Annotated in this window: 98 protein-coding genes, 1 other RNA gene, 6 pseudogenes and 1 riboswitch (2 of these 106 cut by a window edge); of the genes and pseudogenes, 56 read left to right on the top strand and 49 right to left on the bottom strand. The window is 65.0% G+C overall.

The genetic code is table 11. The features are described from left to right. The 3 genes and pseudogenes from H3V53_RS07260 to hemC form a co-directional block, all read right to left on the bottom strand. A protein-coding gene (locus H3V53_RS07260; protein ID WP_336597366.1) for a heme biosynthesis protein HemY crosses the window boundary here: on the bottom strand, positions 1-149 show its beginning. Its footprint begins 1,042 nt before the window's first position; 149 of the gene's 1,191 nt are visible here — the first part of the coding sequence; its start codon is at positions 147-149; its stop codon lies off the left edge, out of view. 2 nt (positions 150-151) lie between these two features. Then, positions 152-2,198 (bottom strand): annotated as a pseudogene (gene hemDX / locus H3V53_RS07255) (fused uroporphyrinogen-III synthase HemD/membrane protein HemX). Beyond that, a pseudogene (hemC, locus tag H3V53_RS07250) lies at positions 2,198-3,179 on the bottom strand (hydroxymethylbilane synthase). The pseudogenes hemDX and hemC overlap by 1 nt, the downstream one beginning before the upstream one ends. A 369-nt stretch (positions 3,180-3,548) precedes the next feature. Here hemC and ppc point away from each other — a divergent pair. Further along, positions 3,549-6,683: a phosphoenolpyruvate carboxylase gene (ppc, locus tag H3V53_RS07245; protein ID WP_336597365.1), complete on the top strand. Its 3,135-nt coding sequence runs from the start codon at positions 3,549-3,551 to the stop codon at positions 6,681-6,683. Here ppc and H3V53_RS07240 read toward each other — a convergent pair. Both H3V53_RS07240 and H3V53_RS07235 read right to left on the bottom strand, forming a co-directional pair. Beyond that, entirely contained in the window at positions 6,646-6,993 is a 348-nt protein-coding gene (locus H3V53_RS07240; protein ID WP_336597364.1) for a hypothetical protein, read from the bottom strand. The two genes, ppc and H3V53_RS07240, sit on opposite strands and share 38 nt — an antisense overlap. A gap of 574 nt (positions 6,994-7,567) precedes the next feature. Then, positions 7,568-8,320 (bottom strand): class I SAM-dependent methyltransferase, encoded by a 753-nt coding sequence (locus H3V53_RS07235; protein ID WP_336597363.1) that lies wholly within the window; start codon positions 8,318-8,320, stop codon positions 7,568-7,570. Between the two features lie 261 nt (positions 8,321-8,581). Here H3V53_RS07235 and H3V53_RS07230 point away from each other — a divergent pair, with 261 nt between their 5' ends. The 3 genes from H3V53_RS07230 (at position 8,582) to H3V53_RS07220 (ending at position 12,033) form a co-directional block, all read left to right on the top strand. Further along, entirely contained in the window at positions 8,582-9,373 is a 792-nt protein-coding gene (locus H3V53_RS07230; RefSeq protein ID WP_336597379.1) for a helix-turn-helix transcriptional regulator, read from the top strand. A 138-nt stretch (positions 9,374-9,511) separates the two neighbouring features. Next, positions 9,512-10,918, top strand: a complete 1,407-nt coding sequence (gene argH, locus H3V53_RS07225; protein WP_336597362.1) for an argininosuccinate lyase — start codon at positions 9,512-9,514, stop codon at positions 10,916-10,918. A 194-nt stretch (positions 10,919-11,112) separates the two neighbouring features. Beyond that, on the top strand, positions 11,113-12,033 hold the full coding sequence (locus tag H3V53_RS07220) for a bestrophin family protein (RefSeq protein ID WP_063787609.1): 921 nt from the start codon (positions 11,113-11,115) through the stop codon (positions 12,031-12,033). Between the two features lie 86 nt (positions 12,034-12,119). Here H3V53_RS07220 and H3V53_RS07215 read toward each other — a convergent pair whose 3' ends face one another. From H3V53_RS07215 to apbC, 8 genes are all read right to left on the bottom strand, one after another. After that, positions 12,120-12,794 carry a DUF799 domain-containing protein gene (locus H3V53_RS07215; protein ID WP_336597378.1) on the bottom strand — a complete coding sequence of 225 codons (675 nt, stop codon included), beginning with the start codon at positions 12,792-12,794 and terminating at the stop codon, positions 12,120-12,122. Further along, the gene (locus tag H3V53_RS07210) at positions 12,794-13,159 is read right to left on the bottom strand and encodes a DUF4810 domain-containing protein (RefSeq protein ID WP_336597361.1); all 366 of its coding nucleotides are present in this window, start codon (positions 13,157-13,159) and stop codon (positions 12,794-12,796) included. Before H3V53_RS07210 ends, H3V53_RS07215 begins: the two co-directional genes overlap by 1 nt. 28 nt (positions 13,160-13,187) lie before the next feature. Continuing rightward, complete coding sequence (locus tag H3V53_RS07205; protein WP_054919655.1) at positions 13,188-13,865, bottom strand: CsgG/HfaB family protein; 678 nt, start codon at positions 13,863-13,865, stop codon at positions 13,188-13,190. Between the two features lie 313 nt (positions 13,866-14,178). Next, positions 14,179-14,916, bottom strand: a complete 738-nt coding sequence (locus H3V53_RS07200; protein WP_336597360.1) for a lysozyme inhibitor LprI family protein — start codon at positions 14,914-14,916, stop codon at positions 14,179-14,181. After that, on the bottom strand, positions 14,916-17,198 hold the full coding sequence (locus tag H3V53_RS07195; RefSeq protein WP_336597359.1) for an arginine/lysine/ornithine decarboxylase: 2,283 nt from the start codon (positions 17,196-17,198) through the stop codon (positions 14,916-14,918). The genes H3V53_RS07200 and H3V53_RS07195 overlap by 1 nt, the downstream gene beginning before the upstream one ends. A gap of 84 nt (positions 17,199-17,282) precedes the next feature. Then, a complete protein-coding gene (dcd, locus tag H3V53_RS07190; RefSeq protein ID WP_336597358.1) occupies positions 17,283-17,852 on the bottom strand; it encodes a dCTP deaminase in 570 nt (189 codons plus the stop codon). Between the two features lie 321 nt (positions 17,853-18,173). Next, complete coding sequence (locus H3V53_RS07185) at positions 18,174-18,707, bottom strand: superoxide dismutase family protein (RefSeq protein WP_336597357.1); 534 nt, start codon at positions 18,705-18,707, stop codon at positions 18,174-18,176. A 181-nt stretch (positions 18,708-18,888) separates the two neighbouring features. Beyond that, positions 18,889-19,977 (bottom strand): iron-sulfur cluster carrier protein ApbC, encoded by a 1,089-nt coding sequence (gene apbC / locus H3V53_RS07180; RefSeq protein WP_336597356.1) that lies wholly within the window; start codon positions 19,975-19,977, stop codon positions 18,889-18,891. Positions 19,978-20,244: 267 nt separating this feature from the next. Between apbC and H3V53_RS07175 the strand changes: the two genes are divergently transcribed. The 3 genes from H3V53_RS07175 to H3V53_RS07165 all read left to right on the top strand — a co-directional run bounded on the left by H3V53_RS07175 (position 20,245) and on the right by H3V53_RS07165 (position 26,003). After that, on the top strand, positions 20,245-20,895 hold the full coding sequence (locus H3V53_RS07175; RefSeq protein ID WP_336597355.1) for a YiaD family glycine zipper/OmpA-like lipoprotein: 651 nt from the start codon (positions 20,245-20,247) through the stop codon (positions 20,893-20,895). 664 nt (positions 20,896-21,559) lie between these two features. Beyond that, the gene (metG, locus tag H3V53_RS07170; protein WP_336597354.1) at positions 21,560-23,740 is read left to right on the top strand and encodes a methionine--tRNA ligase; all 2,181 of its coding nucleotides are present in this window, start codon (positions 21,560-21,562) and stop codon (positions 23,738-23,740) included. 337 nt (positions 23,741-24,077) lie between these two features. After that, on the top strand, positions 24,078-26,003 hold the full coding sequence (locus H3V53_RS07165; protein ID WP_336597353.1) for an adhesin: 1,926 nt from the start codon (positions 24,078-24,080) through the stop codon (positions 26,001-26,003). 94 nt (positions 26,004-26,097) lie between these two features. Here H3V53_RS07165 and H3V53_RS07160 read toward each other — a convergent pair. Together H3V53_RS07160 and H3V53_RS07155 are read right to left on the bottom strand one after the other, a co-directional pair. Then, positions 26,098-30,569: pseudogene (locus H3V53_RS07160) on the bottom strand (translocation/assembly module TamB domain-containing protein). A gap of 32 nt (positions 30,570-30,601) precedes the next feature. Then, the gene (locus H3V53_RS07155; protein ID WP_419539447.1) at positions 30,602-32,356 is read right to left on the bottom strand and encodes an autotransporter assembly complex protein TamA; all 1,755 of its coding nucleotides are present in this window, start codon (positions 32,354-32,356) and stop codon (positions 30,602-30,604) included. 429 nt (positions 32,357-32,785) lie between these two features. Here H3V53_RS07155 and H3V53_RS07150 point away from each other — a divergent pair, with 429 nt between their 5' ends. The 4 genes from H3V53_RS07150 (at position 32,786) to panD (ending at position 35,454) form a co-directional block, all read left to right on the top strand. After that, complete coding sequence (locus tag H3V53_RS07150) at positions 32,786-32,971, top strand: DUF3460 family protein (RefSeq protein WP_054919641.1); 186 nt, start codon at positions 32,786-32,788, stop codon at positions 32,969-32,971. Beyond that, positions 32,972-33,844: a segregation/condensation protein A gene (locus H3V53_RS07145; RefSeq protein WP_054919639.1), complete on the top strand. Its 873-nt coding sequence runs from the start codon at positions 32,972-32,974 to the stop codon at positions 33,842-33,844. It begins immediately after the preceding gene. Between the two features lie 336 nt (positions 33,845-34,180). Further along, positions 34,181-35,014, top strand: a complete 834-nt coding sequence (gene panC / locus H3V53_RS07140) for a pantoate--beta-alanine ligase (RefSeq protein WP_336597352.1) — start codon at positions 34,181-34,183, stop codon at positions 35,012-35,014. 53 nt (positions 35,015-35,067) lie between these two features. Then, positions 35,068-35,454: an aspartate 1-decarboxylase gene (panD, locus tag H3V53_RS07135; protein ID WP_007588587.1), complete on the top strand. Its 387-nt coding sequence runs from the start codon at positions 35,068-35,070 to the stop codon at positions 35,452-35,454. Between the two features lie 49 nt (positions 35,455-35,503). On the opposite strand, the gene H3V53_RS07130 is transcribed toward panD, so the two are convergent. Continuing rightward, complete coding sequence (locus H3V53_RS07130; RefSeq protein ID WP_336597351.1) at positions 35,504-36,193, bottom strand: ParA family protein; 690 nt, start codon at positions 36,191-36,193, stop codon at positions 35,504-35,506. 216 nt (positions 36,194-36,409) lie between these two features. Here H3V53_RS07130 and H3V53_RS07125 point away from each other — a divergent pair, with 216 nt between their 5' ends. Beyond that, complete coding sequence (locus H3V53_RS07125; protein WP_336597350.1) at positions 36,410-36,829, top strand: PaaI family thioesterase; 420 nt, start codon at positions 36,410-36,412, stop codon at positions 36,827-36,829. 191 nt (positions 36,830-37,020) lie between these two features. Continuing rightward, complete coding sequence (locus H3V53_RS07120; RefSeq protein WP_336597349.1) at positions 37,021-38,691, top strand: tetratricopeptide repeat protein; 1,671 nt, start codon at positions 37,021-37,023, stop codon at positions 38,689-38,691. A gap of 80 nt (positions 38,692-38,771) precedes the next feature. Here the strand turns inward: H3V53_RS07120 and H3V53_RS07115 are convergent, their stop codons facing one another. After that, complete coding sequence (locus H3V53_RS07115; RefSeq protein WP_054919629.1) at positions 38,772-39,203, bottom strand: DoxX family membrane protein; 432 nt, start codon at positions 39,201-39,203, stop codon at positions 38,772-38,774. 124 nt (positions 39,204-39,327) lie between these two features. Next, positions 39,328-40,798, bottom strand: a pseudogene (locus tag H3V53_RS07110) (cobyric acid synthase). Positions 40,799-40,946: 148 nt separating this feature from the next. Between H3V53_RS07110 and cobU the strand changes: the two are divergent. From cobU to H3V53_RS07090, 4 genes and pseudogenes are all read left to right on the top strand, one after another. After that, positions 40,947-41,495, top strand: a complete 549-nt coding sequence (gene cobU / locus H3V53_RS07105; RefSeq protein WP_336597348.1) for a bifunctional adenosylcobinamide kinase/adenosylcobinamide-phosphate guanylyltransferase — start codon at positions 40,947-40,949, stop codon at positions 41,493-41,495. Beyond that, positions 41,492-42,426, top strand: a pseudogene (locus tag H3V53_RS07100) (CobD/CbiB family cobalamin biosynthesis protein). Before cobU ends, H3V53_RS07100 begins: the two are co-directional and overlap by 4 nt. Before the next feature lie 12 nt (positions 42,427-42,438). Further along, a complete protein-coding gene (gene cobD / locus H3V53_RS07095) occupies positions 42,439-43,455 on the top strand; it encodes a threonine-phosphate decarboxylase CobD (protein WP_336597347.1) in 1,017 nt (338 codons plus the stop codon). Positions 43,456-43,460: 5 nt separating this feature from the next. Beyond that, the gene (locus H3V53_RS07090) at positions 43,461-44,366 is read left to right on the top strand and encodes a cobalamin-binding protein (RefSeq protein WP_336597346.1); all 906 of its coding nucleotides are present in this window, start codon (positions 43,461-43,463) and stop codon (positions 44,364-44,366) included. A gap of 6 nt (positions 44,367-44,372) precedes the next feature. On the opposite strand, the gene cobC is transcribed toward H3V53_RS07090, so the two are convergent. Genes cobC through H3V53_RS07060 form a run of 6 tightly spaced genes read right to left on the bottom strand, consistent with a single transcriptional unit; the run spans position 44,373 to position 50,490 of the window. Then, the gene (cobC, locus tag H3V53_RS07085) at positions 44,373-44,963 is read right to left on the bottom strand and encodes an alpha-ribazole phosphatase (RefSeq protein ID WP_054919619.1); all 591 of its coding nucleotides are present in this window, start codon (positions 44,961-44,963) and stop codon (positions 44,373-44,375) included. Beyond that, the gene (locus H3V53_RS07080; RefSeq protein WP_336597345.1) at positions 44,948-45,697 is read right to left on the bottom strand and encodes an adenosylcobinamide-GDP ribazoletransferase; all 750 of its coding nucleotides are present in this window, start codon (positions 45,695-45,697) and stop codon (positions 44,948-44,950) included. Before H3V53_RS07080 ends, cobC begins: the two co-directional genes overlap by 16 nt. A gap of 42 nt (positions 45,698-45,739) precedes the next feature. Next, on the bottom strand, positions 45,740-46,801 hold the full coding sequence (gene cobT / locus H3V53_RS07075) for a nicotinate-nucleotide--dimethylbenzimidazole phosphoribosyltransferase (RefSeq protein ID WP_336597344.1): 1,062 nt from the start codon (positions 46,799-46,801) through the stop codon (positions 45,740-45,742). A gap of 21 nt (positions 46,802-46,822) precedes the next feature. Beyond that, positions 46,823-47,644 (bottom strand): ABC transporter ATP-binding protein, encoded by an 822-nt coding sequence (locus tag H3V53_RS07070; protein ID WP_336597343.1) that lies wholly within the window; start codon positions 47,642-47,644, stop codon positions 46,823-46,825. Next, positions 47,641-48,690, bottom strand: a complete 1,050-nt coding sequence (locus tag H3V53_RS07065; RefSeq protein ID WP_336597342.1) for a FecCD family ABC transporter permease — start codon at positions 48,688-48,690, stop codon at positions 47,641-47,643. Before H3V53_RS07065 ends, H3V53_RS07070 begins: the two co-directional genes overlap by 4 nt. Positions 48,691-48,696: 6 nt before the next feature. Then, positions 48,697-50,490, bottom strand: a complete 1,794-nt coding sequence (locus H3V53_RS07060) for a TonB-dependent receptor domain-containing protein (protein ID WP_336597341.1) — start codon at positions 50,488-50,490, stop codon at positions 48,697-48,699. Positions 50,491-50,823: 333 nt separating this feature from the next. Continuing rightward, positions 50,824-51,083, bottom strand: a riboswitch (cobalamin riboswitch). Positions 51,084-51,304: 221 nt separating this feature from the next. Between H3V53_RS07060 and H3V53_RS07055 the strand changes: the two genes are divergently transcribed. The 5 genes from H3V53_RS07055 (at position 51,305) to H3V53_RS07035 (ending at position 53,793) form a co-directional block, all read left to right on the top strand. Beyond that, the gene (locus H3V53_RS07055; protein WP_054919608.1) at positions 51,305-51,667 is read left to right on the top strand and encodes a hypothetical protein; all 363 of its coding nucleotides are present in this window, start codon (positions 51,305-51,307) and stop codon (positions 51,665-51,667) included. Next, positions 51,664-51,978, top strand: a complete 315-nt coding sequence (locus H3V53_RS07050; RefSeq protein ID WP_054919607.1) for a cell division protein ZapA — start codon at positions 51,664-51,666, stop codon at positions 51,976-51,978. Before H3V53_RS07055 ends, H3V53_RS07050 begins: the two co-directional genes overlap by 4 nt. Positions 51,979-52,047: 69 nt before the next feature. Next, a non-coding RNA gene (gene ssrS / locus H3V53_RS07045) (6S RNA) lies at positions 52,048-52,229 on the top strand. A 104-nt stretch (positions 52,230-52,333) separates the two neighbouring features. Then, on the top strand, positions 52,334-52,804 hold the full coding sequence (locus H3V53_RS07040) for an EVE domain-containing protein (protein WP_054919605.1): 471 nt from the start codon (positions 52,334-52,336) through the stop codon (positions 52,802-52,804). 254 nt (positions 52,805-53,058) lie between these two features. Further along, the gene (locus tag H3V53_RS07035; protein ID WP_336597340.1) at positions 53,059-53,793 is read left to right on the top strand and encodes an SIMPL domain-containing protein; all 735 of its coding nucleotides are present in this window, start codon (positions 53,059-53,061) and stop codon (positions 53,791-53,793) included. A gap of 81 nt (positions 53,794-53,874) precedes the next feature. On the opposite strand, the gene lgt is transcribed toward H3V53_RS07035, so the two are convergent. Then, a complete protein-coding gene (gene lgt, locus H3V53_RS07030) occupies positions 53,875-54,780 on the bottom strand; it encodes a prolipoprotein diacylglyceryl transferase (RefSeq protein WP_054919602.1) in 906 nt (301 codons plus the stop codon). Positions 54,781-55,034: 254 nt separating this feature from the next. Then, positions 55,035-56,000 carry a LysR family transcriptional regulator gene (locus H3V53_RS07025; protein WP_336597339.1) on the bottom strand — a complete coding sequence of 322 codons (966 nt, stop codon included), beginning with the start codon at positions 55,998-56,000 and terminating at the stop codon, positions 55,035-55,037. A 205-nt stretch (positions 56,001-56,205) separates the two neighbouring features. Here H3V53_RS07025 and ilvD point away from each other — a divergent pair, with 205 nt between their 5' ends. Further along, the gene (ilvD, locus tag H3V53_RS07020; RefSeq protein WP_054919595.1) at positions 56,206-57,879 is read left to right on the top strand and encodes a dihydroxy-acid dehydratase; all 1,674 of its coding nucleotides are present in this window, start codon (positions 56,206-56,208) and stop codon (positions 57,877-57,879) included. A 182-nt stretch (positions 57,880-58,061) separates the two neighbouring features. Further along, positions 58,062-58,388: a c-type cytochrome gene (locus H3V53_RS07015; RefSeq protein WP_336597338.1), complete on the top strand. Its 327-nt coding sequence runs from the start codon at positions 58,062-58,064 to the stop codon at positions 58,386-58,388. A gap of 38 nt (positions 58,389-58,426) precedes the next feature. Here the strand turns inward: H3V53_RS07015 and H3V53_RS07010 are convergent, their stop codons facing one another. The 3 genes from H3V53_RS07010 to H3V53_RS07000 all read right to left on the bottom strand — a co-directional run bounded on the left by H3V53_RS07010 (position 58,427) and on the right by H3V53_RS07000 (position 61,215). Further along, positions 58,427-59,149: a DUF2486 family protein gene (locus H3V53_RS07010; RefSeq protein ID WP_336597337.1), complete on the bottom strand. Its 723-nt coding sequence runs from the start codon at positions 59,147-59,149 to the stop codon at positions 58,427-58,429. Between the two features lie 91 nt (positions 59,150-59,240). Continuing rightward, a complete protein-coding gene (locus H3V53_RS07005) occupies positions 59,241-59,657 on the bottom strand; it encodes a DNA polymerase III subunit chi (protein WP_336597336.1) in 417 nt (138 codons plus the stop codon). A gap of 46 nt (positions 59,658-59,703) precedes the next feature. Further along, positions 59,704-61,215: a leucyl aminopeptidase gene (locus tag H3V53_RS07000; RefSeq protein ID WP_336597335.1), complete on the bottom strand. Its 1,512-nt coding sequence runs from the start codon at positions 61,213-61,215 to the stop codon at positions 59,704-59,706. Between the two features lie 137 nt (positions 61,216-61,352). Here H3V53_RS07000 and lptF point away from each other — a divergent pair, with 137 nt between their 5' ends. Genes lptF through H3V53_RS06985 form a run of 3 tightly spaced genes read left to right on the top strand, consistent with a single transcriptional unit; the run spans position 61,353 to position 64,026 of the window. Further along, complete coding sequence (gene lptF, locus H3V53_RS06995; protein WP_336597334.1) at positions 61,353-62,474, top strand: LPS export ABC transporter permease LptF; 1,122 nt, start codon at positions 61,353-61,355, stop codon at positions 62,472-62,474. 3 nt (positions 62,475-62,477) lie between these two features. Continuing rightward, the gene (gene lptG, locus H3V53_RS06990) at positions 62,478-63,626 is read left to right on the top strand and encodes an LPS export ABC transporter permease LptG (RefSeq protein ID WP_054919585.1); all 1,149 of its coding nucleotides are present in this window, start codon (positions 62,478-62,480) and stop codon (positions 63,624-63,626) included. 19 nt (positions 63,627-63,645) lie between these two features. Then, on the top strand, positions 63,646-64,026 hold the full coding sequence (locus H3V53_RS06985) for a sirohydrochlorin chelatase (RefSeq protein WP_336597333.1): 381 nt from the start codon (positions 63,646-63,648) through the stop codon (positions 64,024-64,026). Between the two features lie 14 nt (positions 64,027-64,040). On the opposite strand, the gene bla is transcribed toward H3V53_RS06985, so the two are convergent. The 7 genes from bla to H3V53_RS06950 form a co-directional block, all read right to left on the bottom strand. Next, positions 64,041-64,934, bottom strand: coding sequence for a class A beta-lactamase (bla, locus tag H3V53_RS06980; RefSeq protein WP_336597332.1), 894 nt, complete (start codon positions 64,932-64,934; stop codon positions 64,041-64,043). A gap of 130 nt (positions 64,935-65,064) precedes the next feature. After that, on the bottom strand, positions 65,065-65,841 hold the full coding sequence (cobA, locus tag H3V53_RS06975) for a uroporphyrinogen-III C-methyltransferase (RefSeq protein ID WP_336597331.1): 777 nt from the start codon (positions 65,839-65,841) through the stop codon (positions 65,065-65,067). Positions 65,842-65,855: 14 nt separating this feature from the next. Further along, the gene (locus H3V53_RS06970; RefSeq protein WP_054919580.1) at positions 65,856-67,169 is read right to left on the bottom strand and encodes a GTP-binding protein; all 1,314 of its coding nucleotides are present in this window, start codon (positions 67,167-67,169) and stop codon (positions 65,856-65,858) included. Between the two features lie 22 nt (positions 67,170-67,191). Then, positions 67,192-68,154: a sulfate adenylyltransferase subunit CysD gene (gene cysD, locus H3V53_RS06965; RefSeq protein WP_054919578.1), complete on the bottom strand. Its 963-nt coding sequence runs from the start codon at positions 68,152-68,154 to the stop codon at positions 67,192-67,194. A 102-nt stretch (positions 68,155-68,256) separates the two neighbouring features. Beyond that, the gene (locus H3V53_RS06960) at positions 68,257-69,003 is read right to left on the bottom strand and encodes a phosphoadenylyl-sulfate reductase (RefSeq protein WP_336597330.1); all 747 of its coding nucleotides are present in this window, start codon (positions 69,001-69,003) and stop codon (positions 68,257-68,259) included. Beyond that, entirely contained in the window at positions 69,000-69,548 is a 549-nt protein-coding gene (locus tag H3V53_RS06955; RefSeq protein ID WP_336597329.1) for a DUF934 domain-containing protein, read from the bottom strand. The genes H3V53_RS06960 and H3V53_RS06955 overlap by 4 nt, the downstream gene beginning before the upstream one ends. A gap of 19 nt (positions 69,549-69,567) precedes the next feature. Beyond that, positions 69,568-71,247 carry a nitrite/sulfite reductase gene (locus H3V53_RS06950; protein WP_054919572.1) on the bottom strand — a complete coding sequence of 560 codons (1,680 nt, stop codon included), beginning with the start codon at positions 71,245-71,247 and terminating at the stop codon, positions 69,568-69,570. 236 nt (positions 71,248-71,483) lie between these two features. On the opposite strand from H3V53_RS06950, the gene H3V53_RS06945 reads away from it, so the two are divergent. Together H3V53_RS06945 and H3V53_RS06940 are read left to right on the top strand one after the other, a co-directional pair. Continuing rightward, positions 71,484-72,425 (top strand): CysB family HTH-type transcriptional regulator, encoded by a 942-nt coding sequence (locus tag H3V53_RS06945; protein WP_054919571.1) that lies wholly within the window; start codon positions 71,484-71,486, stop codon positions 72,423-72,425. Positions 72,426-72,506: 81 nt separating this feature from the next. Continuing rightward, complete coding sequence (locus H3V53_RS06940; RefSeq protein WP_336597328.1) at positions 72,507-73,679, top strand: ABC transporter substrate-binding protein; 1,173 nt, start codon at positions 72,507-72,509, stop codon at positions 73,677-73,679. Between the two features lie 139 nt (positions 73,680-73,818). On the opposite strand, the gene H3V53_RS06935 is transcribed toward H3V53_RS06940, so the two are convergent. After that, positions 73,819-75,207 carry a tetratricopeptide repeat-containing glycosyltransferase family protein gene (locus H3V53_RS06935; protein ID WP_336597327.1) on the bottom strand — a complete coding sequence of 463 codons (1,389 nt, stop codon included), beginning with the start codon at positions 75,205-75,207 and terminating at the stop codon, positions 73,819-73,821. Positions 75,208-75,342: 135 nt separating this feature from the next. On the opposite strand from H3V53_RS06935, the gene H3V53_RS06930 reads away from it, so the two are divergent. Further along, positions 75,343-75,600 (top strand): hypothetical protein, encoded by a 258-nt coding sequence (locus H3V53_RS06930; RefSeq protein WP_336597326.1) that lies wholly within the window; start codon positions 75,343-75,345, stop codon positions 75,598-75,600. A 16-nt stretch (positions 75,601-75,616) separates the two neighbouring features. Here the strand turns inward: H3V53_RS06930 and H3V53_RS06925 are convergent, their stop codons facing one another. From H3V53_RS06925 to H3V53_RS06900, 6 genes and pseudogenes are all read right to left on the bottom strand, one after another. Continuing rightward, a complete protein-coding gene (locus H3V53_RS06925; protein ID WP_336597325.1) occupies positions 75,617-76,762 on the bottom strand; it encodes a Gfo/Idh/MocA family protein in 1,146 nt (381 codons plus the stop codon). A gap of 22 nt (positions 76,763-76,784) precedes the next feature. Continuing rightward, positions 76,785-77,834 carry a sugar phosphate isomerase/epimerase family protein gene (locus tag H3V53_RS06920; RefSeq protein ID WP_336597324.1) on the bottom strand — a complete coding sequence of 350 codons (1,050 nt, stop codon included), beginning with the start codon at positions 77,832-77,834 and terminating at the stop codon, positions 76,785-76,787. A 92-nt stretch (positions 77,835-77,926) separates the two neighbouring features. Then, positions 77,927-78,892: a substrate-binding domain-containing protein gene (locus H3V53_RS06915; RefSeq protein WP_336597323.1), complete on the bottom strand. Its 966-nt coding sequence runs from the start codon at positions 78,890-78,892 to the stop codon at positions 77,927-77,929. Between the two features lie 871 nt (positions 78,893-79,763). Continuing rightward, positions 79,764-80,778 (bottom strand): annotated as a pseudogene (locus H3V53_RS06910) (ABC transporter permease). Further along, positions 80,759-82,246, bottom strand: a complete 1,488-nt coding sequence (locus H3V53_RS06905; RefSeq protein ID WP_054919557.1) for an ATP-binding cassette domain-containing protein — start codon at positions 82,244-82,246, stop codon at positions 80,759-80,761. Before H3V53_RS06905 ends, H3V53_RS06910 begins: the two are co-directional and overlap by 20 nt. Positions 82,247-82,259: 13 nt before the next feature. Further along, the gene (locus H3V53_RS06900) at positions 82,260-83,354 is read right to left on the bottom strand and encodes a LacI family DNA-binding transcriptional regulator (RefSeq protein ID WP_419539441.1); all 1,095 of its coding nucleotides are present in this window, start codon (positions 83,352-83,354) and stop codon (positions 82,260-82,262) included. A 299-nt stretch (positions 83,355-83,653) separates the two neighbouring features. Here H3V53_RS06900 and H3V53_RS06895 point away from each other — a divergent pair, with 299 nt between their 5' ends. The 3 genes from H3V53_RS06895 to H3V53_RS06885 all read left to right on the top strand — a co-directional run bounded on the left by H3V53_RS06895 (position 83,654) and on the right by H3V53_RS06885 (position 85,367). Beyond that, on the top strand, positions 83,654-84,307 hold the full coding sequence (locus H3V53_RS06895) for a methyltransferase domain-containing protein (protein WP_054919554.1): 654 nt from the start codon (positions 83,654-83,656) through the stop codon (positions 84,305-84,307). Positions 84,308-84,334: 27 nt separating this feature from the next. Beyond that, positions 84,335-84,658, top strand: coding sequence for a rhodanese-like domain-containing protein (locus H3V53_RS06890; protein ID WP_336597322.1), 324 nt, complete (start codon positions 84,335-84,337; stop codon positions 84,656-84,658). 235 nt (positions 84,659-84,893) lie between these two features. Next, positions 84,894-85,367, top strand: coding sequence for a DUF2844 domain-containing protein (locus tag H3V53_RS06885; RefSeq protein ID WP_336597321.1), 474 nt, complete (start codon positions 84,894-84,896; stop codon positions 85,365-85,367). Between the two features lie 40 nt (positions 85,368-85,407). Here H3V53_RS06885 and H3V53_RS06880 read toward each other — a convergent pair whose 3' ends face one another. After that, positions 85,408-85,833: a hypothetical protein gene (locus H3V53_RS06880; protein WP_336597380.1), complete on the bottom strand. Its 426-nt coding sequence runs from the start codon at positions 85,831-85,833 to the stop codon at positions 85,408-85,410. Between H3V53_RS06880 and H3V53_RS06875 the strand changes: the two genes are divergently transcribed. Then, positions 85,811-86,953 carry a DUF3443 family protein gene (locus tag H3V53_RS06875; RefSeq protein WP_336597375.1) on the top strand — a complete coding sequence of 381 codons (1,143 nt, stop codon included), beginning with the start codon at positions 85,811-85,813 and terminating at the stop codon, positions 86,951-86,953. The genes H3V53_RS06880 and H3V53_RS06875 overlap by 23 nt on opposite strands. A gap of 70 nt (positions 86,954-87,023) precedes the next feature. On the opposite strand, the gene aptA is transcribed toward H3V53_RS06875, so the two are convergent. Next, positions 87,024-88,370, bottom strand: coding sequence for an omega-aminotransferase AptA (gene aptA / locus H3V53_RS06870; protein ID WP_336597320.1), 1,347 nt, complete (start codon positions 88,368-88,370; stop codon positions 87,024-87,026). A 405-nt stretch (positions 88,371-88,775) separates the two neighbouring features. Here aptA and urtA point away from each other — a divergent pair, with 405 nt between their 5' ends. From urtA to ureG, 13 genes are all read left to right on the top strand, one after another. Further along, positions 88,776-90,077, top strand: a complete 1,302-nt coding sequence (gene urtA, locus H3V53_RS06865; RefSeq protein ID WP_054919539.1) for an urea ABC transporter substrate-binding protein — start codon at positions 88,776-88,778, stop codon at positions 90,075-90,077. A 196-nt stretch (positions 90,078-90,273) separates the two neighbouring features. After that, entirely contained in the window at positions 90,274-91,947 is a 1,674-nt protein-coding gene (gene urtB, locus H3V53_RS06860; protein ID WP_336597319.1) for an urea ABC transporter permease subunit UrtB, read from the top strand. Position 91,948: 1 nt separating this feature from the next. After that, positions 91,949-93,136, top strand: coding sequence for an urea ABC transporter permease subunit UrtC (gene urtC, locus H3V53_RS06855; RefSeq protein ID WP_336597318.1), 1,188 nt, complete (start codon positions 91,949-91,951; stop codon positions 93,134-93,136). Then, the gene (gene urtD, locus H3V53_RS06850) at positions 93,136-93,999 is read left to right on the top strand and encodes an urea ABC transporter ATP-binding protein UrtD (protein WP_054919536.1); all 864 of its coding nucleotides are present in this window, start codon (positions 93,136-93,138) and stop codon (positions 93,997-93,999) included. The genes urtC and urtD overlap by 1 nt, the downstream gene beginning before the upstream one ends. Positions 94,000-94,212: 213 nt before the next feature. After that, positions 94,213-94,905, top strand: a complete 693-nt coding sequence (urtE, locus tag H3V53_RS06845) for an urea ABC transporter ATP-binding subunit UrtE (protein ID WP_054919534.1) — start codon at positions 94,213-94,215, stop codon at positions 94,903-94,905. 43 nt (positions 94,906-94,948) lie between these two features. After that, on the top strand, positions 94,949-95,830 hold the full coding sequence (locus tag H3V53_RS06840; protein WP_336597317.1) for an urease accessory protein UreD: 882 nt from the start codon (positions 94,949-94,951) through the stop codon (positions 95,828-95,830). A gap of 224 nt (positions 95,831-96,054) precedes the next feature. Continuing rightward, a complete protein-coding gene (locus H3V53_RS06835; protein ID WP_336597316.1) occupies positions 96,055-96,858 on the top strand; it encodes a transporter substrate-binding domain-containing protein in 804 nt (267 codons plus the stop codon). A gap of 128 nt (positions 96,859-96,986) precedes the next feature. After that, positions 96,987-97,289, top strand: a complete 303-nt coding sequence (gene ureA / locus H3V53_RS06830; protein ID WP_028370188.1) for an urease subunit gamma — start codon at positions 96,987-96,989, stop codon at positions 97,287-97,289. A 10-nt stretch (positions 97,290-97,299) separates the two neighbouring features. Next, positions 97,300-97,605, top strand: a complete 306-nt coding sequence (locus H3V53_RS06825; protein ID WP_012401640.1) for an urease subunit beta — start codon at positions 97,300-97,302, stop codon at positions 97,603-97,605. A 46-nt stretch (positions 97,606-97,651) separates the two neighbouring features. Beyond that, complete coding sequence (ureC, locus tag H3V53_RS06820) at positions 97,652-99,358, top strand: urease subunit alpha (protein WP_336597315.1); 1,707 nt, start codon at positions 97,652-97,654, stop codon at positions 99,356-99,358. 1 nt (position 99,359) lies between these two features. Beyond that, positions 99,360-100,007: an urease accessory protein UreE gene (gene ureE / locus H3V53_RS06815; protein WP_336597314.1), complete on the top strand. Its 648-nt coding sequence runs from the start codon at positions 99,360-99,362 to the stop codon at positions 100,005-100,007. Further along, positions 99,994-100,674 carry an urease accessory protein UreF gene (locus H3V53_RS06810; protein ID WP_336597374.1) on the top strand — a complete coding sequence of 227 codons (681 nt, stop codon included), beginning with the start codon at positions 99,994-99,996 and terminating at the stop codon, positions 100,672-100,674. Before ureE ends, H3V53_RS06810 begins: the two co-directional genes overlap by 14 nt. Before the next feature lie 25 nt (positions 100,675-100,699). Next, on the top strand, positions 100,700-101,341 hold the full coding sequence (gene ureG, locus H3V53_RS06805) for an urease accessory protein UreG (RefSeq protein WP_336597313.1): 642 nt from the start codon (positions 100,700-100,702) through the stop codon (positions 101,339-101,341). A 122-nt stretch (positions 101,342-101,463) separates the two neighbouring features. Here ureG and waaA read toward each other — a convergent pair whose 3' ends face one another. The 4 genes from waaA to H3V53_RS06785 all read right to left on the bottom strand — a co-directional run bounded on the left by waaA (position 101,464) and on the right by H3V53_RS06785 (position 106,440). After that, positions 101,464-102,765 carry a lipid IV(A) 3-deoxy-D-manno-octulosonic acid transferase gene (waaA, locus tag H3V53_RS06800; RefSeq protein WP_336597312.1) on the bottom strand — a complete coding sequence of 434 codons (1,302 nt, stop codon included), beginning with the start codon at positions 102,763-102,765 and terminating at the stop codon, positions 101,464-101,466. A gap of 85 nt (positions 102,766-102,850) precedes the next feature. Next, the gene (locus tag H3V53_RS06795; RefSeq protein WP_336597311.1) at positions 102,851-103,735 is read right to left on the bottom strand and encodes a Kdo hydroxylase KdoO; all 885 of its coding nucleotides are present in this window, start codon (positions 103,733-103,735) and stop codon (positions 102,851-102,853) included. Positions 103,736-103,822: 87 nt separating this feature from the next. Further along, on the bottom strand, positions 103,823-104,875 hold the full coding sequence (gene waaC, locus H3V53_RS06790; protein WP_419539445.1) for a lipopolysaccharide heptosyltransferase I: 1,053 nt from the start codon (positions 104,873-104,875) through the stop codon (positions 103,823-103,825). Between the two features lie 170 nt (positions 104,876-105,045). After that, entirely contained in the window at positions 105,046-106,440 is a 1,395-nt protein-coding gene (locus tag H3V53_RS06785) for a phosphomannomutase/phosphoglucomutase (RefSeq protein ID WP_336597309.1), read from the bottom strand. A gap of 239 nt (positions 106,441-106,679) precedes the next feature. On the opposite strand from H3V53_RS06785, the gene H3V53_RS06780 reads away from it, so the two are divergent. From H3V53_RS06780 to H3V53_RS06750, 9 genes are all read left to right on the top strand, one after another. Beyond that, on the top strand, positions 106,680-107,948 hold the full coding sequence (locus H3V53_RS06780; RefSeq protein WP_336597308.1) for an oligosaccharide flippase family protein: 1,269 nt from the start codon (positions 106,680-106,682) through the stop codon (positions 107,946-107,948). Then, the gene (locus H3V53_RS06775; protein WP_336597307.1) at positions 107,945-108,781 is read left to right on the top strand and encodes a glycosyltransferase; all 837 of its coding nucleotides are present in this window, start codon (positions 107,945-107,947) and stop codon (positions 108,779-108,781) included. The genes H3V53_RS06780 and H3V53_RS06775 overlap by 4 nt, the downstream gene beginning before the upstream one ends. A 31-nt stretch (positions 108,782-108,812) precedes the next feature. Then, entirely contained in the window at positions 108,813-109,403 is a 591-nt protein-coding gene (locus H3V53_RS43600) for a glycosyltransferase (RefSeq protein ID WP_419539438.1), read from the top strand. A gap of 55 nt (positions 109,404-109,458) precedes the next feature. Next, entirely contained in the window at positions 109,459-109,698 is a 240-nt protein-coding gene (locus H3V53_RS43595) for a hypothetical protein (RefSeq protein WP_419539449.1), read from the top strand. Next, positions 109,581-109,970 carry a glycosyltransferase gene (locus tag H3V53_RS43590; protein ID WP_419539436.1) on the top strand — a complete coding sequence of 130 codons (390 nt, stop codon included), beginning with the start codon at positions 109,581-109,583 and terminating at the stop codon, positions 109,968-109,970. The genes H3V53_RS43595 and H3V53_RS43590 overlap by 118 nt, the downstream gene beginning before the upstream one ends. Positions 109,971-109,981: 11 nt before the next feature. Then, the gene (galE, locus tag H3V53_RS06765; protein ID WP_336597306.1) at positions 109,982-111,004 is read left to right on the top strand and encodes a UDP-glucose 4-epimerase GalE; all 1,023 of its coding nucleotides are present in this window, start codon (positions 109,982-109,984) and stop codon (positions 111,002-111,004) included. Between the two features lie 785 nt (positions 111,005-111,789). After that, positions 111,790-112,845: an acyltransferase family protein gene (locus H3V53_RS06760; protein ID WP_336597305.1), complete on the top strand. Its 1,056-nt coding sequence runs from the start codon at positions 111,790-111,792 to the stop codon at positions 112,843-112,845. A gap of 314 nt (positions 112,846-113,159) precedes the next feature. Next, the gene (locus H3V53_RS06755) at positions 113,160-114,074 is read left to right on the top strand and encodes a transcriptional regulator (protein WP_336597304.1); all 915 of its coding nucleotides are present in this window, start codon (positions 113,160-113,162) and stop codon (positions 114,072-114,074) included. Between the two features lie 240 nt (positions 114,075-114,314). Then, on the top strand, positions 114,315-115,343 hold the 5' portion of the coding sequence (locus H3V53_RS06750) for a mannose-1-phosphate guanylyltransferase/mannose-6-phosphate isomerase (protein WP_336597303.1). The gene runs 537 nt beyond the window's last position; the window shows 1,029 of its 1,566 coding nt (coding positions 1-1,029); its start codon is at positions 114,315-114,317; its stop codon lies beyond the right edge, outside the window.

Genomic DNA, 115,343 nt, shown 5'->3' with positions numbered 1-115,343 from the left:
ATCGCGACGATGAACAGGTTCAGCGAAATATCGATGCGATACGGCGGATAGACGAGCAGCACCTGGCCAGTGTCGAAACGCCCGGCGATCGCGAGCACGACGGCTACCGCAAACAGGAACGCGAGCCAGAGAAGTCCACGCAGCGCCATGATTAACCCCGGTTCCGGTATTGATGCACGGCCTGCAGGCTCGTATCCAGGTTCGGCACGTCGACGGCGCCCGAGGCGTCGTCGACCTGCTTGACGAGATCGCGCACCGTCTGCACCTTCTTCGACGACGCGTCGAAGTAGCGCGCCAGCGCGCCATCCGCCGCGCGCAGGTCGGACTTCAACGCCGTCTGGTTGCGCGCGAGCAGCGCGAGCAGCGCGAGCAGCGCGAGCTTCAGGTTCTCGCGCAGGAAGTAGCCCTGGTCCGGCGCGACCATCATCGCGTCGGCGTTGTCGATGCGGCGCACCTGCACGAGGCTCGTCAACTGCTCGCCGACGCCCGCCACGAACTGGTGCCACCAGGCTTTCCATTTCGGCTCGCCCGTCGCCGCGGCGACGCGGTCGACGTCCTTCGGCTGCGCGGCATGCGGCGTGGCGTGCGCGATGGGCGCCTCGCCCGAAAGCGGCAACTGGTCGACCTGGTCGATGGCGTTGTCCAGCTTGATGGCGAGACCCGTCAGATCGGTGGACGGCGCCGACTTCAGCTTGTCGATGTCCTGCGCGATTGCCTTGCGCACGGCGAGCACCTGCGCGCCGTCCGACGCCGCGAGACGGGTGTCGGCGCTTTGCAGCGCGAACAACGCGAGCTGCGTGTTGCCCGTCAGCTGCAGTTGCTCGCTCGCCGCCGACAGCATCTGGCCGACCTCCGCCATGGTCCAGTCGTCGCGATTGCGCGCGAGATCGGCGTATTGCTGCTGCAGCGCCTGCTGTGCGTTCTGCGCATCGGCGAGCTTGCCTTCGAGCTGCGCGATCTGCGCGTCGGCCTGGCGCACCGTGGCGACGGCCTGCTCCGTCTTCACGCGCAACTCGGCCGTTTGGGCATCGTTGATCTGCTGACGGTGCGACAACTGCTGATCGAGCTTGATGACCCGGCGATTCAGCGCAATGCCGCCGCCGACGGCCGCGACGAACAACGCCGCGATGACCAGCCACAGCAGTCCCGTGCCTTTGCCGCGTTTGGGCTGCTGCATTTCGTAGGGCGTAAACGGCTGGTTCGGCGGAAGCGTGGTGCTGGCGCGCGGCGCGGGATTGGGCGTGGGAGTCGTGGATGCGTTGGTATCAGACATGCGTTCTTGTGCCGGGTTGGACTGGACCGGTTGAACTTCGGGAGGTGCCGCGAGAGACAACAGCGTGCGAGCGATCCGTTCATCGCCCGCACCGGACACCGTAATGCTATCAAAACCCAATCCCCGCGCGGTTTCCGCGATGCGGGGATGAGGCGCGACGAACGCCGCGCGCTTGAGTTGCGTCTGTTCGCTGGCCGTCAGGTGATCGTGTGCGAGCTCGGCGAGATTGCGCACGCCCTCGGAGCTCGTGACGAGCCACGCGGACGGCGTCTTCGCTTCGTCCGACAGCAGCGCGTGAACGCGCGACCATGCGCCGATCGACGGCTCGGGCACGAGGCGCCGGTAAGCCGCGACCGTCTCGACGTCCGCGCCCGCTTCGCGCAGACGGTCGGCGAGCCATTCGCGGCCGCCGTCGCCGCGGACGATCAGCACGCGCTTGCCTTCGAACGCGTTTTCGCCGAGCGACGCTTCGAGCGCCGCGAACAACGCTTCGGAATCGAAGCGCGCGCCGTCGCTGTCGTCGGCGGATGCATGCGGGCTGATCACGTTGTACGCGGGCGCTTGCACGCCGCGATGCGCGAGCGCCGCCACGCTGCCCGGCCCGACGACGCCGATGGGCAGCGCGTGCGGCCAGATCGCGTCGTAGCTGGCAAACGCGTAATCGACCGCGTTCGGCGACACGAACACGACGAGCGCGTCGATCAGCGACGCGAGCGCCGCGCAAGCGGCGAGTATCGTCGGCGGCCGCGATCTCGATCAGCGGGAATTCGATAGTGGCGATGCCCGCGTCGTGCAGCGCCTTCGCGAGCGCGCCGGACTGCCCCGCCGGACGCGTCAACACGACTGTGAGCCGCACGGCATGCGACGAGCCTGCGCCGCCGTGCGGCGGAAATGCGTCGGGCGTCGGGTTCGAGCCGGCCGCCATCACGCGGAAGTCGCCGGGCCGCTCGACGTGCTGAGCGCGCGGACGATCTCGAGTGCGCCTTGCGCTTCGAGCTGGCTCGCGACTTCGCGGCCCAGCTCGAGTGCGGCGCCCGTCGTCGGTGCGGGGGCCGACGCTTGCGCGCTCAGCATGCGCTGACCGTCGGGCGTCGCGACGACGCCGCGCAGATGCAGCGCGCGTCATGCCAGGTCGCGTACGCCGCGAGCGGCACCTCGCAGCTCCCGCCGAGCGCGCGCGATACCATGCGCTCCGCTTCGACGGCGGCCGCCGTGTGTTCGTGATGCAGCGGGGCAAGCCATGCGGCGAGATCGGCGCGGTCCGCGCGAATCTCGATGCCCAGCGCGCCCTGGCCGGCGGCGGGCAGGCTGTCGGCGGATCGAGCAGCGAACGGATGCGCCCGGCGAGACCCAGCCGCTTGAGACCCGCGGCGGCGAGAATGATGGCCGCGTAATCGCCGCGATCGAGCTTGGCAAGACGCGTATCGAGATTGCCGCGCAGCGGCTTCACGACCAGTTCGGGATAGCGCGCGCGCAGCATCGCTTCGCGGCGCAGGCTCGACGTGCCGACCACGCTGCCGGGCGGCAGCGCCGCGAGCGAGTCGTACTGGCCCGAGACGAACGCATCGCGCGGATCTTCGCGCTCCATGATGGTCGACAGTGCGAACCCTTCGGGCAATTCCATCGGCACGTCTTTCAGCGAGTGAACGGCGAGATCGGCGCGGCCATCGGCAAGCGCGTTCTCCAGCTCTTTCACGAACAGCCCCTTGCCGCCGACCTTTGACAGCGTGCGATCGAGAATCTGATCGCCGCGCGTGGTCATTCCGAGGATTTTTACGTCACAAGATGGATATAATTTGTGCAGCGCAACTCGCACGTGCTCGGCCTGCCACATGGCAAGCCGGCTCTCCCGCGACGCGATCACAAGCGTGGCGGGCGGCGTGGGCGCAAGCGTCTCGGAATTCATTGCTTGAGTCATTGGAATACGGGATCGGATAACAAATAATGTTAGCACGCGCTTTGGCAACCTCTCGCTGGCCGCACGGCCATGCCGAAGCAGTCCGACGGAGGAGACGAGCCTGCCGCCGCATCCGGCGCGGGCCGTTCCAACAGCCGCCTCGATCGTGACCCGCGTGGGCCGCCAGAAGCCCCAGCACGGTCGTGCGCGCGTCGATGCGCCGCATGCGCGATGATTTAATGCGGCGCAGCACGCGCGAAGCCGCCTTCTTCCGCCGCGCGTGCTTCATTGCCGCTTTCGCGCAGTGCCCGCAGTTACCGCAGTCATCGCAGTTGCAGTCCACCATTCTTTAGACCCTGGCTTTCCTGAGGAAACATCGTGACGTCTTCCGGATCGGCGCGCTCTGCCCGCCGCACTACTGCCTCGCCCGATGCTGAACGCAGCGCATCGGCCGCCTCCGCCGTCAAGGCCCTGAAGTCCGCCAAGGCCCTGAAAGCAACTCAAGCTCTCGACTCCGGCAAAACCGGCAAATCCACGAAGACCAAGGCCGCCGTCAGCAAGCCCGCCAAAGCGGCCAAAGGCATCGCGGCGAACGCCGGCAGCGCGCTGAAGCGCGCCGGCATCGATGGCGTCGGCAAGCAGGAAACCGCGCGCGCGGTCAAGGCGATGAAGAACAGCGCCGCGCCCGTCAAGGACACTGCCCGCACGCGCGAGGACAAGGATCAGCCGCTCTTCGAGGACATCCGCTATCTGGGGCGGCTGCTCGGCGACGTCGTGCGCGAGCAGGAAGGCGACGAAGTGTTCGACGTCGTCGAAACGATCCGTCAGACGGCCGTGCGCTTTCGCCGCGAGGACGACAGCATCGCCGCGCAGGCGCTCGACAAGAAGCTGCGCGCGCTGTCGCCCGAGCAGACGGTCAGCGTGGTGCGCGCGTTCAGCTACTTCTCGCATCTCGCGAATATCGCGGAAGACCGGCATCGCAATCGCCGCCACCGCATTCACGATCTGGCGGGCCCTTCGTCGCAGCCGGGCACGATCGCACATGCGCTCGACCGGCTGGTCGAAGCGAACGCGGCGGCGACGCCCGTGCTGCAGCAGTTCTTCAACGACGCGCTGATCGTCCCGGTGCTCACCGCGCACCCGACGGAAGTGCAGCGCAAGAGCATTCTCGACGCACAGCACGACATCGCGCGGCTGCTCGCCGAGCGCGACCAGCCGCTGACGGCGCGCGAGCGTCTGCAGAACGAGTCGCTGCTGCGCGCCCGCGTGACCTCGCTGTGGCAGACGCGCATGCTGCGCGATTCGCGCCTGACCGTGGCCGACGAGATCGAAAACGCGCTGTCGTTCTATCGCGCGACGTTCCTCGAAGAGATTCCCGCGCTTTACGCGGACATCGAAGAAGCGCTCGTCGAGCACGGCATCGATGCGCGCCTGCCGCCCTTCTTCCAGATGGGCAGCTGGATTGGCGGCGACCGCGACGGCAATCCGAACGTGACGGGCGAGACGCTCGAAAACGCGATCACCCGCCAGGCCGCGGTGATCTTCGAGCATTACCTGGAAGAGGTGCACAAGCTCGGCGCCGAGCTGTCGGTGTCGAACCTGCTGGCGGGTGCCAGCGACGGCGTGAAGGCGCTCGCGGAAGCATCGCCCGATCACTCGCCGCACCGCACCGACGAGCCGTACCGCCGCGCGCTGATCGGCATCTACACGCGGCTTGGCGCGAGCGCGCGCGTGCGTCTGGGCGAAGGCGTCGTGCCGCTGCGCAGCGCGGGCCGAGGCGCGCCGCAGATTCGCGCGGTTCCGTACGACGATTCCTCCGAGTTCGTGCGCGACCTGCATGTGCTGATCGATTCGCTCGTTGAACATCACGGCGGCTCGCTCGCCACGCCGCGCCTGTCGCCGCTCACGCGCGCAGCCGAGGTGTTCGGCTTCCATCTGGCGAGCATCGACCTGCGCCAGAGCTCCGACATCCACGAGGCAGTGATCGCCGAGTTGCTGCGGCGCGCGGGCGTCGAAAGCGATTACGCGGCGCTCTCCGAAGCGGACAAGCTGCGCGTGCTGCTCGCGGAACTGGCGCAGCCGCGTCTGCTGCGCTCGCCGTACGTCGACTATTCGGATCTCGTGAAGAGCGAGCTCGGCGTGCTCGAAGAAGCGCGCAAGACGCGCGAAAAGTTCGGCGCGCGGGCGGTGCGCAACTACATCATTTCGCACACGGAGACGGTCAGCGATCTCGTCGAAGTGATGCTGCTGCAAAAGGAAACGGGGCTGCTGCACGGCCTGCTCGGCAATCCCGTCGATCCCGCGCGCGCGGGTCTGATGGTGATTCCCCTCTTCGAGACGATTCCCGACTTGCGCAACGCGCCGCACATCATGCGCGACCTGCTGGCGCTGCCGGGCATCGACGCGATCGTCGAGCACCAGGGCAACGAACAGGAAGTGATGCTCGGCTATTCGGACAGCAACAAGGACGGCGGCTTCCTGACGTCGAACTGGGAACTGTACCGCGCGGAACTGGCGCTGATTTCGCTCTTCAACGAGCGGGGCATCACGATGCGCCTGTTCCACGGCCGCGGCGGCACGGTGGGACGCGGCGGCGGCCCGACCTATCAGGCGATTCTGTCGCAGCCGCCGGGCACGGTCGAAGGCCAGATCCGTCTGACGGAACAGGGCGAGGTGATCGCCAGCAAGTTCGGCAATCCTGAAATCGGCCGGCGCAATCTGGAGACGGTGGTGGCTGCGACGCTCGAGGCATCGCTGCTGCCGCACGGCAATTCGCCCGCGCAATTGCCCGAGTTCGAAGCAGTGATGCAGACGCTGTCCGATACCGCGATGGCGTCGTATCGCGCGCTCGTCTACGAGACGCCCGGCTTCACTGACTACTTCTTTGCATCGACGCCGATTTCCGAGATCGCCGAACTGAACATCGGCAGCCGGCCGGCGTCGCGCAAGCTGCAAGACCCGAAGCAGCGCAAGATCGAAGATTTGCGCGCGATTCCGTGGGGCTTCTCGTGGGGCCAATGCCGTCTGCTGCTGACGGGCTGGTACGGATTCGGCAGCGCGGTGGCGGGCTGGCTGGACGCGTCGGGATCGAACCCTGAGCGCGAGCGTCGTCTGAATCTGCTGCGCAAGATGCACAAGACGTGGCCTTTCTTCTCGAACCTGCTGTCCAACATGGACATGGTGCTGGCCAAGACCGACCTCGCCGTCGCGTCGCGCTACGCCGCGCTCGTCACGGACAAGAAGCTGCGCAAGCTGGTGTTCGAGCGCATCGTGGCCGAGTGGGAGCGCACGTCGGCCGTGCTGTCCGAGATCACAGGCAAGAAGGGCCGGCTCGCCGATAATCCTTTGCTCGCGCGCTCGATCAAGAACCGCTTCCCCTATCTCGATCCGCTGAATCACCTGCAGGTGGAGCTGTTGAAGCGCCATCGCGCGGGGGATTCGAACGTGCGCGTGCGGCGCGGGATTCATTTGACGATCAACGGAATCGCGGCTGGGTTGCGGAATACTGGTTGACGTTTGGTTTTTGTTTTTGTTGTTTTTGCTTTGCCCTGCGGGCGGCGGGTCTTTTTTTAAGGCCGCCGCCTTTTTTGCTTTTTGGGCTTGGTGTGCGGTGGGTTGCTGCTCTTTTCGCAGGCATCCGCGATGGCGCCTTCGCGGCGCAGGCTTTTGGCGCATTTGCTTGCCCTTTGCGGTGGCATCCGCTCTTTGTCTCTGGTTGATTAGCGTTGCCCCTGTGCGGGGCGGCCCCTACTTTTCTTTGCAGCGGCAAAGAAAAGCAGGCAAAAGAAAGCCGCTCACGCCGCCAGCCCGTGTTGCTACCCACGGGCTTTCCACGTCCCCACGCTTCAGACGGCAGCACGCTTGTTCATGTTCGTTGCCAACGCGCTCACCGCGCGCATCACCCGCCTCATCCACCCGTACGGCGGCTGGCGCTTTCGAAACTTCAGCGCCCCTGTGCGGCGAACTCTGTGCAGGTTGTCTTGCCGTACAGGGCAACGCCCCGACCGAAAACCAACGCGTACGACGGTTTCCCGTGTGGCGCGAATGCCTACACAGAGTTTGCCGCACAGGGCATGCGTCATTCGCTGGCGCGCCCCGGTGTGGGTGGTGATGCGGGTGAGGCGAATGGACAGAACGCTGGCAACGAGCGGGCGCAGTACGCTGCCGTGCGAACCGTGGGGACGTGGAGAGCCCGTGGGTGGCAACACGGGCTGGCGGTGTGAGCGGCTTTCTTTTGCCTGCTTTTCTTTGCCGCTGCAAAGAAAAGTAGGGGCCGCCCCGCACAGGGGCAACGCTAATCAACCAGAGACAAAGAGCGGATGCCCCCGCAAAGCAAAGCAAAGCAAAGCGCAAAAAGCAAACCGCAAACACACTCCAAGCCTCGCAGAGAAAGAACATCACCACCCCTCGATCATCACCGCATCGAGCTTGAAAGAACCATCCTCCTTGACATCGAAGTACTCACGCACCTCGTCGGGCGCGGACGCCCAGACCGACCGGATCGCTTCGACGCGCGGCTGCGGCGTCTTCATCCGCGCCACCCACGAAGCAAACTCGATATCCAGCCGCCAGCGCTCGCGCGCAACAGCCTCGAAGCCCGCCGCAGCAAAAAACGACAGCCACTCGTCCGCGCGATAGTCGCGAATATGCGATCCATCCCGCAACACCTCGACGGCCTGAAGATGCGTATCGAGCAACGGATGATCGCCGCCGGCAATATCGATGAACAGCACACGCCCGCCCGGCTTCAGCACGCGCCGCACCTCGGCGAGCGCGAGCGGCACGTCGTGCCAGTGATGCGCGCTCATCCTGCTCACGACCCAGTCGAACGATGCATCGCCGAATGGCAGCTTTTCGGCGGCGCCCTGCTGCGTGCGAATATTCGAAAACCCGCGCTCGCGCGCGGCGGCCTCGACCGTCGCCAGCATCGGCGGCGCGATGTCGTATGCCACCACCGACGCCGCATGCTGCGCCACCGCAAAGCTCGCGTGCCCAGCGCCACAGCCCATGTCGAGCACGGCCGCACCCGGCGTCGCAGCCACGGCCGATGCCAGCGTCTGCAAGTCCGCACCCGTCGCGTGCACCTGGCTCGTCAGGTACGCGGCCGCCGTCGAGCCGAACGCGTCGGCCACCTGATCGTGATGCTTCATTGTCTGCTCCCGCCCTGTCGGGCCGTCTGTGAGGTCATGTCGGTGACGTCATGTCGGTGACGTCGTTCCTGCGCCGTCGTGTCTGCGAGGTCCCATCGGTAACGTCGTTTCTGCGCGATCGAACCGGAACACCCGTTCGCACCGGCCGCTCCAGTCGCTACAATAGAACCCGCCCTGTACCGGTACAAGTCAACCAATTATTCTGGTATCGAGATTACCAGCCACCGCATCCGCGCAACATGACCACGCCGTCCTCCGCCGATTCCGCCCCCCCCGCTCGATGCCACCCCCGCCCGCGCGCTCGGCGAGTTCATCCGCGCGCATCGCGAGCGCCTGTCGCCGCAAGCCGTCGGTCTGCCTCCCGGTCCGCGCCGCCGCACGCCAGGCCTGCGCCGCGAGGAAGTCGCACAGCTGTGCGGCGTGAGCCCGACCTGGTACACATGGATCGAGCAGGGCCGGCCGGTGTCCGCATCGGCCGACGCCCTCGCGCGCATCGCCGTCGCGCTGCAGCTGTCACGCGCCGAGCGCGCCTATCTGTTCGAGCTGGCCGCGCAGCGCGATCCCGCCGAGCCCGACCCCGCCGCCGCCGACGCGCCCGCCATGCTGCTGAAGACCGTGCAGCTCGTGCACGCCCCCGCCTATGTGCTCGACCGCCAGTTCACGGCGCTGGCGTGGAACGAACCCGCGGCGGACCTGTTCGTCGGCTGGCTCGACGGCGCGCACGACCGCAACCTGTTGCGCTATACGTTTCTGTCGCCGGATGCGCGCAGTCTGATCGTCGACTGGGAAAGCCGCGCGCGGCGGCTCGCCGCCGAATATCGCGCGGATTCGATCCGCCACCAGAACGATGCGCCCACGCGCACGCTGATCGATTCGCTCGCGGCTGCCAGCGATGCGTTCGCGCGCTTCTGGGCGTCGCAGGACGTCAACGAGCGCGAAGGCGGCCAGCGCCAGTTCAACCATCCGCGCCAAGGCCACGTCGTCTACCACCAGATCACCTTCAAGCCCGCGCATCGCGAAGACCTGAAACTCGTCGTGCTCGTGCGTGAATGACCCCGCCCCTGATTCCGCCCGCGACGAAAAAGCCGCCAGCACGGCGGGTGTTAAAATCGTTGTCTCCTTCAAGGCGGCGCAGCAACCAGCACTCCTGCCGCGCCGTCCGCGTCTTCACCTCGCATACTGCCCATCACCATGACGTCCCAACTGCATAAAAAAGGCGAAGCCTGGTCGGCTCGCTTCTCCGAGCCGATGTCGGAACTCGTCAAGCGCTACACGTCGTCGGTTTTCTTCGACAAGCGTCTCGCGTTCGTCGACATCGAAGGCTCGCTCGCGCACGCGTCGATGCTGGCCGCGCAAAAGATCATCAGCGCCGACGACCTCGCGGCCATTCAGCGCGGCATGGCGCAGATCAAGGGTGAGATCGAGCGCGGCGAGTTCGAATGGCAGCTCGACCTCGAAGACGTGCACCTGAACATCGAGGCGCGCCTCACCGCGTTGATTGGCGATGCCGGCAAGCGCCTGCACACAGGCCGCTCGCGCAACGACCAGGTCGCCACCGACATCCGCCTGTGGCTGCGCGGCGAAATCGACCGTATCGGTGCGCTGCTGAAGGACTTGCGCGTGGCGCTGCTCGACCTCGCGGACAAGAACGCCGCCACGATCATGCCCGGCTTCACGCACCTGCAGGTCGCGCAGCCCGTCACGTTCGGCCATCACCTGCTCGCGTACGTCGAAATGTTCTCGCGCGACGCCGAGCGCATGGCCGATTGCCGCAAGCGCGTGAACCGCCTGCCGCTCGGCGCGGCGGCGCTCGCGGGCACGAGCTATCCGATCGATCGTCACGCCGTGGCGAAGACGCTCGGCTTCGACGGCATCTGCGCGAACTCGCTCGACGCCGTGTCCGATCGCGACTTCGCGATCGAATTCACGGCGGCGTCCGCGCTCGTGATGACGCACGTGTCGCGCTTCTCGGAAGAGCTCGTGCTGTGGATGAGCCCGCGCGTCGGCTTCATCGATATCGCGGACCGCTTCTGCACCGGCTCGTCGATCATGCCGCAGAAAAAGAATCCCGATGTGCCGGAACTCGCGCGCGGCAAGACGGGCCGCGTGAACGGCCACCTGATGGCGTTGCTGACGCTGATGAAGGGCCAGCCGCTCGCGTACAACAAGGACAATCAGGAAGACAAGGAACCGCTGTTCGATACCGTCGACACCGTCGCCGACACGCTGCGCATCTTCGCCGAGATGGTGGCGGGCATCACGGTGAAAGCGGAAGCGATGCGCTCGGCCGCGCTGCAAGGCTTCTCGACGGCCACCGACCTCGCCGACTATCTCGTCAAGCGCGGCCTGCCGTTCCGCGACGCGCACGAAGCCGTCGCGCACGCGGTGCGTGTGTGCGAGCAACGCGGCTGCGATCTCGCCGATCTGTCGCTCGACGAAATGAAGGCAGAACTGCCGAACGTCGCGTCGCTGCTTGGCGACGACGTGTTCGGCTATCTGACGCTCGAGGGATCGGTCGCAAGCCGCAATCATCCGGGTGGCACGGCGCCCGATCAGGTGCGCGCTGCTATCGCCGCTGCGCGAGCGGCGATCGGCTGATTTCCCGTCGTTATCGAGGGCGGCAAGGGCGAACTCTCACACGGGAGTTCGCCTTTTTGTTTTTGCACGAGACTGTGCGGGTTCGCACGTTTTCTTCCGTCATCGACGGGACCTCGCGGACACTTCGCCTCATGTCCCGCCGCGCGCCGTCGGCTACCATCCCGTAACGGCCCGCTTTTCCACACCTCACCGTCATGATCATCCGCCCACAACTTCACTGGTTCCGCATGCTGCTCGCGTGGCGCGGCTCCGTCCTGCCCGAGTTGCTGCCGCGCCTCGGTCTGATCTTTGTGATCTCGCTCATCGCGCTCGGCGTGCACGACAAGGTCGTCAAGATCACCGTGAACGTCAGCACGACGCCGTTCTCGCTGATCGGCATCGCGCTCGCGATCTTTCTGGGCTTTCGCAACAGCGCCAGCTACGACCGCTATTGGGAAGCGCGCAAGCTCTGGGGACATCTGCTCAACGAAACACGCTCGCTCACGCGCCAGGTGCTCACGCTGCCTCGCGAGCAGATCGACAGCAAGGAAACGCAAGCTTTCGTACATGCGTTAGGCGCGTTCGCGCACGCGCTTCGGCATCAGCTCAGGGGCACCGACCCAGCGCACGACCTGTCGACGAGACTCGACAAGCCGCTCTTCGAGCGCGTCATGATGTCGCGTTACCGGCCCGCGACGATCATGCTCTGGCTCGGCGAATGGGTGCAGCGGCACGCGCGCGACGGCAAGCTCGACGCGTGGACCGTGCAGGCGATCGATCGCAATCTGAACGGGCTGTCCGATGTGATCGGCGGCTGCGAGCGCATCGTGTCGACGCCGCTGCCTTTCGCCTACTCGGTGATGATTCACCGCACCGTCTACTTCTTCTGCGCGCTGCTGCCGTTCGGGTTGGTCGAAAGCGTCGGCGCGTTCACGCCGCTCTTTTCGGTATTCGTCGCTTACACGTTCATGGCGCTCGACGCGATCGCATCGCAGATCGAAGAACCTTTCGGCACCGACGACAACGACCTCGCCCTCGATGCGCTGTCCTGTTTCATCGAGGACGCTGCGCGCGACCTGCTCGCGCAGCCTTCCCTGCAGAAAGCCGCCGCGAAAGACGGCTATCTGCTCACCTGAGCCTTCACCCGGCGCGCTCGCACGAAGACAAAAAAAGCGCGCGCCCGTTGCGACAGGCGCGCGCTTTTCACAACCGCGTCAGACGCTCAGTCCGTGCCGTACCGCGGCGAACGCGGACCGTACAACAAGCCGTTCGGGCCGCCGCTCGACAGCAGCTTGCGGCTCGTCAGACCGGCGACGTCATGCGCCTCGTCGGTCAGCGAATGCGCGACCTGCTTGACGGCCGCCTGCACCAGCGCACCGATCAACCCGCCGCCCACGTTGACGTTGCCGCCCAGTTCCTTGCCCGTCGAACTCGCCGTGCCCTGCCACAGCGTATCGCCCGAGCGCAGATCGACGAGCCTCGCGCTTGCCGTCACCACGGTCGTGCTGTCGACCACCGTGTACTTCGAACCGTACTGCGAGATCTTCGTGTACAGAGCGGCATCGGCGCCGAAGATGCTGCGCAGCTTGTCGGGCGCGACGTCCTGGATGTCGTTCGCCGTCGTCAGGCCGTTGTGCTTGAACGTCTCTTCCATTTCGACGACGGGCACCACGTAGTAGCCGCCTTCCGCGAGCGGCATCGTCATCTGCGACAGCATGCCGTAGCTTGCGCCTACATCGGACGTGTCGTTGATGGGCGGCAGCACGAGGATCGTGCTGGGCTTGCTGTTGCGAAACGCCGTGTAGTCCATGTTGCGCACGGGATGCTGCACGCACGCCGCCAGCGTGAACAGGACGGACAGCGCGGCGATCAGCTTGAGTGAGAGGAGGCGCTTCATCATTGGAATTTGCTCAGCAGGAAGTCCATGTAGGTCGACGACTCGGGAAACGACTGCTTCTCGGCCAGCAGTTCCGTCTTCGCCTGCGCGTCATTGCCGACCGTCGCGTAAAGCATGCCCAGATGCGCGTGGAAGCCCGGCGGCACCGACGCGCCCTTCGCGAGAATCTGCTGACGCGCCTTCTCGAGCGCATCGATCTGTTCCTGCGGACTCTTCTGGCCTTTGAAGTACTCGTAGACCTGCGGCTGATAGCCGTCCCACTGATACAACGCGACGTTCTTCGTCGTGTTCGCGCATCCCGTCAGCAGCGTGCACACTGCTGCGACGGGCAGCGCAAGGCCCGTCAGCCATTTTTCTCTCTTCATCTTTGTTCTTCGATGTTTGATGTGTGGATTACTTCGCTGCCTGCAACGCGCCCGCGTCGACCTGCTGGACGAGATGATTGACGGCCTCTTTGATGGCCAGATCGAGCACCTTGCCATTGAGCGTCGAGTCATACGATGCCGTTCCGCCGAAGCCAATCACCTCGCGGTTCGACAGGCTGTATTCGCCCGCGCCCTGGCTCGACGCGACCACTTCGGACGTCGTGGTATCGACGATGTTCAGGCTGACCTTCGCGTAGGCAATCTGGCTCTTGCCGTGACCGAGGATGCCGAACAGCTGCTGATCGCCGACTTCCTTGCGGCCGAACTCGGTGACGTCGCCCGTGATCACGTAGTTCGCGCCCTTGAGCTTCTGCCGCTTGTTGGCAATCGACGCTTCCTGCGCGATCTCGTTCAGGTTGTCGCGCTCGAGCACGGAGAAGCGGCGGCTCTGCTGCAACGTCGTGACGAGAATCGTCTTCGCCTGGCTGCCCACCACGTCGATGCCGTTCGAGAAGATGCCGCGCATGTAGCTCGACCGGTTATCGAACTTGCCGACGGCGACGGGCACGAGCTTGCCGGCATAGGGCACTTGCGCACTGCTGACTTCGGGCGTCGGCAGCGAGCGCGACGCTTCCGTCGCGCACCCGCTCAATACCGCGGCAACCAGCGCGGTGACGAGCCATGCGGAGGATGTAGTTGGCTTCAAGATGTTGATCCTGTTCAAAGAAAGACTTGCGTTTCCGTGGATCTGTCCGGTCATGCGCGTTGTTGCCGCCCGTAGCCGGACAGAGACATGTGTAACGCAACGCAGAATAACGACACTTCGCGATACAACTTTAAAAAAGTATCGCGATGAACAGGACATGCTCGCCGCACGGGAGCATTGGCGAAGCCAAACAGACGATGTGAGAGATGCGAACGGGCGCGCGCGGCCCGTTGCTGAGATATGCAATCCGCATTAGATGCGCTTGCAACAATACCTGCTTAGATATTCGAAGCAAATGCGCAAAGCGCCCGGCTCAGTCGTTGCCGGCCGTGTCGCCCATGCGCTTGAGCAGCGCAACGCGCGCGCCGATGATATCGACCTGTGCGTGCGCATCCATCAGCGGCACGGTTGCATCGCGATAGGCCGTCCATGCGCGTTGCGCGCGTGCGAGGACGGGTCGCTCATGTGACGGCAGCTTCGCATGCAGGCGACGATAGTAGCGATTGAGATCGAACGTCGCGTGTTCGCACTGCGCGTCGAACGAACAGGCGCGGGGCCGCGCCTTCGGGTCCACCTTGCCCGCCTGCATCGCGACGGCGCGCAGCGCCAGCGCGCGGTCGCGCACGGGTTGCAGTTGCATGTCCGCGCCCGCGAGCTGATAGGCGGTGCCACGCGTCGTCGACAGCACCGCGGCCAGCAGCTTGCCATCGGCGTCGCGCCACGCCTCCCAGCGCTTCTGGCTCTCTTCCCACTTCCTGCGCTGCGCGCCGGACACCTTGTCGAGCACCAGTCTGTATGACTGGTCCATCGACGCCCGCCACGCGAGCCGCGCCGTATCCATGCACTGCACCTGGCCGACCGTCGACGACATATCCGCGCGCGCGAGGCACGCGCGCATCGAAGCGTCGATGGGATCGGCGGCCGCGACCTCGGCATGCGCGGCGAGCGGCACACAGGCCAGCGCGAACGCCGAACTCAACGCGCACCACATGGCCCGCGCGTGCATCGACGCGCGGGGCACCGTGCGAAAGCGCAGCGCCGTCTTCATCATCAGGAATCGCGCACGCAATCGACGAAATACTCGATGCGTCCGTTGATCGTTTCGCCGACCAGCCCGTGGATATCCGTATGGAAGCCCGGAAAGCGCTCGTTGAACTCGCGCGCGAAACGCAGATAGTTGACGATGGTCCGGTTGAAGCGCTCGCCCGGAATCAGCAGCGGAATGCCCGGCGGATACGGCGTCAGCAGGATCGACGTGACGCGGCCTTCGAGTTCGTCGATGGGCACGCGGTCGATCTCGCGGTGCGCGAGCTTCGCGAACGCATCGGACGGCTTCATCGCGGGTTCCATGCTCGACAGGTACATTTCGGTCGTCAGCCGCGCGATATTGTTCGCGCGGTAGACGCTGTGGATCTGCTCGCACAGATCGCGCAGGCCGATGCGCTCGTAGGCGGGATGCTGCGCGACGAACTCGGGCAGCACGCGCCACAGCGGCTGGTTGTTGTCGTAGTCGTCCTTGAACTGCTGGAGTTCCGTGACCATCGAGTTCCAGCGGCCTTTCGTGATACCGATCGTGAACATGATGAAGAACGAGTACAGCCCCGTCTTCTCGACGATGATGCCGTGCTCGGCCAGATACTTCGTGACGATCGCGGCGGGAATGCCCGTCTCGCCGAATTCGCCGTCCACATCCAGCCCCGGCGTGATGATCGTCGCCTTGATCGGATCGAGCATGTTGAAGCCGTCGGCGAGCGCGCCGAAGCCGTGCCAGCGGTCGTTCGGACGCAGCATCCAGTCGTCGCGCGAACCGATGCCCTCTTCGGCCAGTTCTTCGGGGCCCCAGACCTTGAAGAACCAGTCGTCGCCGTATTCGGCATCGACCTTGCGCATCGCGCGGCGGAAATCGAGCGCTTCGGCAATCGACTCCTCGACCAGCGCCGTGCCGCCCGGCGGCTCCATCATTGCGGCGGCCACATCGCACGACGCGATGATCGCGTACTGCGGCGACGTCGACGTGTGCATCAGATACGCCTCGTTGAAACGGTGACGGTCGAACGTGCTGTTCTCGCTGTCCTGCACGACGATCTGCGAAGCCTGCGAAATGCCCGCGAGCAGCTTGTGCGTGGAGTGCGTCGCGAACACCAGCGCGCCCGTGCGCGGACGGCCCGCGCCAATCGCGTGCATGTCCTGATAGAACTCGTGGAACTCGGCGTGCGGCAGCCACGCTTCGTCGAAGTGCAGCGTATCGAGCAGATCGCCGAGCAGGTCCTTGATCATTTCGACGTTGTAGATCACGCCGTCGTACGTGCTCTGCGTGATCGTCAGGATGCGCGGCTTCAGGTTCGGGTTCTTCGCGAGCGCTTCACGCGCAAACGGATTCGCCTCGATCTTCTTGCGGATGTTTTCCGGCTTGAACTCGTCGCGCGGAATCGGCCCGATGATGCCGAAGTGATTGCGCGTCGGCGTGAGGAACACGGGGATTGCGTGCGTCATCGTGATCGCATGCAGAATCGATTTGTGGCAGTTGCGGTCCACCAGCACGATGTCGCCCGGCGCGACGGTCGCATGCCAGACGATCTTGTTCGATGTCGACGTGCCGTTGGTCACGAAGAACAGATGGTCCGCGCTGAAGATGCGCGCCGCGTTGCGCTCCGAGGCCGCAACCGGCCCGGTGTGGTCGAGCAGCTGGCCGAGTTCGTCGACGGCATTGCAGACGTCCGCGCGCAGCATGTTCTCGCCGAAGAACTGGTGGAACATCTGGCCGAGCGGATTCTTCAGGAACGCGACGCCGCCCGAGTGGCCCGGGCAGTGCCACGAATACGAGCCTTCGTCCGCGTACTGCACCAGTTCCTTGAAGAAAGGCGGCGCGAGCGAGTCCAGATAGACCTTCGCCTCGCGGATAATGTGCCGCGCGACGAACTCCGGCGTGTCCTCGAACATGTGGATGAAGCCGTGCAGCTCGCGCAGGATGTCGTTCGGCAGATGGCGCGACGTGCGCGTCTCGCCGTACAGAAAGATCGGGATGTCCGCGTTGCGCTTGCGCACCGCTTCGACGAACGCGCGCAGATCGATGATCGCGGGCGCGAGGTCGGGCGCTTCGCCGTCGCCGTTCTCGACGTACGGCAGCAGCTCGTCGTCGTCGATCGACAGGATGAAGCACGACGCGCGGCTCGACTGCTGCGCGAACGACGTCAGATCGCCATAGCTCGTGAGACCCAGCACTTCCGCGCCTTCTTTCTCGATGGCCTCGGCAAGCGCCCGGATGCCGGAACCCGATATGTTCTCGGAGCGGAAATCTTCGTCAATGATGACGACGGGAAAACGAAACTTCATGGGCGATTCTCCAAAAAGAACGACCGCTGCTCAGCGAAGCGCAGCGGTCACCCGTAATAGCTGGTGATTCAATGCGCGTTTGCGTTACGTCTTCGGTAACGTCACGCCGTGCTGTCCTTGATATTTGCCGCCGCGATCCGCGTACGAGACATCGCAGATCTCGTCGCTTTCGAAGAACAGAACCTGCGCGACGCCTTCGTTCGCGTAGATTTTCGCAGGCAAAGGTGTCGTATTTGAGAACTCGAGCGTGACGTGCCCTTCCCATTCCGGCTCGAACGGCGTCACGTTGACGATGATCCCGCAGCGCGCATACGTCGATTTGCCGAGGCACACCGTCAGCACGCTGCGCGGAATGCGGAAATATTCGACGGTGCGCGCGAGCGCGAACGAGTTCGGCGGAATGATGCAGACGTCGCCCTTGAAATCGACAAACGATTTCTCGTCGAAGTTCTTCGGATCAACGATTGTCGAGTTGATGTTCGTGAAGATCTTGAATTCGTCGGCACAACGGATGTCGTAGCCGTAGCTCGACGTGCCGTAGCTGACGATCTTGCGACCGTCTTCCGTCGCGCGCACCTGGCCCGGCGCGAACGGCTCGATCATCTTGTGCTCTTCGGCCATCCGCCGAATCCACTTGTCGGATTTGATGCTCATAGGTGAACGCTGCTGACGGGGAAAAAATCGGCCGGCTGTCGCTTGGCGTTGGCCTTCGAACGCAAGCCGCCGGAAGAAAGGCGCTTATTTTACGCGAACCGGGCGGGCGTGCCCGATGCGGCATCAATCCCCGGCGCGCACGGGCGCCGCCGTGCGTGGCGACGACAAAGGTCCCGCCGCCAAGGCCGCGTGGATCGCTGCGAAAAACAAACGGAAAAACGGCGGAGATACAGACATTCGCGCAGGGCGCAAACCGGGCGCAAACGATTGGCAAATCCTTCGATCCGGACCAGACGGGCGGTCCGCGCGAAGCGGCTGGCGTTACTGGCGAATCAGTCCGCACGCGAGCGCAGGGCCTGCGCCGTGTTGCGGATACGCGTAGGGGTCGGACGCGTCGCGGTGCAGCAGCACGGCGCGCTGCAGCACCGAGCGCACGCCGTCGAGCGACACGTCCGGCGCGACGATGAAGCCCGCCGCCACGCCCGCCGCGTCGGCGTGAATGTTGCCGAGATCGCCCTCGACGCGCGCGCCGATCTTCAACCGCTCAGCAGCCGGCGCGAACACGGCGCCCGCGCCCGAACCGTCGACGGAATTGCAGTCGCCGCGCTCGTGCACCTGCAGCGCGTGGTCGCTGTTCGGCGGCAAGCCCGTGAGGTTGTAGGTCACCTGCACGCCGTCCGAGCGCTCGATGAACGTCACCGAGCCGCGCGTCTGGTTGCCCAGCGTCGGCAGCAGTTGCGCGTCGGCGCGCTTCTCCTGTGGCTTCAGAAAGCCCATGCACCCTGACAGCAAGGCGCTGGTCGCAGCCAAGACGATGATTGACTTGATCGCCTCGCCGCCGATTCGTTTTCTCATGCGATCCTCTTGTCGAGCCGGCCGTCTCCGCGACCGCGTTGCCGGACCTGATGAAGCCGACATGATACAGCGAGCGGGGCCGCATTCAGACCCCTTTCTACCCGGTGCCGAAGCGCGGACCCGCTGCGCTGCACGCCCGTGTGCCGGGTCATGCCGCAAGCGTCGCCCGCGCACGACGACTTTACGTGTTCTGCACAACGATGGTCGGGAACTTCGAGCTCATGTCGCGCGCGCGTTCGGCGATATGAATCGCGACCTTGCGCGCAATCGTCCGATAGATGTCGGCGATGCGCCCGTCAGGGTCGGCGGCCACCGTCGGCTGGCCCGAATCGGCCTGTTCGCGAATCGCGATGTCGAGCGGCAGGCTGCCGAGCACGTCGACGCCGTACTCCTTCGACATCCGCTCTGCACCGCCCGCGCCGAAGATGTGCTCCTCGTGGCCGCAGTTCGAGCAGATATGGATGCCCATGTTTTCGACAATGCCGAGAATCGGAATGCCGACCTTCTCGAACATCTTCAAGCCCTTCTTCGCGTCGAGCAACGCGATGTCCTGCGGCGTCGTCACGATCACGGCACCCGTCACGGGGACGCGCTGCGACAGCGTCAGCTGGATGTCGCCCGTGCCCGGCGGCATGTCGACGATCAGGTAGTCGAGTTCTTTCCAGTTGGTCTGCCGCAGCAGCTGTTCGAGCGCGGACGTGGCCATCGGGCCGCGCCACACCATCGGATTGTCCTGCTCGATCAGAAAGCCGATCGAGTTGGCTTGCAGGCCGTGGCCCGTCATCGGGTTCATCGACTGGCCGTCCGGCGACTCCGGGCGGCCCTCGATGCCGAGCATCATCGGCAGCGACGGGCCATAGATGTCGGCGTCCAGAATGCCCACCGACGCGCCCTCGCTCGCGAGCGCAAGCGCCAGATTCACGGCGGTCGTGCTCTTGCCGACGCCGCCCTTGCCTGACGCAACGGCGACGATGTTCTTCACGTTCGGCAATAGTTTGACGCCGCGTTGCACCGTATGCGCAGCGATGTCCTGCGATACCTGCACGCGCGCATTCGACACGCCGGGCACTGCGCGCAGCGCGTTCTCGACGAGCGCGCGGATCGCGTCGAACTGACGCCTGGCCGGATAGCCGAGTACCACGTCGACGGCGACCGTGGCACCATCGACCGTCACGTTCCTGAAGTTTTTCGCCGCTGCGAACGGCCGCTGTGTGTTGGGGTCGACGACGGCCGCGAGGGCCGCGTCGACCAAAGCCCGATCGATGCTCATTGAGTCTCCGTGGGAACGCCTGGCGCGGGGTGCGATCGAAGTCTGCGCAACGCGCCGGAAATATTGAAAGAAATTGTTAGCCGGCATTGCCTAAAACCTGTCTCATTGGCACGCTTGCCGCGCTAGTTTTGCAATAGGGCCGAATCGCCGGCTGCTCAGTCGTCATTGTAGAGGCTGGCGCCGGGGCCTGCCGGAAGACCCTTTCCGGCTGTCGGCGCGGTTTGCAAGCCCGTGCATCGTCAAATGTTTTACTCAAGAGGACTCGAAATGAATGCAAAAATCATGACCCGCCTGTCGGCATTGGCTGTTGTCGGTGCGCTGCTCGGCGGCTGCGCCACGGAGCAAGGCACGAACACGGCCGTGGGCACGGGCGTCGGCGCCGGCACGGGCGCCGCGCTGGGCGCGATCTTCGGCGGCGGCAAGGGCGCGGCGATCGGCGCGGGCGTGGGCGCGGCTGTCGGCGGCGTGACCGGCTACAACTGGCAGAACATCAAGAACAAGCTGTCCGGCGCCACGAAGGGCACGGGCACGCAGATCACCGAGCAGCCCGACGGCTCGCTCAAGATGAACATTCCGAGTTCCGTCACGTTCGACACCAACAGCTACGCGATCAAGCCGTCATTTGCGCCGGTGCTCGCGCAGGTTGCGCAAACGCTGAACCAGAGCCCGGAAGTGGTCGCGCAAGTAGTGGGCCATACCGACAGCACCGGTCAGCCGGCGTACAACCAGACGCTCTCCGTCAATCGCGCGCAAAGCGTCGTGAATCAACTCTCGCAAGACGGCGTCGCGCCGCAACGTCTCGCGGCTTCGGGCATGGGCGCCAATCAGCCCATCGCCGACAACAACACGGAAGCGGGCCGCGCGCAAAACCGCCGCGTCGAAATCTATCTGCGCGCAACGGCACAGCACGCGCAGTAAGGTTCGTGGAGGAAGGAAGGGCTGCCCCGGGCGGGCTCGGCTCTTCCGGCAGACGCGAGCGCCAGTTCGCCAGTTTGGCCGATGGCGTCACGCGAGGCATGCGAAAAAGCCGCCCCAGCCCCCGCGAACCGGCCGAAAAAAATTTCGAACTCTCACGAAATTCCGCTGTCTGTCTTTACGGTACGCGCGCGGTGAAGCCGCCGCGTCACCATTCTCCTCTTGTCGTTGTTGCTCCGGGGCCCATAGCCCCGGTTTTTTTGCCCGCACTCCGCTTCGCACCTTGTCGATCGTTTAGCGCGAGGACATGGGCCCGCTTGCTCCGCTTCTTGCTCCGGGTCTTGCTCGGCTTCTTGCTCCTTATCTCGCTTCCTATCCCTTCCGACACACGCCGTACCACGCCGCCGGCCGCGAACATTGCGCGACGCCCATCGCTGCGTTCAATCGCCGCGCCGCGCAACGCAGCCGTCATACGCGCTGTCGCTGGCCATTCACGCTGGTAAAATCGGCGGTTCGGGCCGGTTTCGCGCGATGAAAGTCCGCGCAGCCGCGCCCGGCAACCCGAGCTGTGCGAGCGGACATTCCGCCCGTGCGGTCCTGGGCACAGCGCCGTCCGTGTGCACATTGCGACGGCCGCCCGTACCTTCCGCCAGTCCATAGAACCCACATGTCAGCAACCGACGCCACCGCGGTTCAATCCGCAGACCTCACCGCCGCCGGCGCGTCCCAAGGCCGCCGCCAGATCCTCGTCACGTCTGCCCTGCCGTACGCGAACGGGCAAATCCATATCGGCCACTTGGTCGAATATATCCAGACGGACATCTGGGTCCGCGCGCTGCGAATGCACGGGCACGAGGTCTACTACGTCGGCGCGGACGATACGCACGGCACGCCCATCATGCTGAAGGCCGAGCAGGAAGGCATCACGCCCAAGCAGCTGATCGACCGCGTGTGGCAGGAGCACAAGCGCGATTTCGACGCGTTCGGCATTTCATTCGACAACTACTACTCGACGGACTCCGACGAGAACCGCGTGCTGTCCGAGTCCATCTACACGGCGCTGCAGGCGGCCGGCCTGATCGAGGCGCGCGACATCGAGCAGGCCTACGATCCCGTCAAGGAAATGTTCCTGCCGGATCGCTTCATCAAGGGCGAGTGCCCGAAGTGCCACGCGAAAGATCAATACGGCGACAACTGCGAAGTGTGCGGCTCGACCTACCAGCCGACTGAGCTGATCAATCCGTACTCGGTGGTGTCGGGCGCGACGCCCGTCAAGAAGACGTCGACGCATTACTTCTTCAAGCTGTCGGACCCGCGCTGCGAGAATTTCCTGCGCGGCTGGGTAGGCGGCCTGGCGCAGCAGGAAGCGACCAACAAGATGCGCGAGTGGCTCGGCGACGCGGGTGAAGCGAAGCTCGCCGACTGGGACATCTCGCGCGACGCGCCGTACTTCGGCTTCGAGATTCCCGGTGCGCCAGGCAAGTACTTCTACGTGTGGCTGGATGCGCCCGTCGGCTATTACGCGAGCTTCAGGAATCTCGCCGAAAAACGCGGGCTCGATTTCGACGCGTGGGTGAACAAGGGATCGAAGGCCGAGCAGTATCACTTCATCGGCAAGGACATCCTGTATTTCCACACGCTGTTCTGGCCCGCGATGCTCGAGTTCTCCGGCCATCGCACGCCGACCAACGTATTCGCGCACGGCTTCCTGACGGTGGACGGTGCGAAGATGTCGAAGTCGCGCGGCACGTTCATCACGGCCAACAGCTTCATCGACACGGGCATGAACCCCGAGTGGCTGCGCTACTACTTCGCGGCCAAGCTGAACAGCACGATGGAAGACATCGACTTGAACCTCGAGGACTTCCAGGCGCGCGTGAACAGCGACCTCGTCGGCAAGTACGTGAACATCGCGAGCCGCGCAGCGGGTTTCCTGATCAAACGCTTCGACGGCCGCGTGCAGGACAGCGCGATGCAGCATCCCCTCCTCGCGTCGTTGCGCGCCGCGATTCCGCAGGTTGCCGCGCACTACGAGGCGCGCGATTACGGCCGGGCGCTGCGTCTGACAATGGAACTCGCGGATTCCGTCAACGCGTACGTCGATACGGCCAAGCCGTGGGATCAGGCGAAAGACCCGGCCAACGCGGTCGCGCTGCATGAAACGTGCAGCGTGTCGCTGGAAGCGTTCCGTCTGCTGTCGCTCGCGCTGAAGCCGGTGCTGCCGAAGGTCGCGCAAGCCGCCGAAGCGTTCCTCGGCATCGAGCCGCTCGCGTGGTCGCACGCGGATACGCCGCTCGGTTCGGCGCGCGCGATCAACGCGTACAAGCATCTGATGACCCGCGTCGATCCGAAGCAGATCGAGGCGCTGCTGGCCGCGAACCGCGGCTCGCTGCAGGCAGCGCCCGCCGCCGACGCGCAGACGGCCGACGCCAAGGCCAAAGCCAAGGCGCATGCGAAGGCTACGGCCGCGGCGCATGGCGACGCACAGGCCAAGACCGACGACAGCGGCGTCATTACGATCGACGACTTCGCGAAGATCGATCTGCGCATCGCGAAGATCGTCGATTGCAAAGCCGTCGAAGGCTCGGACAAGCTGCTGCAACTGACGCTCGACGTCGGCGAAGAAAAGACGCGCAACGTGTTCTCGGGCATCAAGTCGGCGTATCAGCCGGAACAACTGGTCGGCAAGCTAACGGTGATGGTCGCGAACCTCGCGCCACGCAAGATGAAGTTCGGGCTCTCCGAAGGCATGGTGCTCGCGGCATCGGCCGCCGACGAGAAGGCCGAACCGGGCATCTACGTGCTCGAACCGGACAGCGGCGCGAAACCGGGCATGCGCGTCAAGTAACGCCCGTTCGCTCATCTGGCGCCCGTGCGGCGCCGCTCGACAAGCACGTCTGCGGACGTGCTTTTTTTTTCGCGCGTGCAAAAGCCGTGACAGACCGCCCGCCACGCGCTCTTTTCTCAAAACTAAGAGTGCTCCTAGATTCATCAGGCGCCAATTCTCTGAAAATCGCGATCAGTTTGTGACACGCGCCACGCGGCCGTTCCGCTGACGACCGAACCGCTTCGCAGCGCGCGCATCGAAGCCAGCGCGAGCCCTGTCCGGCGCGGCCCGGCGTCCATCTTCCCTGTTGAACACGACGCGCTCGCCCATCGTGAGCCGTCTTCCCTCGGCCACTGACATGAGCACTGATTTTTCCCTCGACCGGTTTGAAACCCTCGTCGCGTCGCGCGATTACGAGGCCGCGCATGACGCGCTGATCGACCTGATCAACACCTTCATTGCAAACCGCAGCCGGCTGCCGGGCGTCGATCTCGCCTTCGCCGATCCGACCCGCCCCCCGAGCGAAGACGCCGCGAGCACGCTGCAGCGCATCGCCGACGCCATCACCGCCCTGCTCGCCGATCCGCACTTCCAGCTGAACGACGGGCAGTTCAACCAGCTGTTCAACGCGCGTCACTGGCTGAACATGCTGTTCGTCGCTTCGTCGTACGGAAACACGGATCACATCCTGCGCGCGCTGCTCGATCACACAGCGCAATCGCCTGGCGACGTCAGCGAGGTGAAGGCGCTGGTCAGAAAGCAGATCGTGCTCTACACCGTCGAATCCGGGTACGACATCGACCTCGCCGATCTCGCGAAAACCGAGCCTGCGCTGGCGGCGAGCCTCGGCATGTCGGTCGTCGGCTCGGCGGTGGTGATTTCGCCCGCCGCGCATGAGAAGCGCGAGCGGCTCATCGAGTGGCTGCCGCGCGCGCTCGACGCGATCGACGATCTGGACGAACTTCCGGGCGGCGCGGTATGCGGCGCCTACATGCACTGCAGCTATTCGGATCTGCCGAACCGGCATGCGCTCAAGCGCGGCATCAGCAAGCTGGTTCGAAAAAAACTGGGCGAACTGGGCCTGCTCGCCGACGAAGCGCACGTGGGCCATGCGGTGCAGCACGAGCGGCAGGAGGAACGCAAGCCGCTGATGATCGTCGTGCTCGAATGGTTCAATGGCGGCCATTCGATCTATCGCACGCATTCGCGCACGATGCTCGCCGCGCGCGAGCGCTTCGAAGTCGTCGCGTTCGGCGAGGCGCAGCACGTCGACGAAGCGGGCCGCGCGATCTTCGACCGCTTCATTCCGTTCGAGCATCCGGAGTATGTCGGCGAGATCGTGAGGCAGGTGCAGAACTTCGCGCGCGAGCATCCGCCGGCCGTGCTGTACATGCCGAGCGTCGGCATGTTCCCGCATACGATCTTCATGACCAACGTGCGCGTCGCGCCGCTGCAGATCGCCGCGCTCGGCCATCCCGCGACGATGCACGCCGAATGCATCGATTACGTGAGCGTCGAGGAGGATTTCGTCGGCGACCCTGGGTGCTTCAGCGAAAAGCTGATGCGCCTGCCGAAAGACGGTCAGCCGTACGTGCCATCGAAGCTGCTCACCGACATCACGCCGAGCGTCCCCGAGCGCGGCGAGTTCGTCAACATCGCCGTGACGGCGAGCGCGATGAAGCTCAATCCGCGCTTTCTCGCCGCGTGCCGCCGTGTCATCGAGACGGCGGGCATCCCGGTGCGCTTTCACTTCATGACGTCGTGGGCGGAGGGGCTCGACATCGCTTACGTGCGCCGCCTGGTGCAAGCGGCGCTGCCGCGCGAGAACGTGCTGGTGTACGGCGGCATGGGCTACGCGAGCTATCTCAAAGTCATCAACGCGATGGACATGTTCGTGAGCCCGTTCCCGTTCGGCAATACGAACGGCATCGTCGACGCGCTGACGCTCGGCCTGCCAGGCGTCAACCTGTGCGGTCCCGAAGTGTTCGAGCATATCGACAGCGGGTTGTTCGGGCGCGCCGGCATGCCGGACTGGCTGACCACGCATTCGATCGACGAATACGTGCGCGCCGCCGTGCGGCTCGCCACGCAGCATGACGCGCGCGAAACGCTGCGTCGCCGGTTGATCGAAGAGGAGGCTGTCGAGCGGATTTTCGAAGGCCGTCCCGAAGAATTCGGGCGAAACGTGCTGGCGCTGGTGCATGCGCAAGCGCGGACCGTGCCGGCGGCGACGGCGAACACGCAAATCAGATCCAGCACACCGACGGCGAGCGCAACGAAGTAGCGCCCGTCGCCAGTGATCCCGCCAGGCAGCCGGCGGCCCGCATCGCGCGGTCCGCCGGCTTTTGCTTTTGCGTTGGTTGTCCGCGCTTGCGGCGTTACCAGCGCAGCCGGTCGAAGCGCCGCGTGTATTGCAGGTCCATGCCCTGGAACGTGCCGCCATACGCAGCTACCGACCAGTAGCGCGTCAGGTTCACCGTCGCCTTGATCGCGTTGCTCGACGACTGCAAGCCCTGCTCATAGCCGATCACGAGCCATTCGCTGATCGCCTTCGACACCATCACCACCTGCGGATCGGTCAGCCCCACTTCGCTGCGCCCAATCGAGAATTCGTCGAGTCCGAATTCCTGCGCGATACGCTTGCCGCTCGCGCTGCCGAGCAGCGCCAGCGCTGTTGTCATCGTGCTCTGCTGGCCGACGTTGTTGCCCTGATCGGTGCCGTGTCCGAACAGCAGCCACGACAGCTTTTCGTTGTCGGGCACGTTCGGCTCGGACACCAGCTTCGCGACGGGCGACTGAATCGTGCCCGTCACCTGCACGCCTGCCTCGACCTGCTGGTTGCGGCGCATCGCGAGAATATTGATGCCGGGATTCGCGACCGGCCCGTTGAACGTAAAGAAGCCGTTTTCGATGCCGAGCTTGCGGCCGAACGCCGTATAGGTCGAGCCCTCCGTCACGCGCACGTTGCCGATCGCGCGCAACGGCAGATTCGGCGCGGAGAGCGCGGTGATCGTGCCGCGCAGCCCGACGTCCGCGCCCTGGCCGCGGAAGCGGAAATTGTCGCCGAGATCGATATCGATGTTCGCGCGCGGCGCAAATGCCCCCACCGGCTTGTTCGAGTTGCCGACTTCAGCGGGCTTGCCGCTTGCCACCGAGCCGTCCGGACGCACCACCACGACGTCGTCGCCCAGACGCGGCTCGGACTTGTCGGGCATGTCGAAGAGCGCGTGGTCGATGACGAATCTGCCGTTGATCGCGAGCCCGCCCTGCGTGCCCGCGTTTGCGATGCTCGCGCTGCCCGACATAGTCAGTTGCCGGTCCGGCGACGCGAACAGTTCGAGCTTGTCGGCCACGATGCTCGCAGTCAGATCGGGCTCGGTGTTGTCGAGACGCACGCGGCCCTTGGCGCGCAGCGTGCCCGTGGCGCCGTGGAACTCGACCTGCTGGAAATCGACGAGATTCTCGGACAGCGCGATGCGCACGATGCCGTCCTTCAGTTGCACGCCGAGATCGACGAGCGTCGCGGACAAACCATCGCCGACCAGTGCCCCCGACAGGTTCGGCTTCGCCACCGTGCCGGCGAGCGCGAGCTTCAGCGCCAGGTGGCCGTCGAGCAGATAGCTCGGGCCGAACAGCCCGCCCATCGTCTTCAGCGACGGCACGTTTGCGTCGATCGAGCCTGCCAGCGCCCCTTCTTCGTTGATGGAGAGCACGCCGTCGCGCGGCACGAGCGTCGTGTGCGCGACGCGTCGATCACGCCGATGCGGCTCGCCTGCGCGTGCACCGTCGCGTTCAGCTGATTGCCGCCGCTGAAGGCCGCGCGCGCGGCGATGTCGGTGATGCCGACGGGCGCGAGGCCGCGCCCCACTTCGATCGTGATGTCGCCGGCGCGCCGCTTCAGCTCGACGTGGCCCGTCGCGGTGTCGGCGAGCGCGAAGTCCCAGTTGCCGTCGAACACGAGATCCGTCTTCAGCGTCGACGGCACGCCCGTGAATTCCTGCCGCAGTTCCAGCATCCGCGCCACCGACACGCCCGTCAGCGTGCCCGCCGAACGGATGCGCCCATGATCGAGCGCGAACGATTTCAGGTCGAGCACCGCGCCTTCGAGCGTGAGCCGCGTGGCGCCGAGCGTCACCCGCTGGCCGCCCGCGCTGACGGTGAGGGGCGACTCCATGTTCAGCGCGGGCGTGCCCTTGTTCGACAGACGCGTGACGGTGCCGTCCCAGTGCGCGCCGTCGCGCGCGTCGGTGAGCTTGCCGTTCGCGGCCACCGCGAGATCGAGCGGGCGGCCTTGCAGCGTACCCGTCGCGGCGGCTTCGAGCGTGTGCTTCGCGCGCGTGCCGTTCAGCCGCGCCGTGAGCGTATTCAGTTCGACGCCCGCCGTGTTGACGTTGCGGGCGTCCGTCGTGAACACCATGGCGCCGTTCGCGCCGTCGCGCAGTTCGGCGTGGCCCTCCGCGTGGCCGACCCTGTTGTCGGCGAACACGACGCTGTCGGCCTTGTAGTCGAGCGCGAGGTTCGGATGCTCGAAGTTGCCCGTCACGTCGCCCTGCGCCACGACGAGCCCGGCCAGACCGAACCCCAGCCGCTCGAGCTCGGGCGCATCGATGCGAAACCGCAAACGGTCGCCGCGCGCGCCGAAGCTGCCTTGCAGATCGACCTCGTTGCCTGCCACCGACAGATTGGCGCGGCTCGGCAGAATCCGCGAGCCGACGAGCTGGATGGTGCCGCTGCCCGTCATCGGCAGGCCATCGTAGACGCTCTCGCCCAGGCGAAACTCGGCCTTTGTGGTGAACACGGGCGCCAGCACGCCCGATGCCGTCAGCGTGCCATTTACGCGCGCTTCGATCTTGCGCGAGGCGGGTGCGGCTTTGGCGGGCGTTTTCGCGGGTGGCGCTGCTTTCGCCGTCGGTGTTGCCGTTGCGTTTGCCGTTGGTTTTGCCGGCACGTTTGCGGCTACCCTTCCGGGCGAACTTCCGGGCGAACTTCCGGACGAACTTCCGGACGCGCTTCCGGGCGTTTGCTGGGCGCTCGCATCGCGCGCAGGCGCCGTCGACATCCCCGCCTGGGCGCGCTTGCCCTTGCCCTTCGCCTTTCCAGCAGCGGCCGCCGGCGCCCGCGTCGGCGTTTGTTGCGTCAGCGTCAGCGGATCGAAGTCGGTCAGCGTCGCCTTCAGGTTGTAGGTGGAGTTCGCGTCGCGCTTGAGAGCGCCGCTCAGGTCGATGTGCCCCTTGCCCGATGTCACGCGCACGTCGTTGAAGCTGGTGCGCGCAGGATCGAGCGTGATCTTGCCCTGCGCGCGCAACGCCGCTTTCGGATCGTTCAGATCGAGCGTCACGCTTTGCACGTCGTCGTTCAGCCGGATCGAAACGGGACCGTCGAACCGTGTCGGACGAACGCTGGCTTCGAGCGCGTTCAGGTCGAGCTTCGCGATTTTCAGATCGAACTGGCCGCGCTTGCCCATCAGCGCGCCGCCACCCGTGATGGTGGCTTCCTTCAGGAGCCGTACGTTCAGATTCGAGATGCGTTGCGCGCGGGCGTCGAGTTGCACGTCGGCATGCGCGTCGATCAGCGGCAGCAGATGCTGGTCGATCGACCCTGGTTTCGCGTTCACGATCGAGACCTGGCCCTGCACGGCGAAACCTTGATCCGGATGCGCCGCGTCGGTCTGCGCGTGGGACGCTGCCAAAGGCGCGCTGGCGAGTTGCGTCGCGCTCGCAGCGCGCCCCTTGCCTGCTGCAACGACCGGACCCGCGACCGTCGAACTTGCCGGATTTGCCGGATTTGCCGCACTTGCCAAACTCGCTCCGCCCGCCGCAGCCGGACGCGCCGCCGCGTCGCGCTGCACCGGCTGCAGTTCCGCGCGCACGGCGAGATCGGCGAGCGGCGCGCCGGGCGCGAAGGCCTGCGGGTTCACGTGATCGAACGTCAGCGTCGCGCGCTGCAGCGGCACCTGCGCGAACGGCGTCGCCTCGACGCGCGCATGGCCCGTCAGCTTCATCCCCGTCGCGTCGAGCTCGGCGACGAGCGTCTCCAGCGAGCCCGACAGATGCGCGCGCACCTGCACGGCCTCGTCGTTGACCTTGCCGGAATAGCCGGCGTCGCCCGTCAGCGGAAAGGGCCGCACGCCGTCGAGCTTTACTGCCGCCGTGACCGCGCCGAACGGCGTGTCGAGCCGATCGACGGACGCTTCGTGATGACGGCCGTCGCTGCGCCCGTGGAACAGCAGACGCGCGTACTCGGAATTCGACGCGCCTTCATGCAGCACCAGTTTGTCCACACGAAGATCGCGCACCTCCAGCTGCAGCGGCAGCCGCAGATCCTTCGGCAGGCTGAGCGGCTCGGACTTCGACGTGGACGGCGCGATACGCGCGTCGACGGTGCCGACGTGCAGATAGTCGACGACGAAGCGCCACGGCATGTCCGACAACGCCCAGCGACCGTCGATGCGGTCGATGCGGATGTCCGTGCCGCTGCCGTCGAGGCTGCGCCAGCGCACGTCGCGCATGTGCAGGCCCGTGGCGATCGCGCCGCCGTCGAGCTTGCCTTCGAGCTGGCCGTGCAGCATCTTCACGGCGAGCCGCCAGGCGTACGCCGTGCCGCGCTCGGTGACCACTACGCCGTACAGCAGCGCGCCGACCAGCGAGACGAGCACGACGGGAACCGCGATGCCCCACGCGATCGCCTTCCACAGACGCCGCACTCGCCGCGGCTTGTTCGGCGGCGGCGTGTCGGAGCCGCCGCCAGAGCCATCCGCGCCGCGCGGCGGCTCGCCGCCCGGCGGGGTGCCGCCCGGCGGAGCACCGCCCGGCAGATTCTCAGATGGATTGGCGGATGGGTCCGTCGTCATGCTCGAAAAATGCTGTCGGATTCAAAGTGATGTCAGAACGCAATGCCGAGCGTCAGATACGGCCGCACGCTGCGATTGCGCGTGCCGTACGCGAGGTCGACATTCACCGGGCCCACGGGGCTGCGCCAGCGCGCGCCCACGCCCACGCCCGGATAGAAGATCTTTTCGCCCCATGCGTCGGTGGCCGTGCCGATGTCGAAAAACACAGCCGCGCCCCAGTCCCGGTTGAACCAGTGCTGATATTCGGAGGTGCCCGTCACGAGGTACTTGGTCGGCAGAATCGAGCCGCCGACGTTGTTACCAATACTCTGATACCCGTAGCCACGCACCGAGTTCGAGCCGCCCGCGCGAAACAGCAGCGACGCGGGCACACCGCTCGACGGCCCGCTCGTGAACACGCCGCCCAGCTCCGCGCGAAACAGCACGAGGTCGCGCGCGCCGACGGGCACGTACTGCTGACCGCGCGCGTAGCCGCGAATGAAAGTCTGGTCGGTCAGCGCGCCCTTCACGGCAAAGCCCGCCTCGACGTGAATCAGATTGCCCGAGCGCGGGAACAGCGGGTCATCGGTATTGCGGCGCGTCCATGACCACGCGGGCACCAGCGCGCGGCTCGTGGTCGGCGCCTGAGTGTTCTGGTCCAGCCTGTCCTGGTAGTAGAGGATCGAGTACGCGTAGTCGATGAACTGCGACGTGCGCGTACGCTGCAAGCCCGCCCGCAAGCTGTAGATGCGCGTATCGGACACGTTCGTGCTGGTGTACGACGCGAGCGCGCTGTTGGTCCATCCGCGGCTGCCGGGCGGCATGGCGAGCGTCACCTGGCCGTACTGCTGGATCTGGTCGAGCCGGCCGGCGACGGTAAACGGCCACGCCGCGCCGAACGTGTCCAGATACGAGTACGAGCCCTGGATGTGCGCGCCCGTATCCGTCGAATAACCGACGCCGCCGCGCACGCTGTTGTACGGATACTCGCTGACTTTCACGTGCATGGGCGTCTCGAGCGGCTTGGCCGTGTCGTTGCCGACGTCGATCGCGACGCTCGCGTAGTACGGCGTGTTCTGCAACTGGCGCTGCAGCTCCGTGATGCGCTGCACGTCGTAGACTTCGCCCGGCGAGATCGGATTGACGTTTTCGACGATGCGCTCGGGATAGCGCCGCGTCCCCTCCACTTCGAGCTTGCCCATCGTGAACGTGGGGCCGCTGTCATAGGTGACGGACAGCTTCGCGTCGTGCGTGCGCGGGTCGATGCGCGCTTCCGAGCGCGAGATTTTCGCGCCCAGATAGCGCCGCGACTGCAGCGCCTTCAGCGACGCGTCCTTGGCTTCGTCCCAGCTGGATTGCGTGAACGGCTCGCCCTCGTGCAGCGCGAACGCGAAGCGCGTCTTGTTTTCCTGCTCGGGATCTTCCGTCAGCACGGGGCCGCGAAACGACAGCGATATCGACGAAATCGTCGTGCGCGGGCCGGGGTCGACGGACACGCGCACTTGCTTATTGCCGTCGATGGTGCGCACGTCGGTCCGCACGACGGGCGTGAAGTAACCTTCCGTCGATGCGAGATCGCGCACTTGCTGCGGCGTTGCCGTGACGAGGAAATCAAACTGCTCGGGACTGATGTCGTCGCGTTTCGCGAAGCGGGAGATGTCCAGGTGCTCTTCGAGCAGCTTGCGCAGGGAGCGCGGCTCCGCCTCGACTTCCACCTTGTACACCGGCTTTGCGCGCGCGGCATGTGCATGCGACGCGGCCAGCAGCAGCACGCAGAACCCGCACGACAGGCATGCGCGCAGCAGCATCGCCGCGAGCGATGCGGGTTGCATCGCGCGGCGGTCTTTCACCGTGATTTCGCTGCGGCGTCTGCACGACCGCTCGATGGCCCACCCCGCCAAACACGACCTCCGGCTCTTTTTGACGATTTGTTGAAGAAATGCCGACTCCCGGCCCGTCACGGCGCAGCGGGAACGCCCGCTATTTGACCACATTGGCGCAAACGAGCAATTTACGGGACAAACCTTGCACCACGCGCTCGCAAGCGCTGCCCACAGCCGCGTGCAAGCGCACGCTGCCACGAGGCGCCCGCCTTGGACGCGCGAGACTGCGCGCGGTTCCGCCGACTTTTCGCTTGGGGCTCGCGGGCTTGCGGTAAAATCCTTTTCTGCACCGGCGGCCTCCGCGCGAGCGCGCATGATCCGGGCGCCGTCACCATCATTCACGGACGTCGAGCCATGTATCAATCGGACATCACGCAGTTCCTGAATCAACTGAAGCAGCAAAAGCCCAATCTGGAAGACGAACAGCGCCGCGGCCGCGCGCTGCTGTGGGACAAGCAGCCCATCGACCTCGACGAGCGCGCCTCCAACCAGGCCGCACGCGTGCAGCAGACCTCGTACGTCTACTACCAGAACTTCTAAGTGACCACCGCCGACGAGGCCCGCGCCGCCCAGGACCCGTCCGACGCAGCGCTCGCCGCGCCCGCCACCGATTCGACGCCCGACACCGTCGACGGCATCGCTTTCGCGCGCCTGTACGGCGAGCCGCTGTTCAAGCTGCCGCAGGACCTGTACATCCCGCCCGACGCGCTCGAAGTTTTTCTCGAGACGTTCGAAGGCCCGCTCGACCTGCTGCTCTACCTGATCCGCAAGCAGAACTTCAACGTGCTCGACATTCCGATGGCCGAAGTGACGGTCCAGTATCTCGGCTATGTCGAACAGCTGCGCAAGACCAATCTCGAACTCGCCGCCGAATATCTGCTGATGGCGGCCATGCTGATCGAGATCAAGTCGCGCATGCTGCTGCCCGTGAAGAAGGCGGACACGGGCGAAGAGGCCGAAGACCCGCGCGCCGAACTGGTCCGCCGCCTGCTGGAGTACGAGCAGATGAAGCTCGCGGCGCAGCGCCTCGATCAGTTGCCGCAGCTCGGACGCGACTTCCTGCGCGCCGAGGTGTACATCGAGCAGAGCATCACGCCGCGCTTTCCCGACGTGAACACGGACGACCTGCGCTCCGCGTGGGCCGACGTCATCAAGCGGGCGAAGCTCGTCCAGCACCACAAGATTTCGCGCGAGGAACTCTCCGTGCGCGAGCACATGAGCGTGATCCTGCGCCGGCTGCAGACGGCCCGCTTCATGGAGTTTTCCGAACTGTTCGACACGACGCGCGGCGTACCCGTCGTCGTCGTGAACTTCATCGCAATGCTTGAGCTTTCGCGTGAATCCTTGATCGAAATCACGCAAGCCGAGCCGTTCGCGCCGATTTACGTGCGGCTCGCCTACCTGCCCGCCTGACAAGGCTGGCCAAGGCGCTACGGAGTGACAGTCATTGCAGCTCGCTCGCGCCGCGGCCGCCCACGAATCCGCAACGGGCATTTCCCGATATCCGAACGCCAACGCCTTCCGTTCAAATAACGGGAAATTTCGACACGCACCCGGCCGCCCCGAATCGGTGCAGCACGGCAATAAATCCCTTACAATCCCGCGCTTCGAAACCGCTCCAGCCGGACGGGCCGCCCGCGGCGCAGCGCGGACACCACGAAACCGCGCGTCGTTTCGCGCGACCGAGACAACCGCGAGCCGAGCAGCCGCCCGTTCGGCCGCCTGCAACGCTCACAACATCGCCCGAACATGAAAGTCATCAGCTCGATCCAGGAATTGCGCGACCAGTTGCGCGGCCAGAACCGCACCGCCTTCGTGCCGACGATGGGCAACCTGCACGAAGGCCATCTGTCGCTGATGCGCCTCGCGCGCCAGCACGGCGACCCGGTCGTGGCGAGCATCTTCGTCAATCGTCTGCAGTTCGGTCCGAACGAGGATTTCGACAAATATCCGCGCACGCTCCAGGACGACATCGAAAAGCTGCAGAAGGAGAACGTCTACGTGCTGTTCGCGCCGACCGAGCGAGACATGTATCCGCAGCCGCAGGAATACCGCGTACATCCGCCGCATGACCTCGGCGACATTCTGGAAGGCGAATTCCGGCCCGGCTTCTTCACGGGCGTGTGCACGGTCGTGATGAAGCTGATGTCGTGCGTGCAGCCGCGCGTGGCCGTGTTCGGCAAGAAGGATTACCAGCAGCTGATGATCGTGCGCGCCATGACCGAGCAGTTCGCGCTGCCGTGCGACATCGTCGCTGCCGAAACCGTGCGCGACTCCGACGGCCTCGCGCTCAGCTCCCGCAACCGCTATCTGCAGGAAGCCGAGCGCGCCGAAGCGCCAATGCTCGCGGCCACGCTGCAGCGCGTGCGCGAGAGCGTGCTGTCGGGCAACCGCGATTTCGCGAAACTGGAGCAGGAAGCCGTCGCGTCGCTGGCGGCAAGGGGCTGGAAACCCGACTACATCGCGATCCGCAAGCGCGCCAACCTGATCGCGCCCGCCGCCCACGAACTGGACGCGCCGCTCGTCGTGCTCGCTGCCGCGAAGCTCGGCGCGACGCGCCTGATCGACAATCTCGAAATCTGAACCACAATCGCGGCGCCGCGGCACTCGGGCTCGGCGCGGCTCAAGGAATGGCCATGCAACGCAACATGCTGAAGTCGAAGATCCACCGCGCGGTCGTCACGCACTGCGAACTGCACTACGAAGGCTCGTGCGCGATCGACGAGAATCTGCTCGAAGCGGCGAATATCGTCGAGAACGAGCGCATCGACATCTGGAACATCAATAACGGCGAGCGTTTTTCGACCTATGCGATCAAGGGCGAGCGCGGCAGCGGCATGATCTCGCTAAACGGCTCGGCGGCGCGGCGCGCCCAACTGGGCGACCTGGTGATCATCGCGGCGTTCGCGAACGTCGACGAAGAAGAGTTGAAGGCCGGCTGGAAGCCGGATCTGGTGTTTGTCGACGAGAACAACGTGATCAAGGGCAGCCGCGATCACGTGCCCACGCAAAGCTGGAGCTAGGCGGCCCTGCGAACACGGGCAAGGCGGAAGCCGCCACGACCGGCCGCCTTCAGCCTTTCTTGCCGCTCCCGGCACCGTTCCTGTTGCCGTTTCCAGTGCCCTTGCCGCCCGCGCGTTTGTCGTCGACCCACGCGGTGATCGACTCCCACTGCTCGAGATCCTTCTCGACGCGGCTTTTCGCGACGTCCCACAGCGTCAGGCCATGTGCGGCCAGCTGCACGTAGTTCTGCGTATCGCGCAGATAGCCGAGCACGGGCAGATCGAGACCTTCCACGAAGCGGTGCAGCTGATCCGCCGACTTCGTGCGCGCATCGACCCGCATGCCCACCACGCCAATCTCGATTGCGCCTTTGCGCACGGCCTTTTCCTTCGCGAGCCGTTCGAGAAATTCCTTGGTGGCGAGAATATCGAAGATGGACGGCTGAAGCGGCACGATCACCTTGTCCGCGAGAGACAGCGCTACGTTCAGCCGGTTGCCGTGCAGTCCGGCGGGCGTGTCGATCACGGCTTGCTCGAGCCCCTTGGGCGGCTTGGCGGGCGAGTCCGGATCGACCTGCCAGGTTTCGATGGCCGGCAACGTTTCCGGACGCAGATCGAGCCATGCGTGCGCGGACTGCTGCCGGTCCAGGTCGGCGAGCGCGACCCATTGGCCTTCAGCCGCGAAATAGCCAGCCAGATTGGTCGACAGTGTGCTCTTGCCCACACCGCCCTTTGGATTCGCCACCACGATTACCGTCATGAATTCTCCCGGGAAGAGGGCTGGCTCCAGGCCAGCCGGTTTGCCGCTCGACTTCCGGCCCGCCCATGCACGCGGCGCCGCCGACGTGGTCCATACGCTGGCGAGCCGCGCGGGCCGATTGTTCTAGCCGTTGATAATATCGGCAAAACCCGTCAGGCCGAAGTCCCTATGCCCTTGAGGGATGCTTCCCGCCCTTTTTTTGCGAGTACCAACGACATGAGCAAACTGCGCAGCGATTACACGATCGACCGTCTTCACGAACGCCAGAAGGGCTCGCTGCCCGCGCTGCTGGGCGTGCGCGCGACGGCTCTCGAAGAAGGCACGCTGACGGCCGAACTGACCGTGCGCAGCGACCTGCTAGCGCCGAACGGCTATCTGCACGCAGCGACGATCGTGGCGCTCGCCGACACCGCCTGCGGCTACGCATGCCTCGCGCACCTGCCCGATAACGCCGTCAATTTCACGACGATCGAGCTGAAGAGCAACTTTCTCGGCACATCGAGGGAGGGGACGATCGGCGCGGTCGCCAAAGCCGTGCATCTGGGACGCAGCACGCAGGTCTGGGACGCGACCGTCACCGGGCCGGACGGCAAGACGATGGCGCTCTTCCGCTGCACGCAGATCGTGCTGTACTGAAGCGCCTGCACGAAGCGGCCGGCGGCCGGCGGACGTTCGCCCAAGCCGCGCCGGGATGCCGCGGCGCCCATACGGAGAAGCTGGCCGGATATGACGATTTACGACAAATCGGGCGGTCCGGGGTCGCTAACGGACGCGTATGATCGGGCGCGCCACTGGCGTTCCCGCAGATCATCCGTTATCACCGCAGCATGTCTCCAGCATCCGACTTCCAGGCCGCATTCGAGGCCCACCTTGCGAGCCGCCTCGACGAGGCCGAACGCGGCTATCGCGACACCCTCGAACACCACCCGCATCACGTCGATGCGCTGCATCTGCTGGGCGTCGTGCTGTCGGCGCGAGACGCATGGATCGAAGCCGAAGCGCTGATTCGCCGGGCAATCGCGCTGAAAGACGATCCGCACTTTTACGCCAATCTCGCCGATCTGCTGGTGCGCCGCCGACGGACGCAGGAAGCCGAAGCGGCCTGCCGCCACGCCATCGCGATCGATGCAAACTGCAGCCTCGCGCATTTCCATCTGGCTGAAGCGCTAAAGGATTCGCGCGCCGAAGAAGCCGAAGCCGCCTATCGCCGCGCGGCCGAACTCGATCCCAGGCTGCTTGCTGCACGCAATAACCTCGGGACGCTGCTGATGAGCCAGAACCGCCTGGCCGAGGCCATAGCCGTGTTTCGCGGCGCGCTCGACATCGACGGCACCTACATCCACGCGCTGTACAACCTCGGCATGGCGCTGTTGCGCAGCGTCCGGCTTGACGAAGCGCAAGCGCTATTCCGGCGGGCGCTCGCCGTGCAACCCGATCATCGCGACGCGCTGCACAATCTGGCGACGGCGCTCAAGCTCGCCGGCCGCTACGGCGAAGCCGAGACCCTGTATCGGCAGACGCTCGCGCTCGCGCCGGACTTCGCTGATGCCCGTTTCAATCTCGGCGTTCTGCTGCTGACCCAAGGCCGGTTCGAGGAAGGCTGGTCGCACGCCGAAGCACGCTACGCGCCGCAGCGCCGCCCGAAGGACGTCCCGCCGCCCGCCGACACGCCGATGTGGCAAGGCGAATCGCTAGAAGGCAAATCGCTCGTGCTGTGGCACGAACAGGGCTATGGCGACTGCGTGCAGTTTGCGCGCTACGCCCCGCTTCTGAAGGCGCTCGGCGTGCGTCATCTGACGCTGATGTGCCCTGCGCCGCTGAAACCGCTGATCGAAACGATCGAAGGCGTCGACGACGTCAAGACCCACAGCGGTGAAGTCGGGCGGCACGATTACTGGACTTACCCGCTGAGCCTGCCGCTGCGCTTTCGCACGACACTCGACACCATTCCCGCCGCGCTGCCTTATCTGCATGCGTTGCCGGCGCGGGTCGAGCGCTGGCGCGAACATCTGACGACACCCGACGCGCCGGGGCTCAAAGTCGGCCTCGTCTGGAAGGGCTTCGCCGAAAACCAGCACGACGCGACCCGCTCCCTTCCCGGCCTCGCGCCGCTCGCGCCGTTATGGGCTGTGCCCGGCGTGTCGTTCTTCAGTTTGCAGAAAGGCCAGGGCGAACAGGAGGCCGCTGCGCCGCCCGCCCGTCAGCCGATCGTCCATCTCGGCGCGGCCATCGAGGATTTCGCCGACACGGCCGCCATCATCGCGCAGCTGGATCTGCTGATTTCCGTCGACACGGCCGCCGCGCACGTCGCGGGCGCGCTTGGCAAGCCGTGCTGGCTGATGCTGCCGCGCGACTGGACCGATTGGCGCTGGCTGCTCGAGCGGGACGATTCGCCGTGGTATCCGCGCGTGATGCGCCTGTTCAGGCAGTCGGACACGCGCGACTGGAGCGATGTGGCCGAACGGATGGCCGATGCGTTGCGGCGCTGGCGCGCCTGAAGTACACGAGGCTGTCGGGGGAGACGGCTTCCATCAGCAGTCAATGGTCCTGGCCCGCCGGCATCGCACAAGCGGGCGACTCAAGCCGCCTTGCGAGCGGGCGTCAGCTGCGCAGCCTTGGCACCGACGGCATACAGCCCATTACCCAGCAGCGACTGCACGACGAGTGTGACGGCCCAGAACGCCGGATACTCCCAGCCGCCGTGCGGCGAAGCGAAACCCCAGCCGTTCGGCAGATGCACGGACATCGCGCCGAGCATGAACGGCAGCAGCACGAGCGCGACCCAGCGCACCTGCACGCCGAGCAGCAGCGCAATGCCGCCCGCCAGTTCGACGAACGCCGTCAGGTAGCCAAGCCAGCCGGGAAAACCGATCGACTGAAAAAACTGCGCCGTGCCCGGCAGCGTGAAAACGAAGATTTTCTGCAGGCTGTGCGCGAGATACAGCACGCCCAGCGCGACGCGCAGGATCGTCGCGGCAAGCTCGGCTTTGGGGCTGGTGGTCGGATTCATGTCGGTTCCTCGATTGAACGGGTTGGACGGCGCGGAATGCACCGTCGATGGAACGGACTTTATTCGAACCTCGGCGGGGGAAAAATCGTCCTATCGGCTTAGATTGATTCCAGTTGAGAAGGAATCAGCCGACAGCCGCCCACAGGCGCGCCAGCTCCAGATGCTCGGCGAGCGTGTCGGCCAGACGTTCCAGCGACGCTTCGCGCAACGCCGGATAGTCGATCGGCTCGGCCTGCGCGAGGCCCGCCCACGCGAGCAGCGCGGCGCACGCGGCCGGTGTGTCGAACAGGCCGTGGACGTAGGTCGCGAGAATCTGGCCGTCGGCGGAACGGGCGCCGTCGGGGGCGCGTGCGGCCGCCCGCGTCGTCGAGCAGCAGCGCGGGCGCGTCGAGCGCAGGGCCGCGCGTTTCCCCCATGTGAATCTCATAACCGGTGACGTCCGCCACGGCGTCGGCCGCCAGGCGTCCCGTCACGTTCTTCAGCGTCTTGTCGCGCGTCAGCGTCGTCGACAAGTCGAGCCAGCCCAGCCCGGCGACCGTCGCGGGCGGCCCTTCGACGCCGTACGGGTCAGCCACTTCGCGCCCGAGCATCTGCATGCCGCCGCAAATGCCGATCACGCGCCCGCCATAACGCAGATGACGCCGCAACACGGCATCCCAGCCTTGCGCACGCAGGAACGCGAGATCGCCCTGCACGTTCTTCGATCCCGGCAAGATGATCAGATCGGCGGCGGGCGGCACGCTGCCCGCGCGCACGTAATGAAAGTCGACTTGCGGGTGCGTGCGCAGCGCGTCGAAATCGGTGTGATTGCTGATGTGCGGCAACACGGGCACGACGACGCGCAGCACGTCCGAATCGCTCGCGCCGTTCGCATGCTTCGCGCGCAGTTCGCGCGGCAGCATGTCTTCAGCGTCGAGCGTGAGGCCGTGCAGATACGGCACGACGCCGAGCACCGGCTTGCCCGTTTTCGCTTCGAGCCAGTCGAGCCCTGGTTTCAGCAGGCTGATGTCGCCGCGAAAGCGGTTGATGACGAAGCCGCGCACGCGCGCCTGCTCGCTCGCCGACAGGCACGCGAGCGTGCCCGTCAGATGCGCGAACACGCCGCCGCGATCGATATCGGCGACGAGCACGACGGGACAATCGACGGCTTCGGCGAAACCCATGTTCGCGATGTCGCGATCGCGCAGGTTGACCTCGGCGGGACTGCCCGCGCCCTCGACGAAGATCGTGTCGTACGACGCTTGCAGGCGCGCATACGACTCGAGCACCGCCTCGAACGCGACAGGCTTGTAGTCGTGATACGCGCGGGCATCGAGATTCATGCGCGCCTTGCCGTGGATGATCACTTGCGCGCCGCGGTCGCTGGTCGGTTTGAGCAGCACGGGGTTCAGATCGGTGTGCGCGTCGATGCCGGCAGCCACGGCCTGCAATGCCTGCGCGCGCCCAATCTCGCCGCCGTCGACGGTGACCGCGCTGTTGAGCGCCATGTTCTGCGGCTTGAACGGCGCGACGCGCGCGCCCGCGCGACGTGCAAGGCGGCACAGTCCGGCGACCAGCGTGCTCTTGCCCGCGTCGGACGTCGTGCCCTGAATCATCAGCGTGCCGTGCGGCACGTCGGCCAATTCGGGCGATACGGGAGGGAAGGCTGACACGTTCGGCAACGGATCGAAGGAGAAGCCCGCATTATCCCATCGCACTTCTGCTTGCGCGCTGTCGTCATGACCTTGTCGGTACAATCACGCGATGATTTCCCGCGATCTCACCTTCGTCCTTGGCGGCGCGCGCTCGGGCAAGAGCCTGCACGCCGAACAACTCGCGAGCGCAAGCGCGTTGCCCGTCACGTATATCGCGACCGCGCACATCGGCGACGACGAATTCGCCGCGCGCGTCGCGCATCATCGCGAGCGGCGGCCCGCGCACTGGGCGCTCGTCGAAGCGCCGCTCGATCTGCCGCAGGCGCTTGCGTCCATCGACGCGCCCGCGCATTGCATCCTGATCGACTGCCTGACGCTGTGGCTCGCGAACCTGCTGTGTCCCGCCGACGGCTCGCCGGCGCTTGACGACTATGCCGACCGCTTTGCAGCACTCGAAACGACGCTCGCGCAGGCGCGCGCGAAGATCATCGTCGTGAGCAACGAGATCGGCCTGGGCGTCGTGCCGCTCGGCGCGGCCACGCGACTTTACCTCGACGAACTCGGACGACTCAATCAACGCGTCGCGGCCATCAGCACGCAAGCGACGATGATGGTCGCGGGCTTGCCGTTGCAGCTGAAACCGGCGAGCCGCGCATGATGCTGCTGTCCTTGCCCCTCGTCGCGACACTTGCCACAGCGGCCGTCGCCGTCGACCGATGGTTCGGCGAGCCGCGCCGCGCGCATCCCCTCGTCGGCTTCGGCCGACTCGCGACGCAGATCGAAGGCGCCTTGAACACCGGGCGGCGCGGCCGGCTGCTCGGCATCGCCGCATGGCTGCTCGCCGTCGCGCCGCCCGTGGCGATCGCGACATGGCTCGTGCTGGCGCTGCCGTTCATCTGGGCGTGCGCGCTGCACGTCGCGCTGCTCGCGCTCGCGCGCGCAGTCTGCACGATCACATCGAGCCGATCGGCCGCGCGCTTGCGAAGCGCGATCTCGCGCAGGCGCGCGTGCTGACGGCGCGCATCGTCTCGCGAGAAACCTCGCATGCCGACGAAAGCGCGCTATCGCGCGCGGCCGTCGAATCGGCGCTGGAAAACGGCAACGATGCCATCTTCGGCGCGCTGTTCTGGTTCGCGATCTTCGGCGGGCCCGGCGCCCTCGCGTTCCGTCTCGCCAATACGCTCGACGCGATGTGGGGTTATCGCACGCCGCGCTATCTGCGTTTCGGCTGTGCGGCCGCACGCTTCGACGACGCGCTCAACTACGTGCCCGCGCGTCTGACGGCGCTCGGCTACGCGCTGCTCGGCGACACGCGCACCGCGCTGCAATGCTGGCGCGAACAGGCGCCGCGCTGGGACAGCCCGAACGCGGGCCCCGTGATGGCGTCGGGCGCGGGCAGTCTCAACGTGCTGCTCGGCGGCGCCGCGGTCTATCACGGCGTGATAGAACAGCGCCCGACGCTCGGCGCGGGGCATACGGCCAGCGCGCGGCACGTCGAAGCGGCGCTGATGCTGGTCGAGCGGACGATCATCCTGTGGCTCGCCGTGTTCATCGCGCTTGCACTGTTGAGCGTGCCGTTCCAGAGCTAGCCGGCCATCGTCATGACGCACACCAACACTGCGCACAGCATCCAGCACGGCGGCAATCTGCACGAAGCGGCGCGCCGCTACGCGATCCCGTATGAAGCGTGGCTCGATCTGTCGACGGGCATCAATCCGCACGGCTACCCCGTTCCGCCCGTTCCCGCCGACGCCTGGCGGCGTCTGCCCGACAACGGCGACGGCTTTGCCGAACGCGCCGCGCGCTACTACGGCGCGCCCGATGCCGCGCACGTGTTGCCCGTCGCCGGGAGCCAGGCAGCCATCCGCGCGCTGCCCGTTGCGCTCGAACGCGGCACGGTGGGCATCGCGCCGCTCACGTATGGCGAGTACGCGCCCGCGTTTGCGCGCGCGGGACATCGTGTGACGACGCTCGACATCGCGTGCGCCGCGTTGCCCGACGACCTGCTGCATGCCGTCGTCGTCAATCCCAACAATCCGACCGCGCAGCATCTGGACGCATCGACGCTGCTGCATTGGCATGCCACGTTGTGCGAACGCGGCGGCACGCTGATCGTCGACGAAGCGTTTGCCGATGCGATGCCGTCGGCGTCGCTTGCCGCGCACGTCGATTGCGAGGGACTCGTCGTGCTGCGCTCACCTGGCAAGTTCTTCGGTCTAGCCGGCGGGCGGGCGGGCTTCGTGCTCGCGAGCCCGCGCCTGCTCGCGACGCTCGACGAAGCGTTGGGCGCGTGGACCGTCAGCGGCCCCGCGCGGCACGCCGTCAGCGCTGCGTTCGCCGACGTGGCATGGCAGGAGGCCATGCGCGCGCGGCTCGTGCAAGAAGGCGCGCGGCTCGCCGCCCTGCTGGGCGCGCAGGGTTTCGCGGTCCGCTCGACACCGCTTTTCGCATGGATTGCCGACCCACGCGCCGCGCATCTGCACGAAGCGCTCGCGAAACAAGGCATCTGGACGCGCTTTTTCACCGAGCCCGCAAGCGTGCGCTTCGGCCTGCCCGCAACGGAAAGCGACTGGACGCGTCTCGAATCGTGTCTGCGCCACGCCATGACGGAACGATAGAACCGATGCGACTGACACGACGGCTACGCACACTGGGCGCCGCCTGCACGCTCGCCGCGACATGGCACGCGCACGCGGCGATCACCGTCGACGACGACAACGCCACCGCCGTCACGCTCGCGCAACCCGCGCAGCGCGTGATCAGCCTTGCGCCGCACGTGACGGAGATGATCTACGCGGCAGGCGCCGGCGCGAAACTCGTCGGCGCGGTGACGTACAGCGACTATCCGCCCGAAGCGAAACAGGTGCCGCGCGTCGGCGACAACAAGTCGCTCGATCTCGAACGTATCGCTGCGTTGAAGCCGGATCTGATCGTCGTGTGGCGGCATGGCAATGCGCAGCAGCAGCTCGATCGTCTGCGCGAATTGCACATTCCGCTCTATGTCAGCGAGCCGCGTCGCCTCGACGATATCGCCGCGACGCTGACGAAGCTCGGCACGCTGCTCGGCACCTCGCCCGCCGCCGACGCCGCCGCGCGCGCGTACCGTCAGGCCATCGCGAAGCTGCGCGCGCGCTATGCGGCGCAGCCGTCCGTCAGCGTGTTCTACCAGGTATGGGACGACCCGTTGATGACGCTCAACGGCGAGCACTTGATCAGCGACGTGATCGCGCTATGCGGCGGGCGCAATGTGTTCGCGAAGCTGCAGCCGCTCGTGCCGACGGTATCGACGGAAGCCGTGCTCGCCGCGAACCCCGAAGCGATCGTCACGGCCGCACCCGGCGCGACAACACCCGACCGGCCGCTGCCTTCGCTCGACAAGTGGAAGGCGTGGCCCGGCATGACGGCTGTCGCGCGCGGCAACCTGTTCGCAATCGACGGCGATCTGATCAACCGGCCCGCGCCGCGCATTGCGCAAGGCGCGGCGCAGTTGTGCGCAGACCTCGACGCCGCGCGTTCGCGCCGCCGTTAAAACCGGTCACGCGTTCCAGCGCACCAGCGACCATTGCTGGCTCACGTCGTCGCGACGCAGCCACACGCAGCCCGACATGTCGATCGACCATTTCAGGCAGCGTTCGACGGGCACGCCGAGCACCGTCGCCGCGATCACGCGCATCACGCCCGCGTGCGTGACGACATAGGCAGGCGTCAGCTCGCGTGTCTGCTCGAACACGTCGAACCATGCGCGCACCCGGCTCACGAACTGTTCGACGCTTTCGCCGCCATGCTCGCGCGCGTGTTCGAAATTCTCCGCCCATGCATCGATCGACGCGCGATCGATGCCGTCCCAGCGCTTCAACTCCCACGTGCCGAAGTTCATTTCCTTCAGGCTGTCGTCGATGCTGGCCGCGCAGCCGAAGTTCGCGGCCAGCGCGGCCGCGACGCTCGCGCAGCGCGTAAGCGGACTCGACAGCAGCACGCGCGGCGCGGGCACCTGCAATGTCGCGAGACGCACCGCGAGGGCCGCCGCGGATGCTTCCGGCGCGTCCGCCAGCGCCACGTCGCTCTGGCCATAACAGACACCCGCTTCGACCGCGACAGCCGGATGACGAATCAATACGATATCCATGCGAGTCCCACGAGGTAGATGGCCAGTTCAAAAATCTGCTGTGCGAAGCCGAGACAGTCGCCCGTATAGCCGCCGATGCGTCTGACGAAATAGCGTCCCAGCAAGAAGCGCAACGCGGCCAGCACCACGAGCGTGATGCAGCCGGCGCGCCACTGCGGCCAGAAAAGCCACGGGATACCCAGTACGATAGCGCAGCACAACGCATTGCGTGACATGCGCTGCGCGACGGGCTTCGCCTTGCCTTCGTCGCGCACGTAGTCGAGCGTGACGAGATAGCTGATCGCGCAGGCGCGGCTCGCGGCGTGCGCGGCAATCATCAGCCACGCAGCGCGTAGCGGCGGCAAGACGGCGAGCGTTTGCCACTTCAACGCGAGCGCCATCATCAACGCGATCGCGCCGAATGCGCCGATGCGCGAGTCGTGCATGATGCGCAGCGTGTCTTCGCGCGTGTAGGCGCCGCCGAATGCATCGACGCAATCGGCAAGGCCGTCTTCGTGGAATGCGCCCGTGATGAGCAGCGTCGTCGCCATCGACAGCAACACCGCGACGCCCGCCGGAAAGATGCGCAGCGCCGCCATGTATACGATGGCGCCCGCCGCGCCGACCAGTGCGCCAACCAATGGAAAGTAACGCGCCGCCGCGCTCAGATAATGCGGTTCGTAGCCGACCCAGCGCGGCACGGGAACGCGCGTGAAGTAGCCGAGCGCCGTGAAGAAGTAACGCAGTTCGTTCATCGCTGTACGTTCGATAGGTCGGTAGCGGGCAGGCGCAAAGCGTCAGGCATCGCGTTGCGAAACGCCCGCCGATTCGAAGCTCGCCATCTCGTCGACGAACGCAACGGCTGCGCGCAGCAGTGGCACAGCAAGCGCCGCGCCCGTGCCTTCGCCAAGCCGCAAGTCGAGTGCCAGCAGCGGCACCGCGCCGAAGTGATCGAGCATGCGCCTGTGGCCTGCCTCGTTCGATGCATGCGCGAACACGCAATAATCGCGCACGGCAGGCGACAACGCATCGGCGACCAGCAGCGCGGCGGTCGCGATGAAGCCGTCCACGAGGATCGTCATGCGCGCCTGCGCCGCCCCGAGATACGCGCCTGCCATCATCGCGATCTCGAAGCCGCCGAAGGTCGCGAGCACCTCGAGCGGATCATTCGATGCCGGATGATGCGCGAGCGCCGCCGCCAGCACGTTGCGCTTCTTCGCGAGGCCCGCGTCGTCAAGACCCGTGCCGCGCCCGACGCAGTCGTCGATGGGCACGCCGCACAGCCGGCTCATCAGGCATGCCGCCGACGATGTATTCGCGATACCCATTTCGCCGAAGCCGATCACGTTGGTGCCGAGCGCCGCGTGATGGCGCACGCGCTGCGCGCCCGCGCGCAACGCGGCGAGCGCTTCGTCGCGGGTCATCGCGGGCTCCTGCGCGAAATTGCGCGTGCCTTTGCCAAGCGCAATATCGACGAGCTTTTCGTGCGGCGCGAAGTCATGCGCGACGCCCGCGTTCACGACTTCGAGTTCGACCCCGGCGACGCGGCTGAACGCGTTGATCGCCGCGCCGCCCGCCAGAAAGTTCAGCACCATTTGCGCCGTCACGGCCTGCGGATACGGACTCACGCCCGCGTTCGCGATACCGTGATCGGCGGCGAAGACGATCATCGCGGGCCGCGTGATGGTGGGTTTCGTCGTGCGCTGGATCATGCCCATCTGACGCGCGAGCGTCTCGAGTTGGCCCAGACTGCCAGGCGGCTTGGTCTTCAGGTCGATGATCCGTTGCAGGTCGGCGCGCAGCGTCTGTTCGAGCGGCTTCACATCGAACAGCTCGGACAGGGAAAGCGAAGTGGTCATGTTCGTTCAGGAGTGGAGAGTTTAGTTTTGCGCCGACGATCGAAACGCCGGGATCAGCGCTTCATCGTCGCCATCGCGGATCAGCACGAGCGGATAGCCGAATGCGCGGCTCGCGAGTTCCGGCGTCAAGACATCGCGCACAGGTCCTGCATGCGCAATACCGTTGCCTTCGAGCAGCAGTGCATGCGTCGCGAAACGGCGCGCGAGATTCAGATCGTGGCACGAGAACAGCACACTGCGCGTGCCGCCTCGCGTCCATGCATGCAACGCTTCGAGGCAATCGATCTGATGATGCAGATCGAGATGCGCGAGCGGCTCGTCGAGCAACAGCAGCGGCGCGTCCTGGCACAGCACGCCCGCGAGCGCGACGCGCTGCCGCTCGCCGCCCGACAGCGACAGCACGTCGCGCGAGGCGAAGTCGGCGAGTCCAAGCGAGGCGAGCGCCGCATGCGCGGCCGCGCGGTCCTCGTCGCGCTCCCAGCCCCAACCCGCCAGATGCGGGAAGCGGTTCAGCAGCACCACGTCCAGCACGCTCGCGCTGAACGCATCGTGCGAGGCTTGCGGCATCCACGCGCGACGCCGCGCGAGACGCGCGAGCGGCCAGTCGCTCACGCGCGCGCCATCGAGTTCGACGTGTCCCTGCGCGGGACGCAGCAGGCCCGCGAGCGTCGACATCAGCGTCGTCTTGCCCGCGCCGTTCGGCCCGGCGATGCACCAAAGCTCGCCCGGACCGAACGTTTGCGTGAACGCGTCGAGCAACGTGCGCGCGCCGGCGCGCAGCGTCAATTGCTGCGCATGCAGCGCGATTTGTGCGTGCGTGTGTGCGCTCATGTGGCCGTTCATGCGCGCCTCCTTCGCAGCAGCATCCACAGAAACACAGGCACGCCGATCAGCGCAGTGATCACGCCGACGGGCAATTGCGCGGGCGCGACGACCGTGCGCGCGAGCAGATCGGCGCCCATCACGGCCACGCCGCCGCCAAGCGCCGCGGCGGGCAGCAGCATCCGCTGATCGTTACCGAACGCGAGCCGCAGCATGTGCGGCACGACGAGCCCGACGAAGCCGATCGTGCCGCCCGTCGTCACGGCGGCGGCCGCTGCCAGCGACGCGACCAGATAAACGCGCAGCCGTGCGCGCATGACGGGAACACCGAGTGCCTGCGCCGCCGCGTCGCCGCGCAACAGCACGTTCAGTTGCGGCGCGATGGGCACGATGGCGGTCAGCGCCGCGCAGAGTGCGCCGAGCGCGAGCCACGGCATGCCGCCGCCGTTGAGATCGCCTGTCAGCCAGAACAGCATGCCGCGCAGGCGGCTGTCGGGGGCGACGGTCAGCAGCAGCGTGATGATGGCGCCCCACCCCGCCGCGATCACGGCGCCCGTCAACAGAAGACGCGGCGAGGCGTCCTGCGGCTCGCCGCGCCACAGCGCGCCGCGCGCGAGACCGAGCACCAGCACGATCGACACGAATGCGCCCGCGAACGCCGATGCATCGACGATCCACCACGCGCAGCCCGCGATCATCGCCAGCAGCGCGAAACTCGCTGCGCCGCCCGATACGCCGAGCACGTATGGCTCGGCCAGCGGGTTGCGCAGCAACACCTGCAGCAGCGCGCCTGCGAGCGCAAGCAGCGCGCCGCAGCCGAAGCCCGCCAGTGCGCGCGGCAGGCGCAGCGTGCGAACGATCTGCTCGGCGAGATCGGCGGAGGTGTCGTGGGACGGCAGCAACGCGTCCAACACGCGCAGCGGCGCGATGCTCACGCTGCCCAGCGCCAGCGACGCGACGAAGACGACGAGCGCGGCCGCACCGAGCGCCGCCCAGATCGCGAGCGCGCGCTTCGCGCTCATGCCTTGCGCGAGCGGCACCCGCGGACGTTGTGCGAAGCCGTTCATCGCGCGTTACAGCTGCTGCCAGCCGAGCGTGAGATAGGCGCCGCGCCGCGGCGTGTTGTACGTGTAGGCGAGTTCATAGTCCTTGTCGAACAGGTTCTGGATTTGCGCGGCCACGTACCATGCCTTCGTGATGTTGTAGCGCGCCGACAGACTCACGATGCCATATCCGCCGAGCGGCGCGCCGCTGTCGTCGCGCTCGCCGCTCAGGAGCCACTCGCCGCCCACGCGCCATTTGCCGACGGACCGGTTCGCGGTGAACGACGCAAAGCGGCGCGCGCGCCGGTTCAGCTCGGTGTGCGTGTCTTCGTCGACGGGATTCTGGAACGTCACCGCCGCGCGCACGTCCGTCTTGCCGACGTGACCCGCCCACGACCCTTCGATGCCCTGCACTTTCGCATGCCCCACGTTCTGTGCGACATAGATGCCGGGCGTGGTCTGCACGTAGTCGATCAGGTTCGTGTAGCGCGTCTGGAAAGCGGTGAGCTTCAGGAGACCCAATGCATCGGATGCGTATTGCAGCGCGGCTTCGACGGAGTGACTTTGCTCTGGCTGGATCAGCGGATTGCCGCTGCTCGGGTAGTACAGATCATTGAAGCTCGGCGCGCGAAACGCATCGGACCAGCTTGCAGTCACCTTCCAGTGTTCGTCGAAGTCGTAGCCATAGCCCAGATAGTAACTGTTGGCCCCGCCGAAATCCGAGTACTGGTCCCGCCGCACGTTCGCCTGGATCTGACTGCCGCCGAGGCGCCCCGTGTAGCCCGCAAACGCCGAATTCACGTGACGATCGGGCGCGCTGTACTGGTTCGAGTCGAGCGTCTGGTCCAGATGCTCGTAGCCGAGCTGCAGCTTGTGATCGCGTGCGATCGTGAAATCGTTCTGCCACGTGTATTGACGGTTGTCCGAATCGTAGCGATACAGATAGTCGCCATTGAGCGCCGTGTTGCTGCGATCGTTGCCCGCCGCGACGACCAAGCGCGTGGTCCACGCATCGGTGAGCTTGCCGTTCGCGAACACCGAGGCCGTCTGCACCTTGCTGTGCAGATTGTTGAGATTGGTGGGCAGACCGAACGGATCGTCGAAGCTGTCGGTGCCGTTCGACTGGAAATAGCGCACGCCGACGTCCCACGCGTCGGTCAGCTTGTGGCGCAGCGACGCGCTCACACTCTCGTTGAAGTAGCCGTTTGCATTGGGATTGACGCTCGCGAGCGCGGGGTCGATCGACGAGAAGCCGTCCGTCTTCGCGCGTGCGAGCGTGATGCTGAAGGTCGTGCGGCCGTCCTTGTCGAGCGCGCCGTCGACACCCGCCGCCTGGCGCTGCGTGTGATAGCTGCCGTACTCCACGTCGAAGTGAAAACGCGGCGGATGATTGCCGCCGTTCCTCGTGAACACTTGCACGACGCCGCCGATCGCGCCCGAGCCGTACAGCGCCGACACATTGCCGTTCACGACTTCGACATGATCGATCTGGTCGAGCGGAATCTGTTCGAGCTGTGCGTTGCCCTGGCTCACCGAGTCGACGCGCACGCCGTCGATCAGCACCAGCGACTGCGTCGCCGATGCGCCTCGCAGGAACAGACTCGAGGTCGCGCCCGGGCCGCCGTTGCGCACGATCTGCGCGCCCGGTGCTAACTGCAGCAGGCCGGGCAGATCGCGCGCGGTGGTGTCGGCAATGTCCTGTGCGTCGAAGAGCGTGGTCTGCGCAATGGCATCGGCGAGACGCTGCGCGCGACGGTCGGCCGTCACGACAATAGGCGACAGCACGGACGCGCTGGCCGGCGCGTCTACGTCAGACGGGAGCATGTCCGATCGCTGCGCGGATGTGGCGGATAGGCCCTGAGGGCCGGCTTCGTGAGCGGCTTCGTGAGCGGCCTCATGAGCGGCCTCATGAGCGGCCTCATGAGCGGTCGACTGGGCATGAGCGGCAAGCGGCATCGCGCTGGCAGCGTACGCAAGGACGCCCAGCGCGGCGAGCGGGGCGCGGGCGTAATCAATCAAATGCGCAGAGAAATACGCGGAGAAACGCGCGGCAAAACGCGCAGTCGGACGCGTGGCATGCATCGGGATGAGCATCGAGAAAGTCCTGTGGGCCTGTGCGCGGCCCGCTCCTCGTGGGCCGATGCCTGTCAAGGAGCGACGCGCTCCAGGCCTCCGGCCGGTATCCGGGCTGACGACTGGCCGACCCGCCTTCCCGCGCATGACGCACAGTGGCTTGCCGCACGACGTTCGACACCTTGGCTCGATGCGTGCATGAGTCGACCTGCAGAAACTGCGGTCGTTGTACCGTTGCGAGGACAGCGCAGGTTGGCTCGTCCGGGCGGACTTCGCTCCCTGCTTCCCGTTTAACTGCGCGCGGCGCGATACCGCGCGCGGGCACCTGAGTGGGCGCCAGTGTAGAAGTGGCGGATGCACGCGTCAAGAAACGCGGCACATCGCATGCATCCCGAACATCGGACTGTTGAAAAAGCCCCTTTTTTAGGGGCGAAAATGCGTGCCACGCGGGCACGCACCTGGATATTGCGGAATTAAGGCGCTAATGTTACGTCTCGAAACGAGACAAATGTCCGAGCGTGCGACATTCCGCGCTAGAATGCCATGTCTTTAGAGGACGCAGCACATGCTCACCGAACTCGAAACACTGTCACAGAACATTGGCCGGCTGATCGAGATCAGCCAGCGCTATAACGAAGCTCGCCTCGCGCTCGAAGAACAGCTCGCACAAGCGCGCGCCGAATGCGAGTCGACCCGCGCAGAACTCGAACAGGCCCGTGAAGAACGCAACGCATTGCAGGCGGAGCGCGATGCGCTGTCTGCGAAGATCGACGACGCCCAGGTGCGTCTGAACGCGATCCTCGAGAAATTGCCGCGCGCCCGCGCTCACGAGCCTGACAATCAACTCGATCTCCTCGCGCCCGAGCAGCACGCGCAGGCCAATCACGACGCGAACAACGACGCGACCCGCCACGGAGAAAATGCATGACCACGAAGCAGATCGAAGTGTCGATCCTCGGCCAGCCCTATCGCCTCGCGTGCTCGCCGGAAACGGAAGCCGCGCTGCTCGAAGCGGTGGCGCGCGTGGACGCCGAGATGACGAAGATCCGTGCCAGCAGCAACGTACGCGGTCAGGACCGCATCGCCGTGATGGCGGCGCTGTCGCTGGCATCGGAACTGCTTAGGCTGCAAGCCAGCGTGCGACACGGAGAATCATTTCCCGCCGAAGAAATCCGGCGTACAATGCACCAGATGAATGAGCAGCTGGGCACTGTGATTCAACAGTACAGCGTGCAGTAAAAAAATTCTGACGGGCTTGATTGCATTGCGGTCAGGTTCATGTGGTAGATGTAGAGCAAACGTTTTTCAGCTTCCCTGCCTGGTTCGCCAAGGTCATATATTCCTTGAACCAATGCTATATGCACGGTTGCGGAAATTTGTAGCACGGGCGTGCGCGTCACTCAGTCTGATGTACCCGAAGTGCTGCTAACTGCGACCAATTCTGAACCTCAGGTTCAGGATGCCGGCCTAGCGGCTAAGGCGGGGACCCATACGAACGGCATCGGACTTATCCGATGCCGTTTTTCTTTGCGTGCACGGTTGTCGCACAGCACTGCTCGACGAATCATTCCCACACTTCACGTTCAATCGACTCATGCGCTACTGGCTGATGAAGTCCGAACCGGACGAAGCGAGCATCGACGATCTCGCGAATGCGCCGCAGCGCACGCTACCGTGGACAGGCGTGCGCAATTATCAGGCGCGTAACTTCATGCGCGACATCATGAAGATCGGCGACGGCGTGCTGTTCTATCACTCGAGCTGCCCTGAGCCGGGCATCGCAGGCATCGCCGAGGTGTGCTCGACGCCCTATCCCGACCCAACGCAGTTCGATTCGAAGAGCCCGTACTACGACGCGAAGTCGTCGCAGGAAACGCCGCGCTGGACGCTCGTCGATGTCGTGTTCAAGAAGAAGATCGCGCTGATACCGCTCGCCGAATTGCGCGAACACCCCGAACTCGCCGACATGCGCGTGCTCGCCAAGGGCAACCGCCTGTCGATCACGCCCGTCACGCAAGCCGAGTGGACATTCATCACGAAGCAGTTGGCCAAGCCCGCCGCGTGAGCGCGCGGATGAAAGCGTGAACGCTTGCCGTCGCGTCGCCCACTGCCCAGAACGTGAAGCGCGAAAAGCAAAACTCAAGCGCGATGCGGAGCAATTCGAAGCAACAATTCGAAGCAACACTCAGGGAACCAGTCGACGCTTTCAGACGCCTAACTGCGCGTCGCAAGCGTCATGCCATGCGCGCCGAAGCGAGGTCTTCGGCGGCGGCGTTTCGCTGACGCATGCGCGCACAACCTCAAGCAAGGAGTCGAACAATGACGAAACCATCCGCGCTCGTGTGGGCGCTCGCCGGCGCATGCGCGGCGCCGCTCGCTCTCGCATTCACGGCATCCGCGGCCCAGGCCCAGACCGTCGTGCAGCAGTACCAGCCCGCGGGCGTCCTGTCGCTGAACGCGCAAGCTAGCAAAGAAGTGCCGCAGGATGTCGTCGACATCACGCTGTTCTATGAACAGGAAGCAAACGACCCGTCGTCGCTGACGGGCACGCTGAACCAGCATGCCGACCAGGCGCTGCAAAAGGCCAAAGGCGCCGCAGGGGTGACGGCGCGCACAGGTTCGTTCTCGATCTATCCGTCGACGGATCGCGACGGGCGCATTTCCGCGTGGCGCGGCCGCACGGAAGTCGTGCTGGAGTCGCACGACTTCGCGGCGGCGTCGAAGCTCGCCGGGCAACTGTCGTCGATCATGCAGGTCGGCAACGTGCAGTTCTCACTGTCGCCGGAAGCGCAGCGTGCCGCCGAACAGAAGCTGACGGGCGATGCCATCGCTTCATTCAAGCAGCAGGCCAGTTCAGCCGCGCAGGCGTTCGGCTACAGCGGCTACACGATCCGCGAGGTGAATGTCGGACACGGCGGCATCGTATCGCCGCGTCCGGTGATGATGATGAGCATGCGCTCCGACGTCAGCGCGAAGGCAGCCGCTCCCGTGCCCGTCGAAGGCGGCACGTCGACGGTGACGGTCAACGTGACGGGGTCGGTGCAAATGAAGTGAAGCGTGCGCGGACCGTCGCGCACGCACCAGCAAAAACGCCACGGCATGCCGTGGCGTTTTTCATTCGTGCGCAAGCGCGCGTCAACTGGCCTTGACGGCGCCCGTCGCTTCGCGGCCGCTGCGCCGGTATGCCCACAGCAACATCGCGATGCCCGCGAGGATCATCGGCAGCGACAGCCACTGACCCATCGACAGGCCGAGCGCCAGCAAGCCGAGAAAGTCATCGGGCTCGCGCGCGAATTCGACGGTGAAGCGCGCGAGGCCATAGCCGATCAGGAATACCGCCGACGTCGCGCCGACGGGCCGCGGTTTGCGCGAGAAGAACCACAGTACGAGGAACAGCACGACGCCTTCGAGCGCGATCTCGTAAAGTTGCGACGGATGGCGCGGCAGCATGTGATATTGCGCGAACACGTCGGCGAGGTGCCATTGCGCGGCCTGCGCGGGGTGCGCGGCGAGCCAGCCGGCGTCTTCGCTCGCGGCGCCCGGGAACAGCATCGCCCAGGGTGCATCCGGCGACGTCACGCGGCCCCAAAGCTCCCCGTTGATGAAGTTGCCCAGACGCCCTGCCGCGAGACCCGTCGGCACCATCGGTGCGACGAAGTCCGTCACCTGCAGCCAGGTCCGCTTGCGCTGCCACGCGAACAGCACCATCGCGAACGTCACGCCGAGAAAGCCGCCGTGAAACGACATGCCGCCTTCCCAGACCTTGAACACGTCGAGGGGATGCGCGAAGTACCAGCTCGCCTTGTAGAACAGCACGTAGCCGAGGCGTCCGCCGAGAATCGTGCCGAGCACGCCGTAGAACAGCATGTCGTCGATGTCCTTCGGGGTCCAGCCTTGCGCGGCGACGTGCGGCAGACGCAGGCGCAAACGGCCCACGACGATCGCCATCACGAAGGCGACAAGGTACATCAGGCCGTACCAGCGGACGGCGAGCGGCCCCAGATGAATGGCTACGGGGTCGAAATTCGGGTGGATGTGCATCGTATCGTTGGAGGGTTCGGTGATCGGAAAACCAGGCGAAAAATTCAGCGGACAATTCCGCGACAACGGCAGCGAACCGGCAAGGGGCGGCAAACGCGGCAGAACGCGGCAAAGCCCCGCAAAACCGCGAAAGCCCGGCATGGCGCGCGGTCATACGCGGTCATATGCGGTCGTCAGGCCCAAGCGCATTGGACGCGCCGTGACGCGATCGGTTCGCTCGATGGCGGCGCACTGCCCCGCGCATGCGGGCGCCGTCAGCCTGCAAGCGCGGCCGCGTGTGTCCGCACGATGTCGATGAAGCCCGCCAGCACCGGGCTCACGTCGGCCGTGCGCCACACGAGCCCGGTGACGACAACGGGCACGGCCTCGCGCAACGGACGATAGACGACGCCCGTGCGCCGCAGGTTACGCAACGATTGCGGCACCAGCGCGACACCCATGCCCGCGGACACGAGGCTCACGATCGTTTGCATCTGGATCGCCTCCTGGCCGATGCGCGGCGTGAGCCCTGCCGCGCCGTAGCAATCCATAATGATGTCATAAAAGGCCGGCGCGAGACGCCGCGGGAAAACGACCAACGGCGCGTCGCCCGTTTGCGCGAGGCTCAGCGGCGTATCGCGCCATTCTTCGAGGCCGGCCGCATTGCCTTCCGCATCGGCCTCGATACCCGCCGCCATCTCCGTCGACATCGCGATGACCAGCGGCTCACGCGCGAGCGGCAGCCACGAAACCCGCGCCGCGTAGCGCGGCGGCAGCGGCCCGATGACGAGGCCGGCATCGATGCGCCCCGCCGCCAGTTCTTCGATCTGCACGTCGCTGGTCGCTTCGAGCAGTTCGAGCCGCACACGCGGATGACGCGCGCCGAACTCGCGCAATAACGGCGGCAACAGCCCGTAGTCCGCCGTCGACACGAACGCCAGCGACAGCACGCCCGCCTCGCCGCGCGCGAGACTCTGCGCGAGCGGTCGCAACCCTTCCGCGCTCGCGAGCAGCCGCCGCACCTCCGGCAGCAGGTCGGCGCCGACCGGCGTCAGCTCGACGGTGCGCCGCGTGCGCGCGAACAGCTCGACACCCAACGTGTCTTCCAGCGCGCGGATTGCCTGCGACAGCGGAGGCTGCGTCATCGACAGCCGCGCCGCCGCGCGCCCGAAGTGCTTTTCTTCGGCGACGGCCACGAAATAACGCAACTGACGCAGATCCGGGTGCACAGGCAGGCTCATTGATACATTTTACGACCTAATAAGCGCCAAATAATATATTGGACAGTGTTTTGCAGAAACCGCATTCTTGGCCGACGTGCCCGACCTAGACTACAGAACTGCGCTGGCACTGCCGCGAGCCGTCGTGCCGAAAGCCCGAAAGCCCGAAAGCGGAAAGCGCAAAGCGAGCCGTCGGCCCGATCAAGACAACTGGATGGAGTTCCCCATGCCGTACAACCGTCGTTCGAAGAACATCACGCAAGGCGTCGCGCGCTCGCCGAACCGCTCGATGTATTACGCGCTCGGCTATCAGAAGGACGACTTCGACAAGCCGATGATCGGCATCGCCAACGGCCACTCGACGATCACGCCCTGCAACGCCGGCCTGCAACCGCTCGCCGACGCCGCCGTCGAGGCCATCCGCCGCGCCGACGCGAATCCGCAGACCTTCGGCACGCCCACCATTTCGGATGGCATGTCGATGGGCACGGAGGGCATGAAGTACTCGCTGGTCTCGCGCGAAGTGATCGCCGACTGCATCGAAACATGCGTGCAAGGCCAGTGGATGGACGGCGTCGTCGTGATCGGCGGCTGCGACAAGAACATGCCGGGCGGCATGATCGGCCTCGCGCGGATGAACGTGCCGGGGATTTACGTGTACGGCGGCACGATCAGGCCGGGCCACTGGAAAGGCGTCGATCTGACCATCGTGTCGTCGTTCGAAGCCGTGGGCGAGTTCACGGCGGGGCGCATGTCGAAGGAGGACTTCGAAGGCGTCGAGCAGAATGCCTGCCCGACCACGGGCTCGTGCGGCGGCATGTACACGGCCAATACGATGAGCTCGTCGTTCGAGGCGCTCGGCATGTCGCTGCTGTATTCGTCGACGATGGCGAACCCCGATCAGGAAAAGGTGGACTCGGCGGCGGAGTCGGCGCGCGTGCTGGTCGAAGCCGTCAAGAAGGATCTGAAGCCGCGCGACATCATCACGAAGAAATCGATCGAGAACGCCGTCGCGCTCATCATGGCGACGGGCGGCTCGACCAACGCCGTGCTGCACTACCTCGCGATCGCGCACGCCGCGGAAGTGGACTGGACTATCGAGGACTTCGAGCGCATGCGCAAGAAGGTGCCCGTGATCTGCGACATGAAGCCGTCGGGCAAATACGTGGCGACCGATCTGCACAAGGCGGGCGGCATTCCGCAAGTGTTGAAGCTGCTGCTCGACGCGGGGCTGCTGCACGGCGACTGCATGACGATCACGGGCAGGACGATCGCCGAAGAACTGAAGGACGTGCCGTCGAAGCCGCGCGCCGACCAGCAGGTGATCTACCCGATCGACAAGGCGCTCTATAGCGAAGGCCATCTCGCGATCCTCAAAGGCAATCTCGCCGAAGACGGCGCCGTCGCGAAGATCACCGGTCTGAAGAACCCCGTCATCACGGGCCCCGCCCGCGTGTTCGACGACGAGCAAAGCGCGATGGACGCGATCCTCGCCGACAAGATCAAGGCGGGCGATGTCGTCGTGCTGCGCTATCTCGGACCGCAAGGCGGCCCCGGCATGCCGGAAATGCTCGCGCCGACTTCGGCGATCATCGGCAAGGGACTCGGCGAATCCGTCGGCCTCATCACTGATGGCCGCTTCTCGGGCGGCACGTGGGGGATGGTGGTCGGCCACGTCGCGCCGGAAGCGTTCGTCGGCGGCACGATCGCGCTCGTGCAGGACGGCGACTCGATCACGATCGACGCCCATAAGCTGCTGCTGCAACTGAACGTCGACGACGCCGAACTGCAGCGCCGCCGCGGCGCGTGGAAGCAGCCCGCGCCCCGCTATACGCGCGGCGTGCTGGCGAAGTTCGCGGCGCTCGTGAAGCCCGCCAACAAGGGCGCCGTCACGGGCTGACGCGCCCGGGCCGCGCGCGCGTGATGCGACGCAGCACGTGAGCTGAAGCTGGTATCGAGTTGATCGTCAGCAATGGGATGGCAACGCTTCGACGCACGAAGGGGCACACGGATCGCCGTGTGCCCCTTTGCTCTTATAATGCGTCCACCACGAGCCGGGCAGAGTAGCCGGCGGAGACCATAATGAAATCGAAGTCGTATGCGGCATTCCTGCTGGCAAGCACTTTGGCATTCACAAGCGCAGCGCGCGCGGAATCCGCCCAGGGCCTCGCGCTCGCGCAGAAAGAGAACTGCATGAGCTGCCATTCGGTGACGCGGCAGTTCATGGGGCCGTCGCTACGCGATGTCGCCGCGAAGTACGCGTCGCGCAGCGACGCCGCGCATTACCTCGCGGGCAAGATTCTCGAAGGCAGCGCCGGCGTCTGGGGCCCCGTGCCGATGCCCGCTAATACGCAGCTCACACCGGACGAGGCGATGTCGCTGGCAAGCTGGATCTTGACGCTCAAGTAACGCCACCCGGGGCGACAGACCCGACGCTGCTGCCCGTCCTACCTGGCCGTGGTCGCGTTGCCCAGTTCCTCGCGGATCGCCTCGCGCACCCATCTCAGCATTTCCGTTTCCAGCGCAAGCGCGACCTCGCGCGTGATCTGATTGACGAGCCACGTCGTGTGATCCTGGAACGCGTCGCGGCAACGCGCTTCGATCAGGTTGCGACCGTCGCCGTTCAGATACGTCGAGAAGCGGCCGCGCAAACGCTCGGCCAGCACATCGGCGTCGTAGTCGGATGCGGCGGCGGCATGGTTTGGATGTTCCGCATGCATCGCCACGGAACCGCTCTCGGGCGGCGCGACATAGTGTTCCGCCGTCGAGCCGGACGTGAACTCCGCCTCGCCAGGCACGAACTGCGCGGGTTCGCGCGCGGGCAGCGGCGCGGATGCCGCGATCGGCGGATGGTCCGTGCGCAGCGAAGGTTCGCGCCGCTCGGCAACGGGTTCGCGCGTCGGTTCTTGCACGGGTTCATATAAGGAATCGAGCACGGGAACGTCGTCATGCACGGACGGCTCAGGCGGCCCCGCATGCGCAGCCGTGTCCTCGGCCGGCTCGTGCGACCCCTCATGCCCCTTCGCGTGCCTGCGCCCGTGAGACGATTCGTGACCGTGGCCGCCGCTTCGCTTCGGGCGCTTCGTCCTCGCGTGCGGTTCGTGGCCCGTGACCATCACGTCGGTCAACAGGGGGATGTCTTGATCGAAAGGGTCGGAGGATTGGGACACGAAAGCACTCCCTTTAAGGATCGGACGAGCCGGATCTGCGCTAATCGGACAAGACCGCGCATCGAACGGACGGCATGCCGTCCGCGAGCGGTCAGGCGCCTTGCTTGTAGTTGTTCAGAGCATAGCCGCGGTCGCGATAGAAGCGATAGCGCTCGCGCCCCGCGGCCAGTTCGTCAGGCGCGTTGCCGACGATCTCCAGCAGCCGCTCGAAGCGCGCGAACTGCGGCGGCACCGTCGCGCTCAGGTTCAACAGTATCTGATGATGGGGCACATCGTCGAGCGACGATGCCAGCACGATGGGCGTCTGCGCCGCAAGCGGGCTCGCCGCCATGCAGTGCGGAATGAAGTCGAGGGCCGAGAAGGTCCACAGCTGCTCGTCGAACGCGCGCAGACGCGGCGGTTCGGCCAGCACGACGAGCGGCTGGCCAGCCTGATACGCCTTGCGCACGAGACGGCACGCATACTGCAGCGAATCGCCGACGTTCGAATGAAAGTCGATGCGGGTCATCGGCGACTCTGCTTCATTGCTGCACGCACGGGGGTACTGCGATGCGTCATTGTGCGGCGCGATCGATCAGGAATTGCGACAGCAGCGGCACGGGACGACCCGTCGCACCCTTGGCCGCGCCGCTCTTCCACGCCGTGCCCGCGATGTCGAGGTGCGCCCACGGATACGCTTCCGTGAAGCGCGACAGGAAGCAGGCTGCCGTCACGCTGCCCGCCGGACGCCCGCCGATGTTCGCGAGGTCCGCGAAGTTCGACTTCAATTGGTCCTGGTACTCGTCGTCGAGCGGCAGGCGCCATGCGGGATCGGCGGCTTCCTTCGAGGCGTCGAGCAGTTCGCCCGCGAGCGCGTCGTCCTTCGAGAACAGGCCGCTGTTGTGATGGCCGAGCGCGATGATGCACGCGCCCGTGAGCGTCGCGATATCGATCACGGCGGCGGGCTTGAAGCGCTCCGCGTACGTGAGCGCGTCGCACAAGATCAGGCGGCCTTCGGCATCCGTATTCAGCACTTCGATAGTGAGGCCCTTCATGCTGGTGACGATGTCGCCCGGCTTGGTGGCGTTGCCGGCGGGCATGTTCTCGCAAGTCGGGATGATGCCGACCACGTTCAGCTTCAGGCCCATTTCTGCGACGGCGCGCAGCGTGCCGAGCACGGAGCCCGCGCCGCACATGTCGTACTTCATCTCATCCATGCTGTCGCCGGGTTTCAGCGAGATGCCGCCCGTGTCGAACGTGATGCCCTTGCCGACCAGCACGACGGGCGCGGCCTTCGCGCCAGCGCCCTGATACTGCAGGACGATGAACTGCGGCGGCTCGACGGAGCCCTTGGTGACCGCGAGGAACGAGCCCATCTTCAGCGCTTCGATCTGCTTCTCGCCGAGCACTTCGACCTTCAGCTTCCAGTCCTTTGCCAGCTTCTTCGCGGTGCTGGCGAGGTAGGTCGGCGTGCAGACGTTGCCGGGCAGATTGCCGAGATCCTTCGTGAGGTCCATGCCGTTGGCGAGCGCGACGCCCTGCTTCACGGCGAGTTTCGCCAGTTTCTCGTCGGCGGCGTCCACGCTGAAGACGATGCGCTTGAGTGCGCGCGCGCCCGTGTCAGGCTTGCTCTTCATCTGCGTGAATTTGTACGTCAACTCGCGCAGCGCGAGGATCGCCGCGCGCACCGCCCAATCCGACGAGCGCTCCTTGACAGGCGCCTGCGCGAGCGTGAAGGTGACCTGCACGACCTTCGTGCCGAGGACCGCGCGCCACGCGGCGCGCACGGCGTCGCCGTACGCTTTCTGCGTGAACGCATCCTGTTTGCCGAGGCCGACCAGCAGCACGCGCGATGCGCCGATGCCCTGCACTTCGTGCAGAAACACCGTGCTGCCGATCTTGCCGTCCATGTCGCCCGCTTTCACGATGCGCGTGAGCAGGCCCTTGGTGGCCGCGTCGATTTCCAGCGCCGCGCCCGACAGCGTTTGCGACTCGAACACGCCGATCACGATGCAATCCGATTTACCGGTAAGGAACCCGTTGGTCGAGCCTTTGCTCCAATCACAGGCTTTTATGCTAAAGTCCATCGCGCTTGTCCTCGGATAAAATCTGGGCTTAGGATGAAAGCCGCAATTATCCGCTATTTTTCCCGCGGCGGCTGCACGGAAGGCGCGATGGGGCCCAACCCCGCCGTCCGCCGAAGCGCCCCCTCTCTTCATCAACCATGATTTTTGAACGCTCTCTCCAGCGCGAACTGGCGTACACGGCTGGTGCCGTGTTCATGGTTCTGCTCACGCTGGTTCTGACGACGATGATGATCCGCATCGTCGGCTTCGCGGCGTCCGGTGAGATCGATCCGCGCGACGTGCTCGTGCTGATCGGGCTGACGGTCATCGGCTATCTCGCGATCATGCTGGTCGCGACGCTGTTCGTGTCGATCCTGTTCGTGCTCACGCGCTGGTACAAGGATTCCGAAATGGTCGTGTGGCTCGCCTCGGGCGTGAGCCTCACGCGCTTCATCAAGCCGATCGGCCTGTTCGCGACGCCCATCATCATTCTCATCGCGTTCTTCGTGTTCGTCGGCTGGCCGTGGTCGAACCAGCAGAGCAAGCTGATCCGCGCGCGCTTCCAGCAGCGCGACGAGGTGTCCCTGCTCGCGCCCGGCCAGTTCCGCGAATCGGCCGTGAGCCATCGCGTGTTCTTCATCGAGAAGATGTCGCCCGATCAGAGCCACGTCGAGAACGTGTTTGTCACGAGCACGGAAAACGGCAAGGTGAACGTGGTCGTGTCGAAGAACGGCCACACCGAAACGCAGAAAAACGGCGACCGCTTCGTCGTGCTCGAAAACGGCCGGCGCTACGACGGCGAGCCGGGCCATCCCGACTTCCGCATCATGGAGTTCGAGCGCTACGGCGTGAAGATCCAGAGCCAGCCCGTGGTCAGCACGCCGTCCACCACGGGCACGCCCACGCTCGACCTGTTCCGCGACCCCACTCGCCAGAATCTCGCCGAGTTCGCATGGCGCGCGGGGCTGCCGCTGATCGGCCTCAACCTGATGCTGCTCGCCATTCCCCTCGCGCACCAGAACCCGCGCCGCAGCCGCACGATCAATCTGGTGATGGCCGTGCTGATCTATCTGACGTATTCGAACCTGCTGAATGTCGTGCAGTCGTGGATCGAGCAAGGCAAGGTCTCGTTCGGCGTGGGCCTCGTCGGGCTGCATATCGTTGTCGCGGCGATCGTCGTGTTCATCTTCTGGCTGCGGGTGCGCAACCGGCCGCTCTTCACGCGCGCGATGTTCAGCCGCCACGGCGTCGGCTCGAACCGTCCGGCGCAGGGAGCGTGACCGATGCGCATCTATGAAAGGTACTTCGCGCGCCAGATCTACCTCACGTTCATCTTCATCCTGTTTGCGTTTTCGGGTCTGTTCTTTTTCTTCGACCTGATCAACGAACTGAACTCGGTCGGTCACGGCAACTACAAGTTCCAGTACGCGGTGCTGCGCGTCGCGCTGCAGACGCCGTCGCGCTTCTACGAAATCATTCCCGTCGCCGCGCTGATCAGCGCGATCTACGTGTTCGCGCAGATGGCGGCGAATTCGGAATACACGATTTTCCGCGTATCGGGCCTCGCAACCAATCGGGCGCTGCGTTCGCTGCTGAAGATCGGAATTCCGCTCGTGATCCTCACGTACATCATCGGCGAAGTGGTCGGGCCGTACACGGATCAACTGTCCGAACGCGTGCGGCTGGAGGCGCTGGGCTCGTCGGTGTCGAGCAACTTCGAGTCGGGCGTCTGGGTGAAAGACACGCTGACGGCCCGCGCCGACGGCGAGCAGGTGACGCGTTTCGTCAACGTCGGCCAGTTGCAGCCGGACGCGACCATCTCCAACGTGCGCATTTACGAGTTCGACTCGAAGTTTCGTCTGTCGAACGTGCGCATTGCGAAGTCGGGCAAATATCAGCCGCCGGGCCACTGGATGCTGACGGACGTCACGGATACACAACTGATCGACGTCGCGCCCGACGCTGGCAAGCCTACCGACGCACTGAACCCGGTGTATCGCGCGAAGCAGGTCACGCTGCCTGAATATTCGCTTCGCTCGGAACTGACGCCGCAGATTCTCTCCGTGCTGCTGGTCGCGCCGGAGCGGATGTCGATGTTCAATCTGTTCCGCTACATCCAGCACTTGACCGAGAACCATCAGGACACGCAGCGCTACGAAATCGCGCTGTGGCGCAAGCTGCTCTATCCGTTCGCGGTGTTCGTGATGCTGGTGCTGTCGCTGCCGTTCGCGTATCTGCATACGCGCGCGGGCGTGGTCGGCATGAAGGTGTTCGGCGGGATCATGCTCGGCATGAGCTTCCAGCTGTTCAACACGCTGTTCTCGCACATCGGCAATCTGAACACCTGGCCCGCGCCGTTGACGGCAGCGACGCCCGCGCTGATCTATCTCGTGCTTGGGCTCGTCGGGCTCAAGTGGGTCGACAGGCATTAGATTTTTGGAGCGCCCACTCATGGCATCTCACGGAATCGTGCTGTTCGCGCATGGCGCCAGAGATGCCCGCTGGGCCGAGCCTTTCGAGCGTCTCTCGACCCGCTTGCGGGCCTTACGCGGCCCTTCCGCTGGGCCGGTTTCCCTCGCCTTTCTCGAACTGATGTCGCCCGATCTGCCGACAGCCGTCGCTGAACAGGCCGCCGCGGGCGTATCCATCGTGACCGTCGTGCCCGTATTCTTCGGCCAGGGCGGACATATCCGGCGCGACTTGCCCGCGATTCTCGATCAGTGCCGCGCGGCCAATCCCACAGTTGAAATCCGTTGCTCCACGGCTGTCGGCGAAGACGACGAAGTCATCGAGGCGATTGCCGCGTATTGCCTGCGGCAGACTTCGTCATAACGGCGCGCGCCCGCTCAACGCATCGCATCGAACACGATTCTCGCGGCCTCGGCGACGATCTCGCTGCGCGGCGGCGTTTCCTTCGGCATCACGCCCGTGAAATAAATCGCGACAACGAACGGCGCAGCGCCAGGCGGATAGACGGCGGCGACGTCGCTGGCCGTGCCGTAATCGCCGCTGCCCGTCTTGTCCGCCACGCGCCAACCCGTCGGCACCGCGGCGCGGATGCGTCCGGCGCCCGTCGTGTTCCCGAGCATCCACGCATTCAACTGTTCGCGCTGCGGGCGGCCGAGCACGTCGTCGGCGAGCAGGCACTTTTGCGCATCGAGCATCATGGCGCGCGGTGTTGTGGTGTCGCGCATGTCGCCGGGCACCGACGCGTTGAGGTCCGGTTCGTTGCGCACGAGATCGAACCACGTGTCGCCGATCGAGTTCGCGAATTCGTTCAACACTTCGGGGCCGCCGAGCGCCGTCAGCAGCAGGTTGGCCGCCGTGTTGTCGCTGTGCTGTAGCGCCGCCGCACAGAGTTCGCCGATCGTCATGCCGTCGCGCGCCCGTGCCTGCGTAACGGGCGAATTGACCACCAGGTCGGATTCACCGAAACGCACGCGCTCGTCGAGCAGACTGCGTTCGGCCATGCTGCGCTTCAGGATCAACGCAACGGCCAGGAGCTTGAACGTGCTGCACATCGGAAAGCGTTCCGACTCGCGATAACTGACAACGGCGCCATCGGCCGTATTGAGCGCGGCCACGCCGAGCCTTCCGCCGCTCGTCGATTCGAGCTTTTCGAACTGCTCATGCGCAGCGAGATTGATCGATACGGATGAAGCCGGTTGCGCGCGCACGCCGATCATGGGGCTTGCCGCCAGCGCAATGAGCAACGAACGGCGCAGAGAAGAAAAGGACATGAGCCAGGGCTGGATGCGAAGCGAAACGCAATGTTATCGCAACGCTCATGCCTGGCCGATGCCTGAAAGACGATCGGCCGCATTCACTCGCGCGAATGCGGCCAATCCGGAAACAACGGTAAGCAATGATTCAAGCGACTCGCAACACCTGCTCGCCTGGCGCTCCCGCCGACGACGAAGCATCGGCCTCGCCCTGTACCACGCGCTCGGCGAACGCTTCGCCGATCATCAGCAGCGAAGGTTGCGACGCGTCGAGCCATAATTGTGCGTCGCCGGCTGCGAGGCCGTCGAGCGTCAGCGTCAGCATGCGCTCGCGCGGCGTCGAGCACGCTTCGACGATGGCCACAGGCGTCGAACCCGCGCGGCCCGCGTCGATCAACTGCTGCGCGATCTCGGGCGCGCTGTCGCGGCCCATGTAGAACACCAGCGAGTCGGCGTTCACCTGCTCGCGGATTTCGGCGGTATCGGGCGCACGGCTGTGCGTCGCGAGCGCGACGCTGCGCGACACGCCGCGCAACGTCAGCGAACGGCGCAGCGATGCCGCGCTCGCCAGTGCCGCCGTGATGCCCGGCACGACTTCGTACTCGATGCCCGCTGCTTCGAGCGCGCGCATTTCTTCATCCGCGCGGCCGAACAGCATCGGGTCGCCGCCCTTCAGCCGCACGACGATGTCATGCGTTAGCGCCGCGTCGACGATCTGCTTGTTGATGAACTGCTGCGCCGTCGAGCGCTGGCCGCAACGCTTGCCGACCGCAATCTTGCGCGCGTTCGGCGCGTAGTCGAGCATCGCAGGCTCGACGAGCGCGTCGTGCAGCACGACGTCGGCGCGTTCGAGCAGCCGCGCGCCGCGGACCGTGATCAGGTCCGCCGCGCCCGGTCCCGCGCCGATCAGATAGACCTTGCTCATATGCCCTTCAAGCCTTACGCCGACACCGCGCGGATCATGCCCGCCGCGACCGTGTGATGCGTCGCTTCGTCGATCAGCACGAACGCGCCCGTGCCCGGATGCGTGTCGTACTCGTCGGCGACGAGCGGCTTTTGCAGCGTCAGCGACACGCGGCCGATATCGTTCATCGCCAGTTCGTGGCGGTCCGTCGCATGCGACAGCGTGTGCACGTCGAGCACCTGCTGGATGCCGCCGATACGCGCGAACACCGTATTGGTGGTCTGCTTCAGCAGATACTTGCGGGCCGTCGACAGCGGCGTTTCGTCGAACCAGCAGAGATCGGCTTCGAGCTTCTTCGCAGGCTGCACGGGCGCCGACGCCAGCACGAACGTATCGCCGCGCGACACGTCGACGTCTTCCGCGAGACGGATCGTCACCGTCTGGCCCGCGAACGCGCGGTCCACTTGCGCCGTCCCGCCCGGCACGGGCGCGATAATTTCAGCGACGGTCGCCTGGCGGTTCGCCGGCAGCACGGTGATCGCATCGCCGAGCTTCACTTCGCCCGATTCGATGCGGCCCATGTAGCCGCGGAAATCGTCGGCCTGGCTACCGTCCTGACGCGCAACCCACTGCACCGGGAAACGCAGCGCTTCGTGCGTCGCCGTATCGACGGGCAGCGCTTCGAGCACATCGAGCAGCGGCTCGCCCGCGTACCACGGCATGCGCTCGCTGGCCGTGACGATGTTGTCGCCCTTCAGCGCCGACACGGGCACGAAGCGCACGTCGTTCAGACCGAGTTGACGGGCCAGCGCGACATACGCATCGCGAATCTCGTTGAAGCGTGCTTCGCTGTATTCGACGAGGTCCATCTTGTTGATCGCGACGATCACATGCTGCAAGCCGAGCAGCTTGACGATCGCGCTATGACGCTTGGTCTGCGGCAACAGTTGTGTTTCGTTGTTCTCGAACGTGACGCGCGTGGCGTCGACGAGAATGATGGCCGCGTGCGCCGTCGATGCGCCCGTCACCATGTTGCGTGTGTACTGCTCGTGGCCCGGCGTGTCGGCGATGATGAACTTGCGCTTGGCCGTAGCAAAGTAGCGGTACGCGACGTCGATCGTGATGCCTTGCTCGCGCTCGGCTTCGAGGCCGTCCGTCAGCAACGACAGATCGATTTCGTCGCCGACCGTGCGCTTGTTCTTCGCGCGCGACAGCGCCGACAGTTGGTCCGACAGCACAGCCTTGCTGTCGTACAGCAGGCGGCCGATCAGCGTGCTCTTGCCGTCGTCGACGCTGCCAGCCGTGATGAAACGAAGCACGCCGAGGTCTTCAGGTTGATGAATGCTCATAGTCGTCTTACTCTCGTGTGCCTTAGAAATAACCTTGCTTCTTGCGCTGTTCCATCGCCGCTTCCGACGTCTGGTCGTCCATGCGCGTCGCGCCGCGTTCCGTGATTTCCGTCACGGCCGTTTCAGCGATGATCTTTTCCACATCGTCCGCATCGCTTTCGACGGGGCACGTGCAACTGATATCGCCCACCGTGCGGAAACGCACCAGCGCTTCTTCGCTCGACTCGCCTTCGCGGATCGGCGTGAGCGGCGTCACGGGCACGAGCAGGCCGTTGCGGCGCACGATCTCGCGCTTGTGCGCGTAGTAGATCGACGGCAGTTCGAGGTTCTCGCGGGCGATGTATTGCCACACGTCGAGTTCCGTCCAGTTCGAAATCGGGAACACGCGCAGGTGTTCGCCCTGATGCAGACGCGCGTTGTACAGGCTCCACAGTTCGGGGCGCTGCGCCTTCGGGTCCCACTGGCCGAATTCGTCGCGGAACGAGAAGATCCGCTCTTTCGCGCGCGCCTTTTCTTCGTCGCGGCGCGCGCCGCCGATCATCGCCGTGTAGCCGTATTGCTCGATGGTTTCGAGCAGCGTGACGGCTTGCGCGGCGTTGCGCGAATCCGTTTCGCGGCGCAGGCGCACGGTGCCCTTCCTGATCGAATCTTCGACGTGACCGACCACGAGTTCAGCGCCGATTTCCTTCGCACGGCGATCGCGGAAGTCGATCACTTCGTCGTAGTTGTGGCCCGTGTCGATGTGCACGAGCGGGAACGGCAGCTGCGTCTTGCGGTTCGCGCCGAGGCCGAACGCCTTCAACGCGAGCGCCAGCACGACGACGGAATCCTTGCCGCCCGAGAACAGCAGCGCAGGCTTGCTGCACTCGGCAACCAGTTCGCGCAGGATGTGAATGGATTCGGCCTCGAGCCAGTCGAGGTGATCCATCCGGTTCGCCGTGACGTTCAGCGGTGCGTTGACAGTGGAATCGAGCGTCGTGCTCATGTTCAGTCCTTCGTTGGTTCGTGCCGCAGGTTCGGGTTCTCACCAGATGTGTGCGGCACGAGAAGATTCAATCGAAACTCTGTTTCTGCGTTCGCGTGCGAGTCAGCGCAGCGGCGACGCGTTCTCCGAAATCACCGTGACGGGGATCGTCGTGATGTGCAGTCCGCATTCCTTCGTATCGCGCGACTCCCACCACCAGCGCCCTGCCCGGCTGTCCTCGCCGGGGCGCACGGCGCGCGTACACGGCTCGCAGCCGATGCTCGGGTAACCGCGCGCATGCAGCGGATTCACGGGCACGTCGAACGCTTTCAGGTATGCCCACACATCCGCTTCCGTCCAGTCCGCGAGCGGGTTGTACTTCGCGATGTTGCGTGCGTGATCCTGCTCTTCCTCGTGCAGTTCCGCGCGCGTCACCGACTGCTCGCGACGCTGGCCCGTCACCCACGCACCGACATCGGCGAGCGCGCGGTTTAGCGGCTCGACCTTGCGGATTTCGCAGCAGCGCTTGCGCAGATCGATGCTTTCGTAGAACGCGTTGAGGCCGTGCTGCTTCACGTATTCGTCGACGGCATCCGTTTGCGGATGAAACTGCTCGATCTCGTAGCCATAACGCTCGCGAACACGGTCGAGCATGCCGAGCGTCTCGGCATGCAGCCTGCCCGTGTTCAGCGAGAAGATGCCGATCTTCACCTCGCGCGACAGGATCGCATGCGTCAGCAGCATGTCCTCCGCCGCGAGGCTGCTCGCGAACTTGACCCTGTCATGACGCTGCGCGATCGAGTCGAGCAGCGCATCGAGCCGCTCGATCTTCGCTTGCAGCTCAGGCGTGACTTGCGCTGCGCCCGTCATACGGAAGCCTTTTGCGCAGCGGCAGCAGCATTTTCGCGGCGGCGGAACAGCGGCGACGGATCGTCGAACGCGCCCTGGTATTGCACGGTGAACTCGGTGAACGCCTTGAGCGCGTCGTGAATGTCCTTGTCGGCGCGTAGTGCGTACGCGTTGAACCCGCAGCGCTCGTAGAAGCGCAACTGATCGCGCAGCACGTCGCCGATCGCGCGAATCTCGCCCTTGTAACCATAGCGCTCGCGCAGCAGTCGCGCGGTGCTATAGCCGCGGCCATCGCGGAACACGGGGAAATCGACTGCTATCAGCGCGACCTTGTCGAAGTCCGCGACGATGTCGGCGGGTTCGTTGTCCGGCGCGAGCCACACGCCGATTTCCTGCGCACCGCGCGAAGCCGTCAGTTCGTTGCGCGAGGCTTGCCACAACGCGAACGGAACAATGATCTTGCCTGCGGGCAGGTCAGCAACTGCGGGCAGCGTGCCGTCTTCGGCTGCGCGGACTACCGTGAAGTCGTCTTCGACGATTGCGCGGTCCTTGATAATCGATGCCATCTGCTAATCCTTGTTCTCGTTACGCGTGAGCCGGTTGACGCGATGCGTACACGCGTTCCTTGAACGGCGCGATGCCGATGCGGTTGTACGTGTCGATGAAGCGTTCGCCGTCGATGCGGTTTTCGACGAACGTCTCGATCACCTTCGATACCACGTCCGGCATTTCTTCCGCCGAGAACGACGGGCCGATTACGCGGCCGAGCTTCGCGCCGTCGTGACCCGTGCCCTGCTCGCCGCCGAGCGACACCTGATACCACTCGGAGCCGTCCTTGTCGACGCCCAGCACGCCGATGTTGCCGACGTGATGGTGACCGCACGAGTTCATGCAGCCCGAGATGTTCAGCGACAGGTCGCCCAGGTCGTAGACGAAGTCCGCGTTGTCGAAACGTTCCTGGATTGCTTGTGCAATCGGGATCGATTTCGCGTTCGCGAGCGAGCAGAAGTCGCCGCCCGGGCACGCGATGATGTCGGTCAGCAAGCCGATGTTCGGCGTCGCGAATCCTTGCGCCTTGGCTTTTTCCCACAGCGCGTACAGATCGCGCTTCTTCACGTTGGCGAGAATCAGGTTCTGTTCGTGCGATACGCGGATTTCGCCGAGCGAGTATTCGTCGGCCCAATCGGCGACGGCGTCCATCTGCTTGTCGGTGGCGTCGCCGGGCGCGATATCGCGCGGCTTCAGCGAAATCGTCACCGACGCATAGCCCGACACGCGGTGCGGACGCACGTTGCGCTCGACCCAGCGCGCGAACGGCTTGCTTTCGAGCAGATGCTTCTCGAACGATGCATCGGTGTCCGGCAGCTTCTCGTAGACGGGCGGTTGGAAGTACTGCGACACACGCGCAACTTCCGCTTCCGTCAGCGTCGACGGGCCGTCCTTCAGGTGTTGCCATTCCTCTTCGACCTGCTGCGCGAACTTCGCGGGCGAGAGCGCCTTCACGAGAATCTTGATACGCGCCTTATACAGGTTGTCGCGGCGGCCGTAGCGGTTGTACACGCGCAGCACGGCTTCGCAGTACGTCAGCAGATGCTGCCACGGCAGGTCTTCCTTGATGATCGCGCCGATGATGGGCGTGCGGCCCAGGCCGCCGCCCGCGAGAATGCTCGCGACCACTTCGCCCGCGTCGTTCTTCTTCAGATAGACGCCGAGGTCGTGAATCTGCACGGCCGCGCGGTCTTCCTTCGTGCCCGAGACTGCGATCTTGAACTTGCGCGGCAGCCACGCGAATTCCGGGTGGAACGTCGACCATTGACGCATGATTTCCGCCCACGGACGCGGATCGACGATTTCGTCGGGCGCGACGCCCGCGAACTGATCGGCCGTGATGTTGCGGATGCAGTTGCCCGACGTCTGGATGCCGTGCATCTGGACGGACGCGAGCTTGCGGAGAATTTCGGGCGTGTCTTCGAGCTGAATCCAGTTGTACTGGATGTTCGAGCGCGTCGAGAAGTGGCCGTAGCCGCGGTCGTGCTCGCGCGCGATGGTCGCGAGCATGCGAAGCTGGTCGCTGCGCAGGTTGCCGTACGGAATCGCGATGCGGTGCATGTACGCGTGACGCTGCATGTACAGGCCGTTTTGCAGGCGCAGCGGACGGAACTCTTCTTCGCTCAATTCGCCCGACAGACGGCGGCGAACCTGGTCGGCATACTGCGCGACGCGTTCGTCGACGATGGTCTGGTCGTACTGATCGTATTGGTACATTCGGGGACCCCAGGGTTTGTTCGTCTCACACGACGCGGCGTTCCGGTTACGCCGCGCTTCGGATTCGTCTTCATCAGTCTGCTTTGAGCGAGACGGCCGCTAGCCGTTTAGACGCATCGCTCATTTGCTAATGACAAAAACAGATATCCATATTGGAAAAACTGGACAAATCGTAATAAACTCGCCTTATATTTCAAACGACTAAAAAATTCTTTTGATATGCGGCGAGGTTATATATGAACCTGCATCAGTTTCGCTTCGTGCGGGAGGCCGTGCGCCAGAATTTCAACCTGACGGAAGCTGCCAAGGCGCTGTATACGAGTCAGCCGGGCGTGTCCAAGGCGATCATCGAGCTGGAGGACGAGCTGGGCGTCGAAATCTTCACGCGGCACGGCAAGCGCGTGCGTTCACTGACGGAGCCGGGTCGGATCATTCTGGCATCCGTCGAGCGGATTCTTCAGGAGGTTGAGAGCCTGAAGCGCGTCGGTAAAGATTACGCGGCGCAGGATCAGGGCAATCTGGTGATCGCCGCGACCCACACGCAGGCGCGCTACTCGCTGCCCGCCGCCATCGCCGAGTTCAAGAAACGCTTCCCGAAGGTGCATCTGTCGATCCTGCAAGGCAGCCCGACGCAGGTCGCGGAACTGGTGCTGCACGATCAGGCGGACGTCGCGATCGCGACGGAGGCGATCTCCACGTATAAGGAGCTGGTGTCGCTGCCCTGCTTCACCTGGCACCACCTCGCCGTGATGCCCGCCGACCATCCGCTGCTCGAACGCAAGCTGCTGTCGCTCGACGATCTGACCCAATATCCGCTGATCACGTACGACAACGCGTTCGCCGGCCGCACCAAGATCAACGACGCGTTCCGCCTGCGGGGCCTGCACCCCGACATCGTGCTCGAAGCGATCGATGCGGATGTCATCAAGACATACGTGGAGCTGGGGCTGGGCGTCGGCATCATGGCCGACATCGCGTTCAACGCCGAGCGCGACCGCCATCTGCGCGCCATGCCCGTCGGGCATCTGTTCGGCAGCAACGTGACGCGCGTCGCGCTGAAACACGGCGCGTATCTGCGCAGCTATGTGTATACGTTGGTCGAACTGCTGTCGCCGAACCTGAACCGCAAGCTCATCGAGCAGGCGCTCAAGGGCGAGCACGAGACGTACGAGCTTTGAGTTTTTCGAATCGCCATTTTTGAGCCGCCGCTTTTGACCAGTTATAACAACAGCCACGTTATCCGCCAGGAGATCTTTCGCATGTCGTCGCAGAAGAATAAATTCAAACGCACCCTGACCCGCGTCGCCGCGCTCGGCGCGCTTTGCTTCGCCGCCGCCGCGCACGCAGACATCAAGGTCGGCATCGATCTGTCGAGCACGGGACCCGCCGCCGCCATCGGCATCACCAGCAAGAACGCGATGCTGATGTGGCCGAAGACGATTGCCGGCCAGAACGCACAGTACATCATCCTCGACGACGGCTCCGATCCCGGCAACGCAGTCAAGAACATCCGCAAGCTGATCAACGAAGATCACGTCGATGTGATCGTCGGTCCGAACATCACGCCCGCCGCGATGGCCGCGCTCGATCCCGTCGCCGAAAGCCAGACGCCGATGATCACGCTGATCGGCTCGGCCAGTGTGGTCGAACCGCAGGAAGGCAAGAAGATCTGGGCGTTCAAGATGGCGCAGACGGACAGCGCGATGGCCGACGTGATGACGCGCTACATGTCGAATCACAACGTGAAGACGGTCGGCTTCATCGGTTTCGCCGACAGCTACGGCGACAGCTGGCTCAACGAGTTCACGAAGTTCGCCGCGCTGCGCCATATCCAGATCGTCGCGACGGAGCGCTTTAACCGCACCGACGCGAGCGTGACGGGCCAGATCCTGAAGCTGATGGCCGCGAAGCCGGACGCCGTGCTGATCGCGGGCGCGGGCACGCCGACGGTGCTGCCGCAGCGCACGCTCGTCGAGCGCGGCTACAAGGGCAAGTACTATCAGACGCACGGCATCGCGACGCCGGAGTTCATCAAGCTCGGCGGCAAGGACGTCGAGGGCACGCTGTTCCCGACGCAGCCCGTGGTCGTCGCGCGCACGCTGCCCGCCGATCATCCCGCGAAGAAGGCCGCGCTCGCGTTCGTCAACGCGTACGAAGGCCAGTACGGTCCGAACTCGGTCACGCAGTTCGCAGGCGATGCGGCGGGTGTCTATCCGCGTTTGCAGGACGCCGTGGCGCGCGCGCTAAAGACGGCGCAGCCGGGCACGCCCGAGTTCCGCGCGGCCTTGCGCACCGAACTCGAACATGCGCATGAACTGGTGGTGCCGAACGGCGTCGTGAATACGAGCGCGAAGGATCACGTCGGGCTGGATCAGCGCGCGAGCGTGATGGGGATCGTCAAGGACGGGAAGTTTACTTACTTGAGCCAGTAAGCGAACCTGCCATCGGTTTGCCCGCCCGATGCAGCAGCGGCCGGCGCCTCGCGCGTTCCGGCCGTTGCGATTGGCGATGCAAATTTGCGATCTGCGATTAAAAGCGTAACGCGAGCGTAACGCCAGCGTCACGCCAGCGTCACGCCAGAAACGCCACCGCCTCGTCGATCACGCTGCGCCAATCCCCCGTCAGCGTCTGACGCAGCGGCTTCAGGTTGTCTATCCACGGCGACGAATCGCCCTCGATGCCCCAACGCCATTCGCTCGCGACGTTCAGCGGCACGATGGTCATTTTGCCCAGCATCACGCTGAGATTCGCGACGCCCGAATCGACGGCCACCACGGCATCCAGCTGTTCGATGCATGCGGCCGTCTGCGCGAACGTGCCGATGCCGGGCTCATAAACGCTGATATTCCCCGACGGCACGCCCGCAAACCCTTGAACGGCGGGATGATGCAGGCTCACGAAATGCCGCTTCGCCGCGACGGACGGATGTGTCACCAGACGGTCTACTTCGGCGAGCGGCAAACTGCGCCGGATCGCCGAGCAGCGCATCACCGCGCCGACTTCATGCGCATGCCGCTGGTTGCAGTCCCAGAAAATGCCGACTAGCGATTTGCCCGCCTGCGCCGCGCGAAGCTCGCGTGCCCAGGCGGCAGCCGTTTCGCGCTCGGCGTCGGGCGCGCGCAGATACGCGGGAAAGAAAGGCGACGGCAACGGCGATTGCCGCGCGGCCAGCAGCGGCACATGAAGCAATGTCGCGTGCAGATCGGGCCCGAACTCGCGCATCCGTGCAACGAGCTCATCAGGCAACGTTTCCGGACTATGCAAAGGGCGCGGCGCGCTCACGACGAGACAATCGGGCAGCGACGCCTGCAACAGCGAATGCACCTGCGGGTCGCAGGTCACCATCAGGTCCCCGCCCGCCGCCCGCCACTGCGCGAGACCCGCGAACAGCAGGAACTGATCGCCGAAACCCATCTGATGGGTGATCAGCACGCGCTTGCCGCGCAGATCCTGTTCGCCCGACCACGCTGGGATATCGTCCGGCCGGTACGTGCCGCTGTCGCCGCGATTGCGCGCGAGCCACGTTTCGAAGCCCAACGGCCGCGCCGCGCGCAGCAACGCCTCGCCATACCGATGCTCGGCCGTGTGCGCGAACCATTCGCGCGCAGCCGCCGCCTGCTGCCATGCATCGCGCAGCATCGCGATGCCGCGTTCGAGATCGCCCGACATCACGAGGCTCTGGCCCAGACTCATTGCGTAATACGCGGGCTTCCACGGCAACGCGGCGAAGTGGCGCCATGTCGCCACGGCGTCGAAATGACGGCCGAGCAGCGTCAGCGCATGCGCGCGCCAGTTGACGAAGTGAAGATCGCGCGGCTCGATGGCGAGCGCGCGCTCGGTGTACGGCAGAAGTTCGTCGTCGCGCTTGTGCTCGATCAGCGCAAGGCACACTGCGCGCAGGCGCTCGATATCATCCGGCGCGCGGGCGAGCGCGTCGAGCGCGTCCTGAGGAGATGACATGGATGAGATGGGCTCCGACGTTGTACGCAAAAAGCCGGCCACCAGCAACCGATAGCACCGACCGGCGCGCGAGTATACGTCGTAGAATCGTGCGGCAATCTCAAAACTTAACGCCCTGCGCGGCAGCCCACGATCATGCGTACGACCCGAGCCATCCATGCCGTCGAACGGCTAAAGACCCGCAGCGGCAATCCGCGCTTCGCGGCCATCAGCCTGTCGGGCGGGCTGTTCTATCTGGTCGACCGGTCGGACGGCACGGACCGGAAGGTGTCCGATCCGCTGCCGCTCGACGAGTTCGTGAAGTTCGTCGACGCCTACGGCCCGAAAAAGCCGCGCAAAGTCAGCAAGCTCGATCTCGCATTCGAAGAGCAGATCAAGCGCAGCAAGAGCTGACGACTCACTTCGCCGCCTAGCCGTTGTTCACGCGTGTGTACGCCAGCTTCGCGTGGCTGTCGAACACGGCATCGATGAAGCGCAGGCCCGCCACGCCGTCGTCGACGGTGGTCAGCAAACGGCTTTCGGCTGGCGGCGGCAAACCCGCGTCGATGGCCTCGATCTGCAGCGCGGCATCCTTGTACAGTTGCGCGAACGCTTCCAGATAGCCTTCGGGATGACCGGCGGGCACGCGTGTCGCGTGGCGCGCCACGGCACTGTCGACGCGTGCGCGCGTGAACGTCTGTGTCGCGCCCGCAAGCGGCGTAAACAGCAGTTCGTTCGGGTTCTCCTGATCGAACGCGATGCCGGCCTTCGTGCCGTACACGCGCAGACGCAGCGCATTCTCCTCACCGCTCGCCACCTGACTCGCCCACAGCATGCCGCGCGCGCCGTTGCCGTAGCGCAGCATCGCCTGAATGTGGTCGTCGACCGGGCGGCCTTCCACAAACGTGTGCAGCTCCGCCGCAATCTCGACGGGCAGCATGCCCGTGGCAAAGGCCGCGAGGTGATAGGCATGCGTGCCGATGTCGCCGAGGCAGCCCGCGCGGCCCGCCTGCTTCGGGTCGGTGCGCCACACCGCCTGGCGGTTTTCGCCCGTCAGCTCGATGGGCTGTGCAAGCCAGTCCTGCGCATATTCGACCTGCACGACGCGCACCTCGCCGATCTCGCCGCGATCGATCAGTTCGCGCGCGTAGCGCATCATCGGATAGCCCGAGTACGTATGCGTCAGCGCGAACAACCGGTTTTTCTCGCGCGCGAGCCTGGCGAGCGCCTCGCCTTCTTCGAGCGTCATCGCCAGCGGCTTGTCGCAGATCACGTGGATACCCGCCTGCAGAAACGCCGTCGCGACGGGCGCATGCAGATGGTTCGGCGTGACGATCGCGACGGCATCGATGCCGTCGTCGCGCGCGGCCTCGGCACGCGCCATCTCGCTCCAGCTCGCGTAGCTGCGCGCGATGTTCGCCTCGTCGGCGCTCGCCTGCGCGCGCTGCGGGTCCGACGACAGCGCGCCCGCCACCCATTCGAAGCGATCGTCGATACGCGCAGCGATCCGGTGCACGGCGCCGATGAACGCGCCCTGCCCGCCGCCGACCATGCCCAGCCTGAGTCTCCGTGTCATCGTCTGCTCCTGTTGGCGAGTGTCACAGGCCGAGCACGCGCTTCAGTTGCCCGGCATTCGCGCCGCTGTCCGCGAAGTCGTCGAACGCACGCTCGGCCACGCGGATGATGTGCTGCGCGATGAACGCCGCGCCCTCGCGCGCGCCGTCTTCGGGATGCTTCAGCGCGCACTCCCATTCGAGTACCGCCCAGCCCGGATAATCATATTGCGCCATCTTCGAGAAGATGGCCTTGAAGTCGACCTGCCCGTCGCCGAGAGACCTGAAGCGTCCCGCGCGCTCGAGCCAGCCGCTATAGCCGCCATACACGCCTTGCCGTCCGTCTGGACGGAACTCGGCATCCTTCACGTGGAAGCACTTGATGCGCTCGTGATAGATATCGATGAACGCGAGGTAATCGAGTTGCTGCAGCACGTAATGGCTCGGATCGAACAAGATATTTGCGCGAGCGTGGTCCTTCACGACGGACAGAAAACGCTCGAACGTCACGCCGTCGTGCAGATCCTCGCCGGGATGCAGTTCGTAGCACACGTCGACGCCTGCTTCGTCGAACGCATCCAGAATAGGCGTCCAGCGGCGCGCGAGTTCGTCGAACGCGGTCTCGATGAGGCCCGCGGGGCGCTGAGGCCACGGGTACACGTACGGCCACGCGAGCGCCCCCGAAAAGGTCACATGCGCAGTGAGACCCAGACGCTGCGACGCCTTCGCGGCCCACTTCATCTGCTGCATCGCCCATTGCGTGCGCGCGGCGGGATTGCCGCGCACCTGTGGCGCGGCGAAACCGTCGAACAGCACGTCGTACGCGGGATGCACGGCGACCAGCTGCCCTTGCAGATGCGTCGCGAGTTCGGTGATGACGACGCCCTCATCGGCGGCGACGCCCAGCAGGTCATCGCAATAGGTCTGGCTCGACGCTGCCTGCTCGAGATCGATGAGGCGCGGATCGGCGGGCACCTGTATGCCCTTGTAGCCGAGCCGCGCCGCCCATCCGGCGAGATGCGCGAGATTGTCGAACGGCAGTGCGTCCCCCACAAACTGCGCGAGAAAAATGGCTGGACCCTTGATCGTTTTCATCGTGCTTCTCCCGTCGATGGAGTGGAGCGGCGCCGCCTGCGCTCGCCGGCGAGACGAACGCGGCGCGCGCCACGTGGGATTGCGTCTGTGGCTCAGAACGGCGAATCGGGGAAGTAGAAGTCCTTCGCGTTCTCCTTCGTGATCAGCACGGACGGAATGATCGTCGTGGGCGGCAGCTTGTCGCCCTTGAGGCGTGCCTCCGCCGTCAGCTTGATCGCGTCGTAGATGAACTTCGGCGAGTACGACACGTCGGCCTGGATCAGCGGCGCGCCGTCCATCACGTTCTTCACCATGCCCTTCGAGCCCGCGCCGCCGAACACGATCTTGATGTCGGTGCGCTTGGCCTGATCGATCGCCTTCATCACGCCGACGGCCATGTCGTCGTCGGCGGCCCAGACGGCGTCGATGTGCTTGAAGCGCGTGAGGTAGTCCTGCATCACCTTGAACGCGTCGTCGCGATTCCAGTTGGCGTACTTCGCATCGAGAATCTTGATGTTCGGATAGTTCTTCAGCACACCCGTGAAGGCTGTCCAGCGTTCGTTGTCGAGCGTGGTCGGAATGCCGCGCAGCGCGACGATGTCGCCCTTGCCGCCGAGCGCCTTCGCCAGATACTCGGCGGGAATCTTGCCGAACGCGGTGTTGTCGCCGGCGACATAGGCGTCTTGCGCGCTCGTATCGGTGAGGCCGCGATCGACCACCGTCACGTAGACGCCTTTCTTCTTCACCTGCGCAACGGGCTGCGTGAGCGACGCCGACTCGTACGGAAAGATCACCAGCGCGTTGATCTTGTTGACCGTCACGAGATCCTGCAACTGGTTCGCCTGCTCGGGCGCGTTGGCCGCGGTCTTGACGATTACTTTCAGGTCGGGATGTGCTTTCTCCAGATCGGCCTTGGCCTTGTTCGCCCACCAGACGATGCCGCCCGTGAAGCCGTGATCGGCTGTCGGGATGGCAACGCCGAGCGTGACCTTGTCGTCGGCGCGCGCGGCGCCCGTCGTGAGGCTCAACATGCTGAGCGCCAGCATTCCGGCGCCGACTGCGCGAATGATCTGCTTCATGGTTGTGTCTCCTGGTTTTGGCTGCTGTTGCACTGCGGTGCCCTGGGCGGGCGGTGTTGGTGTTCGGTTGATTGCTGTGCAGGCTGTTGCCGTTTTGCTTTTGCTTTTGCTTTCGCGGGCATCCGCGATATGTCTTTGCTGCACAAGCGTTGCCCCTGTGCGGGGCGGCAGTTACTTTCTTTGCCGCCGCAAAGAAAGTAAGCAAAGAAAGCGGTCTCACACCACCAATTTTTGACACCTACCCACGGGCTCTCAACGTGCCCGTGCTTCGCACTCAAGCTTGCTCGTTCATGTCCGTCGCAAGCGCTCCGAATAGCCGTCTCACCCACGTCACGCGCAACCGATGCGGCCCGCCGCGTCGGCGCTCCTGCGCCCCCTTGCGGCAAACGATGTGTCGGCCGTCTCGTAGCACAGGAAACCATCGCGCAGCGATGCCTTTGTCCTGTGCGGGCATTGCCGCGTGCGGCGCGACAACCTGCATACGTTTGCCGCAAATGGGCCCGACGCGTTCGACTCCGTTCGCCGTCATACGCACGCACGAAGCGGGTGATGCAATTCATCAACGTGTTGGCAACGCACGTGAGCGGGTGCGATGCCGCGCGAGGCGCGGGGACGTCGGGGGCCCGTGGGTAAGGGACAGGAGTTAGCGGTGTTAGCCCGCTTTCTTTGCTTACTTTCTTTGCGGCGGCAAAGAAAGTAACTGCCGCCCCGCACAGGGGCAACGCTTGCGCAGCAAAGACATATCGCGGATGCCAGAGAAAGCGAAAGCGAAAGCAAAACCACAAAAGCCCGCGCAGCCAACCCCGCATCGCGGATGCCGACGCAAACCGCAAACCATCGTGCCGCCGCACAGGCAACGAGCCCATCACCCTTACCTCCGCCCACGCTGCAAAAACGCCACAACAATAATCACGACGCCCTGAACAGCGGCATTCAGATACACGCTAATAATGCTGGTGAGGTTGAGAATATTGGCGATAACGGACAGCAGAATCGCCCCGATCACGGTGCCCACCACGCGCCCTTCTCCCCCCCTTGAGCGCGGTGCCGCCCACCACCACCGCCGCGATGGCTTCCAGTTCCCACAACAACCCCGTCGTCGGCGTGGCGGAACCGAGCCGCGGCACGTATAAAACCGTCGCCACGCCCACGCAGATTCCCAGCAGCACATACGTCACGATCTTCACGGTATCGACGCGAATCGCCGCATAGCGCGCAACCTGCTCGTTCGAACCGATCGCCTGCACATGCCGGCCGAATGCCGTCCGGTTGAGGATCAGCGCGCCGCCCGCCGCGACGACGAGGAACACCCAGATCGGCACGGGCACGCCGAACAGGCTCGCGTAATAGACCGGGCCGTAAAGGTCGGACAGGTTGTTGTCGAGCGTGAGCGCGCCGCCGTCGGCGAGCCACGTGAGCACCGCCCGAAAAATGCCGAGCGTGCCGAGCGTGACGATGAACGGCTCGATGCGCCCTTTCGTGATCAGCAGTCCATGCGCGCAGCCGAACACGCCGCCGAGCACGAACGCACTCGCAATGCCGATCAGCACGATGGTCAGCGGCGCGAACGCGTGACTGCCCGGCGCCGCCGCCAGCAGGTTCATCAGCCAGATCATGATGCCCGCGATCAGCGCCGCCATCGAACCGACAGACAGATCGATGCCGCCCGAAATGATCACGAACGTCATGCCGACCGCGATGATGCCGATGAACGACGTGCGCGTGAGCACGTTCATCATGTTGTCGACGGTGGCGAAGTCGCGATTGAGCAGTGTGCCCGCGATGCACAGCACGATCAGCCCGGCGAGCGGCCCGAGACCATGCAGACGATGCGCAAGGCGCATCGCGCGCCCGCCTGGCGCGGTGTCAGTGTGTGCCGGTCGCATGAGCGATCAACTCCTCTTCGGTCAGATGGTCGAGGCCGAGCGTCGCCTGCAGGCGGCCGGCGCGCATCACGGCGACGCGATGGCACAGCCCGATCAGCTCGATCAGTTCGGATGAAATGACGATCACGGCACGCCCTTCGGCGGCGAGCCGGTGAATCAGAAAATAGATGTCGCGCTTGGCGCCGATGTCGACGCCGCGCGTCGGCTCGTCGAGCACGATCACGTCCGGATTCGGCTGCAGGAACTTGGCGAGCGCGAGCTTCTGCTGGTTGCCGCCCGACAGCATGCGCGCGCGGCTGCCCAGATCGCCCGTGCGAATACCGAATTCGCGCACGGCACGCGTCAGCGCTTCGCGCCCCGCCTTCATGTCGAGCAGCGGATGGGCGTAGCGTTCGAGCGTCATCAGCGTGAGGTTGTCCTGCAGGCTCAGGTTCACATGCAGCCCCTTGCCCTTGCGGTCCTCGCTCAGATACGTGAGGCCGCGCCGCATCGCGTCGCGCGGACTGTGCAGCTCGGCCTTGCGCCCCGCGATTTCGACTGCGCCCGACGTGTGCTTGCGCAAGCCGATGATCGCCTCGAATGCTTCCGTGCGGCCCGCGCCCACCAGTCCCGCGAAGCCGAACACTTCCCCCGCGCGCACTTCGAAGCTCAGATCGTCGACCCAGTCGGGCACGCTCAGATGCGCCACTTTCAGCGCGATGGGCGCGGTGGCGGCGGGCGGCGATTTGTCGGGAAACATGTCCGACAGCTCGCGCCCGACCATCAGGTTCGCCATCTGCTGACGCGCGAGCAGCGCCGTCTCGCTGCGCGCGACGAAACGGCCGTCGCGCATCACGATCACTTCGTCGGTGATGTGCTCCACTTCGTCGAGCTTGTGCGAGATATAGACGATGGTCACGCCGTCGGCCTTGAGCTTCGTCATCAGCGCGAACAGACGCTCGGTCTCCGACGGCGTGAGCGTGGCCGTCGGCTCGTCCATGATGAGCAGCCGCGCGCGCCGCGACAGCGCCTTCGCGATCTCCACCATCTGCTTTTCCGCGACGATCAGATCGCGCACTTTCGTGTCGGGCTGCTTGTGCAAGCCGACCTGCGCGAGATAGCGCTTCGCTTCGTTGCGCATCGCCGCGTCGTCGACGAACAGCCCCTTGCGCTTCTCGTGGCCCAGGTACATGTTCTGCGCGATCGTCAGATGCTCGGCAAGATTGAACTCCTGGTGAATCAGCACGATGCCCGCGGCTTCCGCATCGCGCGAACCGGTGAAGTGCTGCGCGTGGCCGTCGATCAGCACGTTGCCGTCCGTAGCCGATTCGTAGCCCGCGAGTATCTTCATCAGCGTCGATTTGCCCGCGCCGTTTTCGCCGAGCAGGCCGTAGATGCGCCCGGGCGCAATGTCGAAGCTCACGCCGTGCAGCACGCGCACGGGACCGAAGTCCTTGCGGATGTCGTCGAAGCGGACGGCGAGACTCATCGTGGCGGCCCTCTCATGCGCTCTGTCTGATCACGAGCCGATGCGGCAGCAGCACCCCCGGCACGTGTTCGGTGGGGTTCGCGAGCCGTCGCAGCAACAGGCGCGCGGCCGTTTCGCCGAGCTCGCGCATCGGCTGCGCGATCGTCGTGAGAGGCGGCTCGATTTGCGCCGCCAGCGAAATGTCGTCGAAGCCCACGACGGCGACGTCGTTGGGCACGCGCTTACCCACGCTGCGCAAGCCCGCGATCACGCCGATCGCGAGCGTGTCCGACACGGCGAAGATCGCGTCGGGCGCGTCGGCGTACGTCATCAGCCGCGCCGCCGCCGACGCGCCCGCTTCGTAGTCGAGGCTGTTCACGTTCAGCCGCCAGCGTTCGTCGGCAGCGACGCCCGCATCGCGCAGCGCGTCGAGATAGCCTTGCTGGCGCTGCTGCGCGTACAAATAGTGATCGTCGGAATTGATCAGCGCGATGCGCCTGTGGCCGCGCGCGAGCAGATGGCGCACGGCGTCGCCCGCCGCGCCGTAGTTGTCGATGCCGACATACGGCACGCCCACCGATGAATCGAACTCGCAGCATGCCACCCACGGCAGCGCGTTCGATTCCTCCGCCAGCGCCTGCTGGACCGTGGCGGGATCGAGACAGATCGCGCCGTCCGCGCGGCGGCGGCGCAGCAGGTCGAAATAGCTGCGCTCGCGGCCCGGATCGGCGCCCGTATCGGACAGCAGCATGAAGTAGCCGTGCTGCCGCGCGACCGAATCGATGCCGCGGATCACTTCGGCATAAAACGGATTGCCGACGTCGGGGACCATGGTGAGCAGCAGGCGGCTTACGGCCGTGCGCAGGTTGCGCGCGAGTTCATTGACGCGGTAGCCGCTCGTCGCGACGGCGGCGAGCACCTTGTCGCGCGTGGCCGGGCGAACGTTCGCATGCCCGTTGAGCACGCGCGACACCGTGGCGACAGAAACGCCCGCCTGCTCGGCGACGCCCGCGATCGACAACCCTTCCGATGCCGCGTGCAGCCCGCCGCGCGCGTCGGTCCCGGCTGCGCCGGACGGCGACGATAGCGGATCGGGCCGGGACGGTTTGCCCACCGACGGTTTGTCCACCGTGTCTCGCTCCTGGATGTAATCGATTACATTTTTGGTCGAGATCCGCGCGAACCGCAAGCCCGATTGCGTAGGGATTTACACCGAGCCGCGCGGCGGCGGCATGCCCGTTACAGGGCGGCATCGACGCGCGGTTTGGTACAATTCCCCAGTTAACCGTGACCAGGTGACGGATCGAACCCGGGAACGACCGCCGCGACAAAGCCGGCCCGACAGCTGTACGAAGACCCGCAACAGTGGCGCAGTGGTCCCCCGATACATTCCGCTGCCCGCACCCCAACCACACTGCCGAATTGATCATGAACATCGAACAAGCGCGTTTCAACATGATTGAACAGCAAATCCGTCCGTGGGAAGTGCTCGACCAGGACGTGCTGAATCTGCTGTCGATCGTCAAGCGTGAGAACTTCGTGCCCGCCGCGTACCGCGAGCTGGCGTTCGTCGATTTCGAAATTCCGCTGCCGGCCGGCCAGCACATGCTGGCGCCGCGCATCGAGGCGCGCGTGCTGCAGGAACTCGCGCTGAAGAAGCACGAAACCGTGCTGGAGATCGGCGCGGGTTCGGGTTACATGGCGGCGCTGCTCGCGCATCGCTCGCAGCACGTGCTGACGGTCGACATCGAGCCCGAGTTGGCCGAACTCGCGAAGTCGAATCTGGCGGCGAACGGCGTGCTGAACGCGGAAGTCGTCACGGGCGACGCCGCGCGCGGCTGGAGCGCGGCCGCGCCGTACGACGTGATCTGCGTGTCGGGCGGCCTGCCCGTGCTGCCGCAGGAAATGCTCGAGCACCTGAAGATCGGCGGCCGTCTCGCTGCGTTCGTGGGCACCGCGCCCGTGATGAAGGCGCAGATCATTACGCGCGTCGACGAAAAGCAGTTCCGCATTGCCGACGTGTTCGAAACCTACGTCGAGCCGCTGCAGAACGCCGTACACGGCCCGCGCTTCAAGTTCTGAGCGCCCGCCTCTCCGAAGAGTCCGACCATGCAAAACCTGACCGCCCCCGCCCTCGCCGAATGGCTCGCCGATCAATCGCGCCCGGCGCCCGTGCTGCTCGACGTGCGCGAACCGTGGGAAATCGAAACGGCGAAGATCGCCGGCAGCCTGTCGATCCCGATGCGCGACATTCCCGCGCGCAGTGAGGAACTCGACGACGATGTGCAGATCGTCTGTATCTGCCATCACGGCGCGCGCAGCGCGCAAGTGGCGATGTTCCTCGAATCGCGTGGCTACAAAGACGTGTTCAATCTGTATGGCGGCATCGACGCATGGTCGCGCCAGGTCGATCCTTCCGTGCCGACATATTGAGTGTCGAGCATCGAGCGCGACCGTGTCGCGCGTCCGATGCAACTGAAGTCTCCCGCGCGCCGGCGTTCTGCCGGCGCGTTTTCATTTGCACGCCTGCGCGTTCGTTCCAGGCCGCCTCTTCTGCGCGGCCCCGCAAATCTGGAAATTTCCCTACAACATTTCAGACTTTGATTATGTCATCCTGATCAACCGATCGCTCAACATACCGTGTTTTGCTCTCGGGAAACACGACCGTATGAAATCGACTGGATTTGTTCTGGCGACGGCATTGCTGATGCCCGTCGTTTGTCATGCGACGCTGGGCGCCGCGCCTTCCGCACCTGCCGGTGCACGCGCCATCGCGCCCGCCTCGCGAACCGCGCTGAGCGCCGCGGCGCCATTGGCTTCGTCTGCGGCTTCTGCGGCTTACACGGTGCATCAATCGCAGACCGCCGACGGCGTGACGATCCGCGAATACGTGTCGGCGGGCAACGTGGTGTTCGCGGTGACATGGCAAGGCCCCGTACTGCCCGACATGCAGGCGTTGCTCGGCAGCTACTTTCCGAACTACGCCGCGGCGGGACAACGTCGCGCGCGTGGCATCGGCCCATTGATTTCACGCAACGGCGAGTTGCAGATCGAGTCGGTCGGACATCAGGGCGCATTCGCGGGCCGCGCCTTCGTGCCGCGCCTCGTGCCCGCCAACGTCAACGTGGATGATCTGCAATGACGCGCCGCTCCCTCGCCCTCTTTCCCGCCCTCTTTCCCCGTCACGTTTCCCGCAGCGGGGTTCTCGCCGCGCTGCTCACAGCGACTATCGCGCTCGCGGCATGCGGCGGCGGTGGCAGCGACGACACCGGTTCGAACCAGCCTGTCAGCAACAACTCGCCCGCCAAGCCCGCGGCAAGTCCCGCTTCGCCCGCTAGCGCAGCTTCTGGCGCCAGTACGTCGGCGGCAGGAAACGCGTCGTCTTCATCGAGTTCGTCGTCCTCATCGAATTCTTCATCGGCAGGGAATACGCCTTCGGGAGCGAGTAGTCCTTCCGCAGCCAGCACACCGGCCGCGGCGAGCACGCCTTCGGCCGACACGCCTGCCAGCGGCACGAACACATCTGGCAACACGAACCACAACGACACGCCGACCACACCGACCGTCCCCGTCAACGTCGCGACGATCACGGTCGACAGCACGCTCAAGAGCCCCACACCGCCCTACAACACGCTCTACAGCGTCAACATGCCCTACGTCAGCGTGACCTTCTGCGTGCCAGGCAAGCAAGGCGCCTCGCAATGCGCGACCGTCGATCACATGGTGCTCGACACCGGCTCGGTCGGGGTGCGCGTCATGTCGACGGCGCTGGGCGCGGCGCTGGCTGCGAGCCTTCCCGCACAGACAGGCGCCAGCAACGACGGCACGGGCAAAGCGGTCATCGCCCAGTGCACGAGCTACGTGTCCGGCTACATGTGGGGACCGACGCGTCTGGCCGATGTCACGATCGGCGGAGAAAAGGCGAGCAGTTTGCCCGTTCAGGTCGTCGGCGATAGCACTTTTGCGTGGACGCCATCCGATTGCTCGTCGCGCCAGGCGAGCGCGATGAATACCGTCGACGATCTCGGCGCGAACGGGGTCGTCGGCATCGGACCGCGCGCCACCGACATTCCGCTGGCGGCGACATCGCTGCTCGCGGCCAACTATTACTACTGCCCGACCCCGTGGTCCTGCACCAACGCAACCGTGCCGCTCGACAAGCAGACGGGCAACCCCGTCTCCGCTTTCCCTGTCGACAACAACGGTACGATCATCCAGCTGCCAGCCGTGGCTGCGGCGGGCCAGCCGACGGTGACGGGACAACTGGTATTCGGCATCGGCACGCGCGAGAACAATGCGTTGCCAGTCAATCCCACGCTTACGCTCGCGACGGATAGCGCCGGCATGTTCACGACCACCTACAAGGGGCGCACGATGTGGAGCTCGATCGATAGCGGCTCTAACGCTCTGTTCTTCCAGGACTCGACGCTGCCCGCGGTACGTATAGGTGACCCAGATAAAGGCGACTACTGGTTCGCGCCCGGCAGCACGCAAAACCTGAGCGCGACAATGATCTCGCGCGTGGGCAGTGCGCAAACCACGGTGCCTTTTTCACTAGCGAATGCACCGAGCCTGTTTGCAATGGGTTACGCCGCATATGGCAATCTCGGCGCTCCTATCTCGACGTACTTCCTGTGGGGCCTGCCGTTCTTCTACGGCCGGAATGTCTACACGGTCATGAGCGGCGCGAAGGTCGGCACGCAGACGGGCCCGTACATCGTGTTCTGACGCAGCAGGCACCGACAAAAAAGCGGACGGGTCCACCCGTCCGCTTTGCCTTTGCCTCGCGCCGATAACTTCAATCCGTCTGCCTCAACACCTCCGCCACGGTCCGGAACAACTCGTCGATCTGCGCCTCGTCGATGATGAGCGGCGGCGAGAACGCCAGAATATCGCCCGTATAACGCGTCAGCACACCCTTCTCGTAGCAGCGCACGAACACCTCGTAAGCACGCGCGCCCGGTGCGCCGTCGCGCGACTTCAGCTCCACGCCGCCGACGAGCCCCAGGTTGCGCACATCGATCACATGCCGCTCGCCCTGCAGTTTGTGAATCGCAGCCTCGAACACAGGCGCCATCTTCGCCGCGCGCTCGAACAATCCCTCGCGTTCGTACAGATCGATTGTTGCGCACGCAGCGGCCGCCGCGATGGGATGCCCTGAGTACGTGTAGCCATGAAACAGCTCGATGCCGGCAGGCGCGCCGTTGACGATCGCATCGTGAATGCGGCTGCTCGCGGCAACAGCGCCCATCGGCGCGGCGGCGTTGTTGGTGCCTTTGGCCATCGTCAGCAGATCGGGCGTCACGTTGAAGTACTGCGCGGCAAACGGCGCGCCCAGACGTCCCCAGCCGGTAATGACCTCGTCGAAGATCAGCAGGATGCCGTGCCGGTCGCAAATCTCGCGCAGCCGCTGCAGATAGCCTTGCGGCGGGATCAGCACGCCCGTCGATCCCGCCACGGGCTCGACGATCACGGCCGCGATCGTCGACGCGTCATGCAGCGTGACGAGCCGCTCCAGTTCGTCGGCTAGATGGGCGCCCCACGCGGGCTGGCCTTTCGAGAACGCCGCTTCCTTCAGGTTGAGCGTATGCGGCAGATGATCGACGGCGGGCAGCATCGCACCGGAATAAGCCTTGCGGTTCGGCGCGATCCCGCCGACCGAAATGCCGCCGAAGCCCACGCCGTGATAGCCGCGCTCGCGCCCGATCATCCGCGTGCGCTGCCCTTCGCCGCGCGCGCGGTGATAGGCGAGCGCGATCTTCAGCGCGGTATCGACGGCTTCGGAACCCGAGTTCGTGAAAAAGATGTGCTTGAGATCGCCGGGCGTGTGCTTCGCGATCTTCGTCGCGGCTTCGAACGCCTTCGGATGGCCCATCTGGAAGGTCGGCGCGAAGTCCATCTCGGCGGCCTGTGCCTGCACGGCGGCGACGATCTCGTCGCGGCAATGCCCGGCATTCACGCACCATAGTCCCGCCGTGCCGTCGAGAATGCGCCGGCCATCGTGCGACGTGTAATACATCCCCTTCGCGCCCGACAGCAGCCGCGGCGCGCTCTTGAACTGCCGGTTCGCGGTGAATGGCATCCAGAAGGCCGCCATGTCGGGGGTTGTCGCGGCGCTTGCCGGGGATGCAGCGCGTTCATTCATGTCGTGTCTCCTCTCTCTGATGAGGTCGATCGGGTTTCCAGTGTAGGCAGGCGCACGCCCATGCACAACGGCGCGGCGGCGATGCACCGGCGCCGCGCGGCGGAATCCGGGACATGGCGCGGCGCGCTCCGTTGCAGCGCGGCGCGCACCTAAACGAGGCGCACACCCTTGCGGTGCACCGCTTTCGCGCCCAAAGCGCATAACGCCACACGATGCCGCACCGCCAGCGACCCGCACCGCAGCGCGCCCGGCGCCTGTTCGACAGGCCGACGCGAAGTTGGCATATGCCTTGCAGTATCCGGCCCGGCAACGGTCTGCACACAACGTCTGCACATAACGCAAACAAGGACGCGAAGCACAACGTCCGTCGGTTACTCACCACCATCCTATGGCAAGGGGAAGCACATGAAACGTCGCAGTCTGCTGAAGCTCGGCTCCATGTCGGGCGCGCTCGCACTCGCGGGCAAGGTTCCTTTCGCGCATGCCGATACGGGCAGCGGTCCGATCAAGGTCGGCATCCTGCACTCGTTGTCGGGCACGATGGCGATCTCGGAGACGTCGCTGAAAGACACCGCGCTGATGACGATCGCCGAAATCAACGCAAGCGGCGGCGTGATGGGCCGCAAGCTCGAGCCGGTGGTGGTCGATCCCGCTTCGAACTGGCCGCTGTTCGCCGAGAAGGCCCGCCAGCTTCTGACGCAGGACAAGGTAGCCTGCGTGTTCGGCTGCTGGACCTCCGTGTCGCGCAAGTCGGTGCTGCCCGTGTTCGAGGAACTCAACGGCCTGCTGTTTTACCCCGTGCAGTACGAAGGCGAAGAGATGTCGCGCAACGTGTTCTACACGGGCGCCGCGCCGAACCAGCAGGCGATCCCCGCCACCGAATACCTGATGAGCGCCGAAGGCGGCGGCGCCAAGCGCTTCTTCCTGCTCGGCACCGACTATGTGTACCCCCGCACCACGAACAAGATCCTGCGCGCGTTCCTCAAGTCGAAGGGCGTGCAGGAGACCGACATCCAGGAGGTCTACACGCCGTTCGGCCACAGCGACTATCAAACGATCGTCGCGAGCATCAAGACGTTCTCGCAAGGCGGCAAGACCTGCGTGATCTCGACTGTGAACGGCGACTCGAACGTGCCGTTCTACAAGGAACTCGGCAACCAGGGGCTGAAGGCGACCGACGTGCCCGTCGTCGCGTTCTCGGTCGGCGAAGAAGAGCTGCGCGGCATCGACACGAAGCCGCTGGTCGGCAACCTCGCGGCATGGAACTACTTCATGTCGGTGAAGGGCACGTCGAACACGAAGTTCAAGGAACAATGGGCCGAGTGGGTCAAGTCGCAGAACCTGCCGGGCGGCACGAAGCGCGTGACCAACGACCCGATGGAAGCGACTTACGTCGGCATTCACATGTGGAAGCAGGCCGTCGAAAAAGCAAAGAGCACGGATGTCGACAAGGTGCGCGTCGCGATGGTCGGCCAGAAGTTCGCGGCGCCGTCGGGCTTCACGCTCGAAATGGACGGCAACCATCACCTGCACAAGCCCGTGATGATCGGCGAAGTTCGCGCGGACGGCCAGTTCAACGTCGTATGGAAGACCAAGACCGCGATTCGCGCGCAGCCGTGGAGCCCGTATATTGCGGGCAACCAGGGCAAGCCGGATGTCGTCACTTCGATTCCGGAGTTTCTGCGCCGCCGTTCGCGCGTGGCGTGACGCGTTTCACCGGTGCGTGCTTACTGCCGTTCATGAAGCACGCACCGCTTCGCACCGCGCGCTTATCGCGTGCTGCTTCGCGCTTCGACGTACGCGCGAAGCAGCACACGATACGACGCGCGCGACGCAATCGCGCGATGCGCTGTCCGCTGCATGCATCGCGCGCCTGCTTGCTGGCTTTTCTCTGAAGACCATCATGGCGTACTCCAATTCCACGCTCGGCCGCACTACGCTGCACGCGCTGCGCGCTCTGAGCCGGCGCGCGCGCATCGTTGCCGCTTCATGTGCGCTCGGCGCCGCGCTCGCCGCGCTGGCGCCCGCAAGCGCCTACGCATTGACGGCCGACGACGTCGCGCCGCTCGCCGGCGATGACTTCGACGCGAAGTCGGCGGCCATCGACAAACTGATCGCCAATCACGACGCGCCATCGATGGCGCTGCTCAAGGCGCTGTCCGACGACAACGCGCTCGCCACCGACTCGGGCCAGGTGCTGATTCAGGACGGCGACACCGCGCGCGATGCCGTGACGGGCAAGACAGTCGCCGCCGGCGACGCGCAAGCCGTCACACTGAACAACCTGTTGCGCACGAAGGTCGCGGGCGCGCTGTCGGGCCTGCAACTCGATTCGCCCGATGCCTCGAAGCGCGCCGCCGCGATTACGGCGCTGCTGCAAAGCCCCGATCCGTCGATGAAGCCCCAGATCGATGCCGCGCGTGCGAAAGAAACCGACCCGACGCTGAGAAAGCGCCTCGACACGCTGTGGGCGATGACGGCGCTGCACGACGCAGACGCGGCCAAACGACTCGAAGCGGTGAAGCTCGTCGCCGCGCGGCACGATCTCGACATGTACGAACTGTTGCGTCCGCTCGTCGCGAAGAAACCCGACGGCACGTTCGTCGAAAGCGATGCGCGCGTGCGCGAAGCGGCGCAGACGGGCATCGATGCACTCGATTCGATCCAGCGCCGCAGCGAGATCGCGGGCACGCTGTTCGCAGGTCTGTCGCTTGGCAGCGTGCTGCTGCTCGCGGCGCTGGGCCTCGCGATCACGTATGGGTTGATCGGCGTGATCAACATGGCGCACGGCGAATTCCTGATGATCGGCGCGTACGCGACATACGTCGTGCAGAACCTCGTACAGCGCTACGCGCCCGGCGCGTTCGACTGGTATCCGCTCATTGCCGTGCCCGCTTCGTTCGTGGTCGCGGCGCTGGTCGGCATTGTGCTCGAACGGCTCGTGCTGAAGCATCTTTACGGACGCCCGCTCGAAACGCTGCTCACGACGTTCGGCGTCAGCCTGATCCTGATCCAGGCTACACGCATGCTGTTCGGCGCGCAGAACGTGCAGGTCGTGAACCCGTCGTGGATGAGCGGCGGCGTCACGGTGCTGCCGAACCTGATCCTGCCGTACAACCGGCTCGCGATTCTCGCGTTCTCGCTGATCGTCGTCGGCATCGCGTGGGCGGTGCTGACAAAGACGCGCCTGGGCCTCTTCGTGCGCGCCGTCACGCAGAACCGCCGCATGGCCGCATGCGTCGGCGTGAAGACGGCATATGTCGATTCGTATGCGTTCGCGTTCGGCGCGGGCATCGCGGGTCTGGGCGGCTGCGCGCTGTCGCAGATCGGCAATGTCGGGCCGGACCTCGGGCAGAGCTACATCATCGATTCGTTCATGGCCGTCGTGCTGGGCGGCGTCGGCCAGCTGGCGGGGACGGTGATCGGCGGCTTCGGGCTCGGGCTCGTCAGCAAGGCCATCGAGCCGTTCTGGGGCGCCGTGCTCGCGAAGATCGCGGTGCTGGTGCTGATCGTATTGTTCATCCAGAAGCGTCCGCAGGGCATGTTTGCCCTGAAGGGCCGCAGCGCGGAGGCGTGACATGACATCCGCGACGACTTCCGCTTCCACTTCGACTCATCCGCACGGCAAAGCGCAGGCGAGCGAACGCGAACGTCTCGAAGGTTTCGCGCTCGGCCTGCCGCCGCGCCCCGCCCTGCTGTCACGGCGCGCATGGCAACTGCTGGTCGCGCTGATCATCGCGATCGGGCTGGGCGTGCCGTTCACGGCGCTGGTGCTGCCGCAGACGAGCGCATTCCACCTGTCCGCCTATGCGATGACGCTGGTCGGCAAGCTGATGTGCTATGCGATTGCCGCGCTCGCGCTCGATCTCGTGTGGGGCTATTGCGGCATTCTGAGCCTCGGGCACGGTCTCTTCTTCGCGCTCGGCGGCTACGCGATCGGCATGTACCTGATGCGCGCGATCGGTCACGACGGCAAGTACGGCAGCGATCTGCCCGATTTCATGGTGTTTCTCGACTGGCATCAGCTGCCGTGGTACTGGGAAGGCACGCAACATCTCGCGTATGCGCTGCTGCTGGTCGTGCTGGTGCCCGCCGTCATCGCGTGGGTATTTGGGTTCTTCACGTTCCGCTCGCGCGTGAAGGGCGTGTATCTGTCGATCATCACGCAGGCGCTGACGTTCGCCGCGATGCTGCTGTTCTACCGCAACGAGACGGGCTTCGGCGGCAACAACGGCTTCACCGATTTCAAGCGCATCGCGGGCTTTCCCATCACGCATCCGGGCACGCGCACGGCGTTGTTTCTGCTGACGTTCGCCGTGCTGGTGCTCGCGTTCATCGGCGCGCGCGCGATCGTCACGTCGAAGCTCGGGCGCGTCGTCACGGCCGTGCGCGACGGCGAGACACGGCTGATGTTCCTCGGCTACAGCCCGCTCGCGTACAAGCTGTTCGTGTGGACGGTGTCGGCTGTGCTGTGCGGGATCGCGGGCGCGCTGTACGTGCCGCAGGTCGGCATCATCAATCCCGGCGAGATGTCGCCGGGCAACTCGATCGAAATGGCGATCTGGGTTGCTGTCGGCGGACGCGGCACGCTGATCGGGCCGATCATCGGCGCGTTCGCGGTGAATGGCGCGAAGAGCTTTTTCACGGCGTATTTCGCGGAGTACTGGCTGTTCTTCCTCGGGCTGATTTTCGTGCTGGTGCCGCTGCTGCTGCCGAACGGGATCATGGGACTGATCGAACTGGCGACGCGCAGGAGGAGCCGCTGATGAACGAAAACCCGATGGTCCCCGACCTCGCGCATCCCGACGACAACGACGGCCACGCGCTGTCGGGCGTCGCATCGATGGGCCGCGCGGTGACGCCCGGCGAGATCGACGTATCGCACGGCGCGATCCTGTACCTGGAAGACGTGACGGTTTCGTTCGACGGATTTCGCGCGTTGAATGCGTTGTCGCTGTCGATCGACGTGGGCGAATTGCGCTGCATCATCGGCCCGAACGGCGCGGGCAAGACGACGATGATGGACGTCATCACAGGCAAGACCGAGCCCGATTCCGGCAAGGTGTTTCTCGGGCAGACGATCGACCTCACGCGCATGAACGAACCGTCGATCGCGCGTGCGGGCATCGGCCGCAAGTTCCAGAAGCCGACCGTATTCGAGCAACATCCCGTGTGGGAGAACCTCGAACTCGCGATGAAGACGGACAAGGGGTGGTGGGCTTCGTTACGCGCGCGGCTGGATCGTGCGGCGCAGGCGCGGATCGAAGAGACGTTGTCGTTGATTCGTCTCGAGGGCGAGGCATTGCGGCCTGCTGGCGAGCTTTCTCACGGACAGAAGCAGCGGCTCGAGATCGGCATGTTGCTGATGCAGCAGCCTGCATTGTTGTTGCTCGACGAACCCGCGGCCGGCATGACGGATGACGAGACGATGGAACTGGCTGCTCTTCTCAACCACTTGCGTGGGACGTGCTCCATGATGGTTGTTGAGCACGATATGGAGTTCGTGGCGGCGCTGGCCGGTGAAACCGGCAAGGTGACAGTGATGGCCGAAGGACGTGTGCTTGCTCAAGGGACGCTTGATGAGGTTAAGCAGGATGCTGCTGTGATTGAGAGTTATCTCGGGCGCTGAGGGTTTGGGGTTGGTCTGGCTTGCCGTATCGCTGGCATCCGCGAGGCGGTGTTTGCTGCGCAGGCCTTTGTGGTTTTGCTTTTGCTTTCGCTCGCATCCCGATGCGCCTACGCAGCGCAGGCGCATCGCGGATGCCAGCGCGAAGCGCAAGCACACCGCGCAAACACAAAAAAAGCTGCACGCCAAAGAGGCGCAAAAAACAGGAACCTCATCATGCTCGAAGTCGAAAACCTGAACCAGTACTACGGCGGCAGCCACATCCTCCGTGATGTGAAACTCACGGTGCCGGACGGCAAGCTAACGGTGCTGCTCGGCCGCAATGGCGTCGGCAAGACGACGCTGCTGCGCTGCCTGATGGGCGTCGTCCCGACAAAAACGGGCGAAATCAGATGGCGTGACACGCCGATCACCAAACTCGCTCCGCACGCCCGCGTCGCGCAGGGCCTCGCCTACGTGCCGCAAGGAAGAGACATCTTCCCGCGGCTCACCGTCGAAGAAAACCTGCTGGTCGGCGCCGCCAGCCGAAAAGCACCGAAGAAAATCCCCGACCGCATCTACGATCTCTTCCCCGTCCTGAAGGACATGAAGGCAAGACGAGGCGGCGATCTGTCCGGCGGACAACAGCAGCAACTCGCCATCGGACGAGCGCTGATGAGCGAACCGCAACTGCTGATCCTCGATGAACCGACGGAAGGCATCCAGCCGTCGATCATCCAGGACATCGGCCGCACGCTTCGGCAACTCGTCGAGGAAATGGGCCTGACGGTGCTGCTCGTCGAGCAGTATTACGACTTCGCCAAAGCCCTCGCCGACCGCTACTGGGTGATGAGCCGCGGCGAGATCATCGCGGGCGGCGAAGGCGCGAAGATGGACGAAGACGGCGTGCGCACGCTGATCGCGGTCTGACGGTCACGCACAAAAACAAACGGTTCGCTGCTATCCTCGCCGCATGTCGCTTCACGAACACCACGCCACGCTCGCCGCCATCGACGACTCCGCGCACGCCCAATGGCGCGCGCGGCTCGAACTCGGCTTTGCCCGTCACGGCGAGCGCACCACGCTCGCTCATCGTCTTCACGAGGGACCGCTGCGGCTGCAACGTCCGCTCTATCCCGAAGGCGCGGCCGTCTGTCACGCCGTCATCGTGCATCCGCCCGGCGGCGTCGCGGGCGGCGACCGGCTCGATATCGACATCCGGCTCGACGCCCACACGCACGCGGTGCTCACGACGCCCGGCGCGACCAAGTGGTACAAGTCCAACGGCCGCATCGCGCAGCAGCGCATCGCGATTCGCGTGGGCGCGCACGCGAAGCTCGACTGGCTGCCGCAGAACAACATCGTGTTCGACCACGCGAATGCTTCGCTCGATTTCTCGCTGACGCTCGACGAAGGTTCGACGGCGCTCGGTTGGGACGCCACGCAACTCGGCCGGCAAGCGGCGGGCGAGCGCTGGTCGGCGGGGCATCTGCGCGCGGTCTCGCGGATCGTCGGCGCCGATGGTCAGCCGCTATGGTTCGAACGCGCCAGGCTCGCCGCCGACGATCCATTGCGCGACGCGCCGCAAGGGCTCGCCGGTTTCCCCACGTTCGGCACGCTGTGGGCCGTGAGCCCACGATGCGACGACGCGCTCGCCGAAGCGCTCACCGCGCAGCTGCCGTTCGACGATGCGATCCGCTCGGCCGCTTCATGCGTCTGTCCGGGCGTGATGATCGTGCGCGCGGCCGCGCGATCGATGGAAACGCTGCAGCGTGCCTTGACGGACTGCTGGCTGCATCTGCGACCCGTCGTGCATGGCGTCGATGCCGTGCCGCTGCGTCTGTGGACCACTTGAGCGCCTGGTCGCCCGACCCTCCGTTGCGCCAGCCGCCGCGCTTGCCACGCACCATTTCCGGGCATCTGTATGCGCCACCGTGGTGCAGCCTCGCGGGCAAGTGACGTCATAGCCTTGATGCATCGGCATGGCACAGCCCTTGCTGATCATGGCGCTTCGCGAACGCCGCATCGAACGGCAGCCGCGACGCCCGCTAGAAATCACACGCCCAAGACGATCGAACCATGAACCAGACTCTCCCCCATCGCCCGCGCCGCGCGTGGCTCGCCGCGCTGCTCGCAGCGCCCTTGCTGACGCTCGCCGCGCCCTTCGCGCACGCCGACGCACTCGACAACATCACGAAGTCCGGCGTGCTCAAAGTGGCCGTGCCCGAAGACTATCCGCCGTTCGGGTCGGTGGGTCCGGACCTGAAGCCGCAAGGCTACGACATCGATACGGCCGCGTTGCTCGCGAAATCGATGAACGTGAAGCTCGAACTCGTGCCCGTCAACAGCGCGAACCGCATTCCGTATCTGCAAACCAACAAGGTCGATCTCGTCATCTCGTCGCTTGGCAAGACGCCCGAGCGCGAGAAGGTGATCGACTTTTCGACGGCTTATGCGCCGTATTATCAGGGCGTGTTCGGTCCCGCCGACATCAAGGTCGGCGGCCCTGCCGATCTGACGGGCAAGACGGTTGGCGCCACGCGCGGCGCGCTCGAAGAAATCGCGCTCACGCAAATGGCGCCGAACGCGACGATCAAGCGCTTCGAGGACAACAACGCGACGATTGCCGCGTTCCTGTCGGGCCAGGTGCAGCTGATCGCGGCGGGCAACATCGTCGCCGCGGCGATACTCGCGAAGAACCCGCCGCGCCGTCCCGAGTCGAAGTTCGTCATCAAGAACTCGCCGTGCTTCGTCGGCATGAACCGGAATGAGCCGCGCCTGCAGCAGAAAGTCGATGCCGCCATCGCGCAGGCGAAGCAGGATGGCACGTTGAACGCGATGTCGAAGAAGTGGTTCGGCGCGCCGCTGCCCGCCGATCTGTAAGCGGCGCGTCGGTTGAAGCTGGTATCGTGAGCCGCCCGCCGCCGAACGCACGACGCAACACGCGACTCGCGCGGCGGCACGCACGACGCGAGTCGATACCCAAAAGACGAATCCCCTAAGCGAACGCGATGAAGCTCACTCCACGCGAAAGAGACAAACTCCTGATCTTCACAGCCGCGCTGCTCGCGGAGCGGCGCCGCGCACGCGGCCTCAAGCTCAACTATCCGGAAGCCGTCGCGTTCATCACGGCGGCGCTGATGGAAGCGGCACGCGACGGCAAGACGGTCGCCGAAGTGATGCACTACGGCACCACGCTGCTCACGCGCGACGACGTCATGGAAGGTGTGCCCGAGATGATTCCCGATATCCAGGTCGAAGCCACCTTCCCCGACGGCACGAAGCTCGTGACCGTCCACCACCCCATTCCGTGACGAGGCGCGCATGATCCCAGGCGAACTGATAACGGACGACGGCGAACTCGAACTCAATGCGGGCCGCGCCACCGTCACGGTGACGGTGTCGAACACAGGCGACCGGCCCGTGCAGGTCGGCTCGCACTATCACTTCTACGAAGTCAACGCTGCCCTCTCGTTCGATCGCGAAGCAGCGCGCGGCTTCCGCCTGAACATCGCGGCGGGCACAGCCGTGCGCTTCGAGCCGGGGCAGGAGCGCACCGTCGAGCTGGTGGCGCTGGCGGGCGATCGCGTCGTCTATGGCTTCAACGGCAAGGTGATGGGCAAATTGTGAGCGGTACGGTGCAGATGCAAGGCAGACATTCGGGAACCTCTCAAACATGACACTACGCATTGGCCGCCGCGCATACGCGGAAATGTTCGGCCCCACGACAGGCGACCGCGTGCGTCTCGCGGATACGGACCTGCTGATCGAAGTCGAGCGCGACTACACGATCTACGGCGAAGAAGTGAAGTTCGGCGGCGGCAAGGTGATACGCGACGGCATGGGCCAGTCGCAACGCGTCGCGGCGGATGTCGTCGATACCGTCGTGACGAATGCACTGATTCTCGATCACTGGGGCATCGTCAAGGCCGACATCGGCATCAAGAACGGCCGCATCGCGGCCATCGGCAAGGCGGGCAATCCCGACATTCAACCCGGCGTGACGATCGCGATCGGCGCGGCAACGGAAGTGATCGCGGGCGAAGGGATGATCGTGACGGCGGGCGGCATCGACACGCACATTCACTTCATCAGCCCGCAGCAGATCGACGAAGCGCTCGCGAGCGGCGTGACGACGATGCTCGGCGGCGGCACGGGCCCAGCCACCGGCACCAATGCGACCACCTGCACGCCGGGGCCGTGGCACATGGAGCGCATGCTGCAGGCGGCCGACGGCTATCCGATGAATCTCGGCTTTCTCGGCAAGGGCAACGTGAGCCAGCCGCAGCCCGCGCTCGAACAGATCGCGGCGGGCGCGATCGGTTTGAAGCTGCACGAGGACTGGGGCACGACGCCCGCCGCGATCGACAATTGTCTTTCCGTGGCGGACGACACCGACACGCAGGTCGCGATTCACACGGACACATTGAACGAAGCAGGCTTCGTCGAAGCGACGGTCGCTGCGTTCAAGGGCCGCACGATCCACACGTATCACACGGAAGGCGCGGGCGGCGGCCACGCGCCCGACATCATCAAGGTCTGCGGGGAAGCGAACGTGCTGCCGTCATCGACGAATCCGACGCGTCCTTACACCGTCAACACGCTCGACGAACACCTCGACATGCTGATGGTCTGTCATCACCTCGATCCGTCGATTGCCGAAGATATCGCTTTTGCCGAATCGCGCATTCGCCGCGAGACGATCGCGGCCGAAGATATTCTTCACGACCTCGGCGCGCTGTCGATGATCTCGTCCGATTCGCAGGCGATGGGGCGCGTGGGCGAAGTGATCATCCGCACGTGGCAGACGGCGCACAAGATGAAGGCGCAGCGCGGCGCGCTGCCCGAAGACAACGCGCGCAACGACAACTTCCGCGCCAAACGCTACGTCGCGAAGTACACGATCAACCCGGCGCTCACGCATGGCATCGCGCATGAAGTCGGTTCGATCGAGCCGGGCAAGTGGGCGGATCTCGTGTTCTGGGAGCCTGCGTTTTTCGGCATCAAGCCCGCGCTGATCCTGAAAGGCGGCATGATCGCGATGGCGCAGATGGGCGACCCGAATGCGTCGATTCCAACGCCGCAACCCGTTCATTATCGCGAGATGTTCGGCACGCGCGGCGGCGCATTGGGGCGCACATCTTTGACGTTCGTGTCGCAGATGGCGCTCGATGCGGGCATCACGGAGCGCTATGGTTTGAGCAAGCGTATCGTCGCTGTGAAGAACTGCCGCAACGTCACGAAGGCGCACATGATCCACAACGCGTGGCAGCCGTCGATCAGCGTCGATCCCGAGACGTATCAGGTGATCGCCGATGGTCAGTTGCTCACCTGCGAGCCCGCGAAGGTTCTGCCGATGGCGCAACGTTATTTCCTGTTCTGACATGCGCACGATCGACAAGTTGTTGGGCGCGCACATCAAGCTCGCGCCCGTTCTCATCAAACGCGCGCCGACGCTCACGCTCGCGTTCGACGCGCGCTGCAAGAGCCGGCTCGCCGCCACGCTCGATAGCGGCGAGGAAGTCGCGTTGCTGCTGCCGCGCGGCACCGTGCTGCGCGATGGCGATGTGCTCGTCGCCGGCGATGGCGGCCTCGTGCGTGTCGTTGCCGCGGCTGAATCCGTGCTGTATGTGCGCGCGCCTGATGTGCTGACGCTCACGCGCGCGGCGTATCACCTGGGCAACCGGCACACGCCCGTCGAGGTCGGCGCGGATTATCTGAAGCTCGAATACGATCCTGTGCTCGCGGATATGTTGAAGCGCCTGGGCGCGTCCGTCGATCAGGCCGAGATGCCGTTCCAGCCCGAAACGGGCGCGTATGGCGGCGGTCATCGGCATGGTCACGACGAGACCTTCGCCGAGGACTATGCGCTCGCGCAGCAGGTGTATGGCGAGCATCATGGGCACGCGCATTCGCACAATCATGGACATGAACATCATGGTCACGGGCATTCGCATGGCCATGCGCATGACCACGATCATGCAGCGTGTGATCACGATCATGGCGACGGCCATCATCATGCGCATCGCTGAACTGACCGCGCTGCTGCATCTTGCTTCGCCCGCTTTGCCGATTGGCGCGTTCAGCTATTCGCAGGGACTGGAAGCCGCCATCGAGGCACGCTTCATCACCGATGCCGACAGTGCGCGCGCGTGGATCGAAAGCGGTCTGTTGAACGTGCTTGCGCACGGCGAATTGCCGTTTCTCGCGCATCAGATCGAACGCTGGCGCACGCACGACGCCGCTGCGTTGACGCACGCCAATCATGAGTTTCTCGCGAGCCGCGAGTCGGCGGAATTGCGGCGCGAGACGGAACAGATGGGCTGGTCGTTGCGCCAGTTGTGCGCCTCGCTCGAATGGGGCGATGCCGAACGACGCGCGACGCTGGCGTCGATCAAGCCCGTCGCGCAGCCGACGGCGTTCGCCTTCGCGGCGTTCGCACACGGCGCAGCGACGGATGCCGCCCTCGCCGCCTATGCATTCAGCTGGGTCGAGAACCAGGCCGCGGCGGCGCTGAAAGCGGTGCCGCTCGGGCAGCTCGCGGGACAGCGCATCATCGTCGCGTTGCGCGAACCGATCGATGCCGCCGTCAAGGCCGCGCTCGCCACCTCGCCCGAGGACATCAATACGTTCGCGCCGCAACTCGGCATTTTGTCGGCGCGTCACGAGTCGCAGTATTCGCGGCTCTTTCGCTCATAGCTTTTGCTTTTCTTTCGATCGAATCATGAACGCACCTCATACGATGCAACGCACGAAGAAACTGCCGCCGCTGCGCGTCGGCGTCGGCGGCCCGGTCGGCTCAGGCAAGACGACGCTGCTCGAAATGCTGTGCAAGGCCATGCGCGAGAAGTACGACCTCGTCGCCATCACAAACGATATCTACACGAAGGAAGACCAGCGTCTGCTGACGGTGGCGGGTGCGCTGCCCGCCGAACGGATCATGGGCGTCGAGACGGGCGGTTGTCCGCACACGGCGATTCGCGAGGATGCATCGATCAATCTCGAAGCCGTCGACCGGATGCTCACGCGCTTTCCCGACGCCGATATCGTGTTCATCGAATCGGGCGGCGACAATCTGGCCGCGACGTTCAGCCCGGAGCTGTCGGACCTGACGATCTACGTGATCGACGTGGCGGGCGGCGAGAAGATTCCGCGCAAGGGCGGACCGGGCATCACGAAGTCGGATCTGCTCGTGATCAACAAGACGGATCTGGCGCCGATGGTCGGCGCGAATCTCGATGTGATGGCGTCGGACGCCGCGAAGATGCGTGGCGAGCGGCCTTTTGTGATGTGCAATCTGAAGGCGCTCGACGGGCTGGATGCGGTGATTTCGTTTATCGAGAGGAAGGGTTTGTTGTTGGTTTGAGGGTTAATGGCTGCGAGACTCTTGCCCTTTGCTGCTCTTTGCGCGGGCATAAGCGATCCGCCTCGCGGATGCCCGTGCAAAGAAACGAACCAACATCTATCCGCTGCAAGCGATAAAAAAACCTACTCCGGCAACAACGTCGTCAGCACATTGACCGTCCGCCCCGTCGCCCCTCGATGCCGCGCCGCGAACGCAGCCGCCGCAGCCGCCATCGCCACCCGCCGGGGCTTGTCCTCGAACAACTCGCGCAGCACCCGGGCCAGATCCGCCGGGTCCTGAACCTGCACACACGCTCCCGCTGCGACGGCATCGGCCGTCGCCTGCGTGAAGTTGAACACGTGCGGCCCGATCAGCACGGGCACGCCCACTGCGCACGCCTCGATCAGATTCTGTCCGCCCAGCGGCAGCAGACTGCCGCCGATGAAGGCCACATCCGACGCCGCGTAGTAAGCACCCAGCTCACCCATCGAATCGCCGAGCAGCACCTTCACGTCGCTGGGCATCGCCTTCGCGGCAAGCTCGCCCGCCACCGCCGCGCCCGGAGGCGCCCATTCCGAACGACGCACGCAGCGCATGCCCTTCTTCTCGACGAGCGCGGCAACCTCGTTAAAACGCTGCGGATGACGCGGCACGAGGATCAGCAGCGCGTCGTCGATGCCGAGCGCCGCGAACGCCTGCATCACCAGTTCCTCTTCGCCCTCGCGCGTGCTCGCCGCGACCCACACGGGCCGCGTGCCGATCGCCGCGCGCCACGCGTGCCCGCGCGCCGCGAGTTCGGGCGGCGTGTTCATGTCGAACTTCAGATTGCCGAGCACGGCCACATTGCGCGCGCCCAAGGCGGAAAGCCGCGTCGCATCGGAAGGACTCTGCGCCAGCACGCGCGCAAAGCCGCCGAACACGCCGCGCGTCGCGCTGCCAAACTTCGCCGCCCGCCGATACGAACGCTCCGACATGCGCGCGTTCGTCAGCACGAGCGGCACGTCGGCGCGTCGGCATTCGTCGATCAGCGTGGGCCACACTTCCGTTTCCATCACGAGGCCGACAGACGGCCGCCATGCCTTCAGGAAACGCCGCACCGCATGCGGCATGTCGTACGGCAGATAGCAGCGCCGCACGCGGCCGCCGAACAGCTGCTCGCCCGTCGCGCGGCCGCTCGGCGTCATGTGCGTGAGCAGGATGCGCGCGTCGGGGCGCGCCTTGATCAAAGCTTCGATGAGAGGCTGCGCCGCGCGCGTCTCGCCCACCGACACGGCATGCACCCAGATCAGCGGCGTGTCGTCCTCGGGCACGCGGCCGCGCACGCGACCAAAACGCTCGGCGATATGCTCGCGATAGCCGCGCTCCTTGCGCGAACGGATCAGAAGGCGCAGCACCGCGAGCGGCGCGACCAGCCACCAGAGCGCGTTGTAGACGACCCTCAGCATCGGGCCTCCGCGTGCGACGTGTCGCGAACCAGGCACGCGCCCGCAGCGCCGCGCATCGCAGCGCGCGGCAGAAAAAGCGCGCCGCTCAAACCAGCGCCCTGCCCTTCAGGCGTTCGAGAATGCCGAGCGGCGCGCACTCCGGCTGCGCCATCGACTTGACGGGCAGAAAGAACGTCTGCTCCATCATGAACTGGCCGGACATCACGGCGTGCGAAGTCTGATCCGAGAAACACACCCACACGCTGCCCGGCGGAAACGGCATCGTTTCTTGCGGCGACGACTTCTGATAGTCGAGATCGGCCTTCATGCCGTCGTGCAGGTTCAGCATCAGATGGTCGTATTCGCTGCGCGGCGACTTGGTCACGTGCAGCAGGTTCAGCAGCCACGCCGAACCCGGCATCTGCGGCTTGATGCGCGGCAGGAAGCGTCTGGCCATATCCTCGAACGGCTCGCCGACGCGCCACACACGCGGCGCGCCGTTCGGATTGACGTTCGTGAATACGCGCAGGATGCGCTCGCCATAGTTCGGACGCGACGGAAATGCGTCGACGTGCAGGCGGCTGTCGTCCTTGCGCCACGACGTCTGCCGCGTTTCGACCTGATGCAGGCGCAGGCTCGTCGGCGCGACGCGCAGCTTGCCGTGATACTCGGGGAAGAGTCCGTCGACGAGCGTGCGCGCATTCGTCTGATAACGCGCGACCAGCGCGCGCACGGCCGACTGCGTGACGGCGTCACCGAGCACGCCGTGCAGCGCGCCGCCGTCCGCTTCGAGACTGATGTTCTTGCGGTTCGGATCGGCCAGCGCGGGATCGAGCAGCGCGCGCTCGCCGCCCTCGATCGCGAAGGCGAGATTCGGGAAATACAGCACCTTGCCGCGCTCGACGCCGGCGAGCAGCGCCTCGCGCGGCACCGACAGGCCCTGGCCGTGCCAGTCGGCGCTTGCGACTTCGATGATCTGGGATTCGTTCATGATCGCCTTTTCAAAGCGGATAAAGCTGGGCCGGCAGGACGACCGCCAGCCGGGGCCGCGCGGTTCGCGCATGGCCCGCCTGCCGCGTCACAGCACGCCGAATGCCGCCAGCGCGGACTTCACCTGCTGCAGTGTCGGCGGCTGGCCCGCCGTGCCGAGATTCACGACGTTCGGCGACCAGTAGCCGCCCGTGCGCCATGAAGTGGCGAAATTGTACAACTCGACCGTCGGGCGCTTCAGCGCGGCTGCGATGTGAACCAGACCTGTGTCAACGCCGACCGTCGCCGCCGCGCCGTCGATCAGCCCGACCACGGCAGGCAGCGACAGCTTCGGCGGCACGATCGCGGCCGCGCCGAACTGCTTCGCGAGACGCTCGCTCGTCGCCCGTTCGGCGTCGCTGCCCCACGGCAATACGATCGACGCGGCGCGCCGCACGAGCGCCTCGCCCAGCCCGATCCACGCCGCATCGGGCCACTGCTTGTCCGCGCGCGACGTGGCGTGCACGAACACGACATACGGCACGGGCAGGTTCACCTGCGCTTCGGACAGCGCGAGCGCCGCGCGCTGCGTGTCGAGGCCGAATTCGATGTCGTCGGTCGGTTGCGGGGCGGGGTCGCCGAGCGCCGCCGCCACCAGTTGCCGCGTGCGTTCGACGACGTGCGTGCGCGGCGCAATCGGCACGCGCCGGTCGTAGAAGAAGCGCACAGGCCATTCGTAGCCCGCGCCATCCGTGCGATTGCCGAGGCCGACGAGCGGCCCGCGCGCCATTTTCGCGACCCACGCGGTCTTGATGAGCCCCTGGCAGTCGATGACGAGATCGTAGTGTTCGGCGGCGAGCGCACGGCGGAAGGCGCCGATTTCGCGCCAGTTGTCGGCGGAAAGAATGCGCTTGCGCCAGCGCCGCAGCGACACGGGGATCGCGCGCCGCACGCCGTGAACGAGTTCGACCAGCTTGACGAAGCTCTCCTCGACGAGCCAGTCGATCTGCGCGTCGGGATGACGGCGGCGGATGTCGGCGATGGCCGGCATGTTGTGAACGACGTCGCCCAGCGACGACACTCGCACGATCAGTATCTTTTGCACGCTCAAGAAAGGGAAACGCCGGTGTGGCGGCGTCAGGATGCGGTGAAAGTGCGCAATTCTAGCGTGGACTTCGGGTCGGCGACGCTTTTGGTTTTTCGCGTGGCGCAGGCGTGCGCGCTGGCCTCGCGGACGCGGAATAAAAGAAAAGGAAGGGAAAGGATAGAAGAAACCAGCCGTCCGCGACGCCGAAAACTCGGCCAGCGTCGCGGACAAAACCAGCCAGATGATCAGAACGGCAGCGCCGCGTCCGCCTTCTCGGCCAGAATCACGCGGCGGAAATCTTCCTGAATCCGCTTCAAGGCCGCGTCGTTGTCAGCCTCGAACCGCATCACGACGACGGGTGTGGTGTTCGACGAACGCGCGAGCCCGAAACCATCCGGATACTCGACGCGCAAGCCATCGATCGTCACGACCTGATCGGCGTCCGGGAATGTCGCGCTCTTTTGCAGGCGTGCAATCAGCTCGAAGTTCTCGCCTTCCTGCAGCTTCAACTGCAACTCGGGCGTGGAGTGCGAATTCGGCAGGCTGTTGAGCAGCTTGCTCGGGTCCTGCACGCGCGCGAGGATTTCGAGCAGCCGCGCGCCCGTGTACAGCCCGTCGTCGAAGCCGTACCAGCGGTCCTTGAAGAACACGTGGCCGCTCATTTCGCCCGCGAGCGGCGCGCCCGTCTCACGCAGCTTCGCTTTCACGAGCGAATGGCCCGTCTTCCACATCAGCGGCTCGCCGCCCTTGTCCTTCACCCACTTCGCGAGATTGCGGGTGCACTTCACGTCGTAAATGATCTGCGCGCCCTTGTTGCGCGACAGCACCTCTTCGGCGAACAGCATCAGCTGACGGTCCGGATAGATGATCTGGCCGTCTTTCGTGACCACGCCCAGGCGATCGCCGTCGCCGTCGAACGCGAAGCCGATTTCCGCATCCGTTTCCTTCAGCGCGCGGATTACGTCCTGGAGGTTTTCCGGGTGCGCCGGGTCGGGATGGTGATTCGGGAAGTTGCCGTCGATCTCCGTGAACAGTTCGACCAGCTCGCAGCCGAGCGCCTTGAATAGCCGCGGCGCGAGTCCGCCCGCCACGCCGTTGCCCGTGTCGACGACGATCTTCAGCGGCCGCGCGAGCTTGATGTCGCTGACGATGCGATCGATGTACGCATCGGCGATGTCGTAGTCCTGATAGCTGCCGCTGCCGCTTTCGAAGCGGTTTTCGGTGATGCGCTTATAGAGGCCCTGGATCTGGTCGCCGTAGATGGCCGCGCCGCGCAGCACCATCTTGAAGCCATTGTAGTCGGGCGGGTTGTGGCTGCCCGTCACGACGATGCAGGAATCGACGCGGCGCTCGCCGCCGTCGAGCTTGAGCGGCACGCTGGCCGCGAAGTAGCCGACGGGCGTCGGCACCATGCCGACATTGACCACGTCGACGCCTGCTGCGCGCAGCCCATCGGACAGCGCCTGGATCAGCTCGGGACCGGAGAGCCGGCCATCGCGCGCGACGACGACGGCATCGCCGCCCTGCGCGCGCACTTCGCTGCCGAACGCGCGGCCGATGGAACGTGCGGTCTCGGCGTCGAGCGTCTTGCCGATCACTCCGCGGATGTCATATGCCTTGAATATGGATTGCGAGATCATGGATTGGCTCACTTACGTGCAATGGAAATTTGATCGACACGGCGTGGTCACGGCGCTGTGCCTTGCCGGAAGCGGTCCGGATACAACTTATAATTGCGCTTTTCAGCGACGCCTTACCAGCGCCATTCTAATGCTTAGACGCCCCGCGCTCACAAAGTTGCCGCATCGTTTTCTCGGCCGGGCACGCCAATCTACAGACTCCACGCACCTCCCGTGCCCGCGGACAACCGGCTGCCACCATGCGGATACCGGCGCTTAAGCGTTTCACGAATCCCGACGTCACGCGCGCTGTCGCAAACCTTGTCTGGCTTGGCCTCGAGCGCCTGACGCAGATCGGCGTGGCGATTGCCATCAGCGGCGTGCTGGCGCGCTATTTCGGGCCCGACGTGTTCGGCAAGTGGCAATACGCCAATACGCTTTTACTCGTGCTGTCGCCCATTACCTGGGTCTGCGGCGCGGAGATTCTCGTGCCGACCATCGTGCATCGTCCGCCCGCGCAGCTCGGCACCGTGCTCGGCAGCGCGTTTGCGCTGCGGCTGTCCGTATCCGCCATCGCACTGCTGCTGACGTGGGCGGGCATCGGCGCGGGTTTCACCGATCCCGTCGTCGGCGCGATGCTCGCCGGGCTTGCCGTGACGATGCTGTTTCGCGAACCTTTCGTCGGCGTGATCAACGCGTGGCTGCAGAGCATGACCTACAGCAAGCCGCAGTTGCTCACCAGCATGACGACGGCCATCGCCAAGGCGCTCGCCGTATGGCTGCTGGTGCGCGCGGCTGCCGCGCCGTCGCGCTTCGGCTGGCTGTGGGCGCTGGAATCGGCGGTGATCGGCGGCGTGCTGCTCGCGTACTACATGCGCCGGCACGGCGGCAAACTGGGCTGGCACGTCGACCGTTCGCTCTTTCGCCATTTCGCGACGGCGGGCACGGTGTTCTGGCTCGGGCTCATCTGCATGTACCTGTTTCTGAAGCTCGACCGCCTGATGCTGGAGCGCGCGATCTCCTTCGCCGATCTCGGCCGCTACTCGGCCGCGCAACAACTGAACGAAAACTGGATCACGCTTGCGCTGATGCTCGCTCAAACGCTGGCGCCCGCGTTCGTCTACCGCGTGCAGGATCTCACGCAACTGCGCCGCAACATCTGGCGTCTCACGGCGATGACGGCCGTGCTGATGGTCGCCGGCGCGTTCGTGCTGGACCTGCTAGCAGGCTTCATCATCCGCCGCGTGTTCGGCCCGAACTTTGAAGAAGCTGTCGATATCTTCCGCTGGGCCGTGTGGCTGTCCGTGCCCGCCGGCATCGAGGCGATTGGCAACCTCGTCGTGCTGAAGTATCAGGCGAAGTTCGTGTTGCTGTCGAAATGGCTGCTTGCGCTCGCGGTCGCGTGCGTCGTCAATTGGCTGGCGATTGCCCGCATGGGCGCGTATGGCGCGCTGGTCGGACTGGCGTGCGGCTATCTCGCCGCGGCGTCGGTCAATGTCTACTACATCCGTTACAAGCTGCGTCCATGACGTCATCTTCATTCACGCCGCCCGCAGCCCAGCCGCTCGACGACGTCGCCGTGCTGATGCCCGCCTACAACGGCCAGGCGGACGTGGAGCGCACGCTCGCGTCGTTCAGCGAAACGGCGCGCATTCACGTGCTGATCGTCGACGACGGCAGCACGCCGCCCATCGTCGCGCCCGCCCTGCCGGGCATGTCGATCGAGGTGCTGTGCATGCCGCAAAACGGCGGCATCGAGCGCGCGTTGCAGGCAGGCATCGAAGCGCTCGCGGCGCGTGGCTTTCGTTACGCGGCGCGTATGGACGCCGGCGATCTGGCCGCGCCGGGACGCCTTGCCGCGCAGCGCGCGTATCTCGAAGCGCATCCGCAGGTCGCGGGACTCGGCATGTGGACGCAGGTTGTGTCGCGCGAAGGGCAGCCGCTTTTCATGCTCACGCCGCCTGAGGAGCCGCGCGTGATCCGCCGCGTGCGCTTCATGCGCGCCTGCTTCGTGCATCCGTCGATGATGCTGCGCGTCGATGCCGTGCTCGATGTGGGCAATTATCGCGAGGCCTACAAGGCAGCCGAGGACCTCGATCTGTTCCTGCGCCTGATGGAGCGCTACGACTGCGCAAACCTGCCGCAACTCGGGCTTTACTACGAACTCAACGAAGGCGGCATCAGCGCGACGAAGCGGCGCCGCCAGATCATCTCGACATTGCGCCTGCAGATGCGCTATTTCAATGCGTTGAATCCATACGACTGGCTAGGGCTCGCGAAGAACCTGCTGCATCTCGTCACGCCTTACAGCACGCTGCAACGCGTCAAGAAGCGGCTCTACGCGCCGGGCGCGAGCCTGTGACCTCCATTCGAATCAGACTGTTTTGCCAAGCATGAAACAACACGTCGAATCTGCCAGCGCGCTGCGCATCGCGCTCGTATGCAACACTTCGTTCGCGATCTACACCTATCGGCAGGGGCTGATACGGATGCTCGTCGCGCGAGGCGTCGAGGTGACGGTGATCGCGCCGCGCGATCGCACCACGGCGCTGCTCGAGCAGATGGGCTGCCGCTGCATCGGGTTGCACGTCGCATCCAAAGGCACGAACCCGCGCGACGATCTGCGCACGATGGCCTCGCTCTACAGGCTCTATCGCGGGGTGCGACCGCATATTGTGTTTCACTACACGATCAAGCCGAATATCTATGGATCGATTGCCGCCAAGCTCGCGCGCGTCGATTCGGTTGCCGTCACGACGGGTCTCGGCTATGTTTTCATTCAGCGCAGCCGCGCCGCGCAGATCGCCAAGCTGATGTACCGCTTCGCGTTCCGCTTTCCGCGCGAAGTCTGGTTTCTGAATCAGGACGATCAAGCCGCCTTTCTCGAGCGCAAGTTGCTCGCGCATCCTGAGCGCGCGCGTCTGCTGCACGGCGAAGGCGTGGACCTCGAACAATTTTTTTTTCACGCCCTTGCCCGCTCGTGAAAATAATCAGGCATTTTCTTTTGTATTAATCGGGCGTCTGTTGTGGGATAAAGGCGTGGGTGAATATGTCGAGGCGGCGCGGCGGCTGCGCAAGACCTATCCGCATGCGCGCTTCCAGTTGCTCGGGCCCGTCGGTGTCGACAATCCGAGCGCGATCTCGCAGGCCGATGTCGATACGTGGGTGCGCGAAGGCGTGATCGACTATCTCGGCGAGGCACAGACGTGCGCCCCGCGATCGCCGCCGCCGATTGCGTCGTGCTGCCTTCGTATCGCGAAGGCGTGCCGCGCACGCTGATGGAAGCCTCGGCAATGGGACGTCCCGTTGTCGCGACGGATGTGCCGGGCTGCCGCGAAGTCGTCGCGGACGGCGTCAATGGTCTGCTGTGCGAAGTGCGCAGCGCGGAGAGCCTCGCTGCGAAGCTTTCGCAGATGCTCGACATGCCCATCGACGAGCGTCGCGCGATGGGCGAGCGTGGCCGCGAGAAAGTGGCGCAGGAATTCGACGAACGTAAGGTCGTCGAACGGTATAAGGATGTCGTCCGCGAACTGACGGGCGTATCACTCTAAGGGAGCTCAGCATGACCGCGAAGGGCACGATTCTGGTAACGGGCGGTGCAGGCTTTATCGGCTCGCATACGTGCGTGGAATTGCTCAATGACGATTACGACGTGGTCGTGATCGACAACCTCGTGAACAGCAAGCGCGAATCGGTCGCGCGCGTCGAGAAGATCACGGGCAAGAAGGTCGCGTTCTATGAAGCGGATGTGCGCGACGAAGCCACGCTGAACACGATTTTCGACAGCCACCCCATCACGGGCGCGATTCACTTCGCAGCGTTGAAGGCGGTGGGCGAATCGGTGGCCAAGCCGCTCGAATACTATCGGAACAACGTGGACAGCCTGCTCGTGCTGCTTGAGGTCATGCGCGCGCGCAACGTGAAGCAGTTCGTGTTCAGTTCGTCGGCGACGGTGTACGGCGTGCCGAAAAGCTCGCCGATCGACGAAACGTTTCCGCTCTCGGCGACGAACCCCTACGGCCAGAGCAAGCTGATCGCCGAGCAGATCCTGCGCGATCTCGAACTCTCCGATCCGTCGTGGCGCATCGCGACGCTGCGTTACTTCAATCCCGTCGGCGCGCATGAAAGCGGGCTGATCGGCGAAGATCCCGGCGGCATTCCGAACAACCTGATGCCGTATGTCGCGCAGGTCGCCGTCGGCAAGCTGGACAAGTTGCGCGTGTTCGGCGGCGATTACGACACGCCGGACGGCACGGGCGTGCGCGACTACATTCACGTCGTCGATCTCGCGCGCGGGCACATCGCGGCGCTCGATGCCCTTGTCAAGCGCGATGCGAGCTTCGTGGTGAATCTCGGCACGGGCCAGGGCTATAGCGTGATCGAAGTGGTCAAGGCGTTCGAGAAGGCGTCGGGCAAGCCAGTGCCGTATGAAATCGTCGCGCGCCGTCCTGGCGATGTCGCGCAGTGCTTCGCGAATCCGGCCAAGGCGCTCGACGTTATCGGCTGGCAGGCGCAATACGGGATCGAGCGCATGTGCGCCGACCATTGGCGCTGGCAGGCGCAGAACCCGCGCGGATTCCAATAAGGCGCCTGTAAGTACGTGGGGATGCGCGTCGCTGCGGCGGCATCCCAATCAGCGGATAACACCGCACGCATCAACCACTGCCTGCAGCGACCCTACCTCGCAATCCATCTCGGGCAACAGCGGCATCCGCGATGCCGCAGCCTTCGACCTCTCCTCGCCTCGTCCTCAGGTTTTTCGTGCAGCTGCCGGGAAACCGTATAGACCGACATTTGCATGCCGCTGTTTGCCGTGTCGAATTGACACGCTCGATAGCCGCACATTTTAAAAGGCCGGGAAGCGGCGCTTGGGACGCAAATGCATGGCACCGAGCGGGTCCAGCCAGACGCTTTCGATCCGCAGCCGGCGTCCGTCGGCCTACTGGTTGCGTAAGCAGCAATCTGTCTGCGGTCGCTGTCAACCGTACCGGGCGAATTTGCCGACCAGGGGTCTGTACGGCACCGAACGGTAGCACTTCCACGTAAATACTACCATCCGCCAATGGACCGTCGCGTGTGATCATTCGTGTGCTGTTTGCCTTCCTTTCTTCCCGAAAACAGCCGCCGATTCGATTACGCGACACCCCGGTTCCGCATCTTTCAGTACCACGATCGCAAGACAGAAGCCGACGCCCCGATGACGGAGTGATGCGCAAGCAGCGATGCACGACCTCGTAAGTAGACCGTAACTGACGCGTTACCCTCAGCGTTTTTTGTGACTGCTGCGACGGTATGGCGTTCCCCAGCACGCGTGCCCGATCACGCCAGGCACGGCGAGTCAGGTGTGATTGACTGATCAATGGATGAGCGATGCGCCGGCTGAATTCCATACGGACCCTTCGCGGGGTGACAGCGACGACTGTCGTCGTGCACCATGTCCTGATACAGGACGGTCAGGTGTTCGGCCAGTTTCGCGTCGACGTATTCTTCGTACTAAGTGGCTTTGTGATCGCACTCGCGCTCGAAGCCAGCACGGTCAGCGTACGCGACTTCATCGTCAGCCGCGTCGTGCGGATCGTGCCGCTCTATTGGCTCGCGACGCTGCTGGTGTTTTTCGGCGCCCTGCTCAGGCCTGATCTTTTCAATTCGACGACGGCCAACATCCCTGAACTGCTGAAGTCGCTCTTTTTCATTCCGTACAGGAAAGCAAGCGGCCATGTATTCCCCATGCTGTTCGTCGGCTGGACACTGAACTACGAGATGCTGTTCTACGCGGCTTCGGCACTTGCGCTATGGTGGTTCCGGCGGCGCCTGTCGTTCGTACTCGCGGCGATCACCCTGCTGCTCGCCGGGCTCTTCCTGGTGGCGAATCTTGTGCATTCCGACGACGCCGTCGTCGCAGTTCTCGCGTACGACCGGGTGCTCGAATTCCCGCTAGGGTTCGCCGTATGGTACGCATGGAAGAAGGGGGTGCGCATTCCCGTCGCGCTGGCGGCGCCCGGAGTCGTTGCCATGTACTGCCTGATGACCTGGGTCGAACGCGCATGGCCGGACATCTCCCCGCTTCTGGGAAACGGCCTGCCCACCTGCCTGCTGCTGATGAGCACGTTAAGTCTCGAAGACCTTCTGATAGACAGTGCGCTCACGCGCGGCTTGCTGTATCTCGGCGACGCGAGCTATGCCATCTATCTCAGTCACCCGTTCGTCGTCGAGGGGATGCGCAAGCTCATTCCCAAAGTCGCGCATGGTTTCGATGTGCGCTCGCCAGCGGGCATGACCCTCGCGATCGTGGCTGCCTCCGCGCTTGGTTGCGCCGTCTATCGGTACATTGACAAGCCGTTGCAACGCTTGATGCGTCGTCTGATCAACGTCAAGCGTCTCGTCAATGCGCCCGCGAGTAACGAAGCGCCTTATCGTGTGAGGTAAGGAAGACAGGTGCGCTGTGAGCGCGGGCCGATGGCCGCTCGCTTCTGGCATGCGCGAAGTCGTTACCGTGCTGAACATTCAACATCGACGTGCAGACCGTCAATGACGCGTCATCGCCACAGAACGCTACCTTTTCAGGCATTGCGACGGCCCGCCAGAGGGTGCGCTAGCGAACCGAACGCGTGAGATCCGAAGTGTGATCGGCTTTGCCTCAGGTGTACGATTCCTGCAGCTTCCACCCATGCAGTGGCGTTCGATTCTGGCGCTAGCGGATCTCGTTGCCCCTCAACCACCTGACTGCAAGGAACAATCGCATGGACATCTCCCCCGATTCCCTGGTCCCTGATGCGACAGTGCCCGATAAGTGGATCGACGCCGATGCTTCAGTGTTTCGGGCATGTTTCGAGCGCAAGAGCTTCGAGGTCGCCCACCACCTGGCATCCCATCCGCGCTTTCAGCTCCATCAATTAATGGACCTGACGGAGCGAACCATGAAAACGCGCCCGTCTGATCTCTATTACGACATGGGCGACGTCGTTCCTGGGCAGAAATGGAAAGATACGAATCATGCGTTCTCGCCGATGGACGCGTTGAGGCAACTGGACGATTCAAACGCCTGGTTTATCCTCCGGGACGCGCAAAAAGACCCCGCCTACACCGATCTGTACAGGCAGGCGATCGCCGAGGTCAAGCAGATGATTGGCGGCGACATCGAATCGAAGATCAGGAACGAAGAGATCATTATTTTCATCACGTCACCCAGGCGGGTGACGGCCTATCACATCGATCGCGAGTGCAATTTCATTCTTCAGATCCACGGCGAAAAGGATTTGTATCTATTCGATCGGGAAGACCGGCAGGTTCTTCCAGAGGTGGAAATCGAGCGGTTCTGGACGAAGGACAATAACGCGCCGAACTATCGACCCGAACTGCAGGACCGGGCGCAGTTATACAGGTTGGCCCCGGGAAATGGCGTACACGTTCCTGTCAACTGCCCGCACTGGTTGAAGAACGATAACAATATTTCGGTGACACTGAGCGTCAACTTCCAGTTCGTCGACTCGATGCGAAAAGATGTCTATCGCGCCAACTATTACCTCAGAAAACTTGGACTCAACCCCTGTCCGCCTGGTCGAAGTGCGGTGCGCGATCGCGCCAAGGCCATGGCGTATTCGACGGCCCAATCCGCCCAGCGAGCTATTAGATCGGCGCTGCATCGAGGCGGTTAGTCTCGAACCAGTCGCTCGACCCGTTGAGGGCGCGTCACGTTAGACAGCCCCTCAGCCTGGTTGCCATGGCCCTCGTCGAGACGAGGGCTTTTGCTTAGAGAATATTCGATCGATCTGCTTCGAGCCTGCCCTTCGGCGCTTTGTGCCGCGACGCACAGAAATTCCGCGTGACGACTGTTTCAATAGCCAGACCAGACTGCGCCGCGTCACACTTTCCGACCACGCGCCACCGGAGGAAAAATGAAGGTCATTGCAGAAGCAATCGCACCGGATCGGCTTTCGGACGATACACAGCCTGCCTGCATCGTTCAACCTGTCGTGCTGGCGGGCGGCTCGGGCACGCGCCTGTGGCCGCTGTCGCGCGAGCAATGCCCGAAGCAACTGATCGGCCTGACAGGAGACGAGTCGCTGCTCGAAGCGACGCTGCGCAGAGCGCAAGGCTTGCGCGCGCCGACGCCCGGCTATGAGGCGCCCCATGCCGCGCCGCATGTCGCCCGCATGCAGCCGACGCTCGTCGTGTGCAGCGAAGAGCTTCGGCTCGCGACGAACGAGCGGCTCGAACGCAGCGGTTGCGATGCACGCGTGATCCTGGAACCGGCGCCGCGCAATACCGCGCCCGCGCTCACGGTGGCGGCGCTCGCCGCGCTCGCGGATGCACCGGCTGGCGAAGACCCCGTTCTCGTCGTGATGCCCGCCGATCATCTGATCGTCGATGGCGCTGCCTTCATCGCGACGCTGCAGCAAGCCATCCACCATGCGCAGCGCGACGCGATCGTCGCGCTCGGCGTGCCGCCCGAGCGCGCTGAAACGGGCTATGGCTACATCCGCACGGGCGCGCCTGCCGACGAGCACGGCGCGCGTACCATCGGACGCTTCGTCGAAAAGCCCGCGCAGGAAACGGCCGAACGCTATCTGGCTTCGGGCGAGTACTGGTGGAATAGCGGCATCTTCGTGATGCGCGCCTCCGTGTGGCTCGCCGCGATCGCCGCCTGCCGGCCGGATATCGCGGCCGCGTGCAGCGCGTCGTATGAAAACGCGCGCATTCTCGGCAGCGAAGGCAGCAACGGCCCGCTGCAACTCGAACGCAGCGCATTCGCGGCCTGTCCGAACGATTCGATCGACTACGCGGTGATGGAGCGCATCGGTGACGATCCGCGGCTCGCGGGCGTCGTCGTGCCGTTGACGGCGGGCTGGTCGGACGTCGGCGCATGGGACGCCGTGTGGGACATCAGCGCCAAAGACAGCGCGGGCAATGTCGCGCGCGGCCGC

Origin of the sequence: Paraburkholderia bengalensis, from assembly GCF_037126505.1 — a bacterium.
GTDB lineage: Bacteria > Pseudomonadota > Gammaproteobacteria > Burkholderiales > Burkholderiaceae > Paraburkholderia > Paraburkholderia bengalensis.
The sequence above is the reverse complement of the archived record's forward strand: the minus strand, read 5'-3'. Positions and strand labels throughout refer to the sequence as shown.

Bases quoted from the DNA above. Each gene is read 5' to 3' on its own strand.
- H3V53_RS07235 (WP_336597363.1), bottom strand. From the start codon at position 8,320: ATGAAGCATCACGATCAGGTGGCCGACGCGTTCGGCTCGACGGCGGCC.
- argH (WP_336597362.1), top strand. From the start codon at position 9,512: ATGACGTCCCAACTGCATAAAAAAGGCGAAGCCTGGTCGGCTCGCTTC.
- H3V53_RS07220 (WP_063787609.1), top strand. From the start codon at position 11,113: ATGATCATCCGCCCACAACTTCACTGGTTCCGCATGCTGCTCGCGTGG.
- H3V53_RS07215 (WP_336597378.1), bottom strand. From the start codon at position 12,794: ATGAAGCGCCTCCTCTCACTCAAGCTGATCGCCGCGCTGTCCGTCCTG.
- H3V53_RS07210 (WP_336597361.1), bottom strand. From the start codon at position 13,159: ATGAAGAGAGAAAAATGGCTGACGGGCCTTGCGCTGCCCGTCGCAGCA.
- H3V53_RS07200 (WP_336597360.1), bottom strand. From the start codon at position 14,916: ATGATGAAGACGGCGCTGCGCTTTCGCACGGTGCCCCGCGCGTCGATG.
- H3V53_RS07195 (WP_336597359.1), bottom strand. From the start codon at position 17,198: ATGAAGTTTCGTTTTCCCGTCGTCATCATTGACGAAGATTTCCGCTCC.
- dcd (WP_336597358.1), bottom strand. From the start codon at position 17,852: ATGAGCATCAAATCCGACAAGTGGATTCGGCGGATGGCCGAAGAGCAC.
- H3V53_RS07185 (WP_336597357.1), bottom strand. From the start codon at position 18,707: ATGAGAAAACGAATCGGCGGCGAGGCGATCAAGTCAATCATCGTCTTG.
- apbC (WP_336597356.1), bottom strand. From the start codon at position 19,977: ATGAGCATCGATCGGGCTTTGGTCGACGCGGCCCTCGCGGCCGTCGTC.
- H3V53_RS07175 (WP_336597355.1), top strand. From the start codon at position 20,245: ATGAATGCAAAAATCATGACCCGCCTGTCGGCATTGGCTGTTGTCGGT.
- metG (WP_336597354.1), top strand. From the start codon at position 21,560: ATGTCAGCAACCGACGCCACCGCGGTTCAATCCGCAGACCTCACCGCC.
- H3V53_RS07165 (WP_336597353.1), top strand. From the start codon at position 24,078: ATGAGCACTGATTTTTCCCTCGACCGGTTTGAAACCCTCGTCGCGTCG.
- H3V53_RS07155 (WP_419539447.1), bottom strand. From the start codon at position 32,356: ATGCTGCTGCGCGCATGCCTGTCGTGCGGGTTCTGCGTGCTGCTGCTG.
- H3V53_RS07150 (WP_054919641.1), top strand. From the start codon at position 32,786: ATGTATCAATCGGACATCACGCAGTTCCTGAATCAACTGAAGCAGCAA.
- panC (WP_336597352.1), top strand. From the start codon at position 34,181: ATGAAAGTCATCAGCTCGATCCAGGAATTGCGCGACCAGTTGCGCGGC.
- panD (WP_007588587.1), top strand. From the start codon at position 35,068: ATGCAACGCAACATGCTGAAGTCGAAGATCCACCGCGCGGTCGTCACG.
- H3V53_RS07130 (WP_336597351.1), bottom strand. From the start codon at position 36,193: ATGACGGTAATCGTGGTGGCGAATCCAAAGGGCGGTGTGGGCAAGAGC.
- H3V53_RS07125 (WP_336597350.1), top strand. From the start codon at position 36,410: ATGAGCAAACTGCGCAGCGATTACACGATCGACCGTCTTCACGAACGC.
- H3V53_RS07120 (WP_336597349.1), top strand. From the start codon at position 37,021: ATGTCTCCAGCATCCGACTTCCAGGCCGCATTCGAGGCCCACCTTGCG.
- H3V53_RS07115 (WP_054919629.1), bottom strand. From the start codon at position 39,203: ATGAATCCGACCACCAGCCCCAAAGCCGAGCTTGCCGCGACGATCCTG.
- cobU (WP_336597348.1), top strand. From the start codon at position 40,947: ATGATTTCCCGCGATCTCACCTTCGTCCTTGGCGGCGCGCGCTCGGGC.
- cobD (WP_336597347.1), top strand. From the start codon at position 42,439: ATGACGCACACCAACACTGCGCACAGCATCCAGCACGGCGGCAATCTG.
- H3V53_RS07090 (WP_336597346.1), top strand. From the start codon at position 43,461: ATGCGACTGACACGACGGCTACGCACACTGGGCGCCGCCTGCACGCTC.
- cobC (WP_054919619.1), bottom strand. From the start codon at position 44,963: ATGGATATCGTATTGATTCGTCATCCGGCTGTCGCGGTCGAAGCGGGT.
- H3V53_RS07080 (WP_336597345.1), bottom strand. From the start codon at position 45,697: ATGAACGAACTGCGTTACTTCTTCACGGCGCTCGGCTACTTCACGCGC.
- cobT (WP_336597344.1), bottom strand. From the start codon at position 46,801: ATGACCACTTCGCTTTCCCTGTCCGAGCTGTTCGATGTGAAGCCGCTC.
- H3V53_RS07070 (WP_336597343.1), bottom strand. From the start codon at position 47,644: ATGAACGGCCACATGAGCGCACACACGCACGCACAAATCGCGCTGCAT.
- H3V53_RS07065 (WP_336597342.1), bottom strand. From the start codon at position 48,690: ATGAACGGCTTCGCACAACGTCCGCGGGTGCCGCTCGCGCAAGGCATG.
- H3V53_RS07060 (WP_336597341.1), bottom strand. From the start codon at position 50,490: ATGCTCCCGTCTGACGTAGACGCGCCGGCCAGCGCGTCCGTGCTGTCG.
- H3V53_RS07055 (WP_054919608.1), top strand. From the start codon at position 51,305: ATGCTCACCGAACTCGAAACACTGTCACAGAACATTGGCCGGCTGATC.
- H3V53_RS07050 (WP_054919607.1), top strand. From the start codon at position 51,664: ATGACCACGAAGCAGATCGAAGTGTCGATCCTCGGCCAGCCCTATCGC.
- H3V53_RS07040 (WP_054919605.1), top strand. From the start codon at position 52,334: ATGCGCTACTGGCTGATGAAGTCCGAACCGGACGAAGCGAGCATCGAC.
- H3V53_RS07035 (WP_336597340.1), top strand. From the start codon at position 53,059: ATGACGAAACCATCCGCGCTCGTGTGGGCGCTCGCCGGCGCATGCGCG.
- lgt (WP_054919602.1), bottom strand. From the start codon at position 54,780: ATGCACATCCACCCGAATTTCGACCCCGTAGCCATTCATCTGGGGCCG.
- H3V53_RS07025 (WP_336597339.1), bottom strand. From the start codon at position 56,000: ATGAGCCTGCCTGTGCACCCGGATCTGCGTCAGTTGCGTTATTTCGTG.
- ilvD (WP_054919595.1), top strand. From the start codon at position 56,206: ATGCCGTACAACCGTCGTTCGAAGAACATCACGCAAGGCGTCGCGCGC.
- H3V53_RS07015 (WP_336597338.1), top strand. From the start codon at position 58,062: ATGAAATCGAAGTCGTATGCGGCATTCCTGCTGGCAAGCACTTTGGCA.
- H3V53_RS07005 (WP_336597336.1), bottom strand. From the start codon at position 59,657: ATGACCCGCATCGACTTTCATTCGAACGTCGGCGATTCGCTGCAGTAT.
- H3V53_RS07000 (WP_336597335.1), bottom strand. From the start codon at position 61,215: ATGGACTTTAGCATAAAAGCCTGTGATTGGAGCAAAGGCTCGACCAAC.
- lptF (WP_336597334.1), top strand. From the start codon at position 61,353: ATGATTTTTGAACGCTCTCTCCAGCGCGAACTGGCGTACACGGCTGGT.
- lptG (WP_054919585.1), top strand. From the start codon at position 62,478: ATGCGCATCTATGAAAGGTACTTCGCGCGCCAGATCTACCTCACGTTC.
- H3V53_RS06985 (WP_336597333.1), top strand. From the start codon at position 63,646: ATGGCATCTCACGGAATCGTGCTGTTCGCGCATGGCGCCAGAGATGCC.
- bla (WP_336597332.1), bottom strand. From the start codon at position 64,934: ATGTCCTTTTCTTCTCTGCGCCGTTCGTTGCTCATTGCGCTGGCGGCA.
- cobA (WP_336597331.1), bottom strand. From the start codon at position 65,841: ATGAGCAAGGTCTATCTGATCGGCGCGGGACCGGGCGCGGCGGACCTG.
- H3V53_RS06970 (WP_054919580.1), bottom strand. From the start codon at position 67,169: ATGAGCATTCATCAACCTGAAGACCTCGGCGTGCTTCGTTTCATCACG.
- cysD (WP_054919578.1), bottom strand. From the start codon at position 68,154: ATGAGCACGACGCTCGATTCCACTGTCAACGCACCGCTGAACGTCACG.
- H3V53_RS06960 (WP_336597330.1), bottom strand. From the start codon at position 69,003: ATGACGGGCGCAGCGCAAGTCACGCCTGAGCTGCAAGCGAAGATCGAG.
- H3V53_RS06955 (WP_336597329.1), bottom strand. From the start codon at position 69,548: ATGGCATCGATTATCAAGGACCGCGCAATCGTCGAAGACGACTTCACG.
- H3V53_RS06950 (WP_054919572.1), bottom strand. From the start codon at position 71,247: ATGTACCAATACGATCAGTACGACCAGACCATCGTCGACGAACGCGTC.
- H3V53_RS06945 (WP_054919571.1), top strand. From the start codon at position 71,484: ATGAACCTGCATCAGTTTCGCTTCGTGCGGGAGGCCGTGCGCCAGAAT.
- H3V53_RS06940 (WP_336597328.1), top strand. From the start codon at position 72,507: ATGTCGTCGCAGAAGAATAAATTCAAACGCACCCTGACCCGCGTCGCC.
- H3V53_RS06935 (WP_336597327.1), bottom strand. From the start codon at position 75,207: ATGTCATCTCCTCAGGACGCGCTCGACGCGCTCGCCCGCGCGCCGGAT.
- H3V53_RS06930 (WP_336597326.1), top strand. From the start codon at position 75,343: ATGCGTACGACCCGAGCCATCCATGCCGTCGAACGGCTAAAGACCCGC.
- H3V53_RS06925 (WP_336597325.1), bottom strand. From the start codon at position 76,762: ATGACACGGAGACTCAGGCTGGGCATGGTCGGCGGCGGGCAGGGCGCG.
- H3V53_RS06920 (WP_336597324.1), bottom strand. From the start codon at position 77,834: ATGAAAACGATCAAGGGTCCAGCCATTTTTCTCGCGCAGTTTGTGGGG.
- H3V53_RS06915 (WP_336597323.1), bottom strand. From the start codon at position 78,892: ATGAAGCAGATCATTCGCGCAGTCGGCGCCGGAATGCTGGCGCTCAGC.
- H3V53_RS06905 (WP_054919557.1), bottom strand. From the start codon at position 82,246: ATGAGTCTCGCCGTCCGCTTCGACGACATCCGCAAGGACTTCGGTCCC.
- H3V53_RS06895 (WP_054919554.1), top strand. From the start codon at position 83,654: ATGAACATCGAACAAGCGCGTTTCAACATGATTGAACAGCAAATCCGT.
- H3V53_RS06890 (WP_336597322.1), top strand. From the start codon at position 84,335: ATGCAAAACCTGACCGCCCCCGCCCTCGCCGAATGGCTCGCCGATCAA.
- H3V53_RS06885 (WP_336597321.1), top strand. From the start codon at position 84,894: ATGAAATCGACTGGATTTGTTCTGGCGACGGCATTGCTGATGCCCGTC.
- aptA (WP_336597320.1), bottom strand. From the start codon at position 88,370: ATGAATGAACGCGCTGCATCCCCGGCAAGCGCCGCGACAACCCCCGAC.
- urtA (WP_054919539.1), top strand. From the start codon at position 88,776: ATGAAACGTCGCAGTCTGCTGAAGCTCGGCTCCATGTCGGGCGCGCTC.
- urtB (WP_336597319.1), top strand. From the start codon at position 90,274: ATGGCGTACTCCAATTCCACGCTCGGCCGCACTACGCTGCACGCGCTG.
- urtC (WP_336597318.1), top strand. From the start codon at position 91,949: ATGACATCCGCGACGACTTCCGCTTCCACTTCGACTCATCCGCACGGC.
- urtD (WP_054919536.1), top strand. From the start codon at position 93,136: ATGAACGAAAACCCGATGGTCCCCGACCTCGCGCATCCCGACGACAAC.
- urtE (WP_054919534.1), top strand. From the start codon at position 94,213: ATGCTCGAAGTCGAAAACCTGAACCAGTACTACGGCGGCAGCCACATC.
- H3V53_RS06840 (WP_336597317.1), top strand. From the start codon at position 94,949: ATGTCGCTTCACGAACACCACGCCACGCTCGCCGCCATCGACGACTCC.
- H3V53_RS06835 (WP_336597316.1), top strand. From the start codon at position 96,055: ATGAACCAGACTCTCCCCCATCGCCCGCGCCGCGCGTGGCTCGCCGCG.
- ureA (WP_028370188.1), top strand. From the start codon at position 96,987: ATGAAGCTCACTCCACGCGAAAGAGACAAACTCCTGATCTTCACAGCC.
- H3V53_RS06825 (WP_012401640.1), top strand. From the start codon at position 97,300: ATGATCCCAGGCGAACTGATAACGGACGACGGCGAACTCGAACTCAAT.
- ureC (WP_336597315.1), top strand. From the start codon at position 97,652: ATGACACTACGCATTGGCCGCCGCGCATACGCGGAAATGTTCGGCCCC.
- ureE (WP_336597314.1), top strand. From the start codon at position 99,360: ATGCGCACGATCGACAAGTTGTTGGGCGCGCACATCAAGCTCGCGCCC.
- H3V53_RS06810 (WP_336597374.1), top strand. From the start codon at position 99,994: ATGCGCATCGCTGAACTGACCGCGCTGCTGCATCTTGCTTCGCCCGCT.
- ureG (WP_336597313.1), top strand. From the start codon at position 100,700: ATGAACGCACCTCATACGATGCAACGCACGAAGAAACTGCCGCCGCTG.
- waaA (WP_336597312.1), bottom strand. From the start codon at position 102,765: ATGCTGAGGGTCGTCTACAACGCGCTCTGGTGGCTGGTCGCGCCGCTC.
- H3V53_RS06795 (WP_336597311.1), bottom strand. From the start codon at position 103,735: ATGAACGAATCCCAGATCATCGAAGTCGCAAGCGCCGACTGGCACGGC.
- H3V53_RS06785 (WP_336597309.1), bottom strand. From the start codon at position 106,440: ATGATCTCGCAATCCATATTCAAGGCATATGACATCCGCGGAGTGATC.
- H3V53_RS06780 (WP_336597308.1), top strand. From the start codon at position 106,680: ATGCGGATACCGGCGCTTAAGCGTTTCACGAATCCCGACGTCACGCGC.
- H3V53_RS06775 (WP_336597307.1), top strand. From the start codon at position 107,945: ATGACGTCATCTTCATTCACGCCGCCCGCAGCCCAGCCGCTCGACGAC.
- H3V53_RS43600 (WP_419539438.1), top strand. From the start codon at position 108,813: ATGAAACAACACGTCGAATCTGCCAGCGCGCTGCGCATCGCGCTCGTA.
- galE (WP_336597306.1), top strand. From the start codon at position 109,982: ATGACCGCGAAGGGCACGATTCTGGTAACGGGCGGTGCAGGCTTTATC.
- H3V53_RS06760 (WP_336597305.1), top strand. From the start codon at position 111,790: ATGCGCCGGCTGAATTCCATACGGACCCTTCGCGGGGTGACAGCGACG.
- H3V53_RS06755 (WP_336597304.1), top strand. From the start codon at position 113,160: ATGGACATCTCCCCCGATTCCCTGGTCCCTGATGCGACAGTGCCCGAT.